At 72.8% G+C, this 115,343-nt stretch carries 94 protein-coding genes, 1 tRNA gene and 1 riboswitch (1 of these 96 running past the window's edge); of the genes, 53 read left to right on the top strand and 42 right to left on the bottom strand.

Features of this window, described 5'->3' with window-relative positions:
• Positions 1–79: the 3' portion of a TetR/AcrR family transcriptional regulator gene (locus tag AB0K43_RS06595; RefSeq protein WP_363636475.1), read on the top strand. Its footprint begins 503 nt before the window's first position; only the last 79 of its 582 coding nucleotides appear in the window; its start codon lies beyond the left edge, outside the window; its stop codon occupies positions 77–79.
• Positions 80–98: 19 nt separating this feature from the next.
• Here AB0K43_RS06595 and AB0K43_RS06590 read toward each other — a convergent pair whose 3' ends face one another.
• Positions 99–554, bottom strand: a complete 456-nt coding sequence (locus tag AB0K43_RS06590; RefSeq protein ID WP_363636473.1) for an Lrp/AsnC family transcriptional regulator — start codon at positions 552–554, stop codon at positions 99–101.
• Positions 555–784: 230 nt separating this feature from the next.
• On the opposite strand from AB0K43_RS06590, the gene pdhA reads away from it, so the two are divergent.
• The 4 genes from pdhA to AB0K43_RS06570 all read left to right on the top strand — a co-directional run bounded on the left by pdhA (position 785) and on the right by AB0K43_RS06570 (position 6,178).
• Positions 785–1,924, top strand: coding sequence for a pyruvate dehydrogenase (acetyl-transferring) E1 component subunit alpha (gene pdhA / locus AB0K43_RS06585; protein WP_363636471.1), 1,140 nt, complete (start codon positions 785–787; stop codon positions 1,922–1,924).
• Positions 1,924–2,928 carry a transketolase C-terminal domain-containing protein gene (locus tag AB0K43_RS06580; protein ID WP_363636469.1) on the top strand — a complete coding sequence of 335 codons (1,005 nt, stop codon included), beginning with the start codon at positions 1,924–1,926 and terminating at the stop codon, positions 2,926–2,928. The genes pdhA and AB0K43_RS06580 overlap by 1 nt, the downstream gene beginning before the upstream one ends.
• A gap of 4 nt (positions 2,929–2,932) precedes the next feature.
• Positions 2,933–4,264 (top strand): dihydrolipoamide acetyltransferase family protein, encoded by a 1,332-nt coding sequence (locus AB0K43_RS06575; RefSeq protein WP_363636467.1) that lies wholly within the window; start codon positions 2,933–2,935, stop codon positions 4,262–4,264.
• A 282-nt stretch (positions 4,265–4,546) separates the two neighbouring features.
• A complete protein-coding gene (locus AB0K43_RS06570; RefSeq protein WP_363636465.1) occupies positions 4,547–6,178 on the top strand; it encodes a globin domain-containing protein in 1,632 nt (543 codons plus the stop codon).
• Between the two features lie 36 nt (positions 6,179–6,214).
• Here AB0K43_RS06570 and AB0K43_RS06565 read toward each other — a convergent pair whose 3' ends face one another.
• Positions 6,215–6,739: an NUDIX hydrolase gene (locus tag AB0K43_RS06565; protein ID WP_363636463.1), complete on the bottom strand. Its 525-nt coding sequence runs from the start codon at positions 6,737–6,739 to the stop codon at positions 6,215–6,217.
• Positions 6,740–7,257: 518 nt separating this feature from the next.
• On the opposite strand from AB0K43_RS06565, the gene AB0K43_RS06560 reads away from it, so the two are divergent.
• On the top strand, positions 7,258–7,686 hold the full coding sequence (locus tag AB0K43_RS06560; RefSeq protein ID WP_363636461.1) for an SsgA family sporulation/cell division regulator: 429 nt from the start codon (positions 7,258–7,260) through the stop codon (positions 7,684–7,686).
• A gap of 115 nt (positions 7,687–7,801) precedes the next feature.
• Here AB0K43_RS06560 and AB0K43_RS06555 read toward each other — a convergent pair whose 3' ends face one another.
• Positions 7,802–10,816, bottom strand: coding sequence for a S53 family peptidase (locus tag AB0K43_RS06555; protein WP_363636459.1), 3,015 nt, complete (start codon positions 10,814–10,816; stop codon positions 7,802–7,804).
• A 313-nt stretch (positions 10,817–11,129) separates the two neighbouring features.
• Entirely contained in the window at positions 11,130–11,501 is a 372-nt protein-coding gene (locus tag AB0K43_RS06550) for a phage holin family protein (RefSeq protein ID WP_363636457.1), read from the bottom strand.
• 51 nt (positions 11,502–11,552) lie between these two features.
• Between AB0K43_RS06550 and AB0K43_RS06545 the strand changes: the two genes are divergently transcribed.
• Positions 11,553–11,759 carry a hypothetical protein gene (locus tag AB0K43_RS06545; protein ID WP_363636455.1) on the top strand — a complete coding sequence of 69 codons (207 nt, stop codon included), beginning with the start codon at positions 11,553–11,555 and terminating at the stop codon, positions 11,757–11,759.
• Between the two features lie 184 nt (positions 11,760–11,943).
• Entirely contained in the window at positions 11,944–12,606 is a 663-nt protein-coding gene (gene tenA / locus AB0K43_RS06540; RefSeq protein ID WP_363636453.1) for a thiaminase II, read from the top strand.
• A gap of 82 nt (positions 12,607–12,688) precedes the next feature.
• Here tenA and AB0K43_RS06535 read toward each other — a convergent pair whose 3' ends face one another.
• Both AB0K43_RS06535 and AB0K43_RS06530 read right to left on the bottom strand, forming a co-directional pair.
• Positions 12,689–15,529: a PKD domain-containing protein gene (locus tag AB0K43_RS06535; RefSeq protein WP_363636451.1), complete on the bottom strand. Its 2,841-nt coding sequence runs from the start codon at positions 15,527–15,529 to the stop codon at positions 12,689–12,691.
• A gap of 44 nt (positions 15,530–15,573) precedes the next feature.
• Complete coding sequence (locus tag AB0K43_RS06530) at positions 15,574–18,375, bottom strand: PKD domain-containing protein (protein WP_363636449.1); 2,802 nt, start codon at positions 18,373–18,375, stop codon at positions 15,574–15,576.
• Between the two features lie 354 nt (positions 18,376–18,729).
• Here AB0K43_RS06530 and AB0K43_RS06525 point away from each other — a divergent pair, with 354 nt between their 5' ends.
• Positions 18,730–18,930, top strand: a complete 201-nt coding sequence (locus AB0K43_RS06525; protein ID WP_363636447.1) for a DUF5326 family protein — start codon at positions 18,730–18,732, stop codon at positions 18,928–18,930.
• Positions 18,931–18,956: 26 nt separating this feature from the next.
• Here AB0K43_RS06525 and AB0K43_RS06520 read toward each other — a convergent pair whose 3' ends face one another.
• Genes AB0K43_RS06520 through AB0K43_RS06500 form a run of 5 tightly spaced genes read right to left on the bottom strand, consistent with a single transcriptional unit; the run spans position 18,957 to position 24,162 of the window.
• Positions 18,957–19,862, bottom strand: coding sequence for an NAD-dependent epimerase/dehydratase family protein (locus AB0K43_RS06520; RefSeq protein WP_363636445.1), 906 nt, complete (start codon positions 19,860–19,862; stop codon positions 18,957–18,959).
• A complete protein-coding gene (locus tag AB0K43_RS06515) occupies positions 19,859–20,914 on the bottom strand; it encodes a cytochrome P450 (RefSeq protein ID WP_363636443.1) in 1,056 nt (351 codons plus the stop codon). The genes AB0K43_RS06520 and AB0K43_RS06515 overlap by 4 nt, the downstream gene beginning before the upstream one ends.
• Positions 20,911–22,401 (bottom strand): class I adenylate-forming enzyme family protein, encoded by a 1,491-nt coding sequence (locus AB0K43_RS06510; RefSeq protein ID WP_363636441.1) that lies wholly within the window; start codon positions 22,399–22,401, stop codon positions 20,911–20,913. The genes AB0K43_RS06515 and AB0K43_RS06510 overlap by 4 nt, the downstream gene beginning before the upstream one ends.
• A gap of 13 nt (positions 22,402–22,414) precedes the next feature.
• Positions 22,415–23,155 (bottom strand): glycosyltransferase family 2 protein, encoded by a 741-nt coding sequence (locus tag AB0K43_RS06505; protein WP_363636439.1) that lies wholly within the window; start codon positions 23,153–23,155, stop codon positions 22,415–22,417.
• Positions 23,152–24,162, bottom strand: a complete 1,011-nt coding sequence (locus AB0K43_RS06500; protein WP_363636437.1) for a 3-oxoacyl-[acyl-carrier-protein] synthase III C-terminal domain-containing protein — start codon at positions 24,160–24,162, stop codon at positions 23,152–23,154. The genes AB0K43_RS06505 and AB0K43_RS06500 overlap by 4 nt, the downstream gene beginning before the upstream one ends.
• A 190-nt stretch (positions 24,163–24,352) precedes the next feature.
• On the opposite strand from AB0K43_RS06500, the gene AB0K43_RS06495 reads away from it, so the two are divergent.
• Complete coding sequence (locus AB0K43_RS06495; RefSeq protein ID WP_363636435.1) at positions 24,353–25,027, top strand: VC0807 family protein; 675 nt, start codon at positions 24,353–24,355, stop codon at positions 25,025–25,027.
• 96 nt (positions 25,028–25,123) lie between these two features.
• Here the strand turns inward: AB0K43_RS06495 and AB0K43_RS06490 are convergent, their stop codons facing one another.
• Positions 25,124–26,593, bottom strand: coding sequence for an SPFH domain-containing protein (locus AB0K43_RS06490; protein WP_363636433.1), 1,470 nt, complete (start codon positions 26,591–26,593; stop codon positions 25,124–25,126).
• Positions 26,594–26,792: 199 nt separating this feature from the next.
• On the bottom strand, positions 26,793–26,999 hold the full coding sequence (locus AB0K43_RS06485; protein WP_363636431.1) for a hypothetical protein: 207 nt from the start codon (positions 26,997–26,999) through the stop codon (positions 26,793–26,795).
• 98 nt (positions 27,000–27,097) lie between these two features.
• Positions 27,098–27,231: riboswitch (TPP riboswitch) on the top strand.
• On the opposite strand from AB0K43_RS06485, the gene thiC reads away from it, so the two are divergent.
• Complete coding sequence (thiC, locus tag AB0K43_RS06480; protein WP_363636429.1) at positions 27,227–29,041, top strand: phosphomethylpyrimidine synthase ThiC; 1,815 nt, start codon at positions 27,227–27,229, stop codon at positions 29,039–29,041. It overlaps the preceding riboswitch by 5 nt.
• Positions 29,042–29,257: 216 nt before the next feature.
• Here thiC and AB0K43_RS06475 read toward each other — a convergent pair whose 3' ends face one another.
• Both AB0K43_RS06475 and AB0K43_RS06470 read right to left on the bottom strand, forming a co-directional pair.
• Complete coding sequence (locus AB0K43_RS06475) at positions 29,258–30,118, bottom strand: AraC family transcriptional regulator (protein WP_363636427.1); 861 nt, start codon at positions 30,116–30,118, stop codon at positions 29,258–29,260.
• Between the two features lie 160 nt (positions 30,119–30,278).
• Positions 30,279–30,713, bottom strand: coding sequence for a hypothetical protein (locus AB0K43_RS06470; protein ID WP_363636425.1), 435 nt, complete (start codon positions 30,711–30,713; stop codon positions 30,279–30,281).
• A 480-nt stretch (positions 30,714–31,193) separates the two neighbouring features.
• On the opposite strand from AB0K43_RS06470, the gene AB0K43_RS06465 reads away from it, so the two are divergent.
• The 4 genes from AB0K43_RS06465 (at position 31,194) to AB0K43_RS06450 (ending at position 34,281) form a co-directional block, all read left to right on the top strand.
• Positions 31,194–32,819, top strand: a complete 1,626-nt coding sequence (locus tag AB0K43_RS06465; protein ID WP_363636423.1) for an ice-binding family protein — start codon at positions 31,194–31,196, stop codon at positions 32,817–32,819.
• A 228-nt stretch (positions 32,820–33,047) separates the two neighbouring features.
• The gene (locus AB0K43_RS06460) at positions 33,048–33,623 is read left to right on the top strand and encodes a DUF5994 family protein (protein ID WP_363636421.1); all 576 of its coding nucleotides are present in this window, start codon (positions 33,048–33,050) and stop codon (positions 33,621–33,623) included.
• A gap of 103 nt (positions 33,624–33,726) precedes the next feature.
• Complete coding sequence (locus tag AB0K43_RS06455) at positions 33,727–34,083, top strand: PRC-barrel domain-containing protein (protein WP_363636419.1); 357 nt, start codon at positions 33,727–33,729, stop codon at positions 34,081–34,083.
• A 30-nt stretch (positions 34,084–34,113) separates the two neighbouring features.
• On the top strand, positions 34,114–34,281 hold the full coding sequence (locus AB0K43_RS06450; protein ID WP_363636417.1) for a hypothetical protein: 168 nt from the start codon (positions 34,114–34,116) through the stop codon (positions 34,279–34,281).
• Positions 34,282–34,364: 83 nt separating this feature from the next.
• Here the strand turns inward: AB0K43_RS06450 and AB0K43_RS06445 are convergent, their stop codons facing one another.
• The 3 genes from AB0K43_RS06445 to AB0K43_RS06435 all read right to left on the bottom strand — a co-directional run bounded on the left by AB0K43_RS06445 (position 34,365) and on the right by AB0K43_RS06435 (position 38,186).
• On the bottom strand, positions 34,365–35,189 hold the full coding sequence (locus AB0K43_RS06445) for a hypothetical protein (protein WP_363636415.1): 825 nt from the start codon (positions 35,187–35,189) through the stop codon (positions 34,365–34,367).
• A gap of 234 nt (positions 35,190–35,423) precedes the next feature.
• Positions 35,424–36,713 carry a metallophosphoesterase gene (locus tag AB0K43_RS06440; protein ID WP_363636413.1) on the bottom strand — a complete coding sequence of 430 codons (1,290 nt, stop codon included), beginning with the start codon at positions 36,711–36,713 and terminating at the stop codon, positions 35,424–35,426.
• Between the two features lie 315 nt (positions 36,714–37,028).
• Positions 37,029–38,186 (bottom strand): LacI family DNA-binding transcriptional regulator, encoded by a 1,158-nt coding sequence (locus AB0K43_RS06435; RefSeq protein ID WP_363636411.1) that lies wholly within the window; start codon positions 38,184–38,186, stop codon positions 37,029–37,031.
• A 338-nt stretch (positions 38,187–38,524) separates the two neighbouring features.
• On the opposite strand from AB0K43_RS06435, the gene hisC reads away from it, so the two are divergent.
• From hisC to AB0K43_RS06380, 11 genes are all read left to right on the top strand, one after another.
• Positions 38,525–39,604, top strand: coding sequence for a histidinol-phosphate transaminase (gene hisC / locus AB0K43_RS06430; protein WP_363636409.1), 1,080 nt, complete (start codon positions 38,525–38,527; stop codon positions 39,602–39,604).
• 292 nt (positions 39,605–39,896) lie between these two features.
• Positions 39,897–41,294, top strand: coding sequence for a biotin/lipoyl-binding protein (locus AB0K43_RS06425; RefSeq protein ID WP_363636407.1), 1,398 nt, complete (start codon positions 39,897–39,899; stop codon positions 41,292–41,294).
• Positions 41,294–42,070, top strand: coding sequence for an ABC transporter ATP-binding protein (locus tag AB0K43_RS06420; protein ID WP_363636405.1), 777 nt, complete (start codon positions 41,294–41,296; stop codon positions 42,068–42,070). Before AB0K43_RS06425 ends, AB0K43_RS06420 begins: the two co-directional genes overlap by 1 nt.
• Positions 42,067–43,269 (top strand): ABC transporter permease, encoded by a 1,203-nt coding sequence (locus tag AB0K43_RS06415; RefSeq protein WP_363636403.1) that lies wholly within the window; start codon positions 42,067–42,069, stop codon positions 43,267–43,269. Before AB0K43_RS06420 ends, AB0K43_RS06415 begins: the two co-directional genes overlap by 4 nt.
• 30 nt (positions 43,270–43,299) lie before the next feature.
• A complete protein-coding gene (locus AB0K43_RS06410) occupies positions 43,300–43,956 on the top strand; it encodes a hypothetical protein (RefSeq protein ID WP_363636401.1) in 657 nt (218 codons plus the stop codon).
• A 228-nt stretch (positions 43,957–44,184) separates the two neighbouring features.
• Positions 44,185–44,886, top strand: a complete 702-nt coding sequence (locus tag AB0K43_RS06405; RefSeq protein WP_363636734.1) for a response regulator transcription factor — start codon at positions 44,185–44,187, stop codon at positions 44,884–44,886.
• A 7-nt stretch (positions 44,887–44,893) separates the two neighbouring features.
• Positions 44,894–46,648 carry a HAMP domain-containing sensor histidine kinase gene (locus AB0K43_RS06400; protein WP_363636399.1) on the top strand — a complete coding sequence of 585 codons (1,755 nt, stop codon included), beginning with the start codon at positions 44,894–44,896 and terminating at the stop codon, positions 46,646–46,648.
• A gap of 281 nt (positions 46,649–46,929) precedes the next feature.
• Positions 46,930–48,471, top strand: a complete 1,542-nt coding sequence (locus AB0K43_RS06395) for a cytochrome ubiquinol oxidase subunit I (protein ID WP_363636397.1) — start codon at positions 46,930–46,932, stop codon at positions 48,469–48,471.
• A 13-nt stretch (positions 48,472–48,484) separates the two neighbouring features.
• A complete protein-coding gene (cydB, locus tag AB0K43_RS06390; RefSeq protein ID WP_363636395.1) occupies positions 48,485–49,501 on the top strand; it encodes a cytochrome d ubiquinol oxidase subunit II in 1,017 nt (338 codons plus the stop codon).
• 13 nt (positions 49,502–49,514) lie between these two features.
• Positions 49,515–52,991 (top strand): thiol reductant ABC exporter subunit CydD, encoded by a 3,477-nt coding sequence (gene cydD / locus AB0K43_RS06385; RefSeq protein ID WP_363636393.1) that lies wholly within the window; start codon positions 49,515–49,517, stop codon positions 52,989–52,991.
• A gap of 115 nt (positions 52,992–53,106) precedes the next feature.
• Positions 53,107–54,918, top strand: coding sequence for a GAF domain-containing protein (locus tag AB0K43_RS06380; RefSeq protein ID WP_363636391.1), 1,812 nt, complete (start codon positions 53,107–53,109; stop codon positions 54,916–54,918).
• Between the two features lie 12 nt (positions 54,919–54,930).
• Here AB0K43_RS06380 and AB0K43_RS06375 read toward each other — a convergent pair whose 3' ends face one another.
• The 3 genes from AB0K43_RS06375 to AB0K43_RS06365 form a co-directional block, all read right to left on the bottom strand.
• Positions 54,931–55,527: a hypothetical protein gene (locus AB0K43_RS06375; protein ID WP_363636389.1), complete on the bottom strand. Its 597-nt coding sequence runs from the start codon at positions 55,525–55,527 to the stop codon at positions 54,931–54,933.
• Positions 55,528–55,632: 105 nt separating this feature from the next.
• A complete protein-coding gene (locus AB0K43_RS06370) occupies positions 55,633–56,445 on the bottom strand; it encodes an HAD family hydrolase (RefSeq protein ID WP_363636387.1) in 813 nt (270 codons plus the stop codon).
• Between the two features lie 82 nt (positions 56,446–56,527).
• Entirely contained in the window at positions 56,528–57,367 is an 840-nt protein-coding gene (locus AB0K43_RS06365) for a hypothetical protein (RefSeq protein ID WP_363636385.1), read from the bottom strand.
• 314 nt (positions 57,368–57,681) lie between these two features.
• Here AB0K43_RS06365 and AB0K43_RS06360 point away from each other — a divergent pair, with 314 nt between their 5' ends.
• The 12 genes from AB0K43_RS06360 (at position 57,682) to AB0K43_RS06305 (ending at position 71,921) form a co-directional block, all read left to right on the top strand.
• A complete protein-coding gene (locus tag AB0K43_RS06360) occupies positions 57,682–58,404 on the top strand; it encodes a WXG100 family type VII secretion target (protein WP_363636383.1) in 723 nt (240 codons plus the stop codon).
• Positions 58,401–62,009, top strand: a complete 3,609-nt coding sequence (locus AB0K43_RS06355; protein WP_363636381.1) for an RHS repeat-associated core domain-containing protein — start codon at positions 58,401–58,403, stop codon at positions 62,007–62,009. The genes AB0K43_RS06360 and AB0K43_RS06355 overlap by 4 nt, the downstream gene beginning before the upstream one ends.
• A 236-nt stretch (positions 62,010–62,245) precedes the next feature.
• A complete protein-coding gene (locus AB0K43_RS06350; protein ID WP_363636379.1) occupies positions 62,246–62,704 on the top strand; it encodes an SUKH-3 domain-containing protein in 459 nt (152 codons plus the stop codon).
• A 379-nt stretch (positions 62,705–63,083) separates the two neighbouring features.
• The gene (locus AB0K43_RS06345) at positions 63,084–63,971 is read left to right on the top strand and encodes an LLM class flavin-dependent oxidoreductase (protein ID WP_363636377.1); all 888 of its coding nucleotides are present in this window, start codon (positions 63,084–63,086) and stop codon (positions 63,969–63,971) included.
• A 251-nt stretch (positions 63,972–64,222) separates the two neighbouring features.
• The gene (locus AB0K43_RS06340; protein ID WP_363636375.1) at positions 64,223–65,191 is read left to right on the top strand and encodes a hypothetical protein; all 969 of its coding nucleotides are present in this window, start codon (positions 64,223–64,225) and stop codon (positions 65,189–65,191) included.
• A gap of 64 nt (positions 65,192–65,255) precedes the next feature.
• Entirely contained in the window at positions 65,256–66,137 is an 882-nt protein-coding gene (locus AB0K43_RS06335; protein ID WP_363636373.1) for a hypothetical protein, read from the top strand.
• Positions 66,134–67,075, top strand: coding sequence for a hypothetical protein (locus tag AB0K43_RS06330; protein ID WP_363636371.1), 942 nt, complete (start codon positions 66,134–66,136; stop codon positions 67,073–67,075). The genes AB0K43_RS06335 and AB0K43_RS06330 overlap by 4 nt, the downstream gene beginning before the upstream one ends.
• On the top strand, positions 67,072–68,112 hold the full coding sequence (locus AB0K43_RS06325; RefSeq protein ID WP_363636369.1) for a hypothetical protein: 1,041 nt from the start codon (positions 67,072–67,074) through the stop codon (positions 68,110–68,112). Before AB0K43_RS06330 ends, AB0K43_RS06325 begins: the two co-directional genes overlap by 4 nt.
• A gap of 158 nt (positions 68,113–68,270) precedes the next feature.
• Positions 68,271–69,275 carry an ABC transporter ATP-binding protein gene (locus AB0K43_RS06320; RefSeq protein WP_363636368.1) on the top strand — a complete coding sequence of 335 codons (1,005 nt, stop codon included), beginning with the start codon at positions 68,271–68,273 and terminating at the stop codon, positions 69,273–69,275.
• Entirely contained in the window at positions 69,259–70,158 is a 900-nt protein-coding gene (locus AB0K43_RS06315; RefSeq protein ID WP_363636366.1) for an ABC transporter permease subunit, read from the top strand. Before AB0K43_RS06320 ends, AB0K43_RS06315 begins: the two co-directional genes overlap by 17 nt.
• Before the next feature lie 9 nt (positions 70,159–70,167).
• Complete coding sequence (locus AB0K43_RS06310) at positions 70,168–71,085, top strand: ABC transporter ATP-binding protein (protein WP_363636364.1); 918 nt, start codon at positions 70,168–70,170, stop codon at positions 71,083–71,085.
• 116 nt (positions 71,086–71,201) lie between these two features.
• Complete coding sequence (locus AB0K43_RS06305) at positions 71,202–71,921, top strand: ABC transporter permease (protein ID WP_363636732.1); 720 nt, start codon at positions 71,202–71,204, stop codon at positions 71,919–71,921.
• Positions 71,922–71,957: 36 nt separating this feature from the next.
• On the opposite strand, the gene AB0K43_RS06300 is transcribed toward AB0K43_RS06305, so the two are convergent.
• Both AB0K43_RS06300 and AB0K43_RS06295 read right to left on the bottom strand, forming a co-directional pair.
• Positions 71,958–73,205 carry an MFS transporter gene (locus AB0K43_RS06300; RefSeq protein ID WP_363636362.1) on the bottom strand — a complete coding sequence of 416 codons (1,248 nt, stop codon included), beginning with the start codon at positions 73,203–73,205 and terminating at the stop codon, positions 71,958–71,960.
• Positions 73,206–73,279: 74 nt separating this feature from the next.
• Positions 73,280–74,008, bottom strand: a complete 729-nt coding sequence (locus AB0K43_RS06295; protein WP_363636360.1) for a FadR/GntR family transcriptional regulator — start codon at positions 74,006–74,008, stop codon at positions 73,280–73,282.
• A 385-nt stretch (positions 74,009–74,393) separates the two neighbouring features.
• Between AB0K43_RS06295 and AB0K43_RS06290 the strand changes: the two genes are divergently transcribed.
• Positions 74,394–75,308 carry a sporulation protein gene (locus tag AB0K43_RS06290; RefSeq protein ID WP_363636358.1) on the top strand — a complete coding sequence of 305 codons (915 nt, stop codon included), beginning with the start codon at positions 74,394–74,396 and terminating at the stop codon, positions 75,306–75,308.
• Between the two features lie 165 nt (positions 75,309–75,473).
• Positions 75,474–77,261, top strand: coding sequence for an LCP family protein (locus AB0K43_RS06285; protein ID WP_363636356.1), 1,788 nt, complete (start codon positions 75,474–75,476; stop codon positions 77,259–77,261).
• A gap of 128 nt (positions 77,262–77,389) precedes the next feature.
• Here AB0K43_RS06285 and AB0K43_RS06280 read toward each other — a convergent pair whose 3' ends face one another.
• The 9 genes from AB0K43_RS06280 to AB0K43_RS06240 form a co-directional block, all read right to left on the bottom strand.
• Positions 77,390–78,202 (bottom strand): HAD family hydrolase, encoded by an 813-nt coding sequence (locus AB0K43_RS06280; protein ID WP_363636354.1) that lies wholly within the window; start codon positions 78,200–78,202, stop codon positions 77,390–77,392.
• Between the two features lie 112 nt (positions 78,203–78,314).
• Positions 78,315–79,589 carry a serine--tRNA ligase gene (gene serS / locus AB0K43_RS06275; RefSeq protein WP_363636352.1) on the bottom strand — a complete coding sequence of 425 codons (1,275 nt, stop codon included), beginning with the start codon at positions 79,587–79,589 and terminating at the stop codon, positions 78,315–78,317.
• A gap of 675 nt (positions 79,590–80,264) precedes the next feature.
• Positions 80,265–81,200, bottom strand: coding sequence for a prephenate dehydratase (pheA, locus tag AB0K43_RS06270; protein ID WP_363636350.1), 936 nt, complete (start codon positions 81,198–81,200; stop codon positions 80,265–80,267).
• A 154-nt stretch (positions 81,201–81,354) separates the two neighbouring features.
• The gene (gene efeB / locus AB0K43_RS06265) at positions 81,355–82,635 is read right to left on the bottom strand and encodes an iron uptake transporter deferrochelatase/peroxidase subunit (protein WP_363636348.1); all 1,281 of its coding nucleotides are present in this window, start codon (positions 82,633–82,635) and stop codon (positions 81,355–81,357) included.
• Positions 82,636–82,886: 251 nt separating this feature from the next.
• Positions 82,887–84,944 carry a FixH family protein gene (locus tag AB0K43_RS06260; protein WP_363636346.1) on the bottom strand — a complete coding sequence of 686 codons (2,058 nt, stop codon included), beginning with the start codon at positions 84,942–84,944 and terminating at the stop codon, positions 82,887–82,889.
• A gap of 165 nt (positions 84,945–85,109) precedes the next feature.
• Positions 85,110–85,655 (bottom strand): copper chaperone PCu(A)C, encoded by a 546-nt coding sequence (locus AB0K43_RS06255; RefSeq protein WP_363636344.1) that lies wholly within the window; start codon positions 85,653–85,655, stop codon positions 85,110–85,112.
• Entirely contained in the window at positions 85,652–86,362 is a 711-nt protein-coding gene (locus tag AB0K43_RS06250; protein WP_363636342.1) for an SCO family protein, read from the bottom strand. The genes AB0K43_RS06255 and AB0K43_RS06250 overlap by 4 nt, the downstream gene beginning before the upstream one ends.
• 99 nt (positions 86,363–86,461) lie before the next feature.
• Positions 86,462–87,220, bottom strand: coding sequence for a YcnI family protein (locus tag AB0K43_RS06245; protein ID WP_363636340.1), 759 nt, complete (start codon positions 87,218–87,220; stop codon positions 86,462–86,464).
• Between the two features lie 161 nt (positions 87,221–87,381).
• Positions 87,382–88,257, bottom strand: coding sequence for a hypothetical protein (locus AB0K43_RS06240; RefSeq protein ID WP_363636338.1), 876 nt, complete (start codon positions 88,255–88,257; stop codon positions 87,382–87,384).
• Between the two features lie 268 nt (positions 88,258–88,525).
• On the opposite strand from AB0K43_RS06240, the gene AB0K43_RS06235 reads away from it, so the two are divergent.
• The 3 genes from AB0K43_RS06235 to AB0K43_RS06225 all read left to right on the top strand — a co-directional run bounded on the left by AB0K43_RS06235 (position 88,526) and on the right by AB0K43_RS06225 (position 90,798).
• Positions 88,526–89,173, top strand: a complete 648-nt coding sequence (locus tag AB0K43_RS06235) for an ATP-binding protein (RefSeq protein ID WP_363636336.1) — start codon at positions 88,526–88,528, stop codon at positions 89,171–89,173.
• Between the two features lie 71 nt (positions 89,174–89,244).
• Entirely contained in the window at positions 89,245–89,466 is a 222-nt protein-coding gene (locus tag AB0K43_RS06230; protein ID WP_363636334.1) for a hypothetical protein, read from the top strand.
• A gap of 48 nt (positions 89,467–89,514) precedes the next feature.
• A complete protein-coding gene (locus AB0K43_RS06225; RefSeq protein ID WP_363636332.1) occupies positions 89,515–90,798 on the top strand; it encodes an amidase in 1,284 nt (427 codons plus the stop codon).
• Positions 90,799–90,896: 98 nt separating this feature from the next.
• On the opposite strand, the gene AB0K43_RS06220 is transcribed toward AB0K43_RS06225, so the two are convergent.
• Complete coding sequence (locus AB0K43_RS06220) at positions 90,897–91,112, bottom strand: DUF5302 domain-containing protein (RefSeq protein ID WP_363636330.1); 216 nt, start codon at positions 91,110–91,112, stop codon at positions 90,897–90,899.
• A gap of 354 nt (positions 91,113–91,466) precedes the next feature.
• Here AB0K43_RS06220 and AB0K43_RS06215 point away from each other — a divergent pair, with 354 nt between their 5' ends.
• Positions 91,467–92,288 (top strand): integrase, encoded by an 822-nt coding sequence (locus AB0K43_RS06215; RefSeq protein WP_363636328.1) that lies wholly within the window; start codon positions 91,467–91,469, stop codon positions 92,286–92,288.
• A gap of 129 nt (positions 92,289–92,417) precedes the next feature.
• On the opposite strand, the gene AB0K43_RS06210 is transcribed toward AB0K43_RS06215, so the two are convergent.
• Positions 92,418–93,368, bottom strand: a complete 951-nt coding sequence (locus tag AB0K43_RS06210) for a pirin family protein (protein ID WP_363636326.1) — start codon at positions 93,366–93,368, stop codon at positions 92,418–92,420.
• A gap of 126 nt (positions 93,369–93,494) precedes the next feature.
• On the bottom strand, positions 93,495–93,923 hold the full coding sequence (locus AB0K43_RS06205; protein ID WP_363636730.1) for an SseB family protein: 429 nt from the start codon (positions 93,921–93,923) through the stop codon (positions 93,495–93,497).
• Between the two features lie 290 nt (positions 93,924–94,213).
• On the opposite strand from AB0K43_RS06205, the gene AB0K43_RS06200 reads away from it, so the two are divergent.
• Positions 94,214–96,043 (top strand): acyl-CoA dehydrogenase, encoded by a 1,830-nt coding sequence (locus tag AB0K43_RS06200; RefSeq protein ID WP_363636324.1) that lies wholly within the window; start codon positions 94,214–94,216, stop codon positions 96,041–96,043.
• A 260-nt stretch (positions 96,044–96,303) separates the two neighbouring features.
• Entirely contained in the window at positions 96,304–97,608 is a 1,305-nt protein-coding gene (locus AB0K43_RS06195) for a M18 family aminopeptidase (RefSeq protein ID WP_363636322.1), read from the top strand.
• Between the two features lie 73 nt (positions 97,609–97,681).
• On the opposite strand, the gene AB0K43_RS06190 is transcribed toward AB0K43_RS06195, so the two are convergent.
• Positions 97,682–99,502 carry an NHL domain-containing thioredoxin family protein gene (locus AB0K43_RS06190; RefSeq protein ID WP_363636320.1) on the bottom strand — a complete coding sequence of 607 codons (1,821 nt, stop codon included), beginning with the start codon at positions 99,500–99,502 and terminating at the stop codon, positions 97,682–97,684.
• Between the two features lie 181 nt (positions 99,503–99,683).
• On the opposite strand from AB0K43_RS06190, the gene AB0K43_RS06185 reads away from it, so the two are divergent.
• Both AB0K43_RS06185 and AB0K43_RS06180 read left to right on the top strand, forming a co-directional pair.
• On the top strand, positions 99,684–100,169 hold the full coding sequence (locus AB0K43_RS06185; RefSeq protein ID WP_363636318.1) for an LURP-one-related family protein: 486 nt from the start codon (positions 99,684–99,686) through the stop codon (positions 100,167–100,169).
• A 137-nt stretch (positions 100,170–100,306) separates the two neighbouring features.
• Complete coding sequence (locus AB0K43_RS06180; RefSeq protein ID WP_363636316.1) at positions 100,307–100,729, top strand: DUF350 domain-containing protein; 423 nt, start codon at positions 100,307–100,309, stop codon at positions 100,727–100,729.
• Positions 100,730–100,762: 33 nt separating this feature from the next.
• On the opposite strand, the gene AB0K43_RS06175 is transcribed toward AB0K43_RS06180, so the two are convergent.
• Both AB0K43_RS06175 and AB0K43_RS06170 read right to left on the bottom strand, forming a co-directional pair.
• Positions 100,763–101,368 carry a GNAT family protein gene (locus AB0K43_RS06175; protein WP_363636314.1) on the bottom strand — a complete coding sequence of 202 codons (606 nt, stop codon included), beginning with the start codon at positions 101,366–101,368 and terminating at the stop codon, positions 100,763–100,765.
• Between the two features lie 122 nt (positions 101,369–101,490).
• Complete coding sequence (locus AB0K43_RS06170) at positions 101,491–102,774, bottom strand: adenylosuccinate synthase (RefSeq protein WP_363636312.1); 1,284 nt, start codon at positions 102,772–102,774, stop codon at positions 101,491–101,493.
• A 126-nt stretch (positions 102,775–102,900) separates the two neighbouring features.
• Between AB0K43_RS06170 and AB0K43_RS06165 the strand changes: the two genes are divergently transcribed.
• The 3 genes from AB0K43_RS06165 (at position 102,901) to purM (ending at position 106,753) form a co-directional block, all read left to right on the top strand.
• The gene (locus AB0K43_RS06165; protein ID WP_363636310.1) at positions 102,901–103,722 is read left to right on the top strand and encodes a diacylglycerol kinase; all 822 of its coding nucleotides are present in this window, start codon (positions 102,901–102,903) and stop codon (positions 103,720–103,722) included.
• Positions 103,723–103,941: 219 nt separating this feature from the next.
• The gene (gene purF, locus AB0K43_RS06160; protein WP_363636308.1) at positions 103,942–105,519 is read left to right on the top strand and encodes an amidophosphoribosyltransferase; all 1,578 of its coding nucleotides are present in this window, start codon (positions 103,942–103,944) and stop codon (positions 105,517–105,519) included.
• A gap of 148 nt (positions 105,520–105,667) precedes the next feature.
• On the top strand, positions 105,668–106,753 hold the full coding sequence (gene purM, locus AB0K43_RS06155; protein WP_363636306.1) for a phosphoribosylformylglycinamidine cyclo-ligase: 1,086 nt from the start codon (positions 105,668–105,670) through the stop codon (positions 106,751–106,753).
• A gap of 198 nt (positions 106,754–106,951) precedes the next feature.
• On the opposite strand, the gene AB0K43_RS06150 is transcribed toward purM, so the two are convergent.
• Together AB0K43_RS06150 and AB0K43_RS06145 are read right to left on the bottom strand one after the other, a co-directional pair.
• Positions 106,952–107,200, bottom strand: a complete 249-nt coding sequence (locus AB0K43_RS06150; protein ID WP_350637690.1) for a DUF3073 domain-containing protein — start codon at positions 107,198–107,200, stop codon at positions 106,952–106,954.
• A 365-nt stretch (positions 107,201–107,565) separates the two neighbouring features.
• Entirely contained in the window at positions 107,566–108,681 is a 1,116-nt protein-coding gene (locus AB0K43_RS06145; protein WP_363636728.1) for a Glu/Leu/Phe/Val dehydrogenase dimerization domain-containing protein, read from the bottom strand.
• Between the two features lie 208 nt (positions 108,682–108,889).
• Here AB0K43_RS06145 and AB0K43_RS06140 point away from each other — a divergent pair, with 208 nt between their 5' ends.
• Positions 108,890–109,810: a hypothetical protein gene (locus tag AB0K43_RS06140; RefSeq protein WP_363636304.1), complete on the top strand. Its 921-nt coding sequence runs from the start codon at positions 108,890–108,892 to the stop codon at positions 109,808–109,810.
• Positions 109,811–110,378: 568 nt separating this feature from the next.
• Entirely contained in the window at positions 110,379–110,585 is a 207-nt protein-coding gene (gene bldC / locus AB0K43_RS06135) for a developmental transcriptional regulator BldC (protein WP_014137253.1), read from the top strand.
• Positions 110,586–110,937: 352 nt separating this feature from the next.
• Here the strand turns inward: bldC and AB0K43_RS06130 are convergent.
• Both AB0K43_RS06130 and hrpA read right to left on the bottom strand, forming a co-directional pair.
• A tRNA-Asp gene (locus AB0K43_RS06130) sits at positions 110,938–111,011 on the bottom strand.
• Between the two features lie 104 nt (positions 111,012–111,115).
• Positions 111,116–115,093, bottom strand: a complete 3,978-nt coding sequence (gene hrpA / locus AB0K43_RS06125; protein ID WP_363636302.1) for an ATP-dependent RNA helicase HrpA — start codon at positions 115,091–115,093, stop codon at positions 111,116–111,118.
• Between the last annotated feature and the right edge of the window lie 250 nt (positions 115,094–115,343).

Raw genomic sequence — 115,343 nt, 5'->3', positions numbered from 1 at the left:
GTACCGCCCGGGCAGCCGGAGCTCGGACGGGGTCGCCGACGCGGTGGTTCACCTGGCCTTCGACGGGCTGCGCGCCTGACCGACGGGCCCCGGCTTCGTCAGGGCGCCGGGTCGGGCGGTACCTGGTCGGTCTCCTCGAACACCAGCAGGGTCTGCGTGGTCAGGACCTGGGGCACCGACTGGATCCGGTTCAGCACCAGCTCGCGCAGCGCCCGGTTGTCCGCCGTGTGCACCAGCAGCAGCACGTCGAACTCGCCGCCGACCAGGGCGATGTGGGCCACCCCGGGAAGCTGGAGCAACTGCTCGCGGACCGTCCGCCAGGAGTTCTGCACGATCTTCAGGGTGATGTAGGCCGAAGCCCCCTGCCCCGCCCGCTCGTGGTCGACCCGGGCGGTGAAGCCGCGAATGATGCCGTCCTCGACCATCCTGGAGATCCGGGCGTAGGCGTTCGCCCGGGACACGTGCACCCGCTCGGCCACCGAGCGGATCGAGGCGCGACCGTCCTGCTGCAGCAGCCGCAGGATCGACCGGTCGACACGGTCGAGTCTGGACATCTGTTCAGCCGACATGGCCCCCTACCCTCCCCGATTGGACGTGCTGATCCCAGTCGACAGCTGTTCGGGCCGATTGTCCACCACCTCGTCGCGACTGTGGCCATAATGCCCAGTCGACCGAACAATCGGTAGGGAACAGTGGCCTCCGGCGGGCCCCCGTCCGCCACCCGCGCACCACGGCATCACCACTGCCCCTGCAGCACCCTCCCCCACCCTTGGAGGTGCCCGAGATGACCGTTCTCGATCACAGACACCTGACCGCCGTCCCCGGCTGGCTGCCGGGCGCCACCGGCCCCCGGAGCGACCCGGCGCCGCTGCTGCCCGACGCCGCCCCGGTCCGGGTGCTCGGCACCCCCGCCCTGGAGCAGACCGACCCCGAGCTGCTGTGCGAGCTCTACCGCCGGCTGGTGGTCGGCCGCCGCTACAACCAGCAGGCCACCACCCTCACCAAGCAGGGCCGGCTCGCCGTCTACCCGGCCTCCACCGGCCAGGAGGCCTGCCAGGTCGCCGCCGCCATGGTGCTGCGCGAGCAGGACTGGCTCTTCCCCAGCTACCGGGACACCCTCGCGGTGGTCGCCCGCGGGGTCGACCCGCTGGAGGCGCTCACCCTGCTGCGCGGCAACGCGCACACCGGCTACGACCCCAAGGCCACCCGGACCGCCCCGCTCTGCACCCCGCTGGCCACCCAGGCCCCGCACGCCGTCGGGCTGGCCCACGCCGCCCGGCTGGCGGGCGATCCGGTGGTCGCACTGGCCATGCTCGGCGACGGCGGCACCAGCGAGGGCGACTTCCACGAGGCACTGAACTTCGCCGCGGTGCTGAACGCCCCGGTGGTCTTCCTGGTGCAGAACAACGGCTACGCCATCTCGGTGCCGCTCACCCAGCAGTCCGCCGCGCCCACCCTGGCCCACAAGGCGGTCGGCTACGGCATGGCCGGCCGGCTGGTGGACGGCAACGACGCCCCCGCCGTGCACGCCGTGCTGGCCGAGGCCGTCGAGCGGGCCCGCTCCGGCGGCGGCCCGACCCTGGTGGAGGCGCTCACCTACCGGGTGGAGGCGCACACCAACGCCGACGACGCCACCCGCTACCGCGAGGACGACGAGGTCACCGCCTGGCGCGCGCACGACCCGATCCTGCTGCTGGAGCGCCACCTCGAGGCCGCCGGCCTGCTGGACGAGAAGCTGGTGCGCGACTGCGCCGAGGAGGCCGAGGCACTGGCCGCCCGGATGCGCGCCGAGTTCCACTCCGACGCCGAGCTCGACCCGATGTCGCTGTTCGCGCACGTCTACGCCGAACCCACCCCCCAGCTGCGCGAGCAGGCCGACCAGCTGACCGCCGAGCTGGCGGCCGAGGCCGAGGTGCACCACTGATGACCACCGCCACCCCCGTCCGCGGCGCCCGTACCTCGAGCATGGCCCAGGCGCTCAACGCCGCGCTCCGGGACGCCATGCAGGCCGACCCCGCCGTCCACGTGCTCGGCGAGGACGTCGGCCAGCTCGGCGGCGTCTTCCGCATCACCGACGGCCTGACCAGGGAGTTCGGCACCGACCGCTGCCTGGACACCCCGCTGGCCGAGGCGGGCATCCTGGGCACCGCCGTCGGCATGGCGATGTACGGGCTGCGCCCGGTGGTCGAGATGCAGTTCGACGCCTTCGCCTACCCGGCGCTGGAGCAGCTGTTCTCGCACGTCGCCAAGATGCGCAACCGCACGGCCGGCCGGCTGCCGCTGCCGATCACCATCCGGATCCCGTACGGCGGCGGGATCGGCGGGGTCGAGCACCACAGCGACTCCTCCGAGGCGTACTACACCCACACCCCCGGCCTGCACGTGGTCACCCCGGCCACCGTCGCCGACGCCTACGGGCTGCTGCGGGCCTCGATCGCCTCCGACGACCCGGTGGTCTTCCTGGAGCCCAAGCGGCTCTACTGGGGCAAGACCGAGTGGGACCCGGCCGAGGCCACCGAGCCGATCGGCAAGGCGGTGCTGCGCCGCACCGGCCGCTCCGCCGTGCTGATCACCTACGGGCCGTCGCTGCCGGTCTGCCTGGAGGCGGCCGAGGCCGCCCGGGCCGAGGGCTGGGACCTGGCCGTGCTGGACCTGCGCAGCCTGGTGCCGTTCGACGAGCAGACCGCCTGCGAGGTGGTCCGCTCGATCGGCCGGGCCGTCGTGGTGCACGAGGCCGGCGGCTTCGGCGGGGCCGGCGCGGAGATCGCCGCCCGGATCACCGAGAAGTGCTTCCACCACCTGGCCGCGCCGGTGCTCCGGGTGACCGGGTTCGACATCCCGTACCCGCCGCCGATGCTGGAGCACCACCACCTGCCCGGGGTGGACCGGATCCTGGACGCGGTCGCCCGGCTGCAGTGGGAGGACTGACGTGATGCCCGTGGTTCGCGAGTTCACCCTGCCCGACCTCGGTGAGGGACTCACCGGGGCCGAGGTGGTGCGCTGGATGGTCGAGGTCGGCGAGGTGATCGTCGTCGACCAGCCGGTGGTCGAGGTGGAGACCGCCAAGGCGGTCGTGGAGGTGCCCTGCCCGTACGGCGGCGTGGTCACCGCCCGGTACGGCGAGGTCGGCGAGGAGGTGCCGGTCGGTGCGCCGCTGGTCACCGTCGCGGTCTCGCCCGGAGAGGGGCCCCGGGTGTCCGGCGGCGGCGCTGACGAGCGCCCGCTGGTCGGTTACGGGGTCGCCGACGGGCCCAAGGGCGCCCGGCGGGGCCGGGTCCGCGCCGGCGCTACGGCGGTCGCCGGGCCGGTCGCCGCCCCGGTGCCGGTCGCCGTCGCGGCGGTCGTCGAACCCGCGGTCGTCGAACCCGCGGTCGCCGGGCCTTCGGTGGTCGCGGTGATCTCGCCGCTGGTGCGGCGGATGGCCCGGGAGCACGGGATCGACCTGGCCGCGCTGGCCGGCAGCGGCCCGGACGGGCTGATCATGCGCGCCGACGTGGCCCGGGCACTGGAATCCGGCGCCCCTGCGGCGCCGACCGCCGCCCCGACCGTCGCCCCGGTGGCCGCCCCGGCGGGCGAGGACCAGCTGGTCCCGCTGCGCGGGCTGCGCCGGACGGTGGCCGAGAAGCTCGGCCGCAGCCACCGGGAGATCCCCGCCGCGACCTGCTGGGTCGACGCGGACGCGACCGAACTGATGGACCTGCGGGCCCAGTTGAACCGGGCCTCCGGGCCCAAGATCAGCGTGCTGGCCCTGCTGGCCCGGATCTGCACGGTCGCGCTGGCCCGCTTCCCCGAGCTCAACTCCAGTGTGGAGCCGGACGGTTCGGCCATCCGCCGGCACGCCGCCGTGCACCTCGGCTTCGCGGCCCAGGGCGAACGCGGCCTGGTGGTACCGGTGGTGCGGGACGCGCAGGCACTGGGCACCGAGCAGCTCGGCGCCGAGCTGGCCAGGCTGACCGAGGGGGCCCGGGCCGCCTCGCTCACCCCCGCCGAGCTGACCGGGGGCACCTTCACCCTCAACAACTACGGGGTCTTCGGGGTGGACGGCTCGACCCCGATCCTCAACCACCCCGAGGCGGCGATGCTCGGGGTCGGCCGGATCACCCCCAAGCCCTGGGTCCACCAGGGCGCCCTGGCGGTGCGGCAGGTGACCCAGCTGTCCTTCACCTTCGACCACCGGGTCTGCGACGGCGGGACCGCGGGCGGGTTCCTGCGCTTCGTCGCGGACTGCGTGGAACAGCCGGGGATGCTGCTGCGACAGCTGTGAACGGAGTCCGACCGGCCACCTCGTACGCCGCCGCGGGCGGGCGAGGTGGCCATAGGTCGGGCGAGCGTAGCGTGCGGGTGGGCCGGTTGTCCGGCCTTCGCTTGACTTGTCGGATGAGCTGTTCGGGCGTGCCACTCTGCTGAAGGCGTCAGCAGAGACAAACCAGGTGTGGTTTTAGGGACGACCGGAAGCGAAACGATTCTCTTGGGCACACGTCAAGTCGCGGTGAAGGCACGCCCGCTGAAAGTCAGGGCCGGACACGGATCGATCGCGGCGGCAGCCGTGCCAGGGCTGACCCGCACTCCCCCGGATCCGGCGCACTCCCCGGATTCGGCGCACGCTCCTGATCCGGCGCCCACCCCCGAGCCCGAGCAGGCCGCCGAGCCGGAACCCGAGCCCGTGCCCGCCGCCGGGCCCGCGGCCGCCGCCGAGCCGGCCGACCCGCCGGTGGTCGCGCCCCCGCCGATGCCGACCGAGCCGCCCCGGATCCCCGCCCCCGCCGCCCCCGTCCCGTGGACCCCGGCGCCGGCCGGCCCGGTGCCCGCCGACCCGGCCCGGCCCGAGCCGTCCGCGCCGGGCCCCGCGCCGGCACCCCACTACGAGCCGCTGTTCACCGACGCCCCCGGGCTCAACTGGTCCGGCCCCGGCGACCACTGGAGCCGCGCCTGGGCGCTGGACACGCTGGCCGCCGAACCGGCCCGCCAAGGCCGCCCGGCGCTCCCGGCCGCCGAGCCGCCGGGAGCGGGCCGACCGGCCGACGAGCCGCCGACCCCCCGCGACATCGAGCTGATCCGGGCCAGCCTGGCCGTCGTCGAGCCGCTCGCGGACCGGGCCACCGCCCACTTCTACGCACTGATCTTCCTGCACCACCCGGAGGTCCGGGCTCTCTTCCCGGCCGCCATGGACGTGCAGCGCGACCGGCTGTTCCGCGCGCTGCTGCTGGCGGCCCGCAGCGCCGACGACCCGGCCGGGCTGACCGAGTACCTGAGCCGCTTGGGCGAGGGCCACCGCAAGTACGGCACCCTCACCGGCCACTACGGCCCGGTGGGCGAATGCCTGGTGGCGGCCCTGGCCACGTACTGCGGCAGCCGCTGGGACGCCGACACCGAGCTGGCCTGGCGCCGGGTCTACGGACTGGTCTCCAAGATCATGATCAACGCGGCCGAAGCCTCCGCCCGCACCGCCCCGCCCTGGTGGCAGGCGGAGGTGGTCTCGCACCAGCAGCGCACCCCGGACATCGCGGTGCTCACCCTGCGCCCCGATCAGGCCTACCCCTACCGGGCCGGGCAGTACGCCACCGTGGAGACGCCCTGGTGGCCCCGGGTCTGGCGGCACTTCTCGTTCGCCACCGCCCCCCGGCCGGACGGCCTGCTGACCTTCCACGTCAAGGCCGTCCAGGCCGGCTGGGTGAGCAACGCGCTGGTCCACCGGGCCGCCCCGGGCGACGTGCTGCGGCTCGGCCCGGCGGCCGGCCGGATGGTGCTGGACGGCGCCGGCGGTGACGACGGCGGTGACGGCGGCCTGCTCCTGCTGGGCGGCGGCACCGGGATCGCCCCGATCTGCGCGCTGGTGGAGGAACTGGAGGAGCACGGCCCCGCCGGCCGCCGGGTCCAGGTGTTCTACGGCGCCCGCCGGGCGGCGGAGCTCCACGAACTCGCGTCGCTGCGCCGGGCCGCCGACCGGCACCCCTGGCTGACCGTGCACCCGGTGCTCTCGGCCGAGCGGCCGACCGGCGGTGCGCTCGGCGGCGATCTGCCGGAGGTGGTCGCCGGCTACGGGCCCTGGCACGGGCACTCGGCGTACCTGAGCGGGCCGGCCGCGATGGTCCGGCGGGGCACGGCGGCGCTGCTGCGCACGGGCGTGCCCGCCGGGCGGATCCGGCACGACCTGGTCGGCGACCTGGCGGCCGGCTGACCGGGCCCCGCCGCCCGGCCGCGGGCCGGGCCGCGGTCAGCCCAGGTCGGCGGCGAGCAGGGCGCGGACACCCTCGATGTTGGCGGCCAGGTAGGCGCGCAGGCTGGGCGGCACCACGTTCACCGAGGTGACGCCCTCCCTGGTGAAGGGCAGCCGGACGATCTCGTACTCGCCGCGCGGCGCGTCCACCTCGGGGCCGTGCCGCCGGGCCGGGTCCATCGCGGACAGCCGGCAGACGAAGAAGTGCTGCACCTTGACCCCGTGCGGGTGGGCCAGGGTGCCGTCCTCGTGATGGGAGTGGGAGACGGTGTCGACGAACGCGGGGACCACGTCCTCCACCTTGCCGCCCAGCTCCTCGTCCACCTCGCGGTGCAGGGCGTCCACCACGGTGCGGTCGGTGGGCTCGACCCCGCCGCCGGGGGTGATCCAGTACGGCGGCCGGCCGGGGCGGGTCCGCTTGATCAGCACGATGCTGCCGGGCGCGTGCGGCCGCTCCCGGTCCAGCTCCAGCAGGATCGCCCGGGCGGTCCGTTTGACGACAGGGCGGGCCGGGCCGGTCATGGCCACCTCCGAGGGGCTGGCGTTGTGCGGGATTCTGCCGCGCCCGGGCGGGCCTGAAACTCTTCGGGCGGGACGATCAGGAGGATCGGGTTCCGCCGAACGGATGATTCGGCGGCCCCGAGTGTGTCCCGTCCGGGCCATGGGAGCGCGCCCGATGGATCTTCGATCCGCCGTCCGGGGCCCGGTGGGGCTTTGCTCCGGCGGGGAGGGCCGCGAATGGCGCCTGGTTTTCGAAGGTGAATCCGCAGTCGGATGCCGGGGAATGATTGAATGCCCGCCGCCCCTGTGCTGGAATGAGCGCCACTCGGGCAATTGGAGCAACGGACTCCGCGCGTTCCCCCGGACGGCGATGCCGGTCGACGGCCGGCCGGGCCGCGGAACGGGCCGCGGATTCGCCGTCGGCAAGGACGATGGTGTACGAACGGATCGTCGAGGAGATGAACCGCAGACTCAGCCGCACGGCCGCCGCCCCGCACGCCCGGTGCGTACGGGCCGGGCAGAACGAGAGGTACTGGCGCATGCACAGCACAGTCCAGAACCACCTGGTCATGAACCTCGTGGTCTCGAACGAGCTCTCCGTCCGGATCATGGTCGACCTGGAGTACGACGCGGCCGACCCCTACGCCGTCCGCTTCACCTTCCACCTGCCGGGGGACGATCCGGTCGCCTGGGTGTTCGCCCGTGAGCTGCTGGTGGACGGGATCAGCCGGCCGACCGGGGAGGGGGACGTCCACGTCCACCCGGTCGGGGAGGAGCTCTCCGAGGTCTGCGTCGTGCTGCACGCACCGGAGGGCGACGCCGTGCTGCGGGCCGCCACCCCGCCGCTGATCGCTTTCCTGGCCGGCACCGACCGGCTGGTGCCGATGGGCGAGGAGGCCGCGGCCGGCGACCTGGACGCCCAGCTGGCCAGCATCCTGTCGACGCCGGGGTGCGAGAACCAGGGCTGAGCGGCAGGGTTGAGCGGCAGGGCGGGTCGGCGCGGTCGCGGCGAAGCGACGGGGCCCGCCACCGGAAGGTACCGGTGGCGGGCCCCGTCGCTCGGTCGAGCGGGTGCTCGGCGGGTCAGCTGTAGTAGCCGAACACGTCGACGATGACGTCCGCGTTGCTCCACGAGCCGTTCAGGATCTCGACCACACCGCCCTGGCCGACGGGCACGGTCACCATGTTGGCGACGGTCTGGCCGGCGGTCCAGTTGAGGTTGGAGGTGGTCGGCGCGTTCTGCCCGTTCGGGTAGAGCAGCAGGTGGCCGTCGCCCTGCGGGTTGGTGACGGTCACGTTCAGCACCACGGCCTTGGCCCCGGACAGGCGGCCGCCGAAGTCCAGGTTGAGCGCGCGGACCTCACGGCCGCCGAACGAGCCCTGGAAGGTGCCGAGGCCGAGCCGGCTGTCCATCAGACGGTGCGGGGTGGCGCTGTGGAAGGACGCGCCGTCCCCGGTGCCGAGGAAGCCGAACACGTCCGCGATCACCTGGGTGGAGCCCCAGGAGCCGTTGTACAGCTTGACGCTGCCGTCGGCGCCGAGCGGGACGATCACCTGGTTGGGCACGGTCTGGCCGGCCGTCCAGTTCAGGTTGGACGTGGTCGGCGCGGCGCCGCCGGACGGGTACACCGTGAGGTGGCCGTCCGACTTGGAGTCGGTCGAGGTCACGTTCAGCACGACCGCCTTGGTGCCGGCGGGGGCACCGAGCTCGGCGGAGGTCAGGACCTGCTCGCCGTAGGCGGCCAGCGGGGCCGCGGTCCGGGTGTCCAGCACCCGGGTGGGGCCGGACGCCTGGTACTTGGCGCCGTCGGTGGCCGAGGTGTAGTAGCCCTGGACGTCGGCGATCAGGTGGATGCCGCCCCAGGCGCCGTTGTAGAAGCGGACCTTGCCGTCCTGGCCGACCGGCACGGTGACCAGGTTGGGCACGGTCCGGCCGGCCGTCCAGTTGAGGTTGGACGTGGTCGGCCGGGCGCCGCCGGACGGGTAGACGGTCAGGTGGCCGTCGGTGGTCGGCGCGGTCACGGTGACGTTGAGGACCACCGAGGTGACGCCGCTCGCCGGGATGCCGCCGTTGCCCGCGATCTGCAGGACCTGCTCGCCGTAGGCGCCCAGCGGGTGGTTGCCCTCGCGGGTGTCCAGCAGCCGCTTCGGGGTGAGCGACTGGAAGGTGCCCGCCGGGCTCTGGGGCAGCGCGGCGCACAGCTCACGGGTGAGCGTGTCCACCTTCGGGGTGCCGAGGCCGGTGGCCAGGTCGTAGCCGGCGGTGGCCGCGTACAGGCCGCTGGCGTTGCCCGCGCCCGGCACGTTGTTGGTGCCGGTGGTGACGTCGGTCAGCGAGCCGCCCTTGAGCTTGTAGAGCAGCGGGTTGAGGAAGCCGACCGGACCGCCCGAGGCGCACTGGGCGTCGGAGTTGGCGTGCGCGACGACCGCCGCCCACAGCGGCGCCGCGCCGCTGGTGCCGCCGATGGAGTTCCAGTAGGTGCCGTCGCCGTCCGCGTAGTTGGCGACCAGGTAGCCGCGGGTGGAGTCGGCGAGCGCCGACACGTCCGGGACCTGGCGGCAGGCCTGGCCGGCGGCCGCCTTGCAGGCGTCGCTGTAGCCCTGGCCGGACAGCCCGGCCTGGTAGCCGGTGGCGCTGTCCAGCGACCAGCGCTGCGAGACACCGCCGCCGCCACCGCCGCCGCCGGAGTTCCAGACCTTCTCCTGGGGAGAGGCGTTGACGGTCACGGTGGTGCCGCCGACGCCGGTGACGTACGGCTGGGAGGCCGGGTCGTCCACGGCCAGCCGGTTGTCCGCCACGCCGCCGTAGTTGCAGCCGGTCGAGCCCGAGTCACCGGAGGCGGCGACCACGGTCTGGCCCTGGGCGGCCGCCTGCTGGAAGATCAGGTTCTCGGACTGCATGTACGCCGGGTCGGCGCGCAGCTCGCACCGGCCCCAGCTGATCGAGAGCACCTGGGCGCGGTTGTCCGCGACGATCCGCCGGTAGACGGCCAGCTCGTCCTCGGTGGTCGCGCGCGCGGCGTCGGGGCCCTGGTAGACCAGCACCTCGGCGTTGGGGACCAGGCCGATGACGGTCTCGATGTCGAGCGCCGTCTCCACCCCGACCCCGTTGCTCGCGGTCGGCTGCTCGGTCGGGCCGCCGTTGACCTTCACCCGGGAGACCGGGGTGCTGGTGCCGAAGCAGCTCTGGTACGAGGCGATGGCCGCGTCGTTGTAGTCCTCCAGCTCGTACAGCGCGATGGTGCTGCCGGCGCCGCCGTTGACGAAGGACTTCTGGTACACGTTCGCCAGGCTGGTGCCGGTGAAGTAGTCCCGGGACTCCTCGGCGCCGAACGACGACAGGAAGCTGCGGACGTCCGGGCACAGCGCGGGCTGGCCGGTGTTGTGGAGCGGCGCGGCCTTGCCGGTGGCCGTCCCGTTGGGGTGGACCGCGGGCTTCTTGGCGGCCGTGTGGTCGGCGTGCGGCTTCACCAGGTTGTTCAGCCCGACCACGCCCGCCACCTGGCCGGCGATCCGGCCCGAAAGCTTGGGGGCCTCGGTGTTGGCGTACGCGGTGCTGCCGTCCGCCAGCCGGTAGCCCGAGAAGTCGGTGTCGAAGGCCTTCCTGGCCTCGCCGACGGTGGTGCTGACCGGGATGGTCAGCCCGTTCGGGTCCGGTGCGCCGGGGTGCAGGCCGGCCTCGGTGAGGGTCCGGGTGACCGCGTCCAGGGTCGCCTTGTCGGCGCCGAAGAGCTGCGCGAACTCACCGGTCTTCAGGTAGTGGCGGTACTGCGGGGAGTCGGGGTTCGACACCGCGGCCACGAAGTTCTTCAGCGCGCCCGGGTCCCGCGGGTCGAGCGTGATGCTCAGGCTGAGCGGGGTCGAGTCGGCGGGGGCCTCGGCCGGCACCGCGTCCTTCGGGGCGGCGGGCGCCTTGCCGACCCGCAGGTCCGGCCCGGGCGTCGGGCCGCTCTCGGCGAGGGCGGTGCCGGGGGTCAGCAGGCCGAGCAGCACGGCGGCGGTGGCGCCGCCGGCCAGGGCCCGGCGTACGGACCGCCCGCGGGTCGGCCGGGGGTCGGCGGCAGCTGCGCCACCGACCCGGCCAGCAGGTATGGCCATCCAGAGATCTCCTGATGAGCGTCTTCGTCGGGCTGCGGGAGCAGGCCCGTGCGTCGGTGGACCGTCCGGTCGACTGAATGCCCGTCAGTTCGCGACTTCGGGGAAAAGAAAATCGGACAAAATGCTGAAATGCTGTAATTCCCCGTGCGTTTGGCCCCCCGGGCGGATCCAGGCGGTCGGCACACCGACGACCGTTTTATATCACCATGGATCAGATGTTCGACACCGGGTATTCCGGGGCCCCACCGGCACGACGAAGCCCGCCGTCCGAGCGGGTCGGACGGCGGGCCGTCAGGTCGTGTGTACGGGCGGTTCAGTCGTTCAGGGCGAGGCTCAGACCCCAGGACACGATGCTGATGATCAGTGCACCGCCGAGCGCCGGCCAGAATCCCTCGACATGGAAACTCAGGTCGAGCTTGTCCGAGGCCCAGGAGGTCAGCCAGAGCATCAGGGCGTTGATCACGAAGGTGATCAGCCCCAGGGTCAGGACGAACAGCGGCAGGGAGAGCAGCTTCACCAGTGGCTTGATCAGGAAGTTCACCACGCCGAAGATCAGGGCCACCGCGACCACCGTGACCGTCTTGTCCCACCAGCCCTGGCCGGAGAGGATGATGCCGCCGACGATCCAGGCCGCCGCCCAGATGGCCGCCGCGTTGATGAGGGTTTTGATCGCGAAACTCTTCATGACTCGCGATGGTGGCAGGCCGCCGGGCCGCAGGGAAGCTCCGGGCGGAGCATGTTCCACCAAGGCCCGGCCCGCGCAGGAGGCACAACGACGAAGGTCTTCCGGCTGGACGAGCCGGACGCGGAGCGCTCCCGGGGCAACGGCGCGTACCTGCGCTTCCTGCGGGAGCGCAACATCTCGGCCGGGGTGCCGCACCACTTCCACCACGTCACCGAGGAGCTCCGGGTCCTGGTGGTGTGCTCGCCGCCCGAGGACTGAACCGTCCGGCCGCCGCCGGACCGTGCCGGGTAGGGTCTGCCGGTGGAAGAACCGAACACCGCGGGAGCCCGTAGCAGCGGGCTGAGAGGGCGCTGACGGCCGAAGGGCTCGAGCTGCGCCGACCGCCAGAACCTGGCCGTGGCCGCGGCGTTCCCGTGGCCCGGGTCGGGGAGGGAGACAGCACGTGGCACTGACCGACGAGCTCTGGACGGCCATCGAGCCGATCTACGCGGAGATCCTCGACCACCCCTTCATCGGCGGCCTCACCGACGGCACCCTGCCGCGCGAGGCCTTCCGGCACTTCGTGGTCCAGGACTCGCACTACCTGCGGGACTACGCCCGGGCGCTGGCGGTGTGCGCCGCCAAGGCCCCCTCGGAGGAGGACGTCCAGGCCTTCGCCGACGACGCGGTCGGCGCGATCGCCGCCGAGCAGGGCATGCACGCCGAGTTCCTGACCGCCTTCGGCGAGAGCGCCGAGCGGGCCGCGGCCGAGCCGGTGCTGCCCACCACCCGGGCGTACACCAGCTACCTGCTGGCCACCGTCTACGGCGGGTCCTTCGCCGAGGCGGTCGCCGCCGTGCTGCCCTGCTACTGGATCTACGCCCGGGTCGGCGAGCAGCTGCTGGCCCGGTCCTCCCCCGAGCCGCTCTACGCCAAGTGGATCGCCACCTACGGCGACGAGGCCTTCCAGGCGGTGGTCCGCCGGGTGCTCGCGCTGACCGACCGGCTCGGCGAGGAGATCTCCCCGGCCGAGCGCCGGCGGATGGTCGAGCACTTCACCACCACCTCGCGCTACGAGTGGATGTTCTGGGACGCCGCCTGGCGCGGGGAGCGCTGGCCGGTCTGAGCCCCGGCCCCGAGGTACGCCGCGGCCCCGGCCCCCGCGAACGGTGCGGGAGGTCGGGGCCGCGGCGTACCGGACCGGTGGGTCAGCCCTTGGTGAAGTAGCCGAACAGGTCGGCGATCACGTGGGTGCTGCCCATGTGGTTGTAGATGTCGAACGAGCCCTGCGGGCCGACCGGGGTGATCACGTGGTTGGGCGTGGTCAGGCCGGGCGCGGTGTTCAGGTTGCTGGTGTCGGGGCGGGTGGCGCCGTCGGCCCAGACGATCAGGTGGCTGTCACTGTCCGCCTCGGTGGCGGTCACGTTCAGCGCGGCCGCGGTGGCGCCGGCCGGCACGCCCTTGACGGCCAGCCACTTGTCCTGGCCGAGCTTGCCGTTGGTGGAGCGGGTGTCGATCAGGCGCTGCGGGACGACCGGGGTGAACAGGCTTCCGTCCGCCGCGGAGTAGTAGCCGAAGATGTCGACGATCACGTCCACGGTGCCGACGTGGTTGTAGATGTCGATCGAGCCGTCCGCGCCGACCGGCACGATGACCTGGTTCGGCACGGTCTTGCCGGCGCCGAAGTTGACGTTCGAGGCCTGGGCCGGCCGGGTGCTGCCGGACGGGTAGACGGTGAGGAAGCTGTCCGCGCTGCCGCCCACGGCGGTGACGTTGAGGGCGACCGCGGTGGCGCTGACCGGGGCGTGGTTGCCACCGGCGATCTTCAGCGAGCGGACGCCGTCGCCGCCCAGGCGCAGCTTCCCGTCGGAGCGGGTGTCCAGCAGCCGGGCCGGGGCGACCGGGGTGTACTTGGCGCCGGTGCCGGCCTTGTAGTAGCCGAGCACGTCGGCGATCACGTCGACCGAGCCCTCGTGGTTGTAGAGCTTGATGTGGCCGTCGGCGGAGACCGGCACGGTGACCACGTTGGAGACGTCGTGACCCGCCTCGACGTTGAGGTTCGAGGCGGTGGGCACCGTGCTGACGCCGTTCGGGAAGGCGGTCAGGAAGGTGTCGGAGGTGGCCCCGGTCGCGGTCAGGTTGAGCACGACCGCGGTGGCGCCGGTGTCGACCGGGAAGCTCTTGCCGTTCAGCGCGGTGCGCACGCTCATCGACATGGTCTGGTCCTGGCCCATCCGGTGGCCCTGCTGGAAGGGCGGCAGCGCGGGGTTGCGGGTGTCCAGGATCCGGGTCGGCGCGGTGGCGACGTAGCCCGCCGGGTCGTAGGCCGCGGTGAGCTGCTGCGAGCTCTTGGCGGTGCGGCCGCCCTCGTCGGCCGCGGACACCGTCACGGTGTAGGTGCCGGGGCGGGCGTACTCGTGCTCGAAGTAGTCCCACGGCTTGTAGTCCTTGGTGGTGCCGTCGCCCCAGTCGACGGTGTAGCCCGTGATCACGTACGGGCTGTCGGCGGTCGGCCTGAGGCTGTGGAACAGCGGGGTGTCGGAGCCCTGCTGCGTGAAGGAGGTGGTCAGCTCGCCGGCCGGGCGGACCGTGACCTTGGCGTCCCACGAGGGGCTGACCGCCTTGCCGCCGATGCCGTCCGTCACGGTGACCCGCGGGCTGAAGTCGCCGACCGCGGTGTAGGTGTGCTGGACCGCCGTCTGGGTGGTGGTCAGCGGTGCGCTGCCGTCCCCGAAGTCGTAGGTGTAGGTCAGCGTGGTCGGCCAGCCGTTGGACGCCGAGGCGGTCAGCGTGATCTGCAGCGGGCCCGGACCGACCGCGGTGGGCGTCTTGGCGCTCTTGGCGAGCAGGGACGCGCTGGTCAGACCGTGCAGCTCGTAGGCGCCGAGGTCCCGGTAGCCGCCACCGGGGCCGGTGTTGGCGACATACGGGTCGTCCACGGTGGGCCGGCCCATCAGGTCCAGCGCCGGGACGCCGGGAGCCTCGGGGTCGCCCGCGTCGACGGCCGCGGTGTCGGCCCCGGTGAGCAGCTGGAACGGGAGGTAGCTGCCGTCGAACCCGACGGGCTGGGCGCGGTCGTGGGCGCCCTGCCCGGAGGCTGCCCGGAACGCCTCGACGCTGCCCCGGAAGCTGTCGCCCCAGTAGTAGCCGGGCTGGCCGCCGGCCGGATCGACCAGGTTGTAGTCCACCGTGGTCTGCGGGGTGGAGCCGGCCGGAACCGATATCCGGGCCTTCGGCTCCGCCTGCGGGCAGCCGTTGGTGCTGGAGCCGACCACGATGTTGTTCTCGATCACGGCGCCGGTGGACGCCCCGGCCAGCTCGATGCCCGCGCCGCAGTTGGCCGAGACGGTGTTGTTGGTGATCAGGGTGCCGGGGGCGTCGGTGACCCGGACGGCGCCCGCGATCGACCCGTTCAGATCGTTGCGGCTGATCGTGGTGTGCTGGGCGCCGGCGCCCACCGAGATGCCCTTGCTCAGGTAGAAGAGGGACCTGGTCACCCGCACCTGGTCGCTCGGGCCGGTGATCCGCACGGCGGCGGTCTCGGCCGGCAGCTGGTCACCCTCGAAGTAGTTGTCGTCCAGCTCGATCCGGCTGGAGCCGTCCACCACCACGGGGTCGGTCGAGTAGTCGAAGACGAAGCCCTGGACGCTCACGTCGTGGGCGCCGCTGATCTCCAGCAGTGGTGCGGGGTGCGCCCGGTCGGTGGTCAGCGAGGGCTTGTCCGTCGGGAACCAGGACTGGGTGTGCGCACCGTGGATGACGATCGGGTGGCCCTCGGTGCCGGACTTGGTGATCCTGACGTGCTCGCTGTAGTCGGTGTTGGCCGCCACCTCGATGGTCTGGCCGGCCTGGACCGCGCCGACCGCGGCGGAGATGGTGCAGTACGGCGCGGCGGCGGTGCCGGTGCCCTGGTCGGTGCAGTGGGCGTCCGGGGCGTTGTTGACGTGGAGCGCGCCGACCGGTTCGGCCGCGGCCGCGAACGGTGCGGGCAGGCCGAGCAGGCCGGTGATGCAGGCCGCCGTCAGTGCGGCGGTGCGGTTGATGCGCACGGGAGTTCCCTTGGTACGAGGTGAATGTCGGTGCGGTCGGGGCGTCAGCCCTTGGTGAAGTAGCCGAACAGGTCGGCGACCACCTGGGTGCTGCCGACGTGGTTGTACAGGTCGGCCGTTCCGTTGGTGCCCAGCGGTGTGATCACGTGGTTGGGCACGGTGGAGTTCGGCGGGAAGTTGACGTTGCTGGTGTTCGGACGGCCGGAGCCGTGCGGCCAGACGGTCAGGAAGCTGTCCGCGGTGGTCTCGGTGGCCGTGACGTTCAGCACCGCGGCGGTGGCGTCGGCGGGCACGCCGCCCTGGCCGCCGATCGCGAGCGATCGGGTGCCGTCGGTGCCGAGCGGGCTGCGGGTCTCGCGGGTGTCCAGCAGCCGCCTCGGCGTGGTCGGTGTGAACAGGCCCTGGCCGTCCGGGGCGTAGTAGCCGAACACGTCGAGGATCGCGTGGGTGGTGCCGTTGTTGTTGTACAGGTTGACGGTGCCGTCCGGGCCGATCGGCACGATGACCTGGTTGGAGACGTCACGGCCGGGCACCGGGTTGAGGTTGGAGGTGCTCGGCGAGGTCTGCCCGCCGGGCAGCACCGCCAGGTAGGTGTCGGAGTCGGCCTCGGTGGCGGTCAGGTTGAGCACCACGGAGGCGGCGTTCGCCGGGATGCCGCCGACCCCGGCGACCTTCACCGGCCGGGCCTCGGCCGGGTCGAGCTTGCGGCTGTCGCGGGTGTCCACCAGCCGCCGGGGCGGGGTGGGGGTGAAGCGGTCGCCGGTCTCGGTGCTTGCGGAGTAGTAACCGAAGCGGTCGACCACCACGTCGACGTCCCCGGAGGAGTTGAAGATCGTCACCGATCCGTTCGCGCTGACCGGGACGGTGACCAGGTTCGGCACCGCCCGGCCGGCCACCACATTGAGGTTCGAGGTCTGCGGCCGGTCGCTGCCGGCCGGGTACACCGTGAGGTGGCCGTCGGAGTTCTTGCTGATGGCGGTCACGTTGAGGACGACCGCGGAGGGGGACTGGTCGAACCAGGGCGTCTGGTTCGTGGACAGCGTGATCGACTGGCCGGCCCGCAGCGGGGTGCCGGTACGGGTGTCCGTGATCCGCGTGGGTGCCATGGCGTGGAAGGTGGTCGGCTGGTAGACCGCGTGCACGAGCTGCGAGACCTTCTCGGTGCGCCCACCGGCGTCGGTCACCGTCGCGGTGACGGTGTAGTCACCCGGCTGGGCGTAGATGTGTTCGGCCGACTGGACCGACGATTCGACCGGGCTCCCGTCACCGAAGTCGAACGTGACCGAGCGAATCGACCACGGGGAGGCGGTGCCCTGGAGCAGGATCGAGTAGGAGAGCGGGTACTGCCAAGACCTGGTGGCGAATTGGCCGGCGATCAACGGCCCCGGCTCCTTGACGAGCTGGGTCCGGTGCGCGGTGACGGTGTCGCCGTTCGCCATGGTGGCCAGCGTGTTCAACTCGTAGCTTCCCGCGGACGCGTAGCTGTGCTGCACCGGAGAGTCCGACTCGGCGACCGCGGAGGTGCCGTCGCCGAAGTCGTAACGGATGGAGATCACGGGGGACCAGATGTCCTGGTGGGACGCTTGGAACGTCACTTCGGTACCGGTCGGGATCGACCCGGGGGAAGCGATCTGGAAGGAATGGGAGGAGGTGGTGAACTCCATGGCTCCGCGGTCCGCGAAGCTGGTGCCGGTGTTGGCGACGTGCGGGTCGTCGATCGGGTGGAATCCGAGGACGTCGGTGCTGAGTTGACCAGGGGCCGAGGGGTCGGCGGAATCGATGGCCGGTGCTGCGCCGCCGAGGTGGACCGCGGTGTTCGCGTCCTCCTGGTAGCCGGGATCGGTGTTGATGTCATGGCCGACCAGTTCGGGATGGCTCCTGTGCAGGGTCGTTGCGTCCGCGTAGGTGGCGCCGGCCCAGTCGTACACGGCGGCCCCCCGGCTCGCCGTGGCCACGTTGAAGTCGGCGACGGTGCCCTCCGCGGACGGTGGCGACACCCGCATCTTGACCGCCTGGCCGGTATCGCACTGAGCCGCGGCCCTCTCGGCGAGGTAGCTGGCGGCGAGCACGTTGTTCTTCACCGTCGCACCGGATGAGTCGCCGAGCAGGGCGAGCGCCGGCCCGCAGACCGAGCTGACCGTGTTGCTGGTGACCACGGTGCCCGGGGAATCGGTGATCCGGATGCCGCCGGCACCGCTCTGGTTGTCGATCGCGTTGGTGGTCAGCACCACCCGCTTCACACCCGGGTCCACCACGACCATGTTCGTCCCGGAGGCCTTGACGAGGTTGCGGCTGACCGTGATGTCCGAGCCGGCCCCGGTGAGCCGGATGGCCGCGGTGCGCTGTGCGTCGCCATTGGCGACGTAGTTGCTGTCGACGGTCACCCGCTGGGTGTCCGTGAGGAGGAAGCTCTCCTGGCGACCGCTCACCGCGAAGCCGGAGACGGTGACGTCGTGGACCCCGTTGAGGACGAAGCCGTGCTCGAAGGTGCCGCTGTCCGCCTTGCGGTAGGTGACGGTGGGCATGCCGCTCACACCGTCGCGCAGCCGCCCGCCGACGAAGCTGATCGGCTTGCCCGGGGTGCCGGAGCGGGTGAGCGTGACCTGCTCGCTGTACTTGGCGGCGGCGACCTTCACGGTCTGGCCCGGCTGGACGCGGTCGGCGGCGGCCTGGACGGTGCACAGCGGCTGGGACGCGCTGCCCGGGCCGGTGTCCGAGCAGCCGGCGGCCTTGGTGTTGTCGACGTACAGGGTGTCCGCCTCGGCCGCGGCCGCCGGCAGCGGCAGGCTCGCGGCGAGGGCGAGCACGGTGGCGGTGGCGAGGCCTGCGAGATGGCGCTGGTGCACGGTTCCCCCCGGGCGTGAAGCTCCCGGGAGTGTTACCCGGGCGTAGCGTGAGCATCCTTCCGTGGGATCGGGGCGCTGTCATCTTCGATCTTTGTCGGGTTTGCCCGAAGCATCGGCTCCGACCTGCGGATATGTTCGTGCATCGTCAAATTGAACGCGTTCAAAAGAATGTCGAATCGTTATCTTTCCAAGGGTCTGCCCCCAGCCGGTGGCTCGGGGTGATCTCCGGGTTCTCTCGGGGGCGGGAGCCCTCGTTTCCCCGGTAGCGGCCGCCTACGATCGAAGTATCGAAAGCAACCGGGAAGAGCGGCGGACGACACCGACGCCGAGCCCGAGGGGAGAGAAGGAACAGACATGGCCGAGCTCTGGAAGTCGCTGCCCTCGTGGGTGCGCAACATCGTCGTCCCGATCCTGGTGCTGGTGCTGGCCTGGAACCTGATCTGGTTCGTGGTCGGCGTGGTCGGCACCCTGATCGCGCTGCTGCTCAAGGTCCTGGTGGTGGTCGGCGTCGCCGCCGCCGTGGTGATCCTGGTGAAGAAGGCCGCGAAGAGCTGACCCGCAGTCGGGCGCCCGCACCCCGCTCAGGGGGTGCGGGCGCCCACTGCTGCCAGGTGGTCCGCGAGCCCGTGCCGCGGCACCCACCCCTGGGCCCGCGCCCGGTCGATGTCCAGCACCACGCTGCGGGCCAACTGGTCCAGCGCGTACGGGGTCAGCTCCGCCGAGCGGGCCAGCCGGGCCAGCGCGAGCGGCACGTGCGCGATCCGGGCCCGCACGCCGTACGCCCGCAGCACCCGGCGCACCACCTCGTCGCGCCGGTACGGCCGCGCATCGGTGACGTTGTACGCGCCGGGCGGCCAGCCGGCCGCCGCCAGGCAGGCCTCGGCCAGGTTCTCCACCGCCGTCAGGCTGAGCGCCACGTCCCGGCCCGGCAGCAGCAGCACGCCCCCGCGCACCCGGGCCAGCAGCCGCGGCACCAGGTGCGGATCCCCCGCCCCGTACACCGCGCGCGGCCGCAGCACCACGGCGCCGGCGTCCAGCGCCAGCCGCTCGCCCAGCGCCTTGCTGCGCCCGTACCCGTTGAGCTGGCCGGCCGCGGTCGGATGGTCCTCCCGGATCGGCGGGGCCCCGGGGCGGGCGGCGCCGGGCCGGGGGTCGTAGACGCTCGCGCTGCTCACCCACACCACCGGCCGCCCGCCGGCCGCGGCCAGCAGCCGAGCTGTGCCGCCGACGTTCACGGCGTACTGCTCGGCCTCGGCGGGGGAGCCGGGCGGGTGGTCGCCGACCGCCGCCGCGCAGTGCACCACCAGGTCGGCGGCGCCGAGGTCGGGCTCCGCCCGGGCGGCGTCCCACGGCAGGTGCCGGCCGACCGGGCCGGGCCGGCGGCCGACGCAGAGCACCTCGGCCCCGCGCGCGGCGGCGGCCCTGGCCACGTACCCGCCGCAGAAGCCGCTCGCGCCGGTGACGGCGATCCGCAGCACCGCGCTCACCCCTTCCCCACCAGCAGCAGCGCGTAGCCGGGCAGCGCCGAGCGGCGGTCCACCCGGGCCTTCAGCACGCGCGGGCGGTGCGGGGCCAGCGCCGCCAGGAAGTCGGTGAGCTGGGCCCGGGCCAGGGCCGCTCCCGGGCAGGCGTGCGGCCCGGCCCCGAAGACGGCCTGGGCGGCGGCAGCCGGGTGCTCGGGCACCGCGCGGTGCGCCTCGGCGGCGTGCCGGGCGACCAGCACCAGCCGGTCGCCGCGGCGCACCGGGCAGCCGGCCACCGTGGCGTCCGCGGCGGCGACCCGCGGCAGGATCGGCGTGGGCGCCGTCAACCGCAGCAGCTCGACAGCCAGTTCGGGCGAGACCTCGGGCCACCGCCCGGCCCGGGCGCACCAGGCGGCGGCCCTGGGCAGGGCGGCCACGGTGGTGTTCACGGCGGCCACCGCGACCATCGCGTCCAGCGGGTCGGGCAGCAGGGCGGTCAGCCGTCCGGTGGCCGCCGCGGCGTCGCGGCGCCGCGGGAGCAGGCTCGGCAGATGCTCGCCGGCCGCAGCGAAGGCCGCCTCGGCGGCGGCCCGGGCCAGCGCCGACGGGTCGGCCGGCGAGCCGGTCAGCGCGGCCGCGGTGACCCCGGCCAGCTCCCGGACCACCGGTACCAGGTCCAGCGGGCCCGGGAGTTCGGCGAGCCGCCGCTCCAGCACCCGCTGCCAGAGCGGCCGCAGCCGGGCCACCCCCGGGCCGCCCAACCGCTCGGCCAGCGCCCGCCGGGCCTCGCGGTGGGCGGCGCCGTCCTGGTCGAAGAGCAGCCCGCCCTCGGTCAGCCTGGCGGCCGCCCCGCCGGTGGTGTGCTCGGCGGTCCGGTCCAGCGGCACCCGGGTCAGCACCTCCCGGTACGCCCGCGGGCCGTGCACCAGCACGGTGCCGCCCAGCCGCACCAGCGGGCGGTGGCGGGTCGCGCTCAGCAGTGCGAACAGCGCGGGGTGGCTGCGCAGGTAGACCCGGCGGTCGAGCCGGCGGGCGCGGGCGTCCGGCGCGCGTCCGCCCTCGGCGCGGGCGCTCACCGGCCGCTCAACTCCCGTGCGCACAGCCGCGCGGCGGCCGCCCGGTCGGGCTTGCGGGAGCGGCCGGCCAGCGGCACCTCGGCGAACAGCAGGGCGTCCGGGCGGGCGCTGCCCATCCGGGCCAGCGGCGCCTGCAGCGCGCTGCGCAGCCGTCGGTGGTCAGCGCCCGGCCGGGGCTGGACCAGCGCGACCAGCCGCTCGTCGCCGTCCCCGTCCGGGACACCGACCAGCACCGCGAGGTCCACCTCCGGCAGGTGCAGCGCCGGCTCGTACAGGCCCGGGTAGATGTTCTCGGCCCGGCGCAGCACCATGTCCTTGCACCGGCCGGACAGCACGATCCGCCCGTCGGGGGTGAGGCGGGCGCGGTCCCCGGTGCGCACCCAGGGGTCGGGCGGCTCGCCCAGGTAGCGGTCCCGGGCGCCGGGGCCGGCGAGCAGCAGCTCGCCGTCGTCGGTCAGCCGGGTGCGCACGCCCGGCAGCGGGTGGCCGAGCAGGTCGCCGTCCGCGTCGAAGGCGGCCTTCTCGGACTCCTCGACGGCCGCGGCCGGGAACAGCTCGGTGAGCGCGTACACGCCCCAGGCCTCGCGGGCGCCCAACCGCTTGACCCGGCGAAGGAGTTCGGCGCCGGCCGGGGCGGAGCCGGTCCATACCCGGCCGGTGAAGGAGTGCAGCCCGCGCAGCTGCGGCGGGGTCAGGTAGGTCTCGTCCGGGCGGAGCCGGGCCAGCTGGCGGTCCAGCAGCTTCGCCGAGCGGGCCGGCAGGGCCACCGAGGCGCCGGCGGCGAGCGCGGGGACCAGGACGAAGAAGGTGCCGCCGAGCACGGCCGCGCCGGCGCGCGGCCGGACCAGGGCGTCGACCGTACGCAGCCCGGCGGCCAGGCCGGCGCGGGTGTGCACCACGGCGCGCGGGGCGGAGGTGGTGCCGGAGGTGAAGACGATCACCGCGTCGCCCTCGCCGTCGTACCGCGGCGGCGGTGTGCCCAGGCCGGTGCCGGTGCTTCTGCTTGTGCCGGTGCTCGTGGCGGTCAGGGCGGGTGCGCAGCCCGGGTGCCGCGGTCCGACGGTGGCGACCGGGCCGAGCTCGGCCAGCGGCGGCAGCGCCAGGTGGGCCCGGCGGGCCAGCGGTCGGGCCCAACCGGCCACCGCCTGGGCGGTGGCGTCGGCCAGCACCAGCGTGGGGCGGGCCAGGGCGAGGCGGGCGAGTAGCACCTCGGGCCCGGCGGCCGGGTCGAGCACGGCGGCGCGCAGGCCGAGCCGGTGGGCGGCGAGCAGCACGGCGAGCGCCCGCGGCCCGGGCCGGACGGCCACCCCGAGGGTGTCGCCGGGCCGTAGGCCGTACCGGTGGTGCAGCGCGGCGGCGTACCGCTCGGCCAGGTCGGCGAGTTCGCCGCAGCGGGCCCGGACGGTGACCGCACCGCTGCGGGCGCAGCCGAGGACGGCGGGGCGGTCGGCGCCCTCGCGCAGGGTGCGTTCGAGTTGCTCCAGCACGGCTGTGCCCTCCTCAGCGGGGGTCGACGCCGCGCGCGCCGGCGCCGCGTTCCAGGTACCAGCGGGCGGTGCCGAGCACGCCGTAGGCGCGGATCCGGCGGGTGGAGTTCTGCACCACCATGTCCCGGCGGTGCACGATCGCGGTGGTGTGCCGCCGGACGCGGTTGATGAACGTCCGGTCGGTGGGCGAGGGGCGCCGCGGCATGCCGCCGACGGCCCGGTAGAGCTCCGCCGTGATCGCCATGTTGTTGCCCGCGTGCATCCGGTACGGCACCAGGTAGCCGTGCCGGCGGTGGTGCGCGGGCCGGATCCGGCCGAACCCGGCGCCCAGGGTGACCAGCACCCGGAAGACGGCGCGGCCGACCGGTCCGTGCTCGTCGTGGCGGGCCGTGAGGTGGCCGCAGACCAGGCCGCCCGAGGCGAGCAGCCCGGCCCGGGCGGCAGCCGTCCAGCCGGGCTCCGGCAGGCAGTCCGCGTCGGTGCGGGCGAGCAGGGTGGCGCCGTGCGCGATGGCGTGCCGGAAGCCGGTGTCGATCGCGCAGCCGACCCCCTTCTCGGTCTCCACCAGCACCCGGACCGGGAACGGCGCCCGGGCGGCGAACTCCTCGACCAGGCCGACCGTGCCGTCCGCCGAGCCGTTGTCGACCACCAGCAGGGTGAAGTCGGTGTCCCGCTGGGCCGCCAGGGCCCGCAGCGCGCCGGAGATCCTGGCCTCCTCCTGGTAGGCGGGGACCACCACCCAGAGCGTGGTCACGACACCTCCCAGACCATCGTCATCAGGCTGACCCCGCCGCCCAGGCCCACCATCAGCACCCGGTCCCCGGTGCGCAACTGCGGTCTGATCCGCTCCAGTTGGACGCCGAGGGTGGCGCTGGCCAGGTTGCCCAGGGAGTCCACCGTGACCACCAGCTTCTCGGCCGGCACCCCGGTCAGCTCCACGAAGCGCTCCAGGTACGGCAGGGTCACCTGGTGCACCAGGACCCGGGCGTACGCGTCCCAGCCGAGCCCGGTGCGGGCCGCGACCCTGCTCAGGATGGCGCCGCCGATCTTCTCGAAGACACCGCGCAACTCCTTGCCGCCGCCGCGGAAGTAGCTGTAGTCGTCGCCGCGCGGGTGGCGCGAGCCGCCGCCCGGGATGCCGCCGACCTCCCAGTGCTCGGAGGCGGTCTCGGTCTCCACGTCCAGGATGCCGCCGCGCTCCACGGCCTCGACCACCACGGCCGCGCCCGCGTCGCCGAAGGTGTAGCCGGCGAAGCCCGCCCGGAACTGGGCCGCCCCGACCGGGTCGCGCCGCATCGCCCGGCTGGGCGTCTCGCCGGTGACCACCAGGGCCCGGCGGGCCCGGCCGGCCACGATCATCGCCCGGGCGGTGTCGATGCCGTTGAGGAAGCTGTTGCAGGCGTTGGAGAGGTCGAACGCATGCGCCCGGGAGCCGAGTTCGGCCTGCACCAGATGGGCGGTGGCCGGCTCGCAGACGTCCCTGGTGGCCGAGGCGAACAGCAGCAGGTCGAGGTCCAGCGGGTCGAGCCCGGCGCCGTCCAGGGCCTGCCGGGCCGCCCCGAGGGCGAGGGTGGAGGCGTACTCGCCGTCGGCGGCGAAGTGCCGGGTGCGGATCCCGGTCGCCTTCTCGAACATCCCGTCGGGCAGGCGGAGGCCGCTGCCGCCCGCCACCTCGTCCTGGAGCTGCTGGGAGGTCAGCACCCGCGCCGGCAGGCAGGCGCCCACCGAGGTGATGCCGACCCGCGGTATCTGGAGGTCCATGACGGCCATCCTGGCTGCTCGGGGCGGGGCCGGGCCTGAGTACCCGTACTCATCAGTGACAGGCCGCCGGCCTCGGCCATGACATCCGTCATGCGCTTTCCCGCACAGCCGACACTGACGCAGGGCCGGTGCGGAGAAAGAAGATTGGGACATCGCGGAGAGCGAGTCGAGACGGACCGGGAGCGGGACCATGGCAGCCATCACCACCAGCGCGAAGACCGAGCAGAACACCTCCGGGGCGCTCGCCGCTCTGCGGCCGCTGGCCGTGGACGTGGCCGTGCCGCTCGCCGCCTACTACGCGGCGCACTCGCTGCTGGGCCTCGGCCTGGTCGCCTCGCTCACCATCAGCAGCGCCGTGCCGGCCGTCCGCACCGCGGTCGCCCTGGTGCGCGACCGCTCGGTCAACTCGCTCGCCCTGGTGATGCTGGTGGTGAACGTGGTGGGCATCGCGCTCTCCTCGGTGGCCGGCGACCCCCGGCTGATGATCGCCAAGGACGGCGCCCTGTCCACCGTGATCGGCGGCTCGATGATCGTGACGGCGCTGCTCGGCCGGCCGCTGATGACCGCCGGGCTGCGGCCCTTCATCGTCAAGGGCGACGCGGCCCGCTCCGCCGCCTGGGACCGGCTGGCCGCGGGCTCGGCCGCCTTCCGCCGCGACGAGCGCTCCTTCTCGCTGGCCTGGGGCACCGTCCTGCTCACCGAGTGCGTGGCCAAGGTGGTCGCCGCCTACACCGTGCCGGTGGAGACCATGGTGTGGCTCGGCACCGTGATGCTGGTCGGCGCGATCGGCCTGGGCGTCCTGATCGGCAACGTCTACGCCGGCCGGATCGCCCACCAGGTCATCGCCGAGGCCGACACGATCTGACCCGGCCGGGAAACCCATCGGGGGTCGACCGGGGAAGCCGAACGCCCGCACGTCGCAGACCGCGACGGGCGGGCGCTCGGCGTTCGGCCGCTGCCGTCAGGAGGCGTCCTGCACCGGGATCGGCAGGCTGACCGGCTTCTCCTGGGCGGGCCGCGACTCCGCCGTGGCGTCCTTCGGGGCGCTCATCGCGCTCAGCAGCTGCCGGGCCAGGCCCAGGCCGGTGCCGCCCATGGTCAGCGCCTTGGCGAACATGTCCGACATCCCGTCCGCGCCGTTCAGCAGGATCATGTGCTCCACGTTGCCGAAGGCCTCCGCACCGGCCCGGACGATCTCCGGCCAGTTCTCCGCCAACTGCTGTGCGACCACGGCCTCCTGGTTCTCCGCCAAGGCGGCCGCCCGGGCCTTGATCGCCTCCGCCTCGGCCAGGCCCAGGGCCCGCGCCGCCTCGGCCTGCGCCAGACCCCGCGCCTCGGCGGAGGCCGCCTCCGCCAGACCGGTGGCCTTGGTCGCCTCCGCCGCGGCCAGGCCACGGGCCCGGGTCGCCTCCGCCTCGGCGGTGGCCGCCACCTTCACCCGGTTCGCCTCGGCCGCCGCCTTCAGCTCGGTCTCCCGGGCCAGCGCCTCGGCCGCCGAGATCCGCGCGTCACGGTCCGCCTCGGCCTTCGTCCGGGTCTCGTACGCCCGGGCGTCGGCCGGCTTGCGGACGTCCGCCTGGAGCTGCTGCTCCTTGCGGTGCGCCTCCAGCTCGGCCACCTTGGTCTCCTGGACCACCACCTCCTGCCGCGAGGCGGCCTGGGCGAGCGGCCCGGCCTGCATCGCCCGGGCCGTCGCGGTCTCCATCTCGGCCTGGTAACCAGCCTGCTGGATACCGGAGTTGCGGGTCGCCTCGGCCTTGCGGGCGAACGCCTCCTGCTCCGCCTCGGTGGCCCGCCGGTCGGCCTCCGCGGCCGCGATCCGGGCGTCCCGCTGGACGGCGGCGGCGTGCGGGGCCGCCAGGTTGGTGATGTACCCGGTCGGGTCCAGGATCTCCTGGATCTGCAGCGAGTCGATGATCAGGCCGAGCTTCTCCATCTCGGAGCCGGACGCGGCCCGGGTCTCCCCGGTCAGCCGCTCCCGGTCCCGGATCATGTCCTCGACCGTCAACCCACCGACGATCGACCGCAGGTGGCCGGCGAACACGTTGTGCACCCGCAGGCCCATCATCTTCTGCTGGTCCAGGAAGCGCCGAGCGGCGTTGGCGATCGACACCGTGTCGTCGCCCACCTTGAAGATCACAACGCCCTTGACGTGCACCGGAATGCCCTGCGAGGTGACGCACTCGACGTCCAGCTCGGCCTCGTTCAGGTCCAGGGAGAGCTTGCGCACCACCTGCACACCCGGCACCACGAAGGTGCCGCGGCCGGTGACGATCCGGAAGCCCAGCCCCTCCGCGAGGCCCTCGGTGCGGTGGGTGGAGCCCGAGATGACCAGCGCCTCGTTCGGCTCCGCCACCCGCCACATCAGCTTGAAGAGCACGATCAGTACGACGATGGAGGCCGCCACGGCCCCCGCGATGCCGATGAGCATCGGCTTTCCCCCTTCGAAGCGCACCGGCTCCGTGGCTGCGCTCGGTTGTGCAGGATGGCGCGGAACGCGGTGGCAGCAGCCGATTCTTCGCCTGCCGTGATCGGTTGGGAAGGCTCGGACGTCCTGATTGCGCATCAGGGGTGTCAAGATTGCGTCAAGACGCCCGCCGTCCCGCCGCCCCGGGCGGCACCGCCCCGCCTCAGCCGTACGCCGGGGCCACGTACACCGTGCGCGGCGGCTGGTACTCGACCACCACCACCGGGGTGCCCGGGGCCAGCGGCTCACCGGGCACCGCCAGGTACGCGAGGAAGGCCTCCGACCCCTGACGCTGCGGCACGTGGAGCATCACCTCGCCCACCAGCCCGGCCCCGACCCTGCCCGTCACCCGCCCCGTCAGCCCGACCATCCGGCCAGTGTGCCACCGTGCCCGCTGGCCGGAACCCGTCTGGACCTCGGCGGATCGGCCCGCTACGGTGTTGGACGTCTTACGCAGGCAATACCGTCTGCGAACAACGGGAGCTCGGAGCACCGGGCTGAGAGGGCGCTGAACGGTACGTCACAGGACGTGCCAGCCGCTGCGCCGACCGCAGGAACCTGGACCGGGTAATGCCGGCGTAGGGAGTAGAAGGTCTGATGACCGTCTTTGATGCACAGGAGAAGTCTGCCCGCCCGACGGCCGCCCCGGTCAGCAGCGCGGCCACCGGCTATCCGACCCCGGCCTGGCGCAAGGCCTACCTGGAGGGGTCCCGGCCCGACCTGCGGGTGCCGTACCGCGAGGTGCACCTCACCAACGGCCGCACGGTGCCGCTGTACGACACCTCGGGCCCGTACACCGACGCGGCCTACCAACCGGATGTCCGGCGCGGCCTGCCCGCGCTGCGCGACCCGTGGATCCGCCAGCGCGGCGACGTCGAGGAGTACGACGGCCGGGAGGCCCGGCCGGAGGACGACGGGATCAAGCACACCTCGCCGCGCGGCGGGAACCTCCGCAACCTGGACGCGGTCTTCCCCGGCCGGCCGCGCCGCCCGCTGCGCGGCCGTGACGGCGCCGCGGTGACCCAACTCGGGTACGCGAAGCGGGGGCTGATCACACCGGAGATGGAGTTCGTGGCCCTCCGCGAGGGGCTGGCCCCGGAGTTCGTGCGGGACGAGGTGGCCCGCGGCCGCGCCGTCATCCCGGTCAACGTGAACCACCCGGAGGTGGAGCCGGCCATCATCGGCACCAACTTCCTGGTGAAGATCAACGCCAACATCGGGAACTCCGCCGTCACCTCCTCGATCGAGGAGGAGGTGGAGAAGATGACCTGGGCCACCCGCTGGGGCGCCGACACCGTGATGGACCTCTCCACCGGCCGCAACATCCACACCACCCGGGAGTGGATCCTGCGCAACTCCCCGGTGCCGATCGGCACCGTGCCGCTCTACCAGGCCCTGGAGAAGGTGGACGGCAAGGCCGAGGAGCTGAGCTGGGAGGTCTACCGCGACACCGTCGTCGAGCAGTGCGAGCAGGGCGTGGACTACATGACCGTGCACGCCGGGGTGCTGCTGCGGTACGTCCCGCTGACGGCCCGGCGCAAGACCGGCATCGTCTCCCGCGGCGGCTCGATCATGGCGGCCTGGTGCCTGGCGCACCACCGGGAGAACTTCCTGTTCACCAACTTCGAGGAGCTCTGCGACATCCTCGCGGCCTACGACGTGACCTTCTCGCTCGGCGACGGCCTGCGGCCCGGCTCGATCGCGGACGCCAACGACGACGCCCAGTTCTCCGAACTGCAGACGCTCGGCGAACTCGGCCGGATCGCCCGGGAGAAGGACGTCCAGGTGATGATCGAGGGCCCGGGCCACGTCCCGATGAACAAGATCCGCGAGAACATGGACCTCCAGCGGGAGATCTGCGACGAGGCCCCCTTCTACACCCTGGGCCCGCTCACGACCGACGTCGCGCCCGGCTACGACCACATCACCTCCGGCATCGGCGCGGCGATGATCGCCTGGTGGGGCACCGCGATGCTCTGCTACGTCACCCCCAAGGAACACCTGGGCCTGCCCAACCGGGACGACGTGAAGACCGGCGTCATCACCTACAAGATCGCCGCACACGCCGCCGACCTGGCCAAGGGTCACCCGGGCGCGCAGCAGTGGGACGACGCCCTCTCCGACGCCCGCTTCGAGTTCCGCTGGGAGGACCAGTTCAACCTGGCCCTCGACCCGGAGACGGCCCGCGAGTTCCACGACGAGACCCTCCCGGCCGAACCCGCCAAGACGGCGCACTTCTGCTCCATGTGCGGCCCGAAGTTCTGCTCCATGAAGATCAGCAAAAGCATCATGGACACCTACGGCGACGACATGGCCGTGACCAGCGCCGACGAGGCCGAAGCCGGCATGAAGGCCAAGTCCGAGGAGTTCGCGGCCAACGGCAACCGGGTCTACCTCCCGCTGGCCGACTGACGGTCACCTCGCAACGGTGCCGCACCGGGAGGCAGGAGGGGGCTTCCCGGCGCGGCGCCTCGTGCGTTGTGCTCCTTGCTTCCGAAGAGCCGGGCACGCTCCGATCGGCACGGACGTCGGACGGCTCGGTCCGTTCGGAGTTCCTGCCAGTCAAGGCAAGCGTGCGCTCGCTGTGTCCGGACGGCGACGAGTTGGTGGCCGGGCGGACGCGGCGGGTCAGTGCGCGGCGCGGGACACCGGGATCCAGAGTTCGGCCAGCACGCCGTCCTGTGCCGGGCCGATCCGCAGGATCTCGGGGCCGGGCCGGTTCTCGTAGGGGTTGGACGGGAACCACTGGGTGGCCACGTCCCGCCACATGTGCTGGAGCGCCTGGGGGTAGGGGCCGGTGTTCTCGAAGACGGCCCAGGTGCCGGCCTCGACGGTGAGGACGTCGAGCTCCCCGGGTGCGTCGGCGCCGCTCACCACCGCGTGCCAGTAGTCGAGTTCGCTGCCCTCCTCCCGGCTGTCGGACAGGTACCGGATCACCGAGACGATCCCGGCCGGCTCCTGGTCGGACAGGCTCGCGATACGCTGCAAGGTCTCCCGGCCGATGGACGCGACATGGGCGGCGATGGCCGGGTTCTCGCCCTCGTGGATCTGCCGGACCCGGGCCTTCCTGCCGATGACGTTGAACCGCTGCTTCCGCACGATCCGGTACCGCATGGTGCTGCTCCCTTCGATGATGAGGCGGAAGGACATCCGCGGCTGCGAGCACAGGGCGGCTCCGGTGCGCCTGGCCTCGCCGGGGCCGACCCCGTGCACGGCGCGGAACGCCCGGGCGAAGGCCTCGCCCGAGGTGTAGCCGTAGCGCACCGCGATCTCCAGCAACGTCCGCTCCCGGGCCAGCACTTCGGCCCCGGCGACGGTCAGCCGCCGGCGCCGGACGTACTCGGACAGCGGCATCCCCGCCAGCGCCGAGAACATCCGGCGGAAGTGGTACTCCGAGGTCATCGCGATCCGGGCCAGCTCGGCGGCCTCGATGCTCCGGTCGAGGCGGCCCTCGATGTGCTCCATGGCCAGGTTCAGGCGCTCCAGCACTGCGGTCTCCTTCCCTTGCGATCACCAACCCTAGGAAGGACCGACCCTGCCGCACCCGACAACCTGTGCCCGCTCCGGTCGGGTGCCGCCGCCCGCCGCACGGTCGGCGATCCGGCCGGCCGGCGGGTCGGCGGTGCGCTGCTGGGTGCTTCCCCGGAGGTCAGACGCCGAGGATCTCCCGGATGAGGCTCAGCTTGCCTTCGGGGCTGAGGCTCGAGGGCTTGCCGGCCAGCAGGCCGTCCAGGACGGCCGGGACGTCGCAGGAGTCGGGGGCCTGGATGACGCCGATGACCTGGCAGCGCAGGCCGCCGTCGCGGACGTAGACCCAGAGCTCCTGGTCCTTGTGGGGTTCGTCGTTCTCCTTCGGCGACAACCGCCAGGCCGGGAACCAGCCGAGCCCCTCGGCGGTCAGGCTCTCGGCGACCTCCACCAGGACGTGCCGGCCGAGCCGCCCGTACCCGAGCTCCCGGCGCAGCTCGCCGAGCGATGTCCTGGCCAGCCCGCCTGCTGCACGGCAGCGCCCGGCCACCGTGTCGATACCCCCGTGCTCGGTCGCCGCCTGTTCGTCACCGCACAGATTCTTGAGCGCGTCCATATTCGTCCCAACGAAGCGAACTGCAAAAACGATGCGCCGGTGCACCGCCTCGGATGCATCCGGCGAATTGCGACCCTTTGTGCGGCGAACTGCTGGCGACACGCCAGGGGCAAGCGGGTGATGGTGTGCTGATTCACCGGCGACACCACTCATTTGGATTCTTAATAAGCATCCGATCTTATGTTGCCATTGGTGTGTACGCGGCTGAGTGACAGGTCATCAGGCTGTCGGCATGCGCATGCTCCGCAGTCCCGACATGGGGCAGGCCTCGATGGGCGCCGGTGCGATTGCCGTCTCCTGAATCCCGACCGGAACTCGCCACAGTCACCCGGAGCCCCCGGGGATTGCCGAATTCGACGGCGATACGAAAGGTCTTGTCCTATGGCAGTGGATGCCACCCTGTCCGCCCCTCCCGACAGCGGGCGTAGACGTACCCGGTTCATGGAAGCCCTCTACCTCTTGCCCGGATTGACGTTGCTGGTGACGAGCACGCTGATCTCCAGCCCCGCGCACGCCGCCCAGGCTCCGGTGACCCTGGGGACCGACACCAGCTACGCGGTCCTGGGCGGTTCGACGGTCACCAACACGGGCCCCAGCGTCATCAACGGCGACCTGGGTCTCAGCCCGGGTTCCTCGGTCACGGGCTTCCCGCCCGGCATCCTCAACGGCGTGCAGCATGTCGCCGACGCGGCGGCCCTCCAGGCCCAGTCCGACCTGGTCATCGCCTACAACGACGCGGCCGGCCGGGCTCCCACGGCGCTCGTCTCCGGTGACCTCGTCGGGTTGACGCTGACCTCCGGTGTGTACAAGTCCACGTCGTCGCTGGCCCTCAACGGCACCGTGACGCTCGATGCCCAGGGCGACCCCAACGCCGTCTTCATCTTCCAGATCGCCTCCACCCTGATCACGGGCTCGGCGAGCAACGTCAGCCTCATCAACGGCGCACAGCCCTGCAATGTGTTCTGGCAGGTGGGGAGTTCCGCCACCATCGGGACCAACTCCTTCTTCAAGGGCAACATCCTCGCCCTCACGTCGATCGCGGCGCAGACCGGCACCGTGATCGAGGGCCGGGCGCTGGCCCGCAACGGCGCGGTCACGTTGGACACCAACACCATCACCCGGGCCGCCTGCACCGTTGGCCCGCCCGGTCCGTCCGGCCCGCCCGGTCCGAGCGGTCCGCCCGGACCCACGGGCTCCGCCGGTCCCACCGGCCCGGTCGGTGCCCCGGGTGCTCCTGGCGCTCCCGGCGCTCCCGGCGCTCCTGGTGCCCCGGGTGCTCCTGGCGCACCGGGCGCCCCGGGTGCTCCTGGCGCTCCCGGCGTTCCTGGTGCTCCCGGCGCCCCGGGTGCTCCCGGCACCTCCGGTGCTCCTGGCGCTCCCGGCGCTCCCGGCGCTCCCGGTGCTCCCGGCGCCCCGGGTGCTCCCGGTGCTCCCGGCACCTCCGGTGCTCCTGGTGCTCCCGGTGCTCCCGGCGCCCCGGGTGCTCCCGGTGCTCCCGGCACCTCCGGTGCTCCTGGTGCTCCCGGTGCTCCCGGCACCTCCGGTGCTCCTGGCGCTCCCGGCGCCCCGGGTGCTCCCGGTGCTCCCGGCGCCCCGGGTGCTCCCGGATCTCCTGGCGCCCCGGGCCCGTCGGGTCCGGCTGGCCCTGCTGGTCCGGCCGGCCCTGCTGGTCCGGCCGGTCCTGCCGGCCCGGGCGGCGGGCACGGTGGTGACCACGGCGGTGGCGGCGAGCACGGCGGCGGTGACGAGCACGGCGGTGGCGGCGAGCACGGCGGCGGTGACGAGCACGGCGGTGGCGGCGAGCACGGCGGCGGTGACGAGCACGGCGGCGGTGACGAGCACGGCGGCGGTGGTGGTGGTCATGGGAAGGACGACCACGGGCAGCCGTCGGCCAGCCCCTCGCAGGGCCTTCCGTCCCGAACGCCTCCGGCAGGCTCGCCGTCGAAGGCCCCCTCGCAGGGGCACGGCCACGGTCTCGCCGAGACCGGTGCCGGCGGCGCCACCGGCATCGCGGCCATGGGTGCGATCCTGCTGGCTGCGGGCGGGGCTCTGCTCGCCGTCCGGGTGAGAAGGAGCCGGGTCGGCGGAGTCGACCGACGGCACTAGCCGACGACAGCGCCCTGAGCCCCCGGACCCGGTGTCCGGGGGCTCAGGGCCGCGTGGTGAGGGGCGGACAGGACCTACCGGGAGCGAAGCCGTCCGGGGGTTGCCGACCCGGAGTAACCTGGTCACTACCGAAGGCACCTCGCATGCCGGCTCCGAATACTGGCGTCGTCTCCGGCGAACGGCTAGTCCGGTACCGGTTCGACCGGATCCGGAGTCAGGTCTCTGATCATGACTGTGGCCCTCGACCGCGTGACCATCGCGCGCCCCTCGGATTCCGCCCTGCGACTGTCCCTTGCGCCCAGCGGCGTACGGCCCGGCCGGCTGGACGGCGCCTGGTGGCCCCGATCGCGCGATCTTCTCTCCGAACTCCCCTCCCTGGCGGCCGAACTGGACAAGCGGTGGGGCCGGGTCACCCGGATCGCCGTGAACCCCGCCCAGTGGCCGGTGATCCCCCGGCGGATCCCGGTCGCGGGGCACACCGTCCACGTCGGCTGGTTCACCACGGAGCAGGACCAGCACCTGATCGTGGTGAGTTCCTATCCGCCGCTCCGCCTCGACCTGCTGGTCGTCCCGCCTCGGACGGATCCGCTCGATGCCGCCCGGCTGATGTCCGAGGCGGCCGACCCGGCCTGCCACCGGACGGCGAGCGAACTGCTCGAGGGTGAGGCCGACGCACCTGTCGGCCCGGAGCCGCGGAACGACTTCCTGCCGGCGGCCGCCATGCCCACCGGTGGCGTCGCCGCGGCGGATCGGCGGGCGGAGGTCGCCCGGACGCGTTCCGCGGCGTGGCCCACGCTCACGTAGCCGGGTCGTACCGGTCGGCGCTCCGGTTGGTGCACCGGTCGGCGGGTGCGGAAGCCGTCCCGGTGGCACGATGGGAGACGCCCACCGAGGTCGGAGGTTGTGGATGTTCGAAGCGACTGACATCCGGGAGTGGCGTGGCCACGACGTGGTGGACGCCGACGGTCACAAGATCGGCACCTTGGAGGCCGTGTACGTCGACACCGGGACCGACCAGCCCTCGTTCGCCACGGTCACGGTCGGGCTGCCGACCCGCCGGCGGCTGGTGTTCGTCCCGCTGGCCGGTGCCGCGGTCGGCCCCGGCTACCTGCGGGTCACGTCGTCCAAGAGCCAGGTGAAGAACGCGCCGGCGATCGACACCGACGGCGAGCTGCCGGCAGAGGACGAACCGGCGGTCTTCGCCCACTACGAGCTGGAGTACGTGCCGGGCGGGACGGGTGAACGCCGCCTGGCCCGCCGGTAGGGCCCGGGGAGCATCGGAAGGAGGCCCGGGATGGCAGTGGTGCTGTTCCTGATCATCGTGGCGATCGTGCTCGGCATCATCGGCGCCGTCGCCGACGGCCTGCTCTACCTGCTGGTCATCGGGGTGCTGGTGTTGGTGGTCGCCATGATCCTGGCCGGGGTGCGGTTCCGCCGGGGCGGACGGCAGCCAGGCCGCTGAGGCCGCTCAGGCCGCTCAGGCCGCTGAGGCCGTCGCGGCCACTCGGCCCGGCCCGGCGGCGGGCCCCGCCCCGGGCGCGTCGGTCAGACCTCGTCCGGGCCGGTGAAGTCGGGCGAGGTGTAGCCCGGGCCGGTGAACTCGGCGGGGCGCGGGCTGCGACCGTCGGGGTCGGTGACGCCTTCGACGCCGGGGCTGGAGAAACCGGGGCTGGAGTAGCGGGCGCTGCTGTAACCGGGGCTGAGCAGATCGGGCGGGGCGGGGCGGCCGCTCACCTGCGGCGAGAGGGCGGGCTCGGAGTCGAGGTTGGCGAGCAGGTAGGGGATCAGGGCGCGCTCGCGCAGCGCGGTGTGCCAGACGCGGCGGGCCTCGGCCAGATCGGCGTGCAGGTGCGGGTCCTGGCCCGCGGGAGTGGCGGCACCGTCCCGGCGGGCGGTCAGCAGCATGCCGACACCGCCGATGAGCAGCGCCGCCAGCGCCACCACCACGGCGACCCAGCCGGCCGTGACCAGGCTGTGCCCGAGGGCGAGATCGGGCTGGGCGGCCTGCACCGAGTAGCCGATCAGCAGCAGGACGGCGCCGCCCACGCCGGCCAGGACCGGGGTGAGGGTGGTCAGGACCGGGAAGAGCCCGGCGTCCTCCACCGCGGAGGACCGTGCGCCCGCCCCGCCGGGGGCCGGGCTCGCGCCGCCGAGAGCGGTGCGCAGGCCGACGAAGTGCTGGTACTCGGTGGCCGCCCCGGCGGCGATCTCGGACGCGGCGAGCATGGCCTTGGTGTGCAGTTGCTCGGCGTTGAGGTGCGGGCCGGGCGAGCGCAGTGCTTCGAGGACGGATCCGTCGCGCAGTGCTTCGTCGAGCACCCGGGAGAAGTCCGGGCGGTCCTCGGCGAGCAGGTGCGGGGCGTTGCTCATGGGTACCCCGTTCCGCTGGAGTCACGGAGGTGGATGGTCCACTCGCGCCGGCCGCGGCGGGCCGCCGGGGCCGAAGGGCCGGTGGTGGCGGTCGGCCGCGGGGCCGCGCGTGGTGCCTCGATGGTAGGGGTCGGCCTGCCGGGGCTGACAGTAGGTTTCCGGATTTTCAGGACCGTCAGCAGCCCGGCAGTGCTCGGAAGTTGTTCGGTTCAGCTCCGCCGGACCGACGTTCCGTCAGTTCAGCGGCAGCCGGGCGACCAGCAGCCGGCCCTCCATGGTGACCCCGCCGTCCATCGCGATGGCCAGCTCGTCCGCGTAGATGTACGGACCCGGCACGTGCGGCGGGGCGTCGTCCTCCTGGTCCACCCCGGTCAGGTACGGGATCGGGCTGTGGCCGTGCACCACCCGGTAGCCGCCGTAGGCGTCCAGCAGCTCGTGCACGGCCGGCGGGCCGGCCTGGCCGCGGAAGGCGAAGCGCTTGGTGAACTTGCGGAAGCAGTCCCACCACTCGTCGATGCCCTCGTCCGCGAGCACCACGTGGACGGCGTCGTTGACCTCGGCGATCGACTGGCCGTACTCCAGGTACGCGGTGGTGTCCGAGTGCAGCAGCAGGTGGCCGTCCTCGATGGCGATCGCGGGCAGCCGGGAGAGCCAGCTGATGTGGTGCTGCTCCAGGCGGTCGAGGTCGTGCTGCTGGCCGCCGTTGAGCCGCCAGGCGGCGAGGAAGGAGGCGGTGCCCGCGGTGGACTGCACCGGCTCGTCGCCGTACCGGGCGGCGCCCAGGAACAGCAGCTCGTGGTTGCCCATCAGGGCGCGGCAGTAGCCGCCGGCCGCGGCGGCCTCGGCGGCCAGCTGCATCACCAGGTTGATCACGCCGATGCCGTCCGGCCCGCGGTCGGTGAAGTCGCCGAGGAACCAGACCCGGGAGCGGCCGGCCGCCCAGTGGCCCTCGTCGTCGATCAGCCCCTGCTGGTGCAGCGCGGCCAGCAGCTCGTCCAGGTAGCCGTGCACGTCACCGATCACGTACAGCGGCCCGGGTGCCTCGCCGGGCTCCGGCTGCGGGTAGGGAAAGTGCACCTCCACCGGCGGGTCCGGGATCGGGCCGAGCTCGATGGTCGGCGGGTCCTCGGGCTGCGGGTGGGCGGCCGGGGCGGCCTCGCCGGGGTGGAACTCGGGTTGCGGGTGGCCGCCCGGGGTGGCCTCGCCGGCGTGGAACTCGCTCCGGTAGCCGCCCTCGAAGTGACCGGTCGGCACGTAGTGGCCCGGTGCCTGGGCGGCCTCCTGGCCGACCGCCCCGCCCAGGGCGAGGCCCTGCTGCGCCGGCGGCAGGTGACCGGGCGTCGGCCAGTGCTGCTCCAGGTAGCGGGCGCCGCCGAAGCCGGTGTAGGTCTGCTCGTACGGGTGGCCGGCCGGGGGTTCGGCGGGCTCGAAGTAGGAGCCGTACGGGAGCACGTCGAGGTCCTGCTGGGGGCGGGGGCCTGAGTCGGGCAGTTCAGGCCCGGGGAAGCGGTCCTCGGGTGTCATTCGCCCATCATAGGAAGACCACTCTCCCGGCGTCCTCACCTGGTCGGCATCCAATTCGTCGGAACGTCGTCCGGGCGGTCCCGACTGTCCGGTCCGCCCCCCTCTGTACTGGTCCAGACCACAGCGTCGAACGACCGCGATCACCTGGGCAACCGACCGCGATCACCTGGGCAACCGCCCGCGATCATCGGTCGGACCGCCCGCGATCACCGGCCGGGTACGGACCGTCGGGCCCCCGTGGGCCGGGCGCCGGGGCCCGCGCCCGAGCGCCGGCCGGTGATCGCCCGGTACGGGTCGGCCTTCGCCCGGTGCCGCTCACCCCTCGCCCGGCGGGCGGGGCGGGCTGACCGTGGTGCGCGGGCTGCGGCGCTCGGAGGAGGCCCGGACGATCAGCTCGGTGGGCATCAGGGTGCCGGGCGGCGGCCCCGTCCCGGCGGTCCGGAACCGGGGCGGGAACAGCCGCCCGGTGTCCGTGCCGGTGCCGGAGTCCACTCCCTCGATCGCGTCGATGAGCAGGTTGACCACCGTGGTGCCGATCCGCCGGGGCTTGAGCGAGAGGGTGGTGATCGGGGGCTCGGTGCCCGCGTACACGTCGCTCTCGCTGCAGCAGACCAGCAGCAGGTCGTCCGGCACCCGCAGGCCGTACCGGCGGGCGGCGGCCAGCAGGTCGGTGCCGTTCGGGTCGAACAGGCCGTACACCGCGTCCGGACGGTCCGGGCGGGCCAGCAGCCGGTCGGCGGCGACCGCGCCGGCGGCGGGGTCGTGGGCGGGGTAGGCCTCGTAGACCGGCTCCTGGCCGACCCGGTGGCACCAGCCGAGGTAGGCGTCGGTGGACAGCCGGGTGTAGGTGTCGGTGCTGGTGCCGGTGAGCAGGCCGATCCGGCGGGCGCCGGCCTCGCTCAGGTGGTCGAGGATGCCGAGCACGGCGGCCTCGTGGTCGTTGTCCACCCAGGCGGTGACCGGGCAGTTGCCCGGCTTGCCGTCGCTGACCACCGGTACGCCGGACCGGTAGAGCTCGCTGACCAGCGGGTCCTGGTCGGGCGGGTCGATCACCACGGTGCCGTCCAGGGCGATGTTGCTCCAGACGTCGTGCCGGGAGGAGGCGGGGAGCACCACCAGGGCGTAGCCGCGGCTGAGCGCGGCGCTGGTGGCGGCCCGCGCCATCTCGGCGAAGTAGGCGAATTCGGTGAAGGTGAAGGGCTCCTCGCCGTACGTGGTGACGGTCAGTCCGATCAGGCCGGACCGGCCGGTGCGCAGGGTCCGGGCGGCGGCGGAGGGTCGGTAGCCGAGGCGCTCGGCGACCTCGCGCACCCGGCTTCTGGTCTCGTCGGGCAGGCGCCCCTTGCCGTTCAAGGCGTCCGAGACCGTGGTGATCGACACTCCGGCGGCTGCCGCCACGTCCCGGATGCCGGCCCGCTCAAGACGCCGTGAGGCGGTGGGTCGCCGACCGCTCTGGTTGGCTGCTGCTGTCATGGCGGACCGATCGTATGGCTCTTGACGGCGCTGCGTGACCGGTTCGCTACTCCTTGATGAAGATACGTTTCTCCGTGCCCATCGTGGAAAGCCCCCGTCGCCACCAGCCCAGATCCGGCCGTCTTACCTCTGACATGTGCCATGGGAACCCGGCAGAATGGCTGATCTGCACCCGTACCCCGAACGAGCAACTCACCCCTTCGGGTGAGCGGCTCGGTATCGTTCGGGGCACCCGACCGGGGTGGTGCGGGTGCGACCGAGGACCGTGTGTGCCGGCGACCCCGTACGCACACGACCCGAGAACCGCAGCCTCGCGGCTGGAGAGAACGGAGACGACCGTGAGTGGAACGGCAGCGCAGGGTCCCCGGCTGAGGCCGACCCTGGACGGCATCCCGACCTACAAGCCCGGCAAGCCGGCCGGTGCCGACGCGTACAAGCTGTCCTCGAACGAGAACCCGTACCCGCCGCTGGCCGGCGTGCTGGAGGCCGCCCTGGCCGCCGCCGGTTCGTTCAACCGGTACCCGGACATGGCCGTCACCGCCCTCACCGAGGAGCTCGCCCGGCGGTTCGAGGTGCCGGCCGAGCACATCGCCACCGGCACCGGCTCGGTCAGCGTCGCGCAGTCCCTGGTGCTCTCCACGGCCGGCCCCGGCGACGAGGTGATGTTCGCCTGGCGCTCCTTCGAGGCCTACCCGATCATCACCCAGGTGGCCGGCGCCACCCCCGTCGCGGTCCCGCTCACCGCGACCGAGGAGCACGACCTCGACGCGATGCTCGCCGCGATCACCGACCGGACCCGGCTGATCTTCGTCTGCAACCCCAACAACCCCACCGGCACCGCGATCCGCCGCACCGAGCTGGTGCGCTTCCTGGACGCCGTGCCGAGCGACATCCTGGTGGTGCTGGACGAGGCGTACATCGAGTTCATCCGCGACGAGCAGGTGCCCAACGGCCTGGAGCTCTACCGCGACCGGCCCAACGTCTGCGTGCTGCGCACCTTCTCCAAGGCGTACGGCCTCGCGGGGCTGCGGGTCGGCTTCGCCGTCGCGCACGAGCCGGTGGCCACCGCGCTGCGCAAGACCGCGGTGCCGTTCGGCGTCAGCCAGCTCGCCCAGGACGCGGCCGTCGCCTCGCTGCGCGCCGAGGACGAGCTGCTGGAGCGGGTCGAGACCCTGGTCGCCGAGCGCGCCCGGGTGGTGGCCGCGCTGACCGCCCAGGGCTGGGAGCTCGCCGACACCCAGGCCAACTTCGTCTGGCTGCGCCTGGGCGACCGCGCCCTGGACTTCGCCGCGGCCTGCGGCGCCGCGGGCGTGGTGGTCCGCCCGTTCCAGGGCGACGGCGTCCGGATCACCATCGGCGAGGTGGCGGGCAACGACCTGTTCCTGGCCGCGGCCGAGGCCTTCCGCAAGGAGCTCTAGCCGGCACCGCCCGGCCCCGGGCCCGCCACCACGTGCGGCGGGCCCGGCCGGGCGGGCGCCGCCGTCCCGCGGGGCGCCCCGCCGGCCGGGCGGCGCGTGCGGCGCGCGGCGGGTGAGGAGCGGCCGGGAAGCGCTGGGAGTTTCCTGGGAGCTCGACCAACGTTCGGTCAGCTTCCGCCCTGGATCAGCCCCCCGGCGCCGGATATCCGGGGGCTTGCGGGGGTTGGACCGGTCAGGAACCTCCCAGCCCGGGCCCAGGATCCCGAAAGGGCGCGGCGCGAAGCTGTCCGGCATGAAGGTCCTCCCGCGACGGCGTGGTGCCGTCCTCCTCAACTCCGCGCTCGGTGTGGCCCTGTTGGGTGGGGCCGCGCTGGCGTACACCACCCTCGACGGCGGCACCAGCTCCGCCGCGAGCAAGTCCGCGGTGCGCACCGCCGCCGTGGCCAAGGGCACCGTCCTGGCCACCGTGTCCGGTTCCGGCACCCTGGCCTCGCCCAGCGACGCCGGCCTCGACTTCACCACCGGGGGCCGGGTCACCGCGGTCAAGGTGGCCGTCGGCGACACCGTCAAGGCCGGCGAGGTGCTCGCCACCGTCGACACCACCACCGCCCAGCAGCAGGTGAACGCGGCCACCTCGGCCCTCAACACCGCCGAGGCCAACCTCACCAAGGCCGAGGCCGGCGAGACCGTGACCACCACCAAGCAGCTGCCGTCCGGCGGCGCCACCGGTTCGGGCGGCTCCGGCCGCAGCGGCTCCGGCACCGGCACCGGAGGCAGCGCGACCCCGGCCCCGCAGACCACCACGGTCACCACCACCAAGGTGGACCAGGCCCAGGTCGCCCAGGCCCAGCAGCAGGTGGACGCCGCCGAGACCACCCTCACCAACGCCAAGGCCGCGCTGGCCGGCACCACGCTGACCGCGCCCGCGGACGGCACGGTCGCCTCGATCGGCGGCAAGGTCGGCGACACCGTGTCCGGCACCGGCACCGGCTCCGGCGGGTCCGGCAGCTCAGGCGGCTCGACCGGCAGCTCCACCAAGACCACCGGCACCTCCACCACCCCGACCGGCTTCGTGGTGCTCACCAACCCGACCGGGATGCAGGTCACCGCGGCCTTCTCCGAACTGGACTCGCTGAAGCTCAAGAAGGGCCAGGCGGCCACCGTCACCCTCAACGCGCAGTCCGACACCAAGCTCAACGCCACCGTGCTGTCGGTCAGCTCGCTGCCCACCACGTCCAGCGGCTCCTCCGGCGCGGTGCAGTACGGCGCCACCCTGCAGATCAGCGGCGACACCAGCAAGCTGCGCACCGGCCTGAGCGCCACCATCTCGGTGGTCACCGGCGAGGCGGACAACGCGCTGTCGGTGCCCACCGCGGCCCTGGCCGGCACCGGCACCAGCCGGACGGCGACCGTGGTGCACCAGGACGGCAGCACCGAGCGGGTCACCGTGACGGTCGGTGTCGAGGGCGACGCCACCGTGCAGGTGGTGGACGGTCTCGCCGAGGGCGACCAGGTCGAGCTCACCAGCACCACGGCGGGGACCGGCAACGGCTTCCCCAGCGGCCGCTTCCCCGGCGCCGGCGGCACCGGAGGCATCGGCGGCGCCGGTGCGGTGGGCGGCTTCGGCGGCGGCACGGGCGGCGGCGCGGGTGGCGGCACCACCCGCACCGGCGGCGGGGGCCGCGGCTGATGACCGAGCAACAGCCCCCGGTGATCCAGATCCGCCGGGTGATCAAGTCCTACGGCCACGGCGACGCCGTCGTGCACGCCCTGCGCGGCCCGTCCGCGCCCGGCAGCGGCGAGCCGCTCGGGGTCAGCCTCGACATCGAGCAGGGCGACTTCGTCGCGGTGATGGGCAGCTCCGGCTCGGGCAAGTCGACGCTGATGAACATCCTCGGCTGCCTGGACGTACCGACCTCCGGCCGCTACCTGCTGGACGGCATCGACGTCGGGCACCTGGACGAGGGCCAGCTGTCGCTGGTCCGCAACCGCAAGATCGGGTTCGTCTTCCAGTCCTTCAACCTGGTGCCGCGCACCACGGCGCTCGCCCAGGTGGAACTGCCGCTCGCCTACGCGGGCGTGCGCGCCGCCGAGCGCCGGCGCCGAGCGCTGGCCGCCCTCACCATGGTCGGCCTCGCCGGCCGGGCCGGGCACAAGCCCAACCAGCTCTCCGGCGGCCAGCAGCAGCGGGTCGCGGTGGCCCGGGCCCTGGTCACCTCCCCGGCCATGCTGCTCGCCGACGAGCCCACCGGGAACCTCGACAGCCACTCCACCGAGGAGGTGCTGTCGATCATCGACGGGCTGAACGCCGAGGGCCGCACGGTGGTGCTGATCACCCACGAGGACGAGGTCGCCCGGCACGCCAAGCGGGTGGTCCGACTGGTGGACGGCGCGATCGTGAGCGACGTCCGGCAGGCGAAGGTCTCCGGTCCGCCGCCCGCGCTCGGCGTGGGGGTGGGCGCATGATGTTCTGGCAGATGCTCCGGTTCGCGCTCGGCGGGCTGGCGGCCAACAAGGTGCGCTCGGCGCTCACCATGCTCGGGGTGCTGATCGGCGTCGCCGCCGTGATCGTGCTGCTGGCGGTCGGCAACGGCTCCTCGGTCGCGGTCAAGGACTCGATCACCGCACTCGGCACCAACTCGCTGACGGTGTCGGCCAACGGGGCCCGCGGCGCCGCCACGGCGGCCAAGAAGCTGACCGTGGCCGACGCCAAGGCGCTCGCCACCGCCACCGACGCCCCGGCCATCAAGTCGGTCGCCCCGGTGGTCACCGCGACCGCCACCGCGCTCTACGGGAACATCTCGTACCAGCCCGGATCGATCGTCGGCACCTACCCCGCGTACTTCGAGACGTCCAATCAGAAGATCGCCCACGGCGACTACTTCTCCGAGGACGACGTGCTCAACTCCCGCAAGGTGGCGGTGCTCGGCTCGGCCACCGCCAAGCAGCTGTTCGACACCGAGGATCCGGTCGGCAAGCGGATCACCATCGGCTCCACTCCGTTCACCGTGGTGGGCGTGCTGCAGACCAAGGGCAGCACCGGCTTCAACGACCCGGACGACGTCGTGGTTGCCCCGCTGCCCACCGTGCAGAACGCTTTCACCGGCTTCGGCTCGGTCAACCAGATCCTGGTGCAGGCCACCTCCGCCGAGCGGACCACCGAGGCGCAGAACGACGTCAGCCGGATCCTGCTCGGCACCCACGCCATCGCCGACCCGACCAAGGCCGACTTCCGGATCAGCAGCCAGTCCTCGCTGCTGACCGCCCGGGAGAGCACCACCCAGACCTTCACCGTGCTGCTCGGCGCGGTGGCCGCGATCTCGCTGCTGGTCGGCGGGATCGGCATCACCAACATCATGCTGGTCACGGTCACCGAGCGGACCAGGGAGATCGGCATCCGCAAGGCGCTCGGCGCGCCCCGGGCGGTCGTCCTCGGCCAGTTCCTGCTGGAGTCCACCCTGCTCTCGGTGCTGGGCGCCGGCCTCGGAGTGCTGGCCGGCCTGCTCGGCTCGCACTTCAGCATCGTCGGCATCAAGCCGGTGGTGATCCCCGAGTCGGTGCTCGGCGCCTTCGGCATCGCCGTGGCGATCGGCCTGTTCTTCGGCAGCTACCCCGCCAACCGGGCCGCCCGGCTGCGCCCGATCGACGCCCTGCGTCACGAGTGAACCCCTAGACGGATCAGGAGTGCCATCCCCATGTCCACCGAGAACGAGTCCCCGACCGAGGTGCTGGCGACCGCGCCGGACGCCCGCGACGTCACCGCCGAGCTGGCCGCCCCGCCGCGCCGCAAGCTGCCCTGGCCGACCCTGGTGCTGGCCGGCTGCGTGATAGCCGTGCTGTCCTTCGCCGGCGGCGTCTGGTACCAGAAGGACAACGCCCCGGCCGGCGGCGGCCAGCGGGTGGCGGCCGGCGGCCAGGGGCAGAACGGCCAGAACGCGGGCCGCCGCGGCGGCTTCGGCCAGGGCCAGAACGGCCAGGGGCAGAACGGCCAGGGCCAGGGCGGTGGTCAGGGCGGCGGCCCTGGCGGCGCGGGCGCGGGCTTCACCCGCGGCACGGTCAAGCAGGTCGACGGGAGCACCGTCTACCTGACCGACGCGGCCGGCAACACCGTGAAGGTGACCACCGGCGACTCCACCAAGGTCACCCTCAACAAGGACGGCAAGGTCGGCGACCTGCAGCCCGGCCAGAGCGTCACCGTGGTCGGCAGCAAGGCCGCGGACGGCGGCTTCACGGCCACCCAGCTGACCGAGGGCGCGGCCGGCTTCCCGGGCGGCTTCGGCGGCCGGGGCGGCGCGGCCGGCGGCGCGGGCACCGGCGGGGCCGGTACCGGCGGCGGCACCGGCGGGAACTGAGCGGCGGCACCCGGCGGCGCAGGGCGCGCCGCCGGGTTGGCCGAAACCGGTCCCGCAGAGGTTTAATCCAACCTTCATCAACCGCGCGTAGCCTCCCCGGGCTATCGTCCGATGAGCAACCATCGACCGACCGGGAGGCGGATCACCGTGTCAGGGACAGCGCAGCCGGCCGGCGGCCCGGGCGTCGGCACCGCCCCGGGCGCCGGCGGGGCCTCGGGCGAGGCCTTCCTGCTCGTCGTGGACGACGAGCCGAACATCCGGGAGCTGCTCTCGGCCTCGCTCCGGTTCTCCGGCTTCCGGGTCGCCTCGGCGGCCACCGGCGAGGAGGCGCTCGCCGCCGTCGCCGCCGAGCGCCCGGACCTGGTGGTGCTCGACGTGATGCTGCCGGACCTGGACGGCTTCGCGGTGGTGCAGCGGCTGCGCGAGCAGACCCAGTGGCCGCAGGGCGGCGAGCACGTCCCGGTGCTCTTCCTCACCGCCAAGGACGGCACCGGCGACAAGGTGCAGGGCCTGGCGGTCGGCGCGGACGACTACGTCACCAAGCCGTTCAGCCTGGAGGAGCTGATCGCCCGGATCCGGGCGATCCTGCGCCGGGCCGGCGGGCCGGCCGAGGACGGCCGGCTGGTCGTCGCCGACCTGGTGCTCGACCCGCTGGCGCACGAGGTGACCAGGGCGGGCGTCCCGGTCTCGCTCTCGCCGACCGAGTTCAAGCTGCTGCACTACCTGCTGGCCAACGTCGGCCGGGTGGTCTCCAAGGCGCAGATCCTCGACCACGTCTGGGCCTACGACTTCGGCGGCGACCTGTCGATCGTCGAGTCGTACATCTCCTACCTGCGCCGCAAGCTGGACTCCGGCTCCGCGCACGGGCCCAAGCTGATCCACACCGTGCGCGGCATCGGCTACGCCCTGCGCCGGCCGCCGCAGGGCTGACGGCGCAGTGCGTCTCGTCGCCAGGCTCTCGCTGCGCGCCCGGCTGCTGGTGCTGGCCCTGCTGCTGGTCACCACCGGGCTGGTGGTGAGCGACACCCTGGTGCTCGGAGCGGTCAAGGTCCAGCTGGTCGAGCGGGCCGACCAGCAGCTGGAGCGGTTCGCCCAGCCGCTCTCCCACCGGGCCCCCGGCCGCTTCGTCGGCCCCACCGGCCAGGGCGCCGGCCCCCGGGCCGGCGGTCCGGGCCAGACGGGGCAGGGCCAGGCCGGTCAGGGGCAGACGGGCCAGGGGCAGGCCGGCCAAGGACAGACGGGCCAAGGACAGACGGGCCAAGGACAGACGGGCCAAGGACAGACGGGCCAGGGCCAGAGCGGCCAAGGGCAGGCCGATCAGTGGTCCCAGGGCGGTCAGTGGGCCCCGGGCGGCCCGGGCGGCCGGCGGCCCGGCCCGTTCCTGCCCAGCCAGTACGTGGTCCAGTACCTGGGCGCCGACGCCGCTGTGCAGGAGGTCTACCGGCAGCCGATCGACGACACCGACCCGCTGCCCAAGGTGGCCCGGCTGACCCCGTCGGCGATCTCCGCCCGGGGCACCGAGTGCTTCACCGTCCCGGGGGAGCGCGGCGAGGGCAGCTGGCGGGTGCTGGTGCTGCCGATGCAGCGTCCGGCGTCAGGCACCGGCGGCACCGGAGCCAGCGGCACCGGCGGCACCGGAGTCAGCGGCACCGGCGGCACGGCCGGCGCCGTGACCGCCACGAACAGCGACTTCGCCGCTCCGGGCTACCTGCTGGTCGCCGTCTCGCTGGACGACGTGGACGCGGTGCTGGGCCGGCTGCGCACCACCTTCCTGACCATCGGCGGGGTGGTGCTGCTGGGGATCGCGGCGCTCGGCGCGTTCGCCGTCCGGGCCGGGCTGCGGCCGCTGCGGAAGATCGAGCAGGGGGCCCAGCGGATCGCCTCGGGCGAGCTGTCGCACCGGATGCCCGACCTCGGGCAGCGCACCGAGGTCGGCCGGCTGTCCACGGCCCTGAACGGGATGCTCAGCCAGATCGAGTCCGCCTTCTCCGCGCAGGCCGCCTCCGAGGCCCGGATGCGGCGCTTCGTCGCGGACGCCTCGCACGAGCTGCGTACCCCGCTGGCCGGCATCCGGGGCTTCGCCGAGCTGCACCGGATGGGCGCGCTGTCGGACGTGGACCGGGCGATGGACCGGATCGAGAGCGAGGCCGTCCGGCTCGGCGGACTGGTCGAGGACCTGCTGACGCTGGCCCGGTTGGACGAGGAGCGCCCGCTCGACCTCGAACCGATGGACCTGCGCACCCTGGCGGCCGACGCCCTGCACGACCTGACGGCGCTCGACCCGGGCCGGCCGGTCGCGCTCACCGGTCCGGACGGCACCGGTGCCCCGCAGGCCGCGCCGGTGCTCGGCGACGAGGCCAGGCTCCGCCAGGTGGTGACCAACCTGGTGGGCAACGCGGTCAAGCACACCCCGCCGGGCACCGCCGTGCGGATCGGGGTCGGCACCGTCGACGGCGGGTGTCTGCTGGAGGTCGCCGACCAGGGCCCCGGCCTGAGCCCGGGTCAGGCCGTCCAGGTCTTCGAGCGGTTCTACCGGGTGGACGCCTCCCGCAGCCGCCACGACGGCGGTGGCGCCGGGCTCGGGCTGGCGATCGCCTCCGCCCTGGTGCGGGCGCACGGTGGTGCGCTGACCCTGGACACCGCCCCCGGCCGGGGCGCGGCCTTCCGGTTGCAGCTGCCGCACCAGCGCTGACGGCCGTCCTGTCAAGGGCCCGACCGTCCAAGGAGGCGGCCCGGAACGGTCTTGTGAGGCCCACCCGACGGGTCCGATCATCAGCTTGACCGAGTCGGTCGTCGAATTTCCCACCCCCCTGTTCGAACGCGGATAAGCATGGTGGATACTGAGCTTGTGAACGTGTTCACGTTCACAAGCGGACAAGCTTGGCAGGGCTGGTACCGGTTTCGTGCTAGTCATGCGCTTTGTCCGCAATGTGGTGGAACAGGGTAGGCCCAGCAGAGCAGAGAGAGGGCGCAGTGGAGCTAGCAATCGCTCACGAGACCATCGCGCGGTGGCAGTTCGGAGTCACCACCGTCTACCACTTCCTCTTCGTCCCACTGACCATCAGCCTGTCCGCGATCGTGGCGGGGCTGCAGACCGCCTGGGTGCGCACGGGCAAGGAGAAGTACTTCCACGCCACCCGGTTCTGGGGGAAGCTCTTCCTGATCAACATCGCGATGGGCGTGGTCACCGGCATCGTCCAGGAGTTCCAGTTCGGGATGAACTGGTCCGACTACTCGCGCTTCGTCGGTGACGTGTTCGGCGCCCCGCTGGCGATGGAGGCGCTGATCGCCTTCTTCTTCGAGTCCACCTTCATCGGCCTGTGGATCTTCGGCTGGGACCGGCTGCCGAAGAAGATCCACTGCGCCTGCATCTGGATGGTGGCGATCGGCACGGTGCTGTCCGGCTACTTCATCCTGGCCGCCAACTCCTGGATGCAGCACCCGGTCGGCTACCGGATCGACCCGGCCACCGGCAAGGCCCAGCTCACCGACATCGGCCGGGTGCTGTTCCAGAACACCACCCTGGTGCAGGTCTTCCACACCATGACCGCGGCCTTCCTGACCGGCGCCGCCTTCATGGTCGGCATCGCCTCGTACCACCTGTGGCGGGCCAAGCGCGGCAAGGAGACCGACCGCCGCAGGACGGCGGCCATGCGCACCTCGCTGCGGGTCGCCCTGGTGATCGCGGTGCTCGGCGGCCTCGGCACGGCGCTCAGCGGGGACACCCTGGCCAAGGTCATGTTCGAGCAGCAGCCGATGAAGATGGCCGCCGCCGAGGCGCTCTGGGACACCCAGGACCCGGCGCCGTTCTCGATCTTCGCGGTGGGCAACGTCAACGAGGGCCACAACTCGGTCGAGCTGGAGATCCCCGGGATACTGTCCTTCCTGGCCAACAGCAACTTCAGCTCCCCCGTCCCCGGTATCAACGACACCGCCGCGGCGGAGGCCGCGAAGTACGGCGGGCAGCCCCGCGACTACATCCCGAACATCTTCGTCACCTACTGGGGCTTCCGCCTCATGATCGGCTTCGGGATGACCTCCTTCGTGGCCGCGCTGATCGGCCTGTGGACCACCCGGCGGAAGTTCTGGCTCGCCCCCGAACACCGCACCGCCGAGGACGAACCGCCGAAGCTGATGCTCACCAGGTCGCGCGAGATGGGCCCGTTCCTGACCAGGTGGAGCTGGCGGATCGGCATCCTCACGATGGGATTCCCGCTGATCGCCAACAGCTTCGGCTGGATCTTCACCGAGATGGGCCGTCAGCCCTGGGTGGTCTTCGGCCTGATGCGCACCGCCGACGCGGTCTCCCCCAACGTCGGCATCGGCACCCAGATCGGCGCCCTCACCACCTTCACCCTGCTCTACGCGGTCCTCGCCGTGATCGAGGTGAAGCTGCTGGTCAAGTACGCCAAGGCCGGCCCGGTCACCTCGGAGCGGCCGCCGGCCAAGGACCCGACCCTGCGCGGCCCGTCCTCGGACGAGGACGCCGACAAGCCCCTCGCCTTCGCGTACTGAGGACGGAACGAGCATGCATCTCCACGACTTCTGGTTCCTCCTCATCGCCGTCCTGTGGATCGGCTACTTCTTCCTGGAGGGCTTCGACTTCGGCATCGGCATCCTCACCCGCACGCTCGCCCGCGGCACCGCCGAACGCCGGGTCCTGATCAACACCATCGGCCCGGTCTGGGACGGCAACGAGGTCTGGCTGCTCACCGCCGGCGGCGCCACCTTCGCGGCCTTCCCCGACTGGTACGCCACCCTGTTCAGCGGCTTCTACGTCCCGCTGCTGATCATCCTGGTCTGCCTGATCGTGCGCGGCGTGGCCTTCGAGTACCGGGCCAAGCGCACCGGGGAGCGCTGGCAGCGCAACTGGGAGCTGGCGATCTTCTGGACCTCGCTGCTGCCCGCCTTCCTGTGGGGCGTGGCCTTCGCCAACATCGTGCACGGCGTGGCGATCGACCGGGAGAAGAACTACGTCGGCACCTTCTGGGACCTGCTCAACCCGTACGCGCTCCTCGGCGGCCTGGTCACCCTGGTGCTGTTCACCTTCCACGGCGCGGTCTTCGCCGCGCTGAAGACCGTCGGCGACATCCGCGAGCGGGCCCGGGCCCAGGCACTCGGGCTGGGCCTGGCCACCGCCGTGCTGGCGCTGGTCTTCCTGATCTGGACCCAGGCGCACCGGGGCGACGGCTGGAGCCTGGCCGCCGTGGTGATCGCGGTCGGGGCCCTGCTCGGCGCCCTGGCGGCCAACCAACTCGGCCGGGAGGGATGGGCGTTCGCCCTCTCCGGGCTGACCATCGTGGCCGCGGTCGGGATGCTGTTCCTGTCGCTCTTCCCGGACGTGATGCCCTCCACCCTGGACCCGGCCTACTCGCTGACCGCCGCCAACTCGGCCTCCTCGCCCTACACGCTCAAGGTGATGACCGTGGTCGCGGTGGTCTTCACCCCGATCGTGCTGCTCTACCAGGGCTGGACGTACTGGGTGTTCCGCCGGCGGATCGGCGTCCAGCACATCCCGGCCGCCGTCCCCGCCGCCGACCACTGAGAGGGCCGCACCGATGGAGCGTCAGCAGCGGCTGCGGCCGGTCGACCCGAGGCTGCTCGCGCACGCCCGCACCACCCGCGCGTTCCTCGCCGGATCCGTGCTGCTCGGCGGCGCGGGCGCGGTCCTGCTGGTCGTCCAGGCGAGCCTGATCGCCGAGATCGTGGTCCGGGCCTTCCAGCGCCACGAGTACGCGCTCACCACCCCGCTGCTCTGGCTGGCCGCCACCGCGGTCGGCCGGGCCGCGGTGGCCTGGCTGACCGAGCTGACCGCACACCGCTCGGTGGCCCGGGTGAAGTCCACCCTGCGGCGCCGGCTGCTGGAGCACGCCACCGCGCTCGGCCCGTCCTACCTGGCGGGCCGGCGCACCGGCGAGCTGACCGCGCTGGCCACCAGGGGCATCGACGCCCTCGACGACTACTTCGCCCGCTACCTGCCGCAGCTGGCCCTGGCCGTGGTCGTCCCGGCGGTGGTGCTGGCCCGGATCCTCGGCGCGGACTGGCGCTCCGCCGCCGTCATCGCCGGCACCCTGCCGCTGATCCCGCTGTTCATGGTGCTGATCGGCCTGGCCACCCAGAGCCGGATGGACCGCCAGTGGGACGGCCTGGCCCGGCTCTCGCACCACTTCCTCGACGTGGTCGCCGGCCTGCCCACGCTCAAGGTCTTCGGCCGGGCGAAGGCCCAGGCCCGCACCATCTCCCGGATCACCGACGAGTACCGCAAGGCCACCCTGCGGACCCTGCGGATCGCCTTCGTCTCCTCCTTCGCGCTGGAACTGCTCGCCACCCTGTCGGTCGCCCTGGTCGCCGTCTCGGTCGGCTTCCGGCTGGTCGACGGCACCCTCGACCTGGAGACCGGGCTGCTGGTGCTGGTCCTCGCCCCCGAGGTCCACCTGCCGATCCGTCAGGTCGGCGCGCTCTACCACTCCAGCGTCGAGGGGCTGACCGCCGCCGGGCAGATCTTCGAGGTGCTGGAGCACCCGCTCCCGGCGGCCGGCACCCGGCCCGCCCCGGCCGCCGGCGCGGCGACGATCACGCTCAGCGGCGTCACCGTCGCCCTGCCGGGCCGCGGCGCCCCCGCGCTGGACGCGGTCTCGCTCACCCTCGAACCCGGCACCACCACCGCGCTCACCGGCCCCAGCGGCGCCGGCAAATCCACCCTGCTCTCGGTGCTGCTGGGCTTCACCCCGCCGACCGCCGGCCGCGTCCTGGTCGACGGCCAGGACCTCGCCGACCTCGACCCGGCCGACTGGCGGCGGCAGATCGCCTGGGTGCCGCAGCGCCCCCAGCTGTTCGCCGGCACCGTCGCCGAGAACGTCCGGCTGGCCCGGCCCGAGGCCACCGACCAGCAGGTGCTGGCCGCCCTCGGCGCCGCCCGGGCGCTCGACTTCGCCCGGCTCGACACCGTGCTCGGCGAGGACGGCGCGGGCCTGTCGGCCGGCCAGCGGCAGCGGATCGCGCTGGCCCGGGCAATCCTCGCCGACCGGCCGCTGGTGCTGCTGGACGAGCCGACCGCCAACCTGGACGGCGCCGCCGAGGCCGCCGTGGTCGAGGCCGTCCGGGCCCTGGCCGTCGGCCGCACCGTCCTGCTGGTCGCCCACCGGCCCGCCCTGCTCGCCGTCGCCGACCACCACCACAGGTTGGCCGGCCCCGCCCCGGCGCCGGCCGCGCCGGTGCCCTCGACCGTTCCCGTCCCCGTCCCCGCTCCGGCTCCCGCTCCCGCGGCGCCCGTCGAACCGGATCCGCCGCTGGACGCCCCGGCACGCCCCCGACTCGCGCTCGCCGGGCTGCTCGGATCGCTCGCCCTGGGCTGCGCCGTCGCGCTGATGGCCACCTCCGGCTGGCTGATCTCCCGGGCCTCCGAGATGCCGCCGGTGCTGTACCTGATGATGGCGGTCACCTCCGTCCGGGCCTTCGGCATCGGCCGCAGCGTCCTGCGCTACGCCGAGCGGCTGGTGGCGCACGACGCGGTGCTCAAGGCACTCGGGGGCGTACGGACCGCCGTCTACGCCCGCCTGGAGCGCCTTGCGCCGGGCGGACTGCCCGCGTACCGCCGGGGCGACCTGCTGGCCCGTCTGGTCTCCGACGTGGACGCGATGCAGGACCACCACCTGCGCTGGCGGCTGCCCGCCGCGGTCGCCGTGGTCGTCTCGCTGGCCTCCGCCGCCGCGCTGGCCGCCTTCCTGCCGCTCGCCGGCGCGCTGCTCGCCCTCGGACTGCTGCTGGCCGGCGCCGCCGTACCGGCTCTGGCGACCTTGCTGTCCGGCCGCTCAGAGCGTCAGCAGTCGCCGGCCCGGGGCGCGTTGGCGGTCGCCGTGGTGGACACCCTGACCGGCACCGCCGAACTGACGGTGGCCGGCGCCCTGCCCGCCAGGCTGGCCGCAGCCCGCGCCGCCGACCGGCGCCTGACCGCGCTGGCCGCCCGCTCCGCCGCCACCGCCGGACTCTCGGCCGGCCTGATCGCCCTGGTCACCGGGCTCACCGTCGCCGCGACCGCGGCCGCCGGGGTGGACGGCGTGGCGCACGGCGCGCTCCCCGGGGTCTGCCTGGCGCTGGTGGTGCTCACCCCGCTCGCCGCGTTCGAGGCGGTCGCCGGGATGCCGACCGCCGCCCGCTTCCGCGCCCGCAGCCGGGCGGCCCGGGCCCGGCTGGACGAGCTGCTGACCGCCGCCGAGCCGGTCGTCGAGCCCGCCGAGCCGCGGGCCGTGCCCGGGCCGGCGCTGCCGATCGCGGTCCGCGGCCTCACCGCCCGCTGGCCCGGGCAGCAGCGGGACGCGCTCCGCGGCCTCGACCTGGACCTCGCCCCCGGCCGCCGGATCGCCGTGGTCGGCCCCTCCGGCTCCGGCAAGACCACGGTGGCCCAGGTCCTGCTGCGCTTCCTCGACCAGCGAGCCGGCCAGGTCACCCTGGGCGCCGGCCGTCCACAGGCTGTGGACAGCCGTTCGGTCGCCGGCGACGAGCTCCGCCGGGTGATCGGCCTGTGCGCCCAGGACGCCCACGTCTTCGACAGCTCGCTGCGCGAGAACCTCCGGCTGGCCCGGCCCGCCGCCGCCGAACCCGAGCTGCGCGCCGCCCTGGCCGGCGCCCGGTTGCTGGACTGGGTGGACACCCTCCCGCAGGGCCTGGACACCATGGTCGGCGAGCACGGCGCCCGGCTCTCCGGCGGCCAGCGCCAGCGGCTGGCGCTGGCCAGGGCCCTGCTCGCCGACTTCCCGGTGCTGATCCTGGACGAGCCCGCCGAGCACCTCGACCTGCCCACCGCCGACGCGCTCACGGCCGACCTGCTGGCCGCCACCGAGGGCCGGACCACCCTGCTGATCACCCACCGGCTGGCCGGCCTGGACGACCGCAGCGTGGACGAGGTGCTGGTGCTGGACCAGGGGGAGGTGGTGGAGCGCGGCGCCTGGTCCGAGCTGACCGCCCGCCCGGACAGCCGGCTGAACGCCATGCGCGAGGTCGAGCAGCGGGCGGACACCCTGCTGGCAGCGCGCTGAGCCGACCGGGCGGGCCGGTAGGGCGGGCCGGTGGGGCGGGGTGGTGGGGCGGGGTGGACGGGCCCGCGAGGCCGGCGGGGCGGCGAACGCAAACCGGGCAAATTACCCTCGACCCATGGAGACCCCGCCGCAGCGCCCGCCCGAGCAGCCGGAGCGACCCGGGCCGCCCGACCCCGCACCGCACCGGGTGCCGGAGATCTCCTCGCTCGGCCTGGACACCCTGGTCACCGAGGTCTCCGAACGCCTCCAGTCGGCGGCCGCCGTCACCGACCGGATGCAGCGGCTGCTGGAGGCCGTGGTCTCGGTCGGGGTCGGCCTGGACCTGCACGCCACCCTGCACCGGATCGCCACCGGCGCGGCCGAACTGGTCGACGCCAAGTACGCCGCACTCGGGGTGATCTCCCCGCACGGCACCGGGCTCTCCGACTTCATCCACGTCGGCATCGACGACCCGACCGCCGCCGCGATCGGCGATCTCCCCTCCGGACGCGGCATCCTCGGCGTCCTGATCGACCACCCGCAGCCGCTCCGCCTGGCCGACCTCGGCCGGGACCCGCGCTCCACCGGCTTCCCCGCGCACCACCCGCCGATGACCTCCTTCCTCGGCGAGCCGATCCGGGTCCGCGACGAGGTCTTCGGCAACCTCTACCTGACCGAGAAGAAGGGCGGCGGCGGCTTCACCCCCGAGGACGAACAGGTGGTGCACGCGCTGGCCGCCGCGGCCGGCGTCGCGATCGAGAACTCCCGGCTGTACGAGGACGGGCGCCGCCGGGAGCGCTGGATCGCCGGCGCGTCCGCCGTCACCACCGCGCTGCTGTCCACCGACGAGGCCAAGGTCGCCCTCACCGTGGCCGCCGAGCAGGTCCGGGAACTGGCGGACGCCGCCGTCGGGATGATCCTGCTGCCCACCGTCGACGGGCAGATGCGGGTGGCGCACGCCTCCGGGGAGGTCGCCGAGTACCTCAACGGCGAACTGATGCCGCCCGGCAGCTTCGCCACCAACCTGATGGCGGGGGAGGGCGTCTACCTCGAGGACATGTCCTCCGACCCCGCGGTGGTGCTCCGGCTGGCCCGCCGCTTCGGACCGTCGATGGCCGTGCCGATGATCTCCTCCGGCCGGGTGCTGGGCGGGCTGTGCGTCTGGCGGCACCAGGGCTCGGCGCCCTTCACCGACGACGAGAAGCAACTCGCCCAGACCTTCGCCTCGCAGGCCGCGCTCGCCCTGCGGCTGGCCGAGGGCCAGCGCGACAAGCAGCGCCTGGCGGTCTTCCAGGACCGCGACCGGATCGCCCGCGACCTGCACGACCTGGTCATCCAGCGGCTGTTCGCCACCGGCATGATGCTGGAGAGCGCGGCCCGCCGCGCGGTGGTGCCCGAGGTGCGGACCGGTATCGGCCGCGCGGTGGACGAACTGGACGCCACCATCCAGGAGGTCCGCACCACCATCTACGCGCTCCAGCACGGCGACACCGACGACCAGCCCGACACCCTGCGGACCAGGGTGCTGCGCGAGGGCAGCCAGGCCGCCGCCGCGCTCGGCTTCAAGCCCACCATCACCTTCACCGGCCCGGTGGAGAGCCTGGTCGGCGAGCAGGCCTCCCGCCAACTCCTCGCCGCGCTCAGGGAGATGCTCTCCAACACGGCCCGGCACGCCCGGGCCTCCCGGGTCGCCGTCGAGATCGCCGCCACCGTCCACCTGGACGACGAAGGCCGCCCCGTCCCCGGCGATCCGGAGTCGCTCGACCGGGCCGGCAAGCCCGGCGTGCTGCTCACCGTCACCGACGACGGGGTCGGCATCCCGGACGGCGGCCGCCGCAGCGGCCTGCGCAACCTGGCCCGCCGGGCCGAGGCGCTCGGCGGCGACGCCTGGCACGAGCCGGGCCCGCACGGCAAGGGCACCCGGGTCCGCTGGACCGCCCGGTACTGACCCGGGGCGCCGTCAGGAGTGGAACTTCTCGCTCACCTTGGTCACCTTGCCGGAGGCGTCCAGCACCACCTCGTACGTCAGGTTGGTGAAGCAGGGCCGCTTCTCCGGGTCCTCGGTGTGGTCCAGGCACTTGGCGGTGTGCTGCGCGAGCTGCGCCAGGGTGACCTTCGTGGTCCGGAACGAGAGGTCGGTCAGCTCGGCCACGGCGCCGGCCGCGAAGGTGTACGGCTTCTCCGCCCCCGCGTCCGCCCAGTGCCCGTCATTGGGGTCGCACTCGAACCGGGTCTCCTTCGCATAGAACACCGTGGCGCTGGACGCCTTGGAGACGTTCAGCATCCGGTGCCCGGCCGCCGGCTTCGGGGGAGCGCCGCAGTCCGCCCCCGGCTCGGCACCCGGGTCGCCCGGATCCGTGGTCGCCTTCGGCGTGCCCGTGCCCGCGGCCGGGGAGCTCGCGGCGCCCGTGCTCGCGCCCGGCGTACCGCCGGCGGGGGTGCTCGCGGCCGGCGCGGCGGCCCGGCCGCCCGTGTCGCCGGACGGGTCGCAGCCGGTCAGGGCCAGGGCCGCCACGGCGGCGGTGGCGACGGTGCACAGAACTCTGCGGACGGACAAGGCTTTTCATCCCCCAAGGCGGTGGCACGGGTCGAACTGACGGTCGGCCAGACTACCGTGTGCCACCGACACGTCACCGGTCGGGCCGCCGCACCCGGGCGCGGCTCAGAGCAGGGTCTCGATCACCGCCGCCACGCCGTCCTCGTCGTTGCCCACCGTGTGCTGCGCCACCGCCGCCAGCACCTCGGGGTGCGCGTTGGCCACGGCGTACGAGCGGCCCGCCCAGGCCAGCATCTCCAGGTCGTTCGGCATGTCGCCGAAGGCCACCACCTCGGACCGGTCGATGCCCTGCTCGGCGCACCAGCGGGCCAGCGTGCTCGCCTTGGTGACGCCCGGCGCGCTGATCTCCAGCAGCGCCACCGGGCTCGACCTGGTGATCTCGGCCAGGCCGCCGGCCACCACCCGGGCCCGGGCGAGGAAGACGTCCGGGTCCAGCTCGGGGTGCTTGGCCAGCAGCTTGAACAGGCCGGCCACCCGGCCGTCGCCGAGCAGCTGCTCGGCCGGGGCCACCGGGTGGTCCTCGTCCGACCCCCACATCCGCAGCTCGTAGCCGGGCTCGCGGGCGAAGCCGCCGGGGTACTCGAAGGCGAAGGCGGTGCCCGGCAGCTCGGCCCGCAGCGCGGTCACCACCGCCTGCGCGTCCGCCACCCGCAGCGGGAAGCTCTCCAGCAGCTCACCGCGCCGGACGTCCACCACGGCGCCGCCGTTCGAGCAGATCGCCACCCCGTGGCCGCCGATGTGCGCGCTCAGCTGGGTCATCCAGCGCGGCGGCCGGCCGGTCACGAAGACCACCCGGATGCCGGCCCGCTCGGCCTCCCGCAGTGCGGCAGCCGTCCGCTCGGAGACGGACCCGCCGGCGCAGAGCAGCGTGCCGTCCAGGTCGGTGGCGATCAGGCGGGGGCGCTCAGAGATGGTCACCGACCCATCTTCGCTCACCTGCGCCGGAGTCCGGGAGAGCGTGCCCTCCCGGACTCCGGCGCACGCCCGGCGCGCGTCGGATTCAGCTCGCCGGCATCGCCGGCAGGGTCAGTGCGGCGGTGTGCAGCGTGCCGCCGGTCTGGAACTGGAGGAACAGCCGCCAGTCCCCGCCGCCCGGCAGCTCGGCGTGGAACCGCAGGTCAGGACCGCCCTCGCCGGTGGCGGCGCCGCCCTCCGGGTGCAGATGGGCGAAAGCCTGGTCGCCCGCGTGGAAGGCGGTCAGGTGCCCGAAGCTCTCCAGGTAGGGCTGGAGATCGGTCACCGGCCGGCCGTCCCGGCTCACCGTGAGCTTCAGCGCGCCGGCCTTCGGGGCACCCGCCACGGTCACGGTGTAGCCGTCGACCGCGGCGGTGGCGGCGGCCGGCGGCAGCGCCGCGGGGGTGGCCGCACCGGGCACCGTGACCGCCCGGCTGAGCACCAGGGCGGAGCCCTTGCCGGGACCGCTGCCGGGGGTGAAGGAGGTGTAGAGCCGCCAGTCCCCCGGCTCCAGCGGCGTCAGCGGCGCGGTCCAGCTGCCGTCCGGGGCGAGCGAGGGGTGCAGGTGCTGGAAGCCGGTCAGGTCCGAGCGGATCGCGTAGAAGTGCAGCTGCTTGGTCTGCTCCGGCACGAAGGCGGTCACCACCCGACCGTCCGGACCGCTGATCCGGAACCGGTACTCGGCCGCCGCGGCGAGCTCGCCGTCCAGCCGGTAGCCGTTCAGCTCGGAGGTCAGGCCCGTCCCGGCGGACATCGCGTGATGGTCCATGCCGGCCATGTCGTGGCCGTGGTGGTGCTGGCTCGCCGGTGCCGCGCAGGCCGCCGGCGCGGCGACCAGCAGGCCGGCGATGGCGGCGGCCACGGCGTGGCGGTACGAGTACGTCACGGGGTGCTCCAACTGCGTCGGCGGCCGGTACACGGCGCCCGGCCCGGCCGGCCCAACATACCCCCAGCGGGTATCCATCACCGCCGCGGGCCGCCGCCCGCCTCGCCCTGCCCGGCATCGCGCGCGCCCCACGGTCCAGCACGCCCTGTTCCATCCGGAACACGGACCGCGGCTGCGATGACGGCCGCGCCGACTGCGCTCCACGGCCGGTCCGGCGTGCGGACACGGTGACGGATTCGGAATTGCCGCTCCCCCGCCGGGTGTCGTGGACTACGGTCTGACACGCATATGGCCATCGGGGGAAGGGCATTGGCATGGCGATCGAGCTGCCCGGCGAGGTGGTCTCGCTGCTGTCGTTCATCGGGATCAACTGGCCGACGGTGAACGAGGACAAGGTCCGTGAGTTCGCCTCGCACGTGCGGGAGTTCGCGCAGAACGTGGAGGCGGCGCACCAGGACTCCACCGCGACGGTGCAGCAGTTGGGCGCGGCGTACCAGGGGGCGTCGTACGAGGCGCTGCTGGCGAAGTGGTCGGCGCTGTCGGACAGTCACTTCAACGAGCTGGTGCAGGCCTGCCATGTGGTGGCCTCGGCCCTGGACGTGGCGGCGGATGTGATCGTCGGGATGAAGGTCGAGACGATCGCGGAGCTGGTGGTGCTGGCGGCGGCGTTCGTGGCGGACCAGGCGGCGGCGGTGGCCACCTTCGGGTTGGCGGAGGCCGCGGTGATCGCGATCGAGGAAGCCGCGAAGCGCCTGATCAACTATCTGGAACAGCAGTTGGAGCAGTACATCATCGGCCAGGTGATCGAGGCGGCGATCGATCCGCTGGTGGAGGTGGTGGCGGGGGCGGTGGCCGGTCTGGTGTTCGAGGCGGCGGAGTCGGCGCTCGGGGTGCAGGGCGGTGGCGGCGGCACCGGATTCCGGATCGACCCGGACGCGCTGGACGCCCATGCCCGGACCATGCACGGCCACGCGGAGACCGTCGCCGGCCACGCGCAGGCCTTCCAGTCGAAGATCGCGGGGGTGAGCTTCGAATGAGCAACCAGATCGTCAAGGCGCTGGAGCACGGCGCCCAGAAGCTCGGCAAGACGCTGGCCGAGGACGCCGGCAAGGCGCTGAAGAGCTTCTACCGCAAGGCCGGCGACAACCTGAAGAAGGTCGCCCACAACACCCGCGAGATCGAGACCGAGCACGCCCGCGAACTCGAGAAGATCATGGGCGGGCACGGCGGCGGGGGAGTCCCGCACCCCCGCTCCGGCCCGGGCGGGCACGGGCCGCGCGGCTCGTCCCACCCCAAGGGCCGCGGCCGCGACCAGGTCAGGAGCCCCCGTACCGAGGGACGGCCGCAGGACACCCGGTGCGGTGGTGGTGAACCGGTCGACATGGCCACCGGCCGGATGTACATCGACCAGGTCGACGCCGCCCTGCCCGGCTCGCTACCCCTTCTGTTCACCCGCGGCTTCGACTCCGGCTACGGGGCCGGCCGCTGGATGGGCGAGCGCTGGGTCTGCACCTTCGACGAGCGCCTGGAGATCGACGCCGAGGGCGTGGTCCACATCCGCCCCGACCGGATCACCCAGGCCTACCCCCACCCCGAGCCCGGCGACCCGGTGTTCGCCTCCGCCGGTTCCCGCCACGAGCTCGACCTCACCGACGACGGCCGCTACACGGTGACCGACCGCTCCGGCGGACTGGTCAGGGAGTTCACGCCCGCACCCGACGGCACCGAGGCCCTGCTCACCCGGGTCCGTGACCGGCACGGTCGCCACTACGACCTGGCCTACGACGACGACGGCGTCCCGCTCTCGATCACCCACTCGGGCGGCTACCGGCTCCTGGTCACGGTCGACGCCGACCGCATCACCGCGCTGCGTCTGGCGAACGCCACCGATGCCGGGGGCGATGCGATGCTGATGCGCTACGGCTACACCGACGGCCACCTCAGCGCGGTCTACAACTCCTCCGGCAAGCCGATGCGCTTCGCCAACGACCAGAGCGGCCGGATGCTGTCCTGGACCGACCGCAACGACTCCCGGTACCGCTACACCTACGACCAGCACGACCGGGTCGTCGACGAGGGCGGCGCCGACGGGTCCCTGCGCTTCCGCTTCACCTACGGCGATCCCGACCCCGCCACCGGAGCGAGGGCCCACACCGAGACCAACGCCCTCGGCCACACCACCACGTACCTGGTCAACGACCGCGCCCAGATCACGGCGATCACCGACCCGCTCGGCCACACCACCCGCTTCGAACGCGACGAGTTCGACCGCCTCCTCACCGAGACCGACCCCCTCGGCCGCACCACCCGCTACGACTACGACGGCGCCGGCGACCTCGTCAGCGTCACCCGCCCCGACGGCGAACGAACCACTGCCACGTATGCGTCCGCGTTGAGCCTGCCCGAGGTCGTCACCGAGCCAGGAGGTGCGACGTGGCGATACACCTACGACGAAGCGGGTCGCCGTACGTCCGTCACCGACCCGTCCGGCGCCGTCACTCGGTACACCTTCGACGAATCGGGCCATCTGGCCTCCGTCACCAATGCGCTCGGTAGTTCGACCCTGGTTCGCTGCACTCCAGCGGGTCTGCCCATGGAAGTCACCGACCCAGCCGCCGCTACGACCCGCTTTCAGCATGACGCGTTCGGGCGCACAAGGGCAGTCACCGGCCCGATGGGAGACGTCACCCGCCACACCTGGACCGTGGAGGGGTACCCGCGGACCCGCACGGCCCCGGACGGCAGCACGGAATCCTGGACGTACGACGGTGAGGGGAATCTGCTCACCCACACCGACCAGCTCGGCCAGGTCAGCACTTTCGAATACACCCACTTCGAGACTCCCGCTTCCGCGACCGGACCTGACGGCGCCAGATACGCGTACTCCTACGACGCTCAGATGCAACTGGCGTCCGTCACGAATCCCCTCGGCCGGACTTGGGACTACACCTACGACGCGGCCGGGCGGCTGGTCGCGGAACGTGACTTCGACGGCCGGGTGGTCAGCTACCAGCTGGATCCGGCCGGCCAGGTGATCGCTCGCACCAACCCGCTCGGCCAAGAGGTCCGGTACACCTACGATCTGCTCGGGCGCATGACGGCCAAGCGTGCCGGGGACCGTGTCACCACCTATTCCTACGACCTTGCCGGACATCTGGTCCGAGCTGCCGGCCCTGATGCAGAGGTGGTCCGCACTGTCGATGTCCTGGGTAACCTGGTCACCGAGTCGGTCAATGGGCGCACGCTCACTCAGGCTTGGGACGGCCTGGGACGACGGGTGCAGCGCACCACGCCTGGCGGGCACGTCAGCAACTGGACGTTCGATTCCGTCGGCCGGCCGACCACCTTGGGCACCAGCGGCGGCGACCTGGGTTTCACCTTCGATCTCCTCGGGCGCGAGCAGCGGCGCAGCTACGGCGAACACCTGAGCCTGACGACCACGTGGAACGCCCGATTCCAGCTGACCGGTCAGATCCTGCGTACGTCCGCACCCAGCGGTCACGCCACGCTTCAGCAGCGCAGCTACAGCTATCGCGCCGACGGCAACCTGACGGCCGTCGAGGATCTGCCGGCCGGTCGCCGCAGCTTTGAGATCGACAGGGCCGGACGCGTCACCGGGGTCCGGGCAGAGGACTGGGTCGAGACCTACGCGTACGACCAGGCAGGAAATCTGGCCGCCGCTGATTGGCCGGCGAGCGGATCCACCAAGGCCGCTCTGGGGGCCCGGACCTACGACGGGACTCAGCTCACCTCGGCCGGCCGCATTCGTTACGAGTACGACGCGGCGGGCCGCATCACCCTCCGGCAGAAGAGCCGGCTTTCGAAGAAGCCGGAAAACTGGCGCTACACCTGGGATGCCGACGGACATCTCACCGGGGTCCTCACCCCGGACGGCACGCAGTGGCGCTATCTCTACGACCCCTTCGGCCGACGCATCGCCAAGCAGCGCCTGGGGGGTGACGGTGTCACGGTCGAGGAGCAGACCGACTTCACCTGGGATGGCCCGACCCTCGCCGAGCAGGCCACGCGCGCACCCTACCTACCGGGCCTTCACACACTCAGCTGGGACCACTACGAGCTGCATCCGCTCATCCAGAGCGAGACGATCACCACCTCTGTCGGCGAGGACACGCAGGAACACATCGACCGGCGGTTCTTCGCCGTCGTCACCGATCTCGTGGGATCTCCGACCGAGCTCGTCGATCTCGACACCGAGACCATCGCCTGGCGTGCGACCACCACGGTGTGGGGCAACACCACGTGGCCCAGCGCCAGCAGTGGCTACACTCCGCTCCGTTTTCCCGGCCAGTACTTCGACCCCGAGACCCGTCTGCACTACAACGTCAATCGGTACTACGACCCGGAAACCGCCCGTTACGCCAGCCCCGATCCGCTCGGTCTCGCACCGGCGCCCAATCCGGTGGCTTACGTCCACAATCCGCACACGTGGTCCGACCCGTTGGGATTGTCGCCGCACCAGCATGATGATCTCCTGGCGGCGGTCAAGCTCGAAGCCGACAAGAGCACGAAGATCACCCCGTCGAAAATGCGGCCGGTGGCCTCGGAGGGGCTCAAGCTTCCCAATGGAACGGTGTGGACGAGCCCCAGCATCAGGGGGGGCGGCGCCCGTGCTGCATCCTGATGTTCAAGCCCTGGTGGACAGCGTGCCGATGGACCGGCGTGGGCGAGGCCACGGGATGTGTGGCCTGCCTGTACTGCTGTCACGGGCCCTGAACTCCGGGATCGACCCGACGGGATCGGCGGCAGCCGCAATGATCATCCGTAGTACCACGACGCACGAGAGGCACGGGTGGCCAATCGGCCCATGTCCGAGCTGTCGGCCATTGAGTAATCACTATAAGCTTGATTTCATAACGGATGATGGGATGTGATGGGGTGTCGAGGTTTTCTGTCGAGGTCGAGAGGGAGCTTGTGGCCGCGGGTTGGCGACCCGGACGGATGATCGATATCGAGCCCTGGCGTCACCGGCTCGAATCATCCGGTTTTCAGATGCACGCCGCAGCCGATCTCTTCCTGACCGAGTTCGGTGGGCTGGTGGTGAAGATCGACGGTCCGGGAATCTCGTGTGCGCGGGTACCTTTCGAGCTGGACCCCACCCTCGCCGATGGGGAGGACGACAGATTCTCGGAATGGGGTCAGGAGATCAATGATTCCATCTTCCCGATCGGTGAGTTGGACGGCGGGCGATACTTCCTCGGAATTTCTTCCTCCGGTGAGATGTACATCGTCGCGGACTGGCTCGCATCGCTCGGGGCCGGTGTCGAGGCGCTGGAGAGGCTGATTCTTGGGATTGCAGCAGATGTCGTCCGCGAGTGAACCGCCCCGTCCGGTCGAGCTGTCCGTCCGGGACCGGGCGAGGTAGGGCGACCGCCGCGACGGCTACCGCTCGCACGACGGCCCTTCTGCCCGGAACGCCGGGGGCCTCCCGGCAGCTCGCGTACGAGCTGCCGGGAGGTCCCCTTCACGGGTTCCGTCCGGCGTCCGTCGTGCCAGCCGGTGCCGTCGGTGTAGACCTCGTGCAGCTGACCGTTCTCCGCGACCTCGGCGGTCCGGTCGGTGCCGGCGGCCGGCAGACCGGCGTAGGTGACCAATGCTGCGGCGGCCACGGCCAGGGCGGCCACACGCGACAGCGGTCTCGTGGCCGTCAGCGGCCGGCGTCCGGTGCGGCAGGGGCGCCTCCCGTAGGGTCGAAGGCATGCGCTTGAGTACCGTGATCCTCCCCATCCACCGGTGGAGCGAGGGGCAGAAGATCTGGCGGCGGGCCGAGGACCTCGGGTTCCATGCCGCGTACACCTATGACCACCTGTCGTGGCGGAGCTTCCGGGACGCGCCGTGGTTCGGGGCGGTCCCGACCCTGACCGCCGCGGCCGCCGCGACCGAGCGGATCCGCCTCGGCACCCTGGTGACCTCGCCGAACTTCCGGCACCCGGTCACGCTGGCGAAGGACCTGCTGACGGTCGACGACGTCTCCGGCGGGCGGCTGACGGTCGGGATCGGGGCCGGCGGGGTCGGCTTCGACGCGACGGCGATGGGCCAGGAGCCGTGGTCGCCGAAGGAGCGGGCGGACCGGTTCGCCGAGTTCCTGCCGCTGCTGGACGAGCTGCTGACCACCGACGCGACCACCAGCGAGGGCCGCTTCTACTCGGCGGTCGAGGCGCGGAACATCCCCGGCTGCGTGCAGCGGCCCCGGGTGCCGTTCTACGTGGCCGCCGCCGGCCCGCGCGGGCTGCGGCTGGCGGCGGAGCACGGGCAGGGCTGGGTCACCTACGGCGACCCGCGCGGCCCGGCGGACGTGCCGGTCGAGCAGGCGCCCGCGGTGATCGCCGGGCAGCTGGCCAAGCTCGCCGCCGCCTGCGAGGCGCAGGGCCGGGACGTGGCGGAGCTGGAGAAGGTGCTGCTCCAGGGCTCGACGGCGGAGCGGCCGTTGGCCTCGCTGGACGCTTTCGTGGACTGGGCGGGCACCTACCGGGAGCTCGGCATCACCGAGCTGGTGATCCACTGGCCGGTCCCGGACTCGATCTTCGCCAACGATCTCGCGGTCTTCGAACGGATCGCCACCGAGGGTCTCGCCCAGCTGGGTTGACCCCTGATCGCTGGCCGGACGACGCTCGGGCGGCCACCCTGTGGCCGCCCGATTGCGGTTCGATCACGACGTGTCCGATTGATGTCCCAATGGGACGACTTCGGTCGGGAATGTGGTTGTTGGCCGACTCGGCACACTCTCATAATTCCAGCTGACACGCGTGTCGGCCGGTATTGCGGGAGTCGCTGGGGGGCGGCTTCGGACCACCAGGCGCGAGCGCGGCACAGTCCGTTCCGCCTGGGGGGAGTCCCTTGACCGTGCCCGAAGACAGCCCTGATGACGCCGGATCGGCCGATGCCGGATCGGCCGACGCCGACCGGCTGACCCCGGCCCCGGCTCCGACCCCCTCGCCGTACGGCGCGGACCCGGCGCACACCCAAGCCCTCGCCGGGCCGGCCGGCCCCGCTGACCCGGTCGACCCGGCTGACCCGGCTGACCCGGCCGACCCGGCCGCCCACCAGCCGCAGCGCGGTCCGGCCCGTGGCGCCCGGGTGGCGCTGGCGGTTGTCGGCCTGCTGGCCGTCACCGCCACCAGCACCGCCGTGACGGTCGCCGTCGGCAAGCCGGACGCCAAGCCGCGCGCCGTCGTCGCCGCGCCCACCGCCGCACCCGCCGCGACCACCTCGGCGAGCCCCTCCCCGAGCGCCACGCCGACCCCGGCCGCCAGCACCCCGCCGCCGCCCGCACCGAAGCCGAGCAGCACCCTGCACGGCACCGTCAGCGGCGACAAGCACGGCGGCGACCTCCGCTACTTCCTGGTCCCGATGCCGGACGGCGCCGAGTCCTACGGGTCCGCGGACGGCGTGCAGTTGAGCACGGACGAGGTGGCCAAGGAGTTCGGCAACGCCGACGAGATGCCGCGCATCCTGAAGTCCTACGGCTACCAGGACGACGCGGCCGAGCGGCGCTACCGCACCGCCGACGGCAAGCAGGAGGTCGAGGTCCGGATGATGCGGTTCAAGAGCCGCGACATGGCGAAGGAGTTCGCCAAGGGCATGACCTTCGACACCGGCGACACCTTCGACATCGACGGCGACGGCGCCGCCCGCGGCATCCTGATGAAGCCCGAACAGGAGGCCTGGACCGGCCAGATGCTCGGGGTCTCCTTCGTCGGCGACGTCGAGTACGAGGTCACCGTCTACGTGAAGGGCACCCCGGACAAGGCCCTGCTGGCGGACGCGATGAGGCGTCAGCGCGAGCGGCTGGCCTCCGGTGGCTGAGCCGCAGCCGGCCGAGCAGCCGGATCCCGTACCTGATGCGACCTCATCTGCCCAGGAGTACCCCGTGACCACCGAGACCCCGGAACCGCCGCCGGTTCCCGAGGCTCCCGCCACACCGCCGACCCCCGCGCCGGACGCCGAGTCCGGCCCCGCGGCCGATGCCGCCGCCGCGGCCGACGCCGTAGCCGCGACCGATGCTGACGCCGACTCCGACGCCGCGACCGAGCCCGAGACGGCGACCGCCGCCGCCGGCCGCCGGATCAGCACCGGCCGGCTGCTGCTCGCCGCCGTGCTGCTCGGCCCGCTGCTCGGCGCGGTCGGCGGCTACGCCGTCCAGGCGAGCCGTCCGCCGACGCCGCTGCCGCCGCTGCAGGTCGGCGCGCCGCACTACCCCGCCACCACCCTGGAGGCCGCTGCCGCCGCGGCCACGCTGCCCAGGCCGCTGGCGGTCGACGGCGACCTCCGCAAGCTGCTGATCAGCAGGCCGGAGGGCACCGAGGCCTGGGACGACTACGGCTACGGCGACGACGCCGGCTGGATGTCCATCGGCGAGAAGGCGCTCTCCTACGGCCTCTCCGACCGGCAGTTCCGCTCGCTGGTCCAGCAGGGCTTCAGGCGGGACGCCTTCCTGGCCTGGAAGAAGGGCGACACCAAGTACCTGGTCGAGCTGGTCCAGTTCGACGACGACTCGAGCCAGTCGGCCGTCTCGGTGGTCAACGACGTGGCGGCGGGCGCACAGCCGCTGGACGGCGGCACCATCAACGGCTCGTACAGCGCGAGCGACAAGCAGTACACCTACGCCGAGAGCACCGAGAAGTACTACCTCGGGGAGGCGGTGGCCCGGCGCGGAAACGTGGCGATGGCGATCTCCGTCTACTCCCCGACCCAGGTCAACGGCGAAGAGCTCAAGGCCCTCGCCAAGCTGCAGTGGGAGCGGCTGGTATGAGTGAGTCCGCAGTGAACCCGGGCACGGCCGAGCCGTCGCCCGCCCCGACCACGGCCCCGGAGCCCTCGGCAGCCCCGCCGGCCCCGGCGGCCCCGGCCGCACCCGCCGTCGGCGACCCGTCCGCGGCGCCGTCCGCCGCCCCGCTCACCGAGCCGTCCGCCGCGCCGCCCACCGAGCCGTCCGCTGCTGAGCCGCGCGGCACCTCGCGTACGGGCTTCGCCGTGCGGGCCGGCGCCGCCGTGGTGGCCGCCGCGCTGGTCGGTGTCGGGCTGGGCCTGGGCATCATCAAGGTCCGCTACGACCAGGACCCGGCCCCAGCGGCCGCTGCCCCGGCGCCGACCGCGACCGCGTCCCCGAGCCCGTCCTTCGGCGCCAAGTCCAACGGCAGCCACTTCGGTTCGATGCGCGACCTGCTGCTGCCGGTGCCCACCGGCTACAAGCTGGGCCCGGACTCCGGTGCCTACGGCAACGACACCGAGCTGACGGACGACCAGCGCAAGGCGTGGGTCGAGGACGACGTCCGGGCCCTGCCGCCGAAGCTCCAGGACATGGTGCGCAAGGTCTGGGAGGACACCCCGCTCAAGGGCGGGGGGGTCCGCAGCCTGGTGTCCGGCGACAACGGCATGGTGGTGACGGTCTGGCTGCTGCAGTACCACCAGGAGGCCGTCAAGGCCGACAACGCCTGGGCCGCGGCGCTCGGTTCGGACTCCGGGCTGTTCCGGGTCGGCCCGGACGTCCCCGGGCACACCGAGGCGCACTGCTACCTCCCGTACATGCCGCCGGGCTCCCTGGTGGACACCCTGTCCTGCTCCGCGGCCGAGGGGGACCTCCGCGTGGTGGTACGGGTCGAAGGGGTCGCCCCGCTGCCCAAGGACAAGGTCGTCACCCTCTTCACCCAGCAGCTCGACCGGCTGGCCCGCCCTGGAGCGTCCGTATGACCGACACCACCGCACCCGAGCCGGACCGGCGGCCGGCCGCGGCCGCCGACGCGGCAGCCACCGCAGCCGCCGAGCCGCAGCCTGCACCGGCGGCCCCGCCGGCCGACCCCTGGGCCGCCCCGGCGCAGATCGGCCATCCCGCCCTGGACGCCTGGTCGCTGCCGATGGAGGCCGTCCTGGCCGAGCAGGCCCGCCGGCCCCGCCGCGCGGCGATGCTGCGCTGGGGCGGCGCCGCGCTGATCCTGGTGCTCACCGGCACCGCGGCGGCCGTCGCCGTCACCCTGCCGGACCGCACCAGCCTGCCGGGCCTGCGGACCCCCAACGACGGCCGGTACGCCTTCCCGCAGCTGACCCTGCCGCCGCTTCCCCCGGGCAAGGCCGAGCCCGCCAAGGCCGGTCTGCACCGCCACTACGCGGACCTGCGGCAACTGCTGCTGCCCGCGCCGGCCGGCGCCGAACTGGAGCAGGCCGCCCCGGCGCCGAGCAGCTCCGCGAGCCCCGCCGCCGCCACCCCCGCCCCCACCGCGAGCTCCGCGAGCCCCACCCCGGGCGACGGCGCGAGCGTCACCGCGAGCCCGACGGCCGGGGCCACGCCCTCGGCCGCCTGGGCCGAGTGCAACGACTTCGCGGCCGGCGACAAGAACGCCCCGAAGGTCACCGCGGCGCTGCTGGAGAGCGCCTGCCGGGCGGCCACCAAGCGGGTCTGGACCGGACCCGACGGCACCCGGACCGAGATCTGGCTGCTGCGGTTCGGTTCCAACTCCGAGGCCAACCGCTTCTACGAGCGTTCCGCCACCAAGACGGAGCCCGCCGGGACCGGCCCGCTCAAGCGCTCCGACCTGGTCTTCACGTCCATGCCCGGGGTCGCCTCGCAGGCCCGCGCCGGCGACCGGAAGGCGAACGGGAGCCCGGTCGCCGAGGCGGCCGACATCGCGGCGGGCGACGTGGTGGCCCGGATCGTGATGACCAACCCCGCCGGGGTGCCCGAGCAGGCCTTCCGGCAGGTGGCCGTGCTCCAGGCCGACCTGCTGGCCTGACCGAGGCCCGCGCGCGGGCCGGAACGAGAGCCTGGACCGACGTCGACGGCCGGGCCCGCCCCTAGGGGCAGGCCCGGCCGCGTCATCCTGGAGGACTACGAAAGCCTCAGCATCCCAGCTCATGCCAGGGGCACCGGCCGCCCACTACGTTGGTGCACGTGTCCACTGTCATCAAGACGGACGGCCTCACCAAGAGGTTCCCCCGGGTCACCGCTCTCGATCAGCTCACCGTGGAGGTGCAGCCCGGGGTGGTCGGCCTGGTGGGTGCGAACGGGGCGGGCAAGTCCACACTCATCAAGATCCTGCTGGGGCTCGCCCCGGCCACCTCCGGCACCGGTCAGGTCCTCGGCCTGGACATCGCCACCGAGGGCCCGGCCATCCGCGAGCTGGTCGGCTACATGCCCGAGCACGACTGCCTCCCGCCCGACGTCTCGGCCACGGAGTTCGTGGTCCACATGGCGCGGATGTCCGGCCTGCCGGCCGCCGCCGCCCGCGAGCGGACCGCGGACACGCTGCGCCACGTCGGCCTCTACGAGGAGCGCTACCGCCCGATGGGTGGCTACTCCACCGGCATGAAGCAGCGGGTCAAGCTGGCCCAGGCCCTCGTCCACGACCCCCGGCTGGTGCTGCTCGACGAGCCGACCAACGGCCTCGACCCGGTCGGCCGGGACGACATGCTGGCCCTGATCCGCCGGATCCACTCCGACTTCGGCATCTCGGTCCTGGTCACCACCCACCTGCTCGGCGAGCTCGAACGCACCTGCGACCACCTGGTGGTGATCGACGGCGGCCGGCTGCTGCGCTCCTCCTCCACCGCCTCGTTCACCGAGGCCACCCAGCTGCTCGCCGTGGAGGTCACCGACCACCCGGACGACCTGACCCTGGACGCCGACCGGGCGGTGAGCGAGCGGCTCGCCGCCGCCGGGCTCACCGTCCGCCCGGACGGCTCCCGGCTGCTGCTGGTCGAGATGGCCGGCGAGGACACCTACGACACCATCCGCGACACCGTCGCCGGTCTCGGCCTCGGCCTGGTCAGGCTGGAGCAGCGTCGCCACCGGGTCGCCGAGATCTTCACCACCGGGCCCGCCGAGGAGCCGTCCGACGCGCTCGCCGGGGCCGCCGACCAGCAGGCAGGAGGTGCTCACGATGTCGTTGCCTCCTGAGCCGAGGACCGCGCCCGACAGCGGTGTCATCCACAACATCGGCTACCGCGGCTACCAGGGCCCCCGGCTCGGCCGCTCGTACGCCACCCGCTCGCTGTTCGTGCAGAGCCTGCGCGGCGCGTACGGGCTCGGCCGCTCGGGCCGGTCCAAGGTGCTGCCGATGCTGATCCTCGCCACGCTCGGCGCGGTGGCCCTGATGACCGTGACACTGACGATCATGTCGGGCCTGCAGCGCCTCCCGCTGGACTACCCCCGGTTCCTCAGCAGCCTCGGCCTGCTGGTCACCATCTTCCTGGCCGCCCAGGCCCCCGTGCTGATCTCCCGCGACCTGCGGCACAACACCGTCCCGCTGTACTTCTCCCGGCCGATCACCCGGAGCGACTACGTACGGGCCAAGTTCGCCGCGATGACGGTGGCGATGCTGATCCTCATGCTGGTCCCGCTGGTGGTGCTCTACGCCGGAGCCCTGCTCGGCAAACTGCCCTTCGGGACCAACACCGCGCACTTCCTCTACGGCGTGGCCACGGCCGTCCTGTACGCGGTGCTGTACGCGGCGATCGCCCTGCTGATCGCCGCGTCCACCCCCCGGCGCGGCTTCGGGGTGGCGGCGATCATGGGCGTGCTGGTGGTCTCCAACATCCTGGCCACCATCGTCCACGAGATCGGCCGGTCCTCCGGCGGCGGTGCCGACTCGGCCGGCTGGGTCGCGATGATCTCCCCGGACATGCTGGTGGAGAGCCTCACCAACCAGCTCTTCGACCTGGGCGGGGCGAGCGACATCCGGCCGCCGGGCACCTTCGCCGCCGTGGTCTTCGGGGTGGAGATCGTCGCCGTGGTGGCCCTCTCCTACCTGTCCCTGCTCCGCCGCTACCGGAAGATCTGAGAGCCCGTCATGGCCGTCATCACGATCGACAAGGTCTCCCGCTGGTTCGGCAACGTGGTCGCCGTCAACGACATCAGCATGGAGATCGGCCCCGGCGTCACCGGCCTGCTCGGCCCGAACGGCGCCGGCAAGTCCACCCTCATCCACATGATGAGCGGCTTCCTCGGCCCGTCCGCCGGCGAGGTCACCCTGGACGGCGCGCCGATCTGGCGCAATCAGGAGGTGTACCGGCAGATCGGCCTGGTGCCCGAGCGGGAGTCGATGTACGACTACCTGACCGGCTGGGAGTTCGTCCTGGCCAACGCCGAACTGCACGGCCTGCCCGACCCCGGCGGGGCCGCCCGCCGCGCCCTCGCGCTGGTCGAGATGGAGCACGCCCAGGACCGCCGGACCGGCACCTACTCCAAGGGCATGAAACAGCGCGTCAAGATGGCGTCCGCCCTGGTCCACGACCCGGCCGTACTGCTGCTCGACGAGCCCTTCAACGGCATGGACCCGCGCCAGCGGCTCCAGCTGATGGAGCTGCTCCGGGGCTTCGGCGCGGAAGGCCGTACGGTGCTGTTCTCCTCGCACATCCTGGAGGAGGTCGAGCAACTCGCGCGCCACATCGAGGTCGTGGTGGCCGGCCGGCACGCCGCTTCCGGCGACTTCCGCAGGATCCGCCGGCTGATGACCGACCGTCCGCACCGCTACCTGGTGCGCTCCAGCGACGACCGCCGGCTGGCGGCCGCCCTGATCGCGGACGGCTCCACCGCCGGGATCGAACTCGACCCGCAGGAGAAGGCGCTGCGGATCCAGGCGGTCAACTTCCAGGGCTTCACCACCCTGCTGCCGAAGGTCGCCCAGCAGGCCGGCATCCGGCTGTACACCGTCTCCCCGGCGGACGAGTCGCTGGAGAGCGTCTTCTCCTACCTCGTCTCCTCCTGAGCCCGGGCACCCGGGCACCCGATCCGAGCCCGCTCCGAGCCCGCTCCGGGCCCGCTCCGAGCCCGAGCGCCGGACCCCACCGGCCGTCAGAACACCCGCCAGAAGGGCTGGAACCCATCGTGAACCCGACCGTCGCCAGGCTGACCGTGCGCGGCCTGCTCGGCCGCCGCCGCGGCGTCCTGCTGCTGGTGGTCCCCGCCGTGCTGCTGGCGATCTCGCTGCTCGCCCGCAGCGCCGGCCAGGACCGGCACGACCTGGCCGTCAACATCCTCGGCCAGCTCGCGCTGGGCACCCTGGTCCCGATCCTCGGCCTGGTGGTCGGCACCGGCGTGATCGCCACCGAGATCGACGACGGCTCGATCGTCTACCTGCTCTCCAAGCCGCTGCCCCGCTGGCAGATCATCATCACCAAGCTCACCGTGGCGATCGCCACCACCTGGGCCTTCGCCGCCGTGCCGACCCTGCTGGCCGGGCTGATCCTCTACGGCACCCAGGACGGTCTGGCGGTCGGCTACGCGGTCGGCGCGCTGGCCTCCGGAGCCGTCTACAGCGCCCTGTTCCTGCTGTTCGGCGTCGTCACCCGGCACGCCGTCGTGGCCGGCCTCGGCTACGCGCTGGTCTGGGAGAGCCTGGTCGGCAACTACGTCGAGGGCGCCCGCACGCTGAGCATCCAGCAGTGGGGCCTGTCGGTGGCGAAGTCCATCGCGGGGGAGGGCGCGATCAGCGCCGACGTCGCCCTCGGCACCGCCGTCCCGCTGCTGATCCTGGTCGCCCTCGGCGCCACCGTGCTCGCCTCGGTCAAGCTGGCCGGGCTCACCCTCGTCGCGGAGGAGTGAGCCCGGGCGCCGGCCACGAGACCGCGGCCCCGGCGGTCACAGGGTGCGGTTGCGCCCCGCGCCCCAGCCCGCCACCGCGGCCGCGCCGGCCAGCGCCAGCATCAGCGCCAGCGGCACGGTCCAACCGCCCGTCAGCTGGTGCAGCGCACCCGCGCCGACCGGCCCGCAGGCCGCCACCAGGTAGCCGACGGCCTGGCTCATCCCGCCGAGCCGGGCCGCCCCCGCCGGGGTGTCGGTCCGCAGCACGATGAACGCCAGCGCCAGCCCGAACGAACCGCCCTGCGCGACCCCCAGCACCGCCGCCGCGGCCCACGCCCCGGACACCGGCGCGAGCAGCAGCAGGGCGATGCCGGCCGCGTTCAGCCCGGCCATCGCCACGGCCAGCCCGCGCTGCCGGGTCATCCGGCCGGCCAGCAGCGGCACCAGGAAGGCGCCGGCCACCTGCAGCAGGTTGCTGAAGGCGAACACCAGGCCGGCCTCGCCGCGGTCCATCCCGTGGTCGGCCAGGATCGTCGGCAGCCACGCCACCAGGATGTAGACCAGCAGCGAGGAGACCCCCATGAAGCCGCTGATCTGCCAGGCCAGCGGCGAGCGCCAGATCCCGTCGGTGGGCCGGCCGGCCGGTGCGGCCGGGCTGACCGCGCCGGGCCGGGCGGCCCCGGCCGCCTGCCGGGACCGCAGCACCTGCGGCAGCCAGGCCAGCGCCGCCACCACGGCCAGCAGCGACCAGGCCCCGAGCGAGGCCTGCCAGCCGCCGCCGAGCGCCTGCTCCAGCGGCACCGACGAGGCGGCCGCCAGGGTGGCGCCCACCAGGGTCGCCGTCGAGTACAGGCCGGTGGCGGCGGCCGCCCGGGCCGGGAACTCACGCTTCACCAGGCCCGGCATCGACACGTTCAGCACCGCGATCGCCACCCCGATCACCACGCAGCCCAGGTAGAGCGCCAGCGCGGAGGGCAGCACCCGGACCAGCACACCGGCGCCCAGCGTGAGCACCGCGCCCAGCACCACCCGCTCGGTGCCGAACCGCCGGGTCAGCCGGGGCGTGAGCGGTGCGCCGACGCCCTGGAACAGCGCCGGCACGGTGGTGATCAGGCCGCTGGCCGTCGCGGACAGGTGGAAGGTCTGCTGGATCTCCGCCAGCACCGGCGCGACCGCCGCCAGGCAGGCCCGCATGTTCAGCGCGACCAGCACGATGCCGGTCAGGAACAGCGCGGGGTGGGCGAGCTTGGTGCGGGTACGGACCGAGGGAATGGCAACCGGCTGCTGGGCCCGGGTGACCGACATGACGAGGTGCTCTCTCTGAAACGGGGGAAGACTGCGGCGGACGGAGTGCGGCAAGGGCCGGGAACGGCCCCGGCTCACTTCCGGGCGGCGATGGCGGCGAGCAGCTGCTCCACGGCGGCCGTCGGCTCCGCGAGCAGCGCCCGACACGCGGCCTCGGCCCGCTCGGGGTCGCCGCTCTCGATCGCCGCGACCAGCGCCTCATGGGTGGCGATCACCACCTCGGGCATCTCGTGGTCGCCGAACGCCGCCCGCATGGACTCCCGCACCGAGGCGCCGAAGTACCGGTAGACCTCGGTCAGCGCCGGGTTGTGCGCGGCCTCGACCACGGCGGTGTGGAACTCCAGGTCGTGCTCGACCGTCGCCTCCCGGCCGGCCCGCTCGGGGTGGGCGGCCAGCACCTCGGCCTCCCGGGCCAGCGCCGACCGCATCCGGGCGATGTCCTGCGGGGTGTGCCGGACGGCGGCCAGCCGGGCCGCCTCGGCCTCCAGGGCGGCCCGTACCTCCAGCACGTCCCGGACCCCGGAGCGCTGCACACCGCGCAGCACGGCGGCCGGGTCGCTGGTGCTCCGGACGAAGGTGCCCTCGCCCTGCCGGGAGACCAGCATGCCGGCGTGCGCCAGCACCCGGATCGCCTCCCGCACGGTGTTGCGGCCGACCCGCATCCGTTCCGCCAGCTCGTGCTCGCTCGGGATCTTCGAGCCCACCGGCCAGGCCCCCGCGCTCAGCTGCTCCCGCAGCTGCTCGATCGCAGCGTCCACCAGGGAGCGCCGGCCGGCGGCCTGCAGTCCGTCGTTGCCGGTCACGGGCGTGTCCTTCCAGGGCGGGCGGCGGGTACGGGGTCGATCGGCAGTCATCCTACAAGTGCTTGCCCGGTCATCCTACAACTGCCTTCATCGTCAAGCGCTGGCGCCGCATCCCCCGTCCGGGTTCTGCTCCGGCTCCCGGTTGACGCCGGTGGTCCGCAGGAGGCCCCGAGGGGCTGTCCTCGGGGCCACAGCCTGCGGCGACGGCGGCGGACGGCCCCGGCCGCACCGTCCCGCCCGGCCCGGTCCGGCCGGCCCGAACGTAGAGTCCTCCCCGATCCGTTGACACAGGTGGCGGGAACCGCCCAAGCGCGGGCTGCGTTTCTCCGATCGCCCCTGTCCGCATTCCGCTGCCCGCCTTCCACCCGTCCTGGAGTCAGACCTCATGGTGTTCAAGAAGCTGCTAGGCGCGCTCGGAGTCGGTGGCCCCACCGTCGACACGGTGCTGTCCACGCCGGTCGTCCAGCCCGGCCGGCCGCTCCAGGGGCAGGTGCACCTGGTCGGCGGGACGCAGGACGCCGAGGTCACCGGGATCACACTGACCCTGGTCGCCCGGGTGGAGATCGAGCACGAGGAGGGGGAGAGCACCGGCCTGTCCCCGTTCGCCCGGTACGCGGTCGGCGCACCGTTCCGGCTGGCCGCCGGCGAGCGGCGTTCGGTCCCGTTCAGCGTGACGGTGCCGTACGAGACCCCGATCACCAGCTTCGCCGGCTGGCAGCCCCCCGGCATGGCCGTCGGCGTGCGGACCGAGCTGGAGATCAGCGGCGCCCGCGACAAGAGCGACGCGGACCCGCTCGGGGTGGCCCCGCTGCCGGTGCAGCAGCGCGTCCTGGACGCCTTCACCGCACTCGGCTTCCGGCTGCGCAGCGCCGACCTGGAGGCCGGGCACATCCGCGGCAGCGCCCAGCGGCTGCCGTTCTACCAGGAGATCGAGTTCGCGGCCGCACCGCAGTACGCGACGCTCTGCCACGCGGTCGAGCTGACCTTCCTCGCCACCGAGGCCGGCACCGAGGTGGTGCTGGAGTTCGACAAGCGCGGCGGCGACGTCATCCACCGCCACCAGCTGGAGCACGCGGCCGCGGAGCAGGACCTCACCGCCGTGGTCGAGGGCTGGCTCCAGCAGGTGGCCGCCGGCTACGGCGGGCACGGCGGCCATGGCAGCCACGGCGGCCATGGGCATGGCGGGCACGGTGGGCACGGCTTCGGGTCGGCAGCCGCCGGCGCCGCGGCGGGCCTGGTCGGCGGCCTGGTCCTCGGCGAGGTCGCGGAGGAACTGATCGAGGACTTCTTCGAGGGCTGACGGCCCTTGGAGGCACCCGCGGACCAGGCTGAGACGGGCATCTCAGGCCCAGCCCGTGACTCCACAATGATGCCTTTATATGCTCCGCAGAAGTTCTACGCGTCGGTACTGCACTCGGTGCGCTGCTGAGGCTTCGTGTTGCTGCCGTCGGTGAAGGGTGTACGCATGGCAGGCCAGAGGGCGGGGGCGTCCGACCAGGACGCCGGCTGGTGGCGCGACGACGCCCCGGACCAGGGCGGCGACTACCGGGACGACGCCCCGCACCGGGACGACGCCCCACCCTCCGGCGCTCCCTCCGTGGTCGGGCAGCGGCGGCGCAGACCCGAGCAGGGCGAGAGCGAGCAGCCCCGCTCCGGTGGCCGGGCCGAGGCCCGCCGGGCCCAGCAGGGCCGGGGCGGCTCCGGCGGTGGCCCGGGCACCCCGCCGCCCGGTGGCCGCGCGGCCGCCCGCGGGCGCAAGAAGCCGCGCAGCAAGAAGAAGTACATCGCCTGGATCTCGGTCGGCGCGGTCGCCCTGGTCGCCGCCGCCGGTGGCGCCGTCTACCTCAAGCTCAACGGCAACATCCAGTTCTTCGGCAACGACCAGCTGAGCTCCGACCGGCCGCCGGCCGCCGCCCCGGACGCCCAGGGCCGGACGCCGATCAACGTCCTGCTGATCGGATCGGACTCCCGGGACGGCAGCAACCGCGACCTCGGCGGCGGCGAGGACGGCGGCGCCCGTTCCGACACCACGATGCTGCTGCACGTCTACGCCGACCACAAGCACGCCGTCGGCGTCTCCTTCCCCCGCGACGCCCTGGTCGACATCCCGCCGTGCAAGCTGCCCAGCGGCAAGTGGACCAAGCAGCAGACCGGGGTGATGTTCAACAGCGCCTTCTCGGTCGGCAACTCCGACCAGGGCAACCCGGCCTGCACCCAGAACACGGTCGAGAAGCTCACCGGCATCCGGGTCGACCACACCATCGTGGTCAACTTCTCCGGCTTCGCGTCCATGACCAGTGCCGTCGGCGGCGTCAACGTCTGCCTGCCGAACGCGATCTACGAGGGCGACCTCAACCCCAACCTCGGCCACAAGGGCAAGCAGCTCTACCCGAAGGGCGAGCAGAAGGTCGAGGGCCAGGCCGCGCTGGACTACGTCCGACTGCGGCACGGCATCGGAGACGGCTCCGACATCGGCCGGATGAAGCGTCAGCAGGCCTTCATGTCCTCGCTGATCAAGCAGGTCAAGGGCGCGGGGATGAACCCCACCACGCTGCTCCCGCTGGCCGACGCCGCCACCAAGTCGCTGCTGGTGGACGAGGGACTCAACAGCGCGGCCAAGCTGCTGTCCTTCGCGATGTCGATGAAGGACATAGACCTGCACAACATCAAGTTCCTGACCACCCCGTGGAAGTTCGACAAGGAGCGGGTCGCGCTCGTCTACCCCGACGTGACCCAGCTCTGGACGGCGCTGAAGGCCGACCGCACGCTGGACGGCGAGGACGCCAGCGGCGGCACCGCCGCCCCGGCGGAGAGCGCCCCGGCCAGCCCCAGCCCGGCCGCGGAGGCACCGGCGCCCGGCACGGTGAAGGGCGCGGGCATCAAGGTCGGCGTCTTCAACGGCACCACCACCGCGGGCCTGACCACCAAGGCGTCCGCCGCGCTGAAGGCGTCGAAGTTCACCGTCACCGCGACGGCCAACGCCGCCCAGCAGAACCACGCCACCACGGTGGTCCAGTACGGCCCCGGCGAGAAGGCCAACGCCCAGACGGTGGCCTCGCTCTTCCCCGGTGCCACCCTGGAGGCCGGCACCAAGGCGGGCATCAGCCTGGTGCTCGGGCAGGACTACGCCGCCGCGAACGGGGGCGCGGCCGCGGGCGGCGGCTCGACGGCCCCCGGTCCGCTGCCCAGCTCGGTCGCCCAGGAGGCCCGCTCGGCCGACGACGACCCCTGCTCCAACGTCTCCTTCGGCTGACGGCCCCGGGCCGTCCGGGCTTCCGGCTTCCGGGCTCCCCGAACGGCAGCGGGCGCCGCACTCCTCGGAGTGCGGCGCCCGTCGCCGTGATTGTGGACGCCTGCTGTCAGGCGTCGTCGTCCCAGCCGTCAGGCGGTGCCGAACAGCCGCTCCAGGACGGCCGCCACGCCGTCCTCGTCGTTGCTCACCGTCACCTCGTCGGCGACCGCGCGCAGTTGCTCGTGCGCGTTGGCCATCGCCACCCCGTACCCGGCCCAGTTGAGCATCGGGATGTCGTTGGGCATGTCGCCGAACGCGATCGTCTGCGCGGCCGTCGCCCCGAGCCGGCGGGCGGCGAGCGAGAGGCCGGTGGCCTTGGTCAGGCCGAGCGGCAGTATCTCGACGATGCCCGGACCGGCCATGGTCACCCCGACCAGGGTGCCGGCCACCCGGTGCGCGACCTCGGCGAGCGCGTCGTCGCCGAGCTCGGGGTGCTGGACGTAGAGCTTGCTGATCGGGGCGGTGAGCAGCTGATCGGCGGCCACCCGGCGGACCGGCAGGTCCGAACCGATCTTCAGCTGGTAGCCCGGGGCCGCCAGCACCTCGCCGTCCAGGCCGTCCTGGTTGGCGGCCACCACCAGCGGGCCGATCTCGGCCTCGATCTTGGCCAGCGCCAGGGCGGCCAGCTGCCGGTCCAGGGTGAGTGAGGTCAGCAGCTTGTGCGCCCCGGCGTCGTACACCTGGGCACCCTGCCCGCAGACCGCCAGGCCGGTGTAGCCGATCTCGTCGAAGACCGGCCGGGCCCAGCCGGCCGAGCGGCCGGTCACGATGATGTGCCGGGCGCCGGCCGCGGTGGCGGCGGCCAGCGCGGCCAGGTTGCGCGCGGACACCGTCTCGGCGGTGTTCAGCAGCGTGCCGTCCAGGTCGGTGGCGACCAGCCGGTACGGCAGGTCGCCACCCACGGCGCCCGGAGGGTTCTCGGAAGAGGAGGCGGGGCTGGGGCCGGGCGTGCTCATCTTCCGTGCATCTCCAAGGAGTTGTGGTGCTGCAGCGGCAGTGCCGCCGCGGTTGCTGTTACTTGGCCGGCTCGATCACGGCGCGCCCGCCGAGGAACGGCCGGAGCGCGGTCGGGACGACCACCGAACCATCGGCCTGCTGGTGGTTCTCCAGCAGGGCCACGATCACCCGGGGCACCGCGACCAGGGTGCCGTTGAGGGTGGCCAGCGGACGGACCTTGCCCTCCTCGCGCATCCGGATCGACAGCCGGCGGGCCTGGTACTCGGTGGTGTTGGAGGTCGAGGTGACCTCGCGGTACTTGCCCTGGGTCGGGATCCAGGCCTCGATGTCGAACTTCCGCACGGCCGAGGCACCGAGGTCGCCGGAGGCGACGTCGATCACCCGGTAGGGCAGCTCCAGCGCGTTGAGGAAGTCCTTCTCCCACTGGAGCAGGCGGCGGTGCTCCGCCTCGGCCTCCTCCGGGGTGGTGAAGACGAACATCTCCACCTTCTCGAACTGGTGCACCCGGATGATGCCGCGGGTGTCCTTGCCGTACGTCCCGGCCTCGCGGCGGAAGCAGGAGGAGAAGCCCGCGTAGCGCAGCGGCAGCTTGTCCGCGTCCAGGATCTCGTCCATGTGGTACGCCGCCAGCGGGACCTCGCTGGTGCCGACCAGGTACCGGTCGTCCTCGGCGAGGTGGTACACGTTCTCCGCGGCCTGGCCGAGGAAGCCGGTGCCGTCCATGGCGGCCGGGCGGACCAGGGCCGGGGTGATCATCGGGGTGAAGCCGGCCGCGTCGGCCTGCGCCATCGCCATGTTGACCAGGGCGAGCTCCAGCAGCGCGCCGATGCCGGTCAGGTAGTAGGAACGGGCGCCGGCCACCTTGGCACCGCGCTCGGTGTCGATCGCGCGCAGGAGCTGGCCCAGCTCGACGTGGTCCTTGGGCTCGAAGCCCTCGGCCGCGAAGTCGCGCGGGGTGCCGATCTCCTCCAGGGTGACGAAGTCCTCCTCGCCACCCACCGGCGCGGCCGGGTCGATCAGGTTGGCGAGCGAGCGCAGCAGCCGCTCGGCCTCGTCCTTGGCCTCGGACTGCTCGGCGTCGGCGGCCTTGACCTCGTCGGCCAGCACCTTGGTGCGCTGGAGCAGGGCGGCCTTCTCGTCGCCCTGGGCCTTGGGGATCTGCTTGCCGAGCGTCTTCTGCTCGTTGCGCAGCTCGTCGAAGCGACTGCCCGAGGACCGGCGCCGTTCGTCGGCGGAGAGGAGGGCGTCGACGAGCTCGACGTCCTCGCCACGGGCGCGCTGCGAGGCGCGCACTCGGTCTGGGTCCTCACGAAGCAGGCGAAGGTCAATCACGGGGGTCAGCCTACCGGGGAGAGGCAGCCCAGCAGGAAACGGTTTGCCACGGAGGGCCGGGAAGGGCTGGGGAGGGCTAGGGCGCCGCCGGGGCGGGGTCGGGCGGGGTGTAGGTCGCCCTGGGGATAACTGCCGCCATCCTGTGGATAACTGCCGGGAGGGAGCGGCTGTGGCGGCGTTTTCCACAGGCTCGGCCCGCCGCCTGTGGATGGCGGAGAAGTCCAGGATCGAGGCGCGTCGACTCGAGGAATTCAGGTTTTAAACCTCGATAAGCCTTCTGGACTGAGCTAATTCGCTCGCTCGGACGGGTGATCTATCGGCTTAAGGGTGACTCTGGTCCGATTAGTCACCCGTGTGTCGCTAGCTGATGATCTGAGTGGGTGCGACTGTAGCTATGCCGTTTTGTCGACTCATCCCCAGGGCTGTGGATAACTTCCGATCCGCACATCCTGTGGATGGAGGACCGGGCCTGTGGACGACGGGGGGTCGGGCGCCGGACCGCCTGGTTTGGGGCCCGGTGGCCCCTGCGGGGGCCGGTTGCACCACGCGGGTGAACGTACCAGCGCGTCGAATAACGGCAGATCTGAACAGAAAGCGACCAATTGGTGGCGACTGCGAGCAGCGGTTACCGACCGGTACTCGCGGTGGGCGCGCTGGTTCGGACCTCGCGGCGGCTCAGACCTCGCCGCGGCCGTCCAGGCAGCGGGAGAGCCAGTCGGCGGCCGCGACGAACTCGGCGTCCGAGGTGCCCGGCCGGACCTCCTTCGGGGTGCCCTTGTCCGCGCGCGGATAGGAGCCGAGGAATCGCACCTGCGGGCAGATCCGCTTCAGACCCATCAGTGCCTCGCTCACCCGGCGCTCGCTGAGGTGGCCTTCGCAGTCGATGAGGAAGCAGTAGTTGCCCATGCCCTCCCCGGTGGGCCGGGACTCGATCCGCATCAGGTTGATGCCGCGGACGGCGAACTCCTGCAGCAGCTCCAGCAGCGCACCGGGGTGGTCGTCCGGAAGCCACACCACCATCGAGGTCTTGTCGGCACCGGTCGGCGAGGAGACCCGCCCGGGCCGGCCCACCAGCACGAACCGGGTGGTCGCGTTCGCGGCGTCGTGGATGTCGTTGACCAGCACGTCGAGCCCGTACAGCGGAGCGGCGAACTCGCCCGCGAAGGCGCCGTCGAACCGGCCTTCCTGGACCAGCCGCGCGCCGTCGGCGTTCGAGGCGGCCGACTCCCACTGCGCGTCCGGCAGGTTGGCGGCCAGCCAGCGGCGCACCTGGGGCTGGGCCACCGGGTGGCTGGTGACGGTCTTGACGTCGGTGAGCGCGGTACCCGGCCGGACCAGCAGGGCGAAGGCGATCGGCAGCAGGACCTCGCGGTAGATCATCAGCTGCTTGCCGGAGGCCAGTTCGTCACTGGTCGCGGTCACCGCGCCCTCGACGGAGTTCTCCACCGGGACGAAGGCCCCGGCGGCCTCACCCGCCCGGACGGCGTCCAGCGCGGCCGGCACCGAGGCGAGCGGGACGAGCTCGCGGGTGGCCGCCTCCGGCAGCGTGCGCAGCGCGGCCTCGGTGAAGGTGCCCGCGGGCCCGAGGTAGGTGTAGCGGGTCGCGGACATCGCAGCCTCCGTGCGCGCGGGTGGTGCAGAGCAGTACTCGACTTGCCACCTTAGTCACTCGGGCCCGGGGGCACGGTCGCGTTCCGCACAGTGGGCACCGGCGGTGGACACCGGCGGTGGACACCAGGCCTGCTCGCTCCGTAGCCCGTAGCCCTCAGCCTTCCAGCAGGGCCTGGCCGACGTACCCGCCGGCCGGCGCCCCCGGCGGCACCGCGTACAGGCCGCTCGTCTCGTGCCGCAGGAAGCGGGACAGCCCGTCCCCCCTCGCCAGCTTGCGCTGCACGGGGACGAACCCGCGGGCCGGGTCGGCCTGGAAGGCGATGAACAGCAGCCCGGCGTCCAGCGACCCGTCCGGCAGCAGCCCGTCGTGGTACGAGAAGCCGCGGCGCAGCATCGCCGCCCCGCTGTTGGAGGCTGGGGCGGCGACCCGGATGTGCGCGTCGGCGGCGACCGCGAGCGAGCCGTCTGGGTTGACGGCGTCCAGGGCGACCGGGGTGGACTCGGTGGCCGAGGGGCCGCCGGAGAGCGGGGCGCCGTCCGACTTGCGGCGGCCGATCACCCGTTCCTGGCGCTCCGTCGGCAGGCTCTCCCAGTTGTCCAGCAGCATCCGGATCCGGCGCACCACCGCGTACGAGCCACCGGCCAGCCACCCGGGGCCGTCGGCGAACACCCGGGCGGCGAAGTCGGGCTCGGCCGGCTTCGGGTTGTTGGTCCCGTCGACCTGGCCCATCAGGTTGCGCCCGGTCATCGGGTGCGGGGTGGCGCCGGGGGTGCGGTGGAAGCCGGCCATCTGCCAGCGCAGCGTGGCCAGCCCGGCGGCCTGGCGCTGGAGCACCCGCAGGGCGTGGAAGGCGACCAGCGCGTCGTCGGCGCCGATCTGGACCCAGAGGTCGCCGTCGCCGCGGGAGCGGTCGAGCGCGTCGCCGGGGAAGTCCGGCAGCGGTGCGAGCGCGGGCGGGCGGTGCTCGGTGAGTCCGGTGCGGTCGAACAGGGAGGAGCCGAAGCCGAAGGTCACGGTGAGCGCGCAGGGGCCGGCGTCCAGGGCGATCTGGTTCTCGTGCTCGCCGGCCGGCTTGCCCTCGGCCAGCAGGGCGGCGGTGGCGGACCAGGTCTGCAACAGGGTGCGCAGACCGTCCCGGCCGGTGTTGTCGGTCAGGTCGAAGGCGGCGAGCTGGACCCGTGCCTGCTGGGGCTGGAGGATGCCGGCCTGGTGCCGGCCGTGGAAGGGCACCGCCGCCGTGCCCAGCGCGGACGCGGGGGGCGCGGCGGGCTGGTCGGCGGTCAGTGCCCGGGTGCCCAGGGCCCCGCCGGCCGCGCCGACCGCGAGGCCGGCCCCGGCGCCGCCGAGCAGCGCGCGGCGCGAGAGGCCTCGGGAGGCTGCTGCCGGGGAGGTCTCCGCTGTCGGGTGTGCTGCCGGGTGTGCTGTCTGGTCCACTGTTCACCAACTCGCAAGCGTTCACTGATGTGTGACTGTTCACCGGGTGGTGAGCGTCGGCGTCCGGGCCGGCATTCACCGATCGGCGCACGCTCACGGCGAGGTGAGCGTTCATGGTCGGGTGACCGTTCACGGATGGGCGGACGTTCACGCCATGGCAAGCGTTCACAGTCGGGCCAACATTCACGGTCTGGTGAGTATTCACCAACTCATGAATGCTCACCCGACCGTGAACGTGGTCGCGGCTGCGGCTACCCGATCTTCAGCTGCTGGACCGCGGTCACCTGGTCGATGTCCGAGGATCGCACGGTCACCGAGACCACCCAGTTCCCGGCCAGCGGCAGCTGCGCCGTACCCGACCAGCGGCCGGTGCCCTCGGCCTTCAGCGCCACCGGCAGCGGCCCGAGGTCGCGGTCCGGCAGCGTGAAGGCGAGCTCCAGCTCGGGGACCTCGGTCGGGTTCCCCGCGGCGTCGTCGAGCTTCAGCTGCACCGCGTTGCCGCCGGTCGCGGCGGGGTTGACGGCGACGGTCGCGGTGCCCTTGGCGTTGGCGGTCCGCCCGCCGGTGTCGTACGGCAGCTTGAGCTCGATCGTGCGCCCGGGAGCGGTGCTCGCGCCCGGCGCCGGAGCCTGCGAGGCGGACTGCTCGTTCGCCGCGATGGCCGAGGCCACCCGCCCCGGAGGGGAGTTGGTGAGCATCGTGGTCACCACCAGCACCGCCACCGCGACCGCGGACTCCACCAGGACCGAACGCCGGAGTCCGGCCCGGGCGGGCGTGCCGTCCTTGGTCCGCCGGCTGCTCGCGGCCGCCCGGGCCGCCCGCTGGCGGGCCAACTGCGCCTGCCGCAGCGGATCCGTGCCCGCGTCGCCAGCACCTTCCTCGGCGGCTTCGCCCGACGTACGGGCGCCCGCATCCGCGACCGTGCCCGCATCCGCGACCGTGCCCGCATCCGCGACCGTCTCCAGTTCCAGCTCCAGCTCCAGCTCCGGTACCGCCCGGAGCCGGGCGATCCAGGAGCGCGAGATCCAGGCCACCCCGACCATGGCGGCGACGCAGCCGATCTTGATCAGCAGCAGCCGTCCGTACTCGGTGTCCACCAGTGCGGACCAGTTCCCCAGCCCGCGCCACGACTGGTACAGGCCGGTCAGGGCCAGCACGGTGACGCAGCCGAAGGCGATCTTGGAGAAGCGTTCGACGGCGGCGAGCCCCATGCCCTGGCGCAGCCCGACCGCCAGCGTGGCCAGTCCGCCGAGCCAGACCGCCATGGCCAGCAGGTGCACGGCGGCCATCGGCAGCGCCAGCCAGACCTGGATGCCGACCGCGGAGTGGTCCGCGCCGACCCAGGTGGCGCACAGCGCGACGGCCAGCACCAGGCCGGCGATCCCGAGCCCGAGCCGGGCGTCCCGCAGCGGCCGCTCGGCCGCACGCCGCTCCAGCCGGAGCAGCTCGGCCTCCTCCGAGTCCGCGTCCTGCGCCCCGCCAGCACCTGCACCTGCACCTGCACCAGCACCGGCGCCGGCGCCGGCAGCCCCCGGCTGTCCGGCCCCGGCCCCGTTCGGCTGCCCCAACTGCCCCACCAGCAGCGACAGGAACACCCCGCCCGCCGCCAGCAACAGCAGCCGCGCCGCCAGCGCGGTGCCGATCCGCTCGTCCAGGGTGCTGCGGACCAGCGAGAGGTCGAAGGCCTGGGAGATGCCGGTGCCCCGCTCGTACGGGCCGCGCAGCAGCAGCACCGCCACGGTGGAGACCAGCAGCGCGATCCAGCCCGTCATCAGCAGCCGCTGCACCTGGCGGACGGCCGCACCGGCCGGCCAGCACAGCAGTACGAACGCGGCGGTGCCGGCCAGCAGCGCGAAGGCCGCGTAGGCGACCGTCCGGGCGGTGGCGTACGCGGCGGCCACCGTGGTGTCCGCGTCGGCGCCCTGGACGCTGGAGGCGGAGACCGAGGTGTCGGAGGGGGCGCCGATCGAGAAGGTGAACGCGCCGCCGACGGGGTGCGAGTCCTCCGAGACGGCGCGCCAGGCGACCGTGTAAGTACCGTTGGCAAGGCCGGATTTGAGGCTGACCCGGGCGCTGTCGGACTTGCCGTCCGGGTGCGCGGGGTCGCCCGAGTCGACGGCCCGGCCGGTCGGGTCCAGCACGCGTACCGAGTCGGCCGACAGCGAGACGCCCTCGCTGAAGGTCAGGGTGACGCTGGAGGGTGCGGTCGGCACCACGGAGTTCTGCGCCGGGTCGGTCCTCACCAGCGTCGCGTGCGCGGACGCCGTCCCGGCCCCGCCGATCAGCAGCGCCGCGACGATCCCGAGCACGACCGCCAGCGCCCGCCCGCCGATCCGAGCCCGTACCGAGCCCCGTACCGGGCCCCGTACCGGGCCCCGTCCCGTGCCCCGTACCGGGCCCAGGCCCAGGCCCCGCACCTGGACGGTTCCCCCCGCCCCATCCCGCCTCGACCTCAGTGGCATCCCCAGCATCCGTCAGCTCCCCGGTCGGTAGGTGAGCGGCTTGACCGGCACCTTGACCGAGATCGTGCCACTCCTGGCGAAGGTGAGGTCGAGTTCGAGCTCGTCCCCGACCGCGGGCGGCTGCTGCCAGCCCATGATCATCAGATGGTTCCCGCCCCGGGCCAGCTCCAGCGAGCCGTGCGCCGGCACCGGCAGGCTGGTGAGCTCCTGCATGGTGGTCTCGGTCGAGCGGTGCAGGGTGACGGAGGTGGCGGCCGGGCTGGACACGCTGACCAACTGGTCGGCGTCGCCGCTCTCGTTGCGCACCGTCAGGTACCCCGCGCCCATCCCGCCCGAGACGGCCGGCAGCGGGATGTACGGGTCGGAGACGACCAGCTTGGCGCCCGCGCCGCCCGCCGTACCGGCCGCGAGCCCGGCACTGCCCCTGGCCGAGCCCGAGTCCGAGCCGTCCGGGCCCCCGGGGCCGCCCGACCCGCAGGCGACGAGTATCGCCGCGGCCGTCAGCGCGGTGGCCAGCCCCGCGCCCGCCAGCGCGCTGCGGCGGAACGCCCGGCTCACGCGGCGACCCCCCTGGCCAGCAACGCGAGGTCGTGGGTGTAGGTCTCGACCGGCGTGTTGCTCATGTAGAGCAGGTGCGCCTTGTCGTCGCCGGGCAGGAAGGCGAGCACCTGCGCGCCGTGCGAGGAGGTCACCGAACCGTCCGCGTTCACGATCGGGTCCTCGACCAGCACCCCGAGCGACTTGGCGGCGGCCTTGACCTTCTCCAGGTCGCCGGTCAGGCCGATGAAGTCCTTGCCCATCGAGTCCAGCCAGGTGCGCAGCACCGTGGGCGTGTCCCGGGCGGGGTCGGTGGAGACGAAGACCACGTCGATCTTCTTGCGGTCCTCCGCCGGGAGCTTCGACATCGCCACGCCGACGTCGCCCATGGTGGTCGGGCAGACGTCCGGGCAGCTGGTGTAGCCGAAGAACAGCAGGGTGGCGGTGCCCGCCGTCCGGGCCCGCAGGTCGAAGGGCTGGCCGCTGGTGTCGCCGAGCGTCAGATCGGGCTTGTCGAAGTGCCGCTTCAGCACGCTGCCCTGGTACGGGGAGCTGCCGCCCGCTTTGTTGATCTTGACGGTGCCGTCGGCGTTGGTGCCGGCGTTCCCCGCTGCGGAGGAGCCGCAGCCGGTCAGCGCGATCGCGCCCGCCAGCGCGAGCGCGGCGGCGCCCAGCAGCCGGGACCTGGTGGAGGGGCGGGGCTTCGCGGTGGACGTCGTACGTGCCATGGGAGTGATCCGATCGTGCGCGAGTGTCGCCGGCGGGGGCCGCGGTCCGCTCCCGGGCGGGTGCCCGGGGCCGGGGAACGCGGCCCCCGCCGACCAGGGTCAGGAGGCGGAGCCGCTGCTCCTGCGACGCAGGCCGGCCACGCCGAGGGCGGCGCCGATCACGCCGACCACGATGCCGACCACGCCGAGGGTCCGGGCGGTGGAGTCGTCCGACGCGGCGCCGGCCTTCCCGGCGGCCTGGTCGCCGCCGGCGGCGTCGCCGGCGTGGTGGTCCGCGGCGGCCGGGGAGGCGGTCGATCCGGCAGCGGGCTTGGCGGCGGGGGTGAGGGTCAGCACGGGGGCGGGCTTGGCCGGCTCGGGCTGGCCGTCCTTGGCCTCCTCGATCCAGCGGACCACGTCACCGTTGTCGTAGGTCTGCAGCGCCTTGAAGGTCAGCTTGTCGGTGTCGGCGGGCAGCGCGCCCAGCGAGACCCGGAAGTCCAGGAACTGCCCGGGGCCGAGCTTGGTGCCCTCGTTGGCGGTCCAGGTGATCTTCGAGACGGCCTCGTTGATGTCCTGGCCGTGCGACTTCAGCGGCTTGTCGAGCTTGCTCTTCTCCAGCGTGGCGGTCCAGCCCGGGACGGGCTCGGTGCGCACGGACGCCATCGGGTGGTCCATCGGCAGGCTCACCTCGAGCTTCACCGTGGCGGCGTTGTCGTTCTCGTTCGGCACCCGGAAGGCGACGGCGGAGTAGCCGCCCTGCGGGACGCTGCCCGGCTGCACGGTGACGTGCGCGAAGGCCGGGGCGGCCAGGGCGAGGACGGTCGAGGCCGCGACGGCGGCGATCCCGGCGATCCGACGGGCAGGAAGGGAACGCATCTGGTTGCTCCATGGGGGAGACGGGCACACGTGCGGGCCGCATCCGCGGCGGCACCGGTGCCGGGTGGCCAAGGCTCGGAACGCGCCGTACCGCTCTCGGGTACGGCTGCGCGCGGGCGCGCCCGGGCCGCCACGTCGCGAGGACGTCGGACGGCTCCCGATCAGCGCGCGAAGGCCGCCACCGGCGGGCCCCGCCGGTGCACGCTGTGCCGCAGGGCGGCCGCACCCGGCAGCCGCCAGTCCTCGGCCGGCCCACCCGGCCGGACCCGCTCCGGGCCGCCCGCGAGCGGCCCCAGCAGCACCGCCGCCACCAGCGCGAGCGCGCGGCGCAGCGGTATCGCCCACTCCTGTGCGGCACCCGCCGCCAGCTTGAGCAGCCGCCACAGCGCCTGCTCGCCGCGCCGCAGCCACCAACCGGCCAGTACCGCCGCGGCCAGGTGGCCGAGCAGCATCAAGGGGCTGAGGCCGAACACCCCCGCGGCATGCGCCCCACCGGCGTGCGAGCCGGTGGCGTACGCCTGCGGGTCGAGGCCGGCGGCGCGCACCACCTGCTCGGCCGTACTGCCGAGCGGGAGGGCGCTGGGCCCGTTGCCGGGTCGGTCGTCGCAGATCAGCCGGCCGGCCAGTTCGGGCAGCGTGGTGCCGGCTCCGGCCGGGTGCGCCGCGGCCATCCCCACCATGCCGGCCATCCGGGCGGTCGAGGCGGCGAAACCGCTCGTCCCGGCGGCGGCCGCCAGGGAGTGGAAGAGCAGGTGCAGGCCGAGCTGGCCCACCCCGAGGGCACCGGCGATCGCGGCCATCGACCGCTCCCGCCCGCCGAGCAGGAACCCGGCGGCGCAGACCGCCGCGAACCCGGCCGCCAGCGCGGTCGAGGTCACCTCGCCGCCGCCGACCAGGGCGTGCCCGGCCGCGGCGATCAGCGTGCAGACCAGCGCGAACGGCACCGCCCGCGCCAACCGCAGATCCCAGGCAGCGGTCGGCACCCCGGTCAGGGGTCCGGCGGCTCCTCGGCGCGGGGCGGCGTGGCGGTCGGTCATGGCCGGGCCATCATCTCACCGCCCACCGCGGCGCCCGAGGGAGGGTCGGCACTACCCCGGAGCCCGGCCCGGGAAGAGGTCAGGATCGGAAATACATCCGATTGCCCCGTTCGGCCCGGCGCGCGCGCCACCCAATGCGCCGCTCGGCACAGGACCCCACATCAGTCCATCCGCCGGACGGGTGGTCCGGCCCCCGACGGACGGTTCGGTGCCGGATCGGTCGGAGATACCTAGTTGTATGTGGAGCCGCAGCCAGGAGGGACCTCCCGTGGACATCTGGTGGACTCTGCACCTCAAGCGCGACCCGGCCAGCGTGCCGCTGGCCCGGCGCATCCTGCTCGGCGCGATGGACTCCGCCGGTGTGGACCCTCAGATCGCCTTCGACCTCGGGGTGGCCCTCACCGAGGCCTGCGCGAACGCGGTCGAGCACGCCGTGACCGGCCGCCCCGACGAAGGCTTCCAGGTCACCGCCTCGATCACCGGCGACCGGCTGCGCATCGAGGTGGTCGACTCGGGCCCCGGCCTGCCGCCGATCGCCGCCCCCGCGCCGCCCGCCGTCCCGCCGCTGCGCCGCCCGGGCACCGCGCCGTCCGCGGTCCGCCCGCCCGGGCGGTGCCGCACCCGCCGCGGCCGCGCCTCGCTGCCGGCCCGGATCCTGGCCGCCCACCGCTCCCGCCCGGCCGACCGCCCCGCCCCGTACGACACGCATGTGCTGCCCGCCGGCCGCCCCGCCCTGGTCCGCGCCCCGGACTTGGACACCCTGCCGGACCTCACCGCCGAGAGCGGCCGCGGCCTGTTCCTGATCCACGCCCTCACCGACCACGTCCAGCTGCGCAACCACCCGCTGCGCGGGGCGATCGTCAGCTTCGACAAGGTCCTCAAGTGGCAGGACGACGCCCTGCTGCGCGCCTCCTGACGGCGGCCGCGCCGCCCCAGGAGTTGCCCGCCCCGCGGAGCACTCGGAGCATGGTGCCCATGATTCATCAGATGCGTGCCGAGTACGGTCCGGCGGGTGTGGCGTCGGGCGAGGTGCGGACGTGGCACATCGTCCGCGGCGACACCACCGTGGCGATGTGCGGCCGGGAGCTGGATCCGGCCGCCGAGACCCGCGACGCCAGCCACTGGGTCGAGCACCCGGATCTGCACTGCCACAGCTGCGGGGCGCTCTTCCTGCGGGAGGCTCCCTACCTGCCGAGCGAGCACGAGTGACAGCGGCCCCGGGGCACCCGCGCGGCGTCCCGCCGGCACCTTGACGGCATGGAGCCGATGATCGCGCTGCTGCCCGAGGCCGCCGCGCTGCGGTCCGGCCGGCCATCGCTGGACGAGCACGTGGAGCGGCTCTGCGCCCGGATCGACCGGCTGGACCCGATGGTCGGGGCGTTCGTCCCCGAGCCGGGGCGCTACCGGCGCCTCGCCGGGGCGGCCCGGACCGCCCAGCGCCTCGACCCGGCGGCGCGCGGGCCGCTGTACGGCGTGGCGGTCGGGGTGAAGGACGTCATCCGGGTCGACTCCCTGCCCACCCACGCCGGCTCGGCGCTGCCGCCCGGTGTGCTCGCCGGCCCGCAGGCCTCGCTGGTCGGCCGGCTGCTGGCGGCCGGCGCGCTGATCGCGGGCAAGACCGTGACGGCCGAGTTCGCGGTGCGCGCCCCGGGTCCGACCCACAACCCGCACGATCCCGCGCACACCCCCGGAGGCTCCAGCAGCGGTTCGGCCGCGGCCGTCGCCGCCGGACTGGTACCACTGGCGATCGGCACCCAGACGGTCGGCTCGGTGATCCGGCCGGCCGCCTACTGCGGAGTGGTGGGCTTTCGCCCGAGCTACGGCCGGATCCCGGTGGACGGGGTGATCGCGCACTCCCCGAGCCTGGACACGGTGGGCCTGTTCACCTCGGACCTGGCGGGCGCCCGACTGGCCGCCGCCGTGCTGTGCGAGGGCTGGCGGCCGAGCGACACCGGGCGGGCGCCGGTCTGCGCCGTGCCGGTCGGCGGGTACCTGGACCGGACCGAGCCGGCCGCCCGGGCGGAGTTCGACCGCACGCTGGCCGGGCTCCGCGAGGGTGGGCTGACCGTCCGCGAGCTCGACCTGCCGGACGACTTCGAGGACCTGGTCCGGCACCTGCGGGTGATCAACCGCTTCGAGCTGGCCCGGGCGCACGCCGGGCTGTTCGCCCGCTTCGGCGCGCTCTACCGGCCGGAGACGGCCGCCGCGATCCGGCGCGGGCACGAGATCGACCCGGCCGACCACACGGCGGCGCTGCACGCCCGGGACGGCTTCCGGCGGCGGCTGGTCGCGCTGACCGAGGCCGAGGGGATCGACCTGTGGTTGAGCCCGGCGGCCACCGGCCCCGCCCCGCGCGGGCTGGACAGCACCGGCGACGCGGTGATGTCGCTGCCCTGGAGCTACGCGGGCGCCCCGGCCCTGACCCTGCCCGCCGGGAGTCTGGACGGCCTCCCGCTGGGCCTGCAGTGCGTGGCGATGCCCGGCGCCGACGAGCGGCTGCTCGACCTCGCGGGCCCGATCGAGCACCAACTGCGAGCGTAACGGCGGTCGTAGCGGCGGCGGTGGTCGGCGCCGGAACGCCGGCGGGGGCGGGCCGCCGTGCGACCCGCCCCCGCCGGACTCCGGCTGTCGACCGGCCGTCAGCCGCCGCTCTTGCGACGGAAGGTGCGCTTGCCGCCCGCGGCGCTGTGCGCACCGTGGATCTTCGACTCGCCACCGGGGCCGCCGGCGCCGCTGCCCGCCTTGCCGCCGTGCTTGCGCTCCAGGGCGGCGAGGAACTTCGCCTTGACGTCGTCCTGGCCCGCCTCCGGCTCGGGGGTCGGCTGCTGCTCGGGTTCGGCTGTTTCGCTGCTCATACGGGGACCTCCTGGACGGGAGCTGATGTGCAGGGCACAGACTGCCACGTCCGCGACCGGTCCCGCTGCCGCGGCGCCGGGGTCACGGCTGCTCGTCGGGGAAGTGCGGTCCGCCGATCAGGAAGAGCAGGGTCAGCACCGGGAAGGCGATCGCGGCGATCACGAGGACGAAGAATTGCCAGACCATCGGATGGCTCCAGACTCGCAGCGGGCGCGCCGGCGGCGCGGGAGGCCGACATTCAGACGGTATGTGCCGGTTGGTACCGATGCCACCGGGAACCGGCCCGCACCCCCATCGAGGGATCAAGGTCCGGAGTCTGTCCCCGGTCCGCCCGGCCCGGCCACACTGGCCAGATGCGCGTACAGCTCGCCGGGGAGCCCGGCAGACCGGACCGGGCGAACGAGGACTTCGCGGCGGCCACCCCGGAGGCGCTGGTGCTGCTGGACGGCGCGAGTTCGCCGGACGGTCTGGAATCCGGCTGCACCCACGGCACCGCCTGGTACGTCCGCCGGCTCGGGGTGCACCTGCTGGCCCGGCTGACGGACCGCTCCGACCGCTCGATCGGCGAGTGCCTGGCCGACGCGATCATCGAGACCGCGGCCCTGCACGGCGGCCGCTGCGACCTCGCGCACCCCAACACCCCGGCGGCCATGGTGGTGGCCGCCCGGCTGCACGGCAGCTCGCTGGAGTACCTGGTGCTGGGCGACTCGATGCTGGTGCTGGATCTGCTGCACGGCCCGCCCCGGGTGATCGGCGACAACCAGCGCTTCCCCGGCGGGGAGGAGCTGCGCCGCCAGGCCTGGGCCGCTGCGCCCGGCTCGGCCGAGCGGGCCTCGCTGGACATGCAGTACGCCCTGGCGGTACGGGCCGCCCGCAACACCGGGCGCGGGCCGTGGATCGCGGCCGCCTCCCCGAAGGCCGCCGCCTATGCCGAGTGCGGCCTGGTCAAGCTCGCCGGGGTGTCCGCGCTGGCCGCCTTCAGCGACGGCGCCGCCCGCTTCACCGACCGCTTCCAGCTGGGTAGTTGGGCGGACGCGCTGCGGTTGGCGGCGCAGTCGGGGCCGGCCGAGCTGATCGCCCGGGTGCGCGCGGCGGAGCGGACCGACCCGCGCTGCGAGCGGTGGCCGCGGGGCAGGACCCACGAGGACGCCCTCGCGGTCCACGCCCGGCTCTGACGAAGCCGGGCGCGGGCCGGCCCCGGGGGAAGGGCCGGCCCGCGCCCGGGGCCGGTGGGTCCGGTCGGTCAGCTGGGTCCGTTCGGTCGGCCGGGCCGGATCGGTCAGCTGGGTCCGGACCGGACGGGATCAGTCGATCGGGTGGCCGAAGGACCCGGACTGGAAGTCCTCCATGGCCTGCTGCAGCTCGCGGTGGCTGTTCATCACGAACGGCCCGTACCAGGCGACCGGCTCCCGGATCGGCTGCCCGCCCAGGATGATCACGTCCAGGTTGGGGTGACGCGAGTCCTGCTTGGTGTCGGCCGAGACGGTGACCGTGTCGCCGGCCCCGAAGACCGCGGCCTGGCCGGTGTGCACCGGGCGGCCCTCCGCGCCGACCTTCCCGTCGCCGCCCAGCACGTAGACCAGCGCGTTGAAGTCGGGCCGCCAGGGGATGGTGACCTGTGCGCCGGGGGTCACGGTGGCGTGCATCAGGGTGATCGGGGTGTGCGTGGCACCCGGGCCGCGGTGGCCGTCCAGCTCGCCGGCGATCAGCCGGAGCACCGCGCCGCCGTCCGGGGTGGTGAGCAGCTTGACGTGCCCGCCGTGGATGTCCTGGTAGCGCGGCCCGGTCATCTTGTCGCTGGCCGGGAGGTTGACCCAGAGCTGGATGCCGTGGAACAGGCCGCCGGCCGCCACCAGGGACTCGGGCGGGGTCTCGATGTGCAGGATGCCGGAGCCGGCCGTCATCCACTGGGTGTCGCCGCCGCCGAGGTGCCCGCCGCCGCCGTGCGAGTCCTTGTGGATGAACTCGCCGTCGATCAGGTAGGTCACGGTCTCGAAGCCGCGGTGCGGGTGCCACGGGGTGCCCTTGGGCTCCCCTGCGGCGTACTCCACCTCGCCCATCTGGTCCATCATGATGAACGGGTCGAGGTACTTCTGGTTGACCTTGGCGAACGCCCGGCGGACCGGGAAGCCCTCGCCCTCGAAGCCCTCGGGCGCGGTGACCACCGAGAGGACCGGTCGGGGCACCGTGAGGGTCGGGTCGGGGGTGGCGACGCGCGGGAGGGTCAGCGGGTTGTCGACGGTCACGGCGGGCATGTCGGCCTCCTTCGTGGGGTTCTGTGGCCTACATCCAGCAGGTTAGTTCAATTCTCAACCATAGGCAAGTTGAATGTTCAACCATTACTCCGTGCGGCCGGACCGGTCGCCCCGCGAGGGGGTCGGTCAGCCGTACATCCGGCGCATCGTGAAGTCCACCATCTGCTCCACGGCCTTGGCGTCGAACACCATCCGGTGCTCGCCCTCCATGTCCAGCGCGAAGCCGTAGCCGGTGGGCAGCAGGTCCAGCACCTCGGCGCCGGAGACGCTGAAGTGCTTGGACTCCTTGCCGGCGTAGCGCCGCAGCTCCTTGACCGAGCTGAACATCGGGATCACCGGGGTCGGGGTGTTGTGCAGCGCCAGGAAGCCCGGCCGGTCGCCGCGCGGGCAGAACACCTTCGAGGTGATGAAGATCGCCTGGAAGTCCTCGACCGGCATCGAGCCGGTGGTGAAGGCGCGGACGGCGTCCGCGAGGGATGGCGGCGAGGGCTCGGGGTAGAGAGACTGCTGGGGGGCGGCCTGCTGGGGGTCGCCGTACGGACCGGAGCCGGGCATGCCGTTCATCCCCTGCTGCATGTTCTGCTGCTGGTAGGGGTCACCCTGGTATGCGGTCTGCTCGTAGCCGTACACAGGGGACAGGCTATCGGGCCCGGGGCCCGGGCGCGGCGGCTGATCCGGACAATGCGGGTGGCTCTCGGATTGTGGGACGTGACCACGTTCATAGCGCTTTCACGTCCGAGGGCTTGAACAAGTTACCAACGGGTAGCATCATGGAGCCTACTGGCGGGTAAGTGGGGCGCTCGTAGCGGCGGACCCCCGGAGCAGACGAACCGGAGATAACGGTCATGGGTCACTACAAGTCCAACCTGCGGGACGTGGAGTTCAACCTCTTCGAGGTGTTCGGTCGCGACCAGGTGTACGGCACCGGTCCGTTCGCCGACATGGACGTCGAGACCGCGAAGAACATCCTCAGCGAGATCTCGCGGCTGGCCGAGAACGACCTGGCCGCGTCCTTCGTCGACGCCGACCGCAACCCGCCGGTGTTCGACCCGGAGACCAGCACCGCTCCGGTGCCGGCCTCCTTCAAGAAGAGCTACCAGACGTTCATGGACGCCGAGTGGTGGCGCCTGGGCATCCCGGAGGCGATCGGCGGCCAGGTCACCCCGTCCTCGCTGGTCTGGGCGTTCGCGGAGCAGATCCTCGGCTCCAACCCGGCGATCTGGATGTACTCCTCCGGCCCGGCCTTCGCCGGCGTCGTGAGCGACGAGGGCACCGAGGAGCAGCAGCAGGTCGCGCTGCGCATGGTCGAGCGCCAGTGGGGCGCCACCATGGTGCTGACCGAGCCGGACGCGGGCTCCGACGTGGGCGCCGGCCGCACCAAGGCGGTCAAGCAGGAGGACGGCTCCTGGCACATCGAGGGTGTGAAGCGCTTCATCACCTCGGGCGAGCACGACATGTCCGAGAACATCATCCACCTGGTGCTGGCCCGCCCCGAGGGCGGCAAGCTCGGCACCAAGGGCCTCGGCCTGTACATCGTGCCGAAGTTCGACTTCGACTGGGCCACCGGCGAGCTCGGCGAGCGCAACGGCGTGTACGCCACCAACGTCGAGCACAAGATGGGCCTCAAAGCCTCCAACACCTGCGAGCTGACCTTCGGCGCCAAGCACCCGGCCAAGGGCTGGCTGCTCGGCGAGACCGTCGACGGCATCCGCCAGATGTTCAAGATCATCGAGTTCGCCCGGATGATGGTCGGCACGAAGGCCATCGCCACCCTCTCCACCGGCTACCTGAACGCGCTGGAGTACGCCAAGGAGCGCGTGCAGGGCGCCGACATCTCCAACTTCCTGGACAAGGCCGCCCCCCGGGTCACCATCACCAACCACCCGGACGTCCGCCGCTCGCTGATGACCCAGAAGGCCTACGCCGAGGGCATGCGCGCGCTGGTCCTGTTCACCGCCTCCACCCAGGACGACGTGCTGGCCGCCCGCCTGCGCGGCGAGAGCGACGAGGCCGCCGAGCGCCTGAACGACCTGCTGCTGCCGATCGTCAAGGGCTACGGCTCGGAGAAGTCCTACGAGCAGCTCGCCCAGTCGCTGCAGACCTTCGGCGGCTCCGGCTACCTGCAGGAGTACCCGGTCGAGCAGTACATCCGGGACGCCAAGATCGACACCCTCTACGAGGGCACCACCGCGATCCAGGGCCTCGACTTCTTCTTCCGGAAGATCGTCAAGGACGGCGGCCAGGCGCTCACCTCGGTCTCCGAGCAGATCCAGAAGTTCCTCGGCGCGGCCGAGGGCGGCGACGCCCTGGCCACCGAGCGCGAGCTGCTCGCCAAGGCCGCCGGCGACCTGGAGGCGATCGTCGGCAAGCTGCTGGTCGACCTCTCCTCGGTCGAGCAGGACGTCAAGAACATGTACAAGGTGGGCCTGAACACCACCCGCCTGCTGATGGTCTCCGGCGACGTGGTGGTCGGCTGGCTGCTGCTGCGCCAGGCCTCGGTGGCCCTGGCCAAGCTGGCGGCCGGTGCCTCCGAGAAGGACGTCCCGTTCTACCAGGGCAAGGTCGCCGCGGCGCGCTTCTTCGCCCGCAACATCCTGCCCACCGTCACCCCGCAGCGACTGATCGCCGAGGGCGTCGACAACGAGATCATGGAGCTCGCGGAGGAGGCCTTCTAGGCCTCGCCCTTCCGACCGCCTGACCCACCCTCACACCGCGGGGCCCGGTACACCACCGGGCCCCGCGGCGTTGCCGCGCCCGCCCCGTCCGAAGCCGCCGACAGGTGCTCTGACCGGCGCCGCTGTCGCGGTCGGGCAGCAATGCTCACCGTTGTGTCACCGTTCTTGAGTTCACGGCGTCATGTCCGTGTACGGGCATATGCTCAGGTGCGGAGCCGGTCCCCCATCCGGCGTCCGAACTCCCTCAACCCAGGAGCCACATGTCGACCGCTGCCCGCCCGGCCTCCTTCGACCGGACGCACACCGACGACCTGATCGCCTACCTCGGCACCTCGCCCTCCCCCTTCCACGCGGTGGCCGGCGCCGCCGAGCGCCTCGAGAAGGTCGGCTTCCGGCGGGTCTTCGAGACGGACGCCTGGGGCGCCACCGCCGGTGGCCGGTACGTGATCCGCGGGGGCGCGCTGATCGCCTGGTACGTCCCGGAGGGGGCCGGCCCGCAGACCCCGTTCCGGATCGTGGGCTCGCACACCGACTCGCCGAACCTGCGGGTCAAGCCGCTGCCCGACACCGGTTCGGCCGGCTGGCGGCAGGTGGCCGTGGAGATCTACGGCGGCGTCCCGCTGAACACCTGGCTGGACCGCGACCTCGGCCTGTCCGGGCGGCTCGCGCTGCGCGACGGCTCGGTCCGGCTGGTCCAGATCGACGAGCCGCTGCTGCGCGTCCCGCAGCTCGCGATCCACCTGGACCGCCAGGTCAACGAAGGCCTCAAGCTCGACAAGCAGCGCCACCTCACGCCGATCTGGGGGATCGGCGAGGTCACCGAGGGGTCGCTGATCGAGTTCGTGGCGGAGCGGGCGGACGTGCCGGCCGACGAGATCGTCGGCTGGGACTTGATGACCCACGACGTGCAGCCGCCCTGCTACCTCGGCCGCGACCGCGAGCTGCTGGCCGCCCCCCGGCTGGACAACCTGCTCTCGGTGCACGCCTCCACCGCCGCGCTGGCCGCGGTCGCCGCGACCGAGGACGGCACCCTGCCCTACATCCCGGTGATCGCCGCCTTCGACCACGAGGAGACCGGCAGCGAGTCCGACACCGGCGCGCAGGGGCCGCTGCTGGGCAACGTCCTGGAGCGCACCGTGTACGCCCGCGGCGGCGGCCCGGAGGACCGGGCCCGGGCGCTGGCCGGCACGGTCTGCCTGTCCTCGGACATGGGCCACGCGGTGCACCCGAACTACAGCGAGCGGCACGAGCCGGGCCACCGGCCGATGCCGAACGGCGGCCCGATCCTCAAGGTCAACGTCAACAACCGCTACGCGACCGACGCGATCGGCCGGGCGGTGTTCGCCGCCGCCTGCGAGAAGGCCGGGGTGCCCTGGCAGAGCTTCGTCTCCAACAACGCGATGCCCTGCGGCACCACGATCGGCCCGATCACGGCCGCCCGGCTCGGCATCACCACGGTGGACTGCGGCATCGCGGCGCTGTCCATGCACTCGGCCCGCGAGCTGTGCGGCGCCGACGACCCGTTCCTGCTGGCCAGCGCGCTCAAGGCGTTCCTGGAGGGCTGACCGCGGCCGGGCCGGGCCGGGCCGGGGCGCCGCTGCCGCGCGCGCCCCGGCGGTCACGCCCCGGCCGGGCGGGTCACTCCATGCCCGCCAGCACCAGCGGCAGGCGGTCGGCGCCGCCCTCGGTCAGCTTCACCGGCACCCCCCAGTCCTGCTGGTGGACATGGCAGGCCGGGTACTCGATCGCCGGGTCGTCGTCGCAGGAGGCGGCCATCGCCGACACGTGCAGCACGCCCTCGGGCACCTCGGCGGAGAGCACCAGCTCGCGCGCGAGCGCGCTGTCCGCGCCCGCGCCGGAGACCAGCAGCTCCGGCGGGGTGGCGCTGACCAGCAGCCGGGTGGACGGGCCGTAGCGCTCGTCCAGCTTCTGCCCGTTCGGCGCGGAGAACACCACGTCCAGCAGCAGCCGGCCCGGGGCCACCTCGGTGGCCGCCCGCCTGGTCCGGTGCGCCACCGACTCGACCTGGACCGCCTCCTCGGGCAGCCGCAGCCTGGTCAGCCGGTGCCGGGCGGACTCCACCACGACGATGTCGCCGTCCACCACCACGGCGCCGGACGGCTCCCGCAGGTCGGTGGCCAGGGTGGTCACCTCGCCGCTGACCGGCTCGAAGCGGCGCAGCGCATGGTTGTAGGTGTCCATGATCGCCACCGAGCCGTCCGGCAGCACGGTGACACCCAGCGGGTGCTGGAGCAGGGCCTGACCGGCGGCGCCGTCGCGGTGCCCGAAGTCGAACAGGCCGGTGCCGACCGCGGTGTGCACGGCGAGCGTTTCACGTGAAACCCAGCGCACCGCCGAGGTCTCCGAGTCCGCCACCCAGAGCCGCTCGCCGTCCGCGGAGACGGCCAGCCCGGACGGCTGGGCGAACCAGGCCTCGCCGGCCGGCCCGTCCACCAGGCCCTCGTTGGTGGTGCCGGCCGTCACGCCGACCGTGCCGGCCACCGGGTCGAAGGCCCAGAGCTGGTGCACACCGGCCATCGCGATCCACACCCGGCCGGCGAAGAACGCCACGTCCCAGGGCGAGGAGAGGTCCACCTCACGGGCCGGGCCCTCGGTGGCCGAACCCTGCCACCACTGCCTGCCGGTGCCGGCCAGCGTGGTCACCGTGCCGTCGGCCAGCCGGAGGCCGCGCAGCGCGTGGTTGACGGTGTCGGCCACCACCACGTCGTAGCCGAGGTCGAGCCCGGCCGGGACCAGCGCCAGGCCCTGCGGCTCGCTGAAGCGCGGCGCGGCGCCGTCCACCAGCCCGCGCTCGCCGTCGCCGATCCGGCGCACCACGCTCTCGCCGTCCTCGGCCAGCTCGACCAGCGAGTGGTGGCCCGAGTCGGCGACCAGGTAGTGCCCGTCGGGCAGCCGCACGGCCTTGCCGGGGAAGCGCAGGTCGCCCGCCTCCGGCTCGGCCGGCACGTACGGGGAGTCGCCGCGCCGCAGGGTGCCCTTGGCCGTGTGCTCCGCCTCCAGCTCCTCGACCAGCCGGGCGATCGCGTGCGCGTGCCCCTCGCCTGCGTGCTGCGCGACCACGTACCCCTCCGGGTCCACCACCACCAGCGTGGGCCAGGCCCGCACCGCGTACTGCTTCCAGGTGGCCAGCTCCGGATCGTCCAGCACCGGGTGGTGCACCTCGTACCGGGCGGTGGCGTCCACCACGGCCTGGTGGTCCGCCTCGTGGACGAACTTGGGCGAGTGCACGCCGACGATCACCACGGTGTCGCGGTGCTTCTCCTCCAGCTCCCGGAGCTCGTCCAGGACGTGGAGGCAGTTGATGCAGCAGAAGGTCCAGAAGTCCAGGATCGTGATCTTGCCGCGGAAGTCCGCCAGCGACAGATCCTTGCCACCGGTGTTGAGCCATCCGCCCTTGCCGACCAGTTCGGGGGCGCGTACGCGTGCACGAGAAGCCATGCTCACATCCAACCCCATCGGGCCGCGGAGGCATTCCGTGCGCCTGCCGGAGCGAGCGCCCGTACCGCAGGCGGGCGCCTGCCGGACGGTGGGGTGGGGGCGGGTCTACGCTGGCGGCGGTCGCCCGGTGCTGTGGGGCGGCCGGATCGGGTCTTGACGGCGATGTGAGGTGGGTTGCGGGATGAAGTACGTGGTCAGGGAGCGGCTGTTCGCGGTGGGCGACGACTACTGGATCGAGAGCGAGGACGGCGAGAAGGCGTTCCTGGTCGACGGCAAGGTGCTGCGGCTGCGGGACACCTTCGAGCTGAAGGACGCCGCCGGGCAGGTGGTGGCCGTGATCAAGGAGAAGGTGCTCACGGTCCGGGACGCCATGAAGATCGAGAACGCCGGCGGGGACGTGGTCGCCACCGTCCGCAAGAAGCTGTTCACTCCGCTGCGGGACAAGTACCACGTGGAGTTCGAGGACGGCCGCGAGTGGGAGATCCGCGGCGACCTGATCGACAAGGACTTCACCATCGAGCAGGACGGCGACGAGATCGCCGAGGTCTCCCGCAAGTGGTTCACCATCCGCGACGCCTACGGGGTCAAGGTCACCGGCGGCGCCGAGCCCGGCCTGGTGCTCGCCGTCGCGGTCTGCGTCGACCAGCTGGTGTCGCACAACGACTGACGGTCGGTCGGGCGGCGGCGGGCGGGAGGTCCCGGGCGGCCGCGCCGGGCGGGGGCGCCGGAGGATGCCGATCGGGCCTTGCGGCCCCGCGGTCATGGGATATCTTTTGCCATCCTTGACACGTGGGGGGACCCAGCATGAACGACATCTTCGACGGCCTCGGGCACGCCGCCGTGTTCGGCGCGGTCGGCATCGCCCTGCTGCTGCTCGGCGTCGGCCTGGTCGACCTGCTGACGCCGGGCAAGCTCGGCCACCAGATCTGGCAGGAGCGCAACCGCAACGCCGCCCTGGTGCTCAGCTCCGCGCTGCTGGGGATCGGCGGCATCGTCTTCACCGCGATCCTCTACACCTACGAGGAGTTCGGGAAGGGCCTGGCCTCCACCGCGCTGTTCGGCCTGCTCGGCCTGGTGCTGATGGCCGTGGCGTTCTGGGTGGTCGACCTGCTCACCCCGGGCAAGCTGGGCGCCATCCTGGTCGACCCCGAGCCGCACCCGGCGGTGTGGGTCACCGCCGCCTGCAACATCTCGGTCGCCGCGATCGTCTCCGCCTCGATCGCCTGACCCCGGCCCCCTCCGCAGCCCGGCCCGCCCGGCTCAGCCCGACGCCCGGCCCGCCGCCAGCCGCCCGCTCAGCCGGGCCTTGGCGGCGGGCCATTCGTCGTTCAGCATCGAGAACCACACGCTGTCCCGCCAGCTGCCGTCCGGCCGCCGCTTGGCCCGCCGGAAGGTGCCCTCGTAGCTGGCCCCGAGCCGCCGGATCGCGTTCTGCGAGCGCTCGTTGCGATGGTCGGTCTTCCAGCACACCCGGCCCATCCCGAGCTCCTCGAAGGCATGCGTGAGCAGCAGCAGTTTGGCCTCGGTGTTCACCTCGCTGCGCCACACCGAGCGGCCGTACCAGGTGCCGCCGATCTCCAGCAGCTCGTCCTGCGCGCTGAAGTCGAAGTAGCAGCTCACCCCGACCGCCCGGCCGGTGGCGAGGTGGACCACCGCGAACGGCAGGCAGGCGGGATCGGCGATCCGGTCGGCGTTCACCCGGCGCAGCTCCTGCTCGGTGCGCGGCATCGGCACCGGGATCCAGCGCCACACCTCCTCGTCGCCGCCGGCGGCCTCGAACAGGTCGGCGGTGTGGTCCTCGGTGAGCGGCTCCAACCGGACGTGGGTGCCGGTGAGCGTGACGGGGGAGGGCAGTCGCGCGGTCATGCCCCTGAAGGTAGCCGCGTTTTGCACTAGAGGCAACAGTACTATGCACTAGTTCAAATGACCGAGGCCAAGGGGAAGGCCCCGCACTCCGGTGCGGGGCCTTCCGGGTCTGCGCGGACGCGTCAGATGAAGGAGTTGATCTGGATCGTCTCGGTCCGGCCGGGGCCGACGCCGATCGCGGAGATCGGGGCACCCGACATCTCCTCCAGCGCCTTCACGTAGGCCTGCGCGTTCTTCGGCAGGTCGGCGAAGGTCTGGGCCTTGCTGATGTCCTCGGTCCAGCCCGGCAGCGTCTCGTAGATCGGCTTGGCGTGGTGGAAGTCGGACTGGTTGTACGGGAGCTCCTCGACCCGGCGGCCGTCGATCTCGTACGCGACGCAGACCGGGATCTGCTCCCAGCCGGTCAGCACGTCCAGCTTGGTGAGGAAGAAGTCGGTCAGGCCGTTGACCCGGGTCGCGTAGCGCGCGATCACCGCGTCGAACCAGCCGCAGCGGCGGTCCCGGCCGGTGGTGACCCCGCGCTCGCCGCCGATCCGGCGCAGCGCGTCGCCGTCCTCGTCCAGCAGCTCGGTCGGGAACGGGCCGGAGCCGACGCGGGTGGTGTAGGCCTTGAGGATGCCGATCACCCGGTCGATCTTCGTCGGGCCGATGCCCGCACCGGTGCAGGCACCGCCGGCGGTCGGGTTCGACGAGGTCACGAAGGGGTACGTGCCGTGGTCGACGTCCAGCAGGGTGCCCTGGCCGCCCTCCAGCAGGACGACCTTGTTCGCCTTGAGCGCCTCGTCCAGCACCAGGGTGGTGTCGGAGAGGAACGGGCGGATCTTGTCGGCGTAGCCCAGGTACTCCTCGACCACCAGCTCGGCCGGGATGGCGCGGCGGTTGAAGAGCTTGACCAGCAGCTGGTTCTTGTCGTGCAGCGCCGCTTCGACCTTCTGGCGGAGGATCGATTCGTCGAAGAGGTCCTGCACCCGGATGCCGACGCGGTTGATCTTGTCCGCGTACGCCGGGCCGATGCCGCGGCCGGTGGTGCCGATCCGGCGCTTGCCGAGGAAGCGCTCGGTGACCTTGTCCAGGGTGCGGTGGTACGGGGTGATCAGGTGGGCGTTGCCCGAGATCAGCAGCTTCGAGGTGTCGATGCCGCGCTCGTTCAGACCGCTGAGCTCGGAGAGCAGCACGCCCGGGTCGATGACCACGCCGTTGCCGATGACCGGGACCACGTTCGAGCTGAGGATGCCGGAAGGCAGCAGGTGCAGTGCATACTTCTGGTCGCCGATGACCACCGTGTGGCCCGCGTTGTTGCCGCCCTGGTAACGGACGACGTAGTCGACGGAGCCACCGAGGAGGTCGGTCGCCTTCCCCTTGCCCTCGTCTCCCCACTGGGCGCCAACGAGCACGAGTGCCGGCACAGGCGTACACCCCTTCCGGTTGGGGCATCCTGCGTAGGCCGCAGTCTGACCCGAGATAGACGAAGCCCCTGGCGCAATAGCGCAAGGGGCTCTTGCACCGAGAGATTACCTGAGGAAGGACCGGTCGTGTCGTCCCTGTCCACGCCCGCATCCCACCCGGCGGACCACAGCGGGCCCGGGCCGCTCCTGGTACTCCTCGACCCGGCGGCCAAGCAGACCGACGGGGAGTCGGTGCGGATCGCCAAGGACGTGCTGTGCGGGGGCGCGGACGTCAAGGTGGTGCTGCCCGAGAGCCCGTCCGAACTCGACCGGGTGCTCTCCCACCGCGGCCGCCGCCGACCGGTGGTGATCGGATCGGATCTGGCGCTCCAGCGGGTGCTGCAGGCCCTGCACCGGCAGCGTGAGTTGGGTGCGGACCCGGTCGGCGTGGTCCCGGTGGGCCGGCCCGCCGTCACCGGGGCGGTGCGGGCGATGGGGGTGCCGGTCGAACCGGTCGCCGCGGCCCGTGCGGTGCTCGGTGGCAGCCCGCGCAAGCTGGACCTGCTGGTGGACGACGGCGGTGGGGTGGTGCTCGCCGAGGTCCGGATCGGACCCCCGCGAACGGGGGACGGACTGAGCCGTTCAGGGGGCTTGCGTTCGCTATGGGCGAAATTCGCTGCGGCCGAGCAGGCTAAGGCGTCGGCGGCGGAGCTCCGGATCGAGGCGGACGGCCGGCTGCTGGTCGATCTGCACCAGCCGGTCCGGCTGGTCCGGGTGGTGCCGGTGGACGGCGTTCTCGAGCTGACCCTGCGGCTCGGCGGCCCGCCGCAGCAGCACCGGGTGGCCAGCCTCAGCGTCGCGGGCCGGCACTTCGGCTACGAGGCGGACGGCGCCCGGGTCGGCCCGGTCCGGGCGCGCACCTGGACGGTGCACGCGGGGGCGTGGGAACTGCTGCTGCCTGCCAGGTGAGCAGCATCACGTCCGGGCTCGCGGCGCGCCGGCGCTCGGACCTTCCGATCCGCGCGCCGGGCGCGTGCGACAAGGGCGTGCGCCACTTCGACGAATAGTCGGACGAGAAATGCGCCGGCGTGTAAGGGGTTTTGTCTACGCGCGTCGCCATTCGATCGGCCAATATCCGGGGCCTCCCCTGTTCGGGAAGGCGTACGGAACTGCCCTAGACTCGAAGGCGTGCCACGTGGTGACGGACGACTCAATCACGATCTTCTTCCCGGCGAGAAAGGACCTCAGGACGCTTGCGGCGTCTTCGGGGTCTGGGCCCCCGGCGAGGAGGTCGCGAAGCTCACGTACTTCGGCCTCTATGCCCTGCAGCACCGCGGACAGGAATCCGCGGGCATCGCAGTGAGCAACGGCTCCCAGATTCTGGTCTTCAAGGACATGGGGCTCGTCTCCCAGGTCTTCGACGAGGCCTCGCTGGGATCCCTGCACGGGCATATCGCCGTCGGACATGCCCGCTACTCGACCACCGGGTCCTCGGTCTGGGAGAACGCCCAGCCGACCTTCCGTGCGACCGTTCACGGTTCGCTCGCCCTCGGGCACAACGGAAACCTGGTCAACACCGCCGAACTGGCGGCGATGGTCGCCGAACTCCCCGGTGAGGAGCACATCTCGCGCTCCGGCCGGACGGCGGCGACCAACGACACCGACCTGGTGACGGCCCTGCTGGCCGGCTACCCGGAGCTGTCCATCGAGGACACCGCCAAGCAGGTCCTGCCCAAGGTCAAGGGCGCCTTCTCGCTGGTCTTCATGGACGAGCACACCCTCTACGCGGCCCGCGACCCGCAGGGCATCCGCCCGCTGGTGCTCGGCCGCCTGGAGCGCGGCTGGGTGGTCGCCTCCGAGACGGCGGCGCTCGACATCTGCGGCGCCTCCTTCATCCGCGAGGTGGAGCCCGGCGAGCTGATCGCCATCGACGAGAACGGCATGCGGACCTCCCGCTTCGCCGAGGCCAAGCCCAAGGGCTGCGTCTTCGAGTACGTCTACCTGGCCCGCCCCGACACCTCCATCGCCGGCCGTAACGTGCACCTCTCCCGGGTGGAGATGGGCCGCCGGCTGGCCAAGGAGGCCCCGGTCGAGGCCGACCTGGTGATAGCGACGCCCGAGTCCGGCACCCCCGCCGCGATCGGGTACGCCGAGGCCAGCGGCATCCCGTACGGCTCCGGCCTGGTGAAGAACGCCTACGTCGGGCGCACCTTCATCCAGCCCAGCCAGACCATCCGGCAGCTCGGCATCCGGCTCAAGCTCAACCCGCTCAAGGAGGTCATCGCCGGCAAGCGGCTGGTGGTCGTGGACGACTCGATCGTCCGCGGCAACACCCAGCGCGCGCTGGTGCGGATGCTCCGCGAGGCGGGCGCCGCCGAGGTGCACATCCGGATCTCCTCGCCGCCGGTCAAGTGGCCGTGCTTCTTCGGCATCGACTTCGCCACCCGCGCGGAGCTGATCGCCAACGGGATGACCGTCGAGGAGATCGGCCGCACGCTGGGCGCGGACTCGCTGTCGTACATCTCGATCGAGGGCATGATCGAGGCGACCGCGCAGCCCAAGGACAACCTCTGCCGGGCCTGCTTCGACGGCGAGTACCCGATGGAGCTGCCGGACCCGGCCCTGCTCGGCAAGCTGCTGCTGGAGGCCGAGATCGCCGGCAGCCAGCAGAAGCCGGCCGTCCGCGGCAAGCCCACCAGCGACCTGGACGGTGTCCAGTCCCTGCTCGGCGGACACGGCGCGGCCGACGCGCTGCGGCGCCCGTAGACGTGTGCTGACGGGAGACCACCGCAGGGGCGCGGGGGGCTGCGCGACCGAACGGGCACGTACCTCGTGCCCCGGTCGCGCCGCACCTCGCGCCCCTCGTGGTTGACCCACCCCTGTTTCCACCCCTTGACCCGGAAGGGCCACCGCAGTGACCAGCAACCAGACCGGCGCCACCTACGCCGCCGCAGGCGTCGACATCGAGGCCGGCGACCGCGCCGTCGAGCTCATGAAGCAGTGGGTGCGCAAGACCAACCGCCCCGAGGTGGTCGGCGGCCTGGGCGGTTTCGCCGGGCTGTTCGACGCCTCCGCCTTCAAGCGCTACGAGCGCCCGCTGCTGGCCTCCGCCACCGACGGCGTGGGCACCAAGGTGGCCATCGCCCAGGCCATGGACAAGCACGACACCATCGGCCACGACCTGGTCGGCATGGTCGTCGACGACCTGGTGGTCTGCGGCGCCGAGCCGCTCTTCATGACCGACTACATCTGCGTGGGCAAGGTCCACCCCGAGCGGGTCGCCGCGATCGTCAAGGGCATCGCCGAGGGCTGCACGCTGGCCGGCTGCGCGCTGATCGGCGGCGAGACCGCCGAGCACCCGGGCCTGCTCGGCCCGGACGACTACGACGTGGCCGGCGCGGGCACCGGTGTGGTCGAGGCGGACGCGCTGCTGGGCGCCGAGCGGGTCAGGGCCGGCGACGTGGTGATCGCGATGGCCGCCTCCGGCCTGCACTCCAACGGCTACTCGCTGGTCCGCCACGTGCTGCTGAACCAGGCCGGCTGGAAGCTCGACCGCCAGGTCGAGGAGTTCGGCCGCACGCTCGGTGAGGAGCTCCTGGAGCCGACCCGGATCTACTCGCTGGACTGCCTGGCGCTCGCCCGGGCCACCGAGATCCACGCCTTCTCGCACGTCACCGGCGGCGGCCTGGCGGCCAACCTGGCCCGGGTCATCCCGGACGGCCTGCACGCCCGGCTGGACCGCGGCACCTGGTCCCCGCTGCCGGTCTTCCAGACCGTCGCCCAGGTCGGCCGGATGGCCGCGCTGGAGATCGAGAAGACCCTGAACATGGGCATCGGCATGGTCGCCGTGGTCCCGCCGGAGTCGGTCGACGTGGTGCTGTCGATCCTGGAGGACCGCGGGGTCGAGGCCTGGCTGCTCGGCGACATCGTGGACCGCTCCGAGGAGCACGAGGGCGGCGCGGCGCTGTACAACGCCTACGACGGCTTCGACCTCGGCTGAGGCCCCCGGTACGCCTGAGGGGCCCCCGCGGCGCGCGGGGGCCCCTCAGGCGTTCTCGCCGGTGCACCGGGAGCCGGGGGCACCCGGCCCACCGGCCGATGTCACGACGAGCGGCGCCGCCGCGGCACGCGGGCACGCGGGCACGCCGAAGACCGGCCCGGGCGCTCGTGAGCGCCCGGGCCGGCCCGGTGCAAGCTGTTAGGCCCGGCGGCGGGACGGGCCGCTGTCGGCCTCCGCGTCGTCGTCCTCATCGTCGGCGTAGTAGTCCGCGTACGCCGCGTAGGGATCGTCCTCGTCCTCGTCCTCGATCGGCTCAGGCTCGATCGAAGCGGTAGAGGGCGATACGCCCAGCTCGCTGGACAGACGGTTAGCGTCGAACCCGCCGCTGTTGTACTTCAGCTCGCGGGCGACCTTCGTCTGCTTGGCCTTGGCCCGGCCGCGCCCCATGGGTCGACCCCCTCAACGATGGGGCTCACGGCCCCGAGTCTGACACGTGTGGATCATCAGGCCGGCCTGCCCGAAGTGGGAAAGCCGTCCCTTGGAGCATTAACGGTACCTGTTTCCGCCGCCGTACGGTACGTCGCGCGTGTGACGTGGCGCGCACCGCCGCCCCCCGAGACCAGGTCCATCCAGGTCACAGGAGGGTTTTCGGGCTTTTGCAGGCTGCCCGGAGCTTGGCCGGACCCGTCGTACCCGCAGAGATTATCCCCTGTCGGGGGCCTGAGGATCCCCCGTTCGGGCTACGAACTGAGAATCCGGTTCCACATTGTGATGCGAGGGGGGCGAATCCGATCCGCCCCCCTCACTCACGGTCAGGACCTGCGTGCACCCGGCAGCAGGACCGAGCGCAGGGCGCTGATCTCCCGCATCCGCTTCTCGGCCAGCCGGTCGGCCGCGACCGCCGGCGGGACGCCGTCCGCCGCGGCCCGGGTGAAGATCTCCAGGGTGGTGTCGAAGATCTTGGTGGCCTTGTTCTTGGCGCGCTCGAAGTTGAAGCCGTCGATCTCGTCGGCGACCTGGATCACGCCGCCGGAGTTCACCAGGTAGTCCGGCGCGTAGAGGATGCCGCGGTCGGCCAGGTCCTTCTCCACGCCGGTGTGGGCCAGCTGGTTGTTGGCGGCGCCGCAGACCACCGCGGTGCCCTGGGCACCCAGCGCGCCCACCGTGTGGTCGTCCAGCGCCCCGCCGAGCGCGCAGGGGGCGTAGACGTCCAGCTTGGCCTGGATCAGCGCGGCGGTGTCGGCCACCACCTCGACCTCCGGGTGGGCGGCCCGGACCCGGTTCACCGCGGCCTCGGAGACGTCGGTGATCACCACGTCGGCGCCGTCCGCGACCAGGTGGCCGACCAGGTAGTGGCCGACCTTGCCGACACCGGCCACGCCGACCCGCCGGCCGCGCAGGGTGGGCTGGCCCCAGCGGGCCTGGGCGGAGGCGCGCATGCCCTGGAACACGCCGAAGGCGGTCAGGATGGAGGAGTCGCCGGCGCCGCCGTTCTCCGGCGAGCGGCCGGTGACGAACTCGGTCTCGCGGGCCACGACGTCCATGTCCTGGACGTAGGTGCCCACGTCGCAGGCGGTGATGTAGCGGCCGCGCAGGGACTGCACGAAGCGGCCGTAGGCGCGCAGCAGCGCCTCGGTCTTCACCTCGTTCGGGTCGCCGATGATGACGGCCTTGCCACCGCCGAGGTCGAGGCCGGCCAGCGCGTTCTTGTAGCTCATGCCGCGGGACAGCCGCAGCGCGTCCTCCAGCGCCTCCTCCTCGGTGTCGTACCGGTGGAAGCGGGTGCCGCCGAGCGCGGGGCCCAGCGCGGTGGAGTGGATGGCGATGATCGCCTTGAGACCGGAGGACCGGTCGTGGCAGAGGACGACCTGCTCGTGCCCGTCGCCGGGGGTGCCGTCCTGGGCGGTACCGAAGATCCTGCCGAGCACGCCGGGTGCGGGGTGCGTCGCGGATGCGGTGTGTACGTCGGTCACTGTGGTGACTCCAGTATTTGCGGGCCCGCGGCGGTGGTGCGGGCGTCTGTATCGAAGCCTAGCCCTGGAGGTGGGCCCGGATCTGCCCCCTGACGGTCCCTGAGACATAACGAGCGGGGCGGCTCGGCGGCACCCTCCCCGGCGGCCCCGGCCACGTGCGACGATGCCGTCTGTGACCGCTGTGCGAACCTCGGTGCTCCCGCCGTACGCCGCCCATCTGCGGGTGTACGAGCCGCTCGCCGCCTACCCGGAGCCGGAGCGGGCCCGCTGGCAGGCCTGGGCGGCCGCGCACGGGCCGGACGCGGCCGGGCCCCACCGGCCGGTGGCCGCGGCGGCGTTGGCCGAGCAGCGGGCGGCGCTCGCCGAGCTGGCGGCCCGCACCCCGAGGCCGCTGCCCGAGCACGAGGACGGCCGGGCCTACGTGCGGCTGGTGGACGGGGTCACCTACATCTGCCCGTGGACCACCCGGCTGCGCAGCTGGCAGGCGCTGGAGGAGCTGGCCGGGGCGCTGCCGGTGGCGCTGCTGGACACCGTGCTGCCGCCGGCCGTACGGGCCGCCGCGGTGGCCGACCGGGAGCGCTGGCGGCTGGCCCACCCGGATGCCCGGCCGTGGATCCTGACCAGCCGCTGGGAGGTGCCGCTGCGCTGGTTCCCGCTGTTCGGCGAGGAGGACCGCAGGTACGTCCCGGCGGTGCCGGACCGGGGCGCGCGGGGGCCGGCCGAGCCGGCCGCGCTGTTCTACCTGACCTCGATGGTGCAGGCCCGCCGCCGGGTGGCCAGGGGGTACCGGGCGCTGCGGCTGCGCACCCCCTCCGGGGAGGGCCGCACCCGGGGGCTGGTGAAGGGGGTGGAGCAGGTCGGCCGCTGGCTGGAGGAGTTCCACCCGCGCTCGCTGGTGGAGCTCGACTACGGGGGCCTGGTGCACCTGCTGGGGCCCGGCTGGCTGGCCGAGGAGCGGTCGGTGGGGGTGGTCGAGGCCGGTCTGGGCGCGCTGGGCGCGGGGGACGCGGCCGCGGCCGTGCAGGCCTACGAGTCGGTGACCGCGCGCTGGCGGCAGGTGCTGGCCCTGCGGCAGACCAGCTGACGGCGGGCCGGCCTCGGCCCGGCCGACCGGCTGACCGGTTCTCACGGCCCGGTGGTCGCCGGGGTCTGGCCTGATGTCAGTGCGTCGGGTGAGGATGGAGTGAGAAAGGTACGGACCTTCGGCACCACGGTGGTGACGATGGTCCCGGTTCGGGTCAATACCCCGCGAACGTGACACTACTCACCGTTGACGCGAACTTACCCCTATGTGCAAAAATGGGACAACCAGCCCAAGTTCACTCAAGTGTGTCCACGTTTGGGTGGATCTGCCGTTGGTGTGCTCTTTGCGGAGAAACAGTGGGTCTGGTCCTGCCGTAACCGGACGTCACCGTGGGGTGACTGTCCGCTATGGGAGGGTCCATGGCCTTCCGTCGCTCTTGAACCCGTGAGGGTCAATTTTGGCGGTTTGGTCGATGGGGCTGGACGGATGGTGTAGTTGTAGACACCAGGACAAGCCGTTCGTCCTATAACCGACTCGGCCCGTCTGTGCCATTTCGGGCATCGCGGGCCAAGGTGCAGAATTTGAAGGATAGAACCGCCCTGGTTCGGTTCTCCCGAGGAGGCCGCTCATGACCGCTCGTACCCCTGACGCTGAGCCACTGCTGACGCCGGCAGAGGTAGCCACGATGTTCCGCGTTGACCCCAAGACGGTCACCCGCTGGGCCAAGGCAGGCAAGCTCACGTCCATTCGCACTCTCGGCGGCCACCGCCGGTACCGTGAGGCGGAGGTGCGTGCTCTGCTGGCCGGGATTCCGGCGCAGCGTACCGAGGCCTGAGGGCCTCGCTGAAGTCTTTCCGAAGGGGCTGTATCCCTGGACTCCGCCGGGTCCTGGATGCGGCCCCTTCGGCATGCCGGAATCCCTTCGGGGTGGTGCCGGAGGCGGGCATTCCTATTGAGGCCGATGGGGGTGGGGGGAATTAGCGTGAATGCATGTACAATTTTATATATTAAATTATGGCGGTCCTGAGGGGGGTGTGTGATGACGGGTCTCAGGAAAAGATAAGTGACGACCGTCACATGCCCGTTACCTTGTGGTCTAGACCTAGACTGGGGTACATGCGACCTGACGGGGCGTCGGGGAAAACAGCAAGGCCCGGAACCTTGCGGTTCCGGGCCTTGCTTCACTGCGATCCCGACGGGACTTGAACCCGCGACCTCCACCTTGACAGGGTGGCGAGCTAACCAACTGCTCCACGGGACCAGAGATCTGATCCTTGCCCGCCTGCTCTCGCTTGCGAACAAGACAGATCGTACTGCATGTGGGGCCCCCAGGTCGAACCGGCTCCCGAAGGCCCCCGTCGCAGCTCAGAGCGTGCTCGCGGCGGCCTCCATCGCCTTCATGATGCGCTTCTCCGACACGGGGGCCGGGGTGCCCAGACCCTGGGCGAAGAAGCTCACCCGGAGCTCCTCGATCATCCAGCGGATCTGCCGGACCTCCGCCGAGGGCTGCCGGCCGGCCGGCACCCGGGCCAGCAGCTCCCCGTACGCCCGCTGGACCTCCTGGACCTTCTGCAGGTGCTGCATGTCCCGCTGGGGGTGGTTGGGCAGCGCCTCCAGTCGCCGGTCGACCGCGATCAGATAGCGCTTCAGGTCGGGCAGGCGCTGCCAGCCGGTCTCGGTGACGAAACCGGCGTGCACCAGTGAGGCGAGGTGCAGCCGGACGTCGTTGACCGCGGTCAGCAGCACCGGGCTGCTCACCGATTTCAAGCGGCTCGACGCCTTCTGGAAGGCGATCAGTGCGGTCGCCGTCTTGAGGGTGGTGTCCGCCGACAGTTCGTACAGGTCGGCGCGCACCTTGTCGTACAGCTTGGTGAAGGACTCCTCGTCCCAGGCGGGGCCGCCGTTCAGGGCCATCAGCCGGTCCGTGGCGGCGGCCACGATGTCCTCGAACAGCGCGGGCACCGAGCCGTGCGGGTTGTGCGACAGGGCGAGCTTGGCCTGGTTGCCCAGGCGGCCCTGGATCGACTTGGCCGGGGAGTTCACCCGGAGCATCAGCAGCCGCCGGGTGCCCGCCCACATCGCCTGCTGCTGGTCCTCGGGGGTGTCGAAGAGCTTGATCGCCACCGAGTCGGTCTCGTCCACCAGCGCCGGGTAGGCGCGCAGCGAGTGGCCGCGCGAGCGCTGCTCGAAGGTGCGCTGCAGCGCGGGCAGCCCCTCGGGCCAGGCGCTGAGCCCGCGCTGCTCGATGCCCTTGCCGGAGGCGGCCGTGGAGAGCGTCTCGCTCAGCTTGGGCTTGAGCTTGAGCCGCAGCTCCTCCAGGTCCTTGGACTCGGCCAGCTTCCGCTTGCCGTCCACCACCCGGAAGGTCACCCGCAGGTGGTCCGGCACCCGGCTGTCGTCCCAGGCCTCCGGCGGGATCACGATGCCCGACATCCGCTGCAGGACCCGCTCCAGGGTCGGCAGCAACGGCTCCTGACGGTCCTGCACCTGCTTCAGCGCGGCCGCCGCGAAGTCCGGGGCGGGCACGAAGTTGCGCCGGATCGCCTTCGGCAGCGCCCGGATGTACGCCGTCACCAGCTCGGCCCGCAGGCCCGGGATCTGCCAGTCGAAGCCCTCGGAGGTGACCTGGTTGAGCACCGGGAGCGGGATGTGCACCGTGACGCCGTCCGCGTCACTGCCCGGCTCGAACTGGTAGGTCAGCTTGAACCGGAGCTTGCCCTGCTGCCAGTGGTCCGGGTAGTCGGCCTCGGTGACCCCGTCGGCCGACCGGTTGATCAGCATCGACTTCTCGAAGTTCAGCAGGTCCGGCTGCTCGTGCCGGGCCTTCTTCCACCAGGAGTCGAAGTGCCGGGTGGAGACGATGTCCTCGGGGAGCCGGGCGTCGTAGAAGTCGAACAGGGTCTGGTCGTCCACCATGATGTCGCGGCGGCGGGCCCGGTTCTCCAGCTCCTCGACCTCGGAGAGCAGCGTGCGGTTCTCCGCGAAGAACTTGTGGTGGGTCTCCCAGTCGCCCTCCACCAAGGCGTTGCGGATGAACAGCTCCCGGCAGAGCTCCTGGTCGATCCGGCCGTAGTTGACCTTGCGCTGGGCCACGATCGGCACGCCGTAGAGCGTGACCTTCTCGTACGCCAGCACGGCGCCGGCCTTCTTCTCCCAGTGCGGCTCGCTGTAGCTGCGCTTGATCAGGTGGCCGGCCAGCGGCTCGACCCACTCCGGCTCGATCTTCGCGTTCACCCGGGCCCACAGCCGCGAGGTCTCCACCAGCTCGGCGGACATCACCCAGCGCGGCGGCTTCTTGAACAGGCCGGACCCCGGGAAGACCGCGAACCGCGAACCGCGGGCGCCGCCGTACTCGCGCTTCTCCACGTCGAACAGGCCGATGTGCGAGAGCAGGCCGGAGAGCAGCGCCTGGTGGATCCGGTCGGCGTCCGGCTCCGCGTCGGGATGCGGCTCGTCGATCGTCACGCCGAGCTGCTTGGCCACCGTGCGCAGCTGGGTGTAGACGTCCTGCCACTCGCGTATCCGCAGGTAGTTCAGGAACTCGGTCTTGCACATCCGGCGGAAGGCCGAGGAGGAGAGCTCCCGCTGCTGCTCCCTGACGTAGCGCCACATGGCCAGGTGGGAGAGGAAGTCGGAGGTCTCGGAGGTGAACCGGCGGTGCCGCTCGTCGGCGGCCTGGCGCTTGTCGGCCGGGCGCTCGCGCGGGTCCTGGATGGAGAGCGCGGCGGCGATCACCATCACGTCGCGCACGCAGCCGAGCTCGTCGGCGGCCAGCACCATCCGGGCCATCCGGGGGTCGACCGGCAGCTGGGCGAGCTTGCGGCCGAGCGGGGTGAGGCGCTTGCGGTGGTCCTTCTCGTCCGGGTCGAGGGCGCCGAGCTCGTGCAGCAGGCTGACGCCGTCCTTGATGTTGCGCGAGTCCGGCGGGTCCAGGAACGGGAAGGCGGCGATGTCGCCGAGGCCGGCCGCGGTCATCTGGAGGATCACCGAGGCGAGGTTGGTGCGCAGGATCTCGGCGTCGGTGAACTCCGGGCGGGAGAGGAAGTCCTCCTCCGAGTAGAGCCGGATGCAGATGCCGTCCGAGGTGCGGCCGCAGCGGCCCTTGCGCTGGTTGGCGCTGGCCTGGCTGACCGCCTCGATCGGCAGCCGCTGGACCTTGGTGCGGTGGCTGTAGCGGGAGATCCGGGCGGTGCCCGGGTCGATCACGTACTTGATGCCGGGGACGGTCAGCGAGGTCTCGGCGACGTTGGTGGCCAGCACCACCCGGCGGCTGTTGGAGCGCTGGAAGACCCGGTGCTGCTCGGCGGAGGAGAGCCGGGCGTAGAGCGGGAGGATCTCGGTGAACTTCAGCTTCAGCTTGGTGAGGGCGTCCGCGGTGTCGCGGATCTCCCGCTCGCCGGAGAGGAAGACCAGGATGTCGCCGGGGCCCTCGGCCTGGAGCTCCTCGACCGCCTCGCAGATCGCCTGCACCTGGTCCCGGTCGCGGTCGCGGTCCGCCTCGTCCTCGTCCGCGCCGTCGCCCTCCTCGACCAGCGGGCGGTAGCGGACCTCGACCGGGTAGGTGCGGCCGGACACCTCGACGATCGGGGCGCCGTGGAAGTGCTCGGCGAACCGCTCCGGGTCGATGGTCGCCGAGGTGATCACGACCTTGAGGTCGGGGCGGCGGGGGAGCAGCTGCTTCAGGTAGCCGAGCAGGAAGTCGATGTTGAGGCTGCGCTCGTGCGCCTCGTCGATGATCAGGGTGTCGTACTGGCGCAGCTCGCGGTCGGTCTGGATCTCGGCCAGCAGGATGCCGTCGGTCATCAGCTTGACCAGGGTGTCCTGGCCCACCTGGTCGGTGAACCGGACCTTCCAGCCGACGGCCTCGCCGAGCGGGGTGTTCAGCTCCTCGGCGACCCGGTCGGCGACCGTGCGGGCGGCGATCCGGCGGGGCTGGGTGTGGCCGATCAGGCCCTTGACGCCGCGGCCCAGCTCGAGACAGATCTTGGGGATCTGGGTGGTCTTGCCGGAGCCGGTCTCCCCCGCGACGATCACCACCTGGTGGTCCCGGATCGCCGCCAGGATGTCGTCCTTCTTCTGGGAGACCGGCAGTTCCTGCGGATAGCTGATCGCGGGGACGGCGGCCCGGCGCTGCTCCACCCGGAGCTCGGCCTTGGCGACGTCGGCGGCCAGCTCCTCGGCGATCTTCTGGCGGGCCTCGGGGCTGCGGACCCGGCGGGTGCCGTCCAGCCGCCGGCCGATCCGCTGCTGGTCGCGGAGCATCAGCTCGGGCAGCCGGGCGGCCAGCGCTCCGATGGTGGCTGCATCGGCGGGCTGGGCTACGGGAGAACTCACTGGGGGCATCCCTCTAGGTTGCAGGGAGGCGCGGGTGGGGCGCACCTCGGTTTTTCAACCCTTCAAGTGTCACAGAACACCTGGGGGGAGGGACGAGGCGGCCTTGGCGGGTCGGGCGGGGACGCGGGAGGGCCGGGCGGGTGCGGCGGGGACGCGGGCGGGGGCGCCGGGGGCGGTGGCCCTGAATAATCACAGGCATGTGCGCGAATCCATTCACACACCTAAGGTGAAGTGGGTTACATACCTTCCAATCCAATTT

The sequence above is a fragment of the Kitasatospora sp. NPDC049258 genome, from assembly GCF_040678895.1.
In the GTDB taxonomy this organism is placed as follows: domain Bacteria; phylum Actinomycetota; class Actinomycetes; order Streptomycetales; family Streptomycetaceae; genus Kitasatospora.
The sequence above is the reverse complement of the archived record's forward strand: the minus strand, read 5'-3'. Positions and strand labels throughout refer to the sequence as shown.

Excerpts from the sequence above, each read along its gene's own strand:
- AB0K43_RS06590 (WP_363636473.1), bottom strand. The coding sequence starts at position 554 with ATGTCCAGACTCGACCGTGTCGACCGGTCGATCCTGCGGCTGCTGCAG.
- pdhA (WP_363636471.1), top strand. The coding sequence starts at position 785 with ATGACCGTTCTCGATCACAGACACCTGACCGCCGTCCCCGGCTGGCTG.
- AB0K43_RS06580 (WP_363636469.1), top strand. The coding sequence starts at position 1,924 with ATGACCACCGCCACCCCCGTCCGCGGCGCCCGTACCTCGAGCATGGCC.
- AB0K43_RS06575 (WP_363636467.1), top strand. The coding sequence starts at position 2,933 with ATGCCCGTGGTTCGCGAGTTCACCCTGCCCGACCTCGGTGAGGGACTC.
- AB0K43_RS06565 (WP_363636463.1), bottom strand. The coding sequence starts at position 6,739 with ATGACCGGCCCGGCCCGCCCTGTCGTCAAACGGACCGCCCGGGCGATC.
- AB0K43_RS06560 (WP_363636461.1), top strand. The coding sequence starts at position 7,258 with ATGCACAGCACAGTCCAGAACCACCTGGTCATGAACCTCGTGGTCTCG.
- AB0K43_RS06555 (WP_363636459.1), bottom strand. The coding sequence starts at position 10,816 with ATGGCCATACCTGCTGGCCGGGTCGGTGGCGCAGCTGCCGCCGACCCC.
- AB0K43_RS06550 (WP_363636457.1), bottom strand. The coding sequence starts at position 11,501 with ATGAAGAGTTTCGCGATCAAAACCCTCATCAACGCGGCGGCCATCTGG.
- AB0K43_RS06545 (WP_363636455.1), top strand. The coding sequence starts at position 11,553 with ATGTTCCACCAAGGCCCGGCCCGCGCAGGAGGCACAACGACGAAGGTC.
- AB0K43_RS06525 (WP_363636447.1), top strand. The coding sequence starts at position 18,730 with ATGGCCGAGCTCTGGAAGTCGCTGCCCTCGTGGGTGCGCAACATCGTC.
- AB0K43_RS06500 (WP_363636437.1), bottom strand. The coding sequence starts at position 24,162 with ATGGACCTCCAGATACCGCGGGTCGGCATCACCTCGGTGGGCGCCTGC.
- AB0K43_RS06495 (WP_363636435.1), top strand. The coding sequence starts at position 24,353 with ATGGCAGCCATCACCACCAGCGCGAAGACCGAGCAGAACACCTCCGGG.
- AB0K43_RS06490 (WP_363636433.1), bottom strand. The coding sequence starts at position 26,593 with ATGCTCATCGGCATCGCGGGGGCCGTGGCGGCCTCCATCGTCGTACTG.
- AB0K43_RS06485 (WP_363636431.1), bottom strand. The coding sequence starts at position 26,999 with ATGGTCGGGCTGACGGGGCGGGTGACGGGCAGGGTCGGGGCCGGGCTG.
- thiC (WP_363636429.1), top strand. The coding sequence starts at position 27,227 with ATGACCGTCTTTGATGCACAGGAGAAGTCTGCCCGCCCGACGGCCGCC.
- AB0K43_RS06470 (WP_363636425.1), bottom strand. The coding sequence starts at position 30,713 with ATGGACGCGCTCAAGAATCTGTGCGGTGACGAACAGGCGGCGACCGAG.
- AB0K43_RS06460 (WP_363636421.1), top strand. The coding sequence starts at position 33,048 with ATGACTGTGGCCCTCGACCGCGTGACCATCGCGCGCCCCTCGGATTCC.
- AB0K43_RS06455 (WP_363636419.1), top strand. The coding sequence starts at position 33,727 with ATGTTCGAAGCGACTGACATCCGGGAGTGGCGTGGCCACGACGTGGTG.
- AB0K43_RS06450 (WP_363636417.1), top strand. The coding sequence starts at position 34,114 with ATGGCAGTGGTGCTGTTCCTGATCATCGTGGCGATCGTGCTCGGCATC.
- AB0K43_RS06445 (WP_363636415.1), bottom strand. The coding sequence starts at position 35,189 with ATGAGCAACGCCCCGCACCTGCTCGCCGAGGACCGCCCGGACTTCTCC.
- AB0K43_RS06440 (WP_363636413.1), bottom strand. The coding sequence starts at position 36,713 with ATGACACCCGAGGACCGCTTCCCCGGGCCTGAACTGCCCGACTCAGGC.
- AB0K43_RS06435 (WP_363636411.1), bottom strand. The coding sequence starts at position 38,186 with ATGACAGCAGCAGCCAACCAGAGCGGTCGGCGACCCACCGCCTCACGG.
- AB0K43_RS06425 (WP_363636407.1), top strand. The coding sequence starts at position 39,897 with ATGAAGGTCCTCCCGCGACGGCGTGGTGCCGTCCTCCTCAACTCCGCG.
- AB0K43_RS06420 (WP_363636405.1), top strand. The coding sequence starts at position 41,294 with ATGACCGAGCAACAGCCCCCGGTGATCCAGATCCGCCGGGTGATCAAG.
- AB0K43_RS06415 (WP_363636403.1), top strand. The coding sequence starts at position 42,067 with ATGATGTTCTGGCAGATGCTCCGGTTCGCGCTCGGCGGGCTGGCGGCC.
- AB0K43_RS06410 (WP_363636401.1), top strand. The coding sequence starts at position 43,300 with ATGTCCACCGAGAACGAGTCCCCGACCGAGGTGCTGGCGACCGCGCCG.
- cydB (WP_363636395.1), top strand. The coding sequence starts at position 48,485 with ATGCATCTCCACGACTTCTGGTTCCTCCTCATCGCCGTCCTGTGGATC.
- cydD (WP_363636393.1), top strand. The coding sequence starts at position 49,515 with ATGGAGCGTCAGCAGCGGCTGCGGCCGGTCGACCCGAGGCTGCTCGCG.
- AB0K43_RS06380 (WP_363636391.1), top strand. The coding sequence starts at position 53,107 with ATGGAGACCCCGCCGCAGCGCCCGCCCGAGCAGCCGGAGCGACCCGGG.
- AB0K43_RS06360 (WP_363636383.1), top strand. The coding sequence starts at position 57,682 with ATGGCGATCGAGCTGCCCGGCGAGGTGGTCTCGCTGCTGTCGTTCATC.
- AB0K43_RS06355 (WP_363636381.1), top strand. The coding sequence starts at position 58,401 with ATGAGCAACCAGATCGTCAAGGCGCTGGAGCACGGCGCCCAGAAGCTC.
- AB0K43_RS06350 (WP_363636379.1), top strand. The coding sequence starts at position 62,246 with ATGATGGGATGTGATGGGGTGTCGAGGTTTTCTGTCGAGGTCGAGAGG.
- AB0K43_RS06345 (WP_363636377.1), top strand. The coding sequence starts at position 63,084 with ATGCGCTTGAGTACCGTGATCCTCCCCATCCACCGGTGGAGCGAGGGG.
- AB0K43_RS06330 (WP_363636371.1), top strand. The coding sequence starts at position 66,134 with ATGAGTGAGTCCGCAGTGAACCCGGGCACGGCCGAGCCGTCGCCCGCC.
- AB0K43_RS06325 (WP_363636369.1), top strand. The coding sequence starts at position 67,072 with ATGACCGACACCACCGCACCCGAGCCGGACCGGCGGCCGGCCGCGGCC.
- AB0K43_RS06315 (WP_363636366.1), top strand. The coding sequence starts at position 69,259 with ATGTCGTTGCCTCCTGAGCCGAGGACCGCGCCCGACAGCGGTGTCATC.
- AB0K43_RS06310 (WP_363636364.1), top strand. The coding sequence starts at position 70,168 with ATGGCCGTCATCACGATCGACAAGGTCTCCCGCTGGTTCGGCAACGTG.
- AB0K43_RS06300 (WP_363636362.1), bottom strand. The coding sequence starts at position 73,205 with ATGTCGGTCACCCGGGCCCAGCAGCCGGTTGCCATTCCCTCGGTCCGT.
- AB0K43_RS06290 (WP_363636358.1), top strand. The coding sequence starts at position 74,394 with ATGGTGTTCAAGAAGCTGCTAGGCGCGCTCGGAGTCGGTGGCCCCACC.
- AB0K43_RS06285 (WP_363636356.1), top strand. The coding sequence starts at position 75,474 with ATGGCAGGCCAGAGGGCGGGGGCGTCCGACCAGGACGCCGGCTGGTGG.
- pheA (WP_363636350.1), bottom strand. The coding sequence starts at position 81,200 with ATGTCCGCGACCCGCTACACCTACCTCGGGCCCGCGGGCACCTTCACC.
- AB0K43_RS06250 (WP_363636342.1), bottom strand. The coding sequence starts at position 86,362 with ATGGCACGTACGACGTCCACCGCGAAGCCCCGCCCCTCCACCAGGTCC.
- AB0K43_RS06245 (WP_363636340.1), bottom strand. The coding sequence starts at position 87,220 with ATGCGTTCCCTTCCTGCCCGTCGGATCGCCGGGATCGCCGCCGTCGCG.
- AB0K43_RS06240 (WP_363636338.1), bottom strand. The coding sequence starts at position 88,257 with ATGACCGACCGCCACGCCGCCCCGCGCCGAGGAGCCGCCGGACCCCTG.
- AB0K43_RS06230 (WP_363636334.1), top strand. The coding sequence starts at position 89,245 with ATGCGTGCCGAGTACGGTCCGGCGGGTGTGGCGTCGGGCGAGGTGCGG.
- AB0K43_RS06225 (WP_363636332.1), top strand. The coding sequence starts at position 89,515 with ATGGAGCCGATGATCGCGCTGCTGCCCGAGGCCGCCGCGCTGCGGTCC.
- AB0K43_RS06220 (WP_363636330.1), bottom strand. The coding sequence starts at position 91,112 with ATGAGCAGCGAAACAGCCGAACCCGAGCAGCAGCCGACCCCCGAGCCG.
- AB0K43_RS06215 (WP_363636328.1), top strand. The coding sequence starts at position 91,467 with ATGCGCGTACAGCTCGCCGGGGAGCCCGGCAGACCGGACCGGGCGAAC.
- AB0K43_RS06210 (WP_363636326.1), bottom strand. The coding sequence starts at position 93,368 with ATGCCCGCCGTGACCGTCGACAACCCGCTGACCCTCCCGCGCGTCGCC.
- AB0K43_RS06205 (WP_363636730.1), bottom strand. The coding sequence starts at position 93,923 with ATGCCCGGCTCCGGTCCGTACGGCGACCCCCAGCAGGCCGCCCCCCAG.
- AB0K43_RS06200 (WP_363636324.1), top strand. The coding sequence starts at position 94,214 with ATGGGTCACTACAAGTCCAACCTGCGGGACGTGGAGTTCAACCTCTTC.
- AB0K43_RS06195 (WP_363636322.1), top strand. The coding sequence starts at position 96,304 with ATGTCGACCGCTGCCCGCCCGGCCTCCTTCGACCGGACGCACACCGAC.
- AB0K43_RS06190 (WP_363636320.1), bottom strand. The coding sequence starts at position 99,502 with ATGGCTTCTCGTGCACGCGTACGCGCCCCCGAACTGGTCGGCAAGGGC.
- AB0K43_RS06185 (WP_363636318.1), top strand. The coding sequence starts at position 99,684 with ATGAAGTACGTGGTCAGGGAGCGGCTGTTCGCGGTGGGCGACGACTAC.
- AB0K43_RS06180 (WP_363636316.1), top strand. The coding sequence starts at position 100,307 with ATGAACGACATCTTCGACGGCCTCGGGCACGCCGCCGTGTTCGGCGCG.
- AB0K43_RS06175 (WP_363636314.1), bottom strand. The coding sequence starts at position 101,368 with ATGACCGCGCGACTGCCCTCCCCCGTCACGCTCACCGGCACCCACGTC.
- AB0K43_RS06150 (WP_350637690.1), bottom strand. The coding sequence starts at position 107,200 with ATGGGGCGCGGCCGGGCCAAGGCCAAGCAGACGAAGGTCGCCCGCGAG.
- AB0K43_RS06140 (WP_363636304.1), top strand. The coding sequence starts at position 108,890 with ATGCCGTCTGTGACCGCTGTGCGAACCTCGGTGCTCCCGCCGTACGCC.
- bldC (WP_014137253.1), top strand. The coding sequence starts at position 110,379 with ATGACCGCTCGTACCCCTGACGCTGAGCCACTGCTGACGCCGGCAGAG.
- hrpA (WP_363636302.1), bottom strand. The coding sequence starts at position 115,093 with ATGCCCCCAGTGAGTTCTCCCGTAGCCCAGCCCGCCGATGCAGCCACC.